Source organism: Paraburkholderia phytofirmans, assembly GCF_046028095.1.
Classification (GTDB): Bacteria; Pseudomonadota; Gammaproteobacteria; order Burkholderiales; family Burkholderiaceae; genus Paraburkholderia; species Paraburkholderia phytofirmans_A.
This window is the reverse complement of record NZ_JAQQDJ010000011.1, coordinates 57,249-170,825: the sequence shown is the minus strand read 5'-3', so window position 1 is coordinate 170,825 and position 113,577 is coordinate 57,249. Positions and strand designations below refer to the sequence as shown.

General features: G+C 63.4%; 106 protein-coding genes (2 of these 106 running past the window's edge). 65 read left to right on the top strand and 41 right to left on the bottom strand.

Annotated elements, in window-relative coordinates; genetic code table 11:
* Window positions 1–108, top strand: the 3' portion of a protein-coding gene (locus PQR54_RS27840; RefSeq protein ID WP_408251334.1) for an OsmC family protein. The gene continues 465 nt to the left of window position 1, outside the view; only the last 108 of its 573 coding nucleotides appear in the window; its start codon lies off the left edge, out of view; its stop codon occupies window positions 106–108.
* Between the two features lie 69 nt (window positions 109–177).
* Here the strand turns inward: PQR54_RS27840 and PQR54_RS27835 are convergent, their stop codons facing one another.
* The 5 genes from PQR54_RS27835 to PQR54_RS27815 all read right to left on the bottom strand — a co-directional run bounded on the left by PQR54_RS27835 (window position 178) and on the right by PQR54_RS27815 (window position 5,672).
* Window positions 178–993, bottom strand: coding sequence for a class II aldolase/adducin family protein (locus PQR54_RS27835; protein ID WP_408251332.1), 816 nt, complete (start codon window positions 991–993; stop codon window positions 178–180).
* 224 nt (window positions 994–1,217) lie between these two features.
* Complete coding sequence (locus PQR54_RS27830; RefSeq protein ID WP_408251330.1) at window positions 1,218–2,372, bottom strand: porin; 1,155 nt, start codon at window positions 2,370–2,372, stop codon at window positions 1,218–1,220.
* Window positions 2,373–2,808: 436 nt separating this feature from the next.
* Entirely contained in the window at window positions 2,809–3,924 is a 1,116-nt protein-coding gene (locus PQR54_RS27825; protein WP_408251328.1) for a succinylglutamate desuccinylase/aspartoacylase family protein, read from the bottom strand.
* Window positions 3,925–4,172: 248 nt separating this feature from the next.
* Window positions 4,173–4,955 carry an ABC transporter substrate-binding protein gene (locus PQR54_RS27820; RefSeq protein WP_168791255.1) on the bottom strand — a complete coding sequence of 261 codons (783 nt, stop codon included), beginning with the start codon at window positions 4,953–4,955 and terminating at the stop codon, window positions 4,173–4,175.
* A 372-nt stretch (window positions 4,956–5,327) separates the two neighbouring features.
* Complete coding sequence (locus PQR54_RS27815; protein WP_408251326.1) at window positions 5,328–5,672, bottom strand: hypothetical protein; 345 nt, start codon at window positions 5,670–5,672, stop codon at window positions 5,328–5,330.
* Between the two features lie 397 nt (window positions 5,673–6,069).
* Between PQR54_RS27815 and PQR54_RS27810 the strand changes: the two genes are divergently transcribed.
* The 5 genes from PQR54_RS27810 to PQR54_RS27790 all read left to right on the top strand — a co-directional run bounded on the left by PQR54_RS27810 (window position 6,070) and on the right by PQR54_RS27790 (window position 10,599).
* Window positions 6,070–7,218 (top strand): extracellular solute-binding protein, encoded by a 1,149-nt coding sequence (locus PQR54_RS27810; protein WP_408251324.1) that lies wholly within the window; start codon window positions 6,070–6,072, stop codon window positions 7,216–7,218.
* The gene (locus PQR54_RS27805) at window positions 7,218–9,032 is read left to right on the top strand and encodes a diguanylate cyclase domain-containing protein (protein WP_408251322.1); all 1,815 of its coding nucleotides are present in this window, start codon (window positions 7,218–7,220) and stop codon (window positions 9,030–9,032) included. The genes PQR54_RS27810 and PQR54_RS27805 overlap by 1 nt, the downstream gene beginning before the upstream one ends.
* 393 nt (window positions 9,033–9,425) lie before the next feature.
* Entirely contained in the window at window positions 9,426–9,734 is a 309-nt protein-coding gene (locus PQR54_RS27800; protein ID WP_206001846.1) for a hypothetical protein, read from the top strand.
* Window positions 9,735–9,745: 11 nt separating this feature from the next.
* A complete protein-coding gene (locus PQR54_RS27795; protein WP_408251320.1) occupies window positions 9,746–10,099 on the top strand; it encodes a hypothetical protein in 354 nt (117 codons plus the stop codon).
* Between the two features lie 53 nt (window positions 10,100–10,152).
* Window positions 10,153–10,599, top strand: a complete 447-nt coding sequence (locus PQR54_RS27790; RefSeq protein WP_408251318.1) for a lytic transglycosylase domain-containing protein — start codon at window positions 10,153–10,155, stop codon at window positions 10,597–10,599.
* Window positions 10,600–10,692: 93 nt separating this feature from the next.
* Here the strand turns inward: PQR54_RS27790 and PQR54_RS27785 are convergent, their stop codons facing one another.
* From PQR54_RS27785 to phnG, 7 genes are all read right to left on the bottom strand, one after another.
* Complete coding sequence (locus PQR54_RS27785; RefSeq protein WP_408251316.1) at window positions 10,693–11,826, bottom strand: alpha-D-ribose 1-methylphosphonate 5-triphosphate diphosphatase; 1,134 nt, start codon at window positions 11,824–11,826, stop codon at window positions 10,693–10,695.
* A gap of 118 nt (window positions 11,827–11,944) precedes the next feature.
* Window positions 11,945–12,709 carry a phosphonate C-P lyase system protein PhnL gene (gene phnL, locus PQR54_RS27780; RefSeq protein ID WP_408251315.1) on the bottom strand — a complete coding sequence of 255 codons (765 nt, stop codon included), beginning with the start codon at window positions 12,707–12,709 and terminating at the stop codon, window positions 11,945–11,947.
* 8 nt (window positions 12,710–12,717) lie between these two features.
* The gene (phnK, locus tag PQR54_RS27775; protein WP_408251313.1) at window positions 12,718–13,488 is read right to left on the bottom strand and encodes a phosphonate C-P lyase system protein PhnK; all 771 of its coding nucleotides are present in this window, start codon (window positions 13,486–13,488) and stop codon (window positions 12,718–12,720) included.
* The gene (locus tag PQR54_RS27770; RefSeq protein WP_408251311.1) at window positions 13,485–14,417 is read right to left on the bottom strand and encodes an alpha-D-ribose 1-methylphosphonate 5-phosphate C-P-lyase PhnJ; all 933 of its coding nucleotides are present in this window, start codon (window positions 14,415–14,417) and stop codon (window positions 13,485–13,487) included. The genes phnK and PQR54_RS27770 overlap by 4 nt, the downstream gene beginning before the upstream one ends.
* Window positions 14,414–15,556: a carbon-phosphorus lyase complex subunit gene (locus tag PQR54_RS27765; protein WP_408251309.1), complete on the bottom strand. Its 1,143-nt coding sequence runs from the start codon at window positions 15,554–15,556 to the stop codon at window positions 14,414–14,416. Before PQR54_RS27765 ends, PQR54_RS27770 begins: the two co-directional genes overlap by 4 nt.
* Window positions 15,556–16,179 (bottom strand): phosphonate C-P lyase system protein PhnH, encoded by a 624-nt coding sequence (gene phnH, locus PQR54_RS27760; RefSeq protein WP_408251307.1) that lies wholly within the window; start codon window positions 16,177–16,179, stop codon window positions 15,556–15,558. The genes PQR54_RS27765 and phnH overlap by 1 nt, the downstream gene beginning before the upstream one ends.
* Window positions 16,179–16,676, bottom strand: a complete 498-nt coding sequence (phnG, locus tag PQR54_RS27755; protein ID WP_408251305.1) for a phosphonate C-P lyase system protein PhnG — start codon at window positions 16,674–16,676, stop codon at window positions 16,179–16,181. The genes phnH and phnG overlap by 1 nt, the downstream gene beginning before the upstream one ends.
* A 181-nt stretch (window positions 16,677–16,857) precedes the next feature.
* Between phnG and phnF the strand changes: the two genes are divergently transcribed.
* From phnF to phnN, 3 genes are read left to right on the top strand one after another with little or no spacing between them, the layout of a single operon-like run.
* Window positions 16,858–17,616 carry a phosphonate metabolism transcriptional regulator PhnF gene (phnF, locus tag PQR54_RS27750; RefSeq protein WP_408251303.1) on the top strand — a complete coding sequence of 253 codons (759 nt, stop codon included), beginning with the start codon at window positions 16,858–16,860 and terminating at the stop codon, window positions 17,614–17,616.
* Window positions 17,613–18,335, top strand: a complete 723-nt coding sequence (locus tag PQR54_RS27745; RefSeq protein WP_408251301.1) for a DUF1045 domain-containing protein — start codon at window positions 17,613–17,615, stop codon at window positions 18,333–18,335. The genes phnF and PQR54_RS27745 overlap by 4 nt, the downstream gene beginning before the upstream one ends.
* A 2-nt stretch (window positions 18,336–18,337) precedes the next feature.
* Entirely contained in the window at window positions 18,338–18,892 is a 555-nt protein-coding gene (gene phnN, locus PQR54_RS27740; protein ID WP_408251299.1) for a phosphonate metabolism protein/1,5-bisphosphokinase (PRPP-forming) PhnN, read from the top strand.
* Window positions 18,893–18,898: 6 nt separating this feature from the next.
* Here phnN and PQR54_RS27735 read toward each other — a convergent pair whose 3' ends face one another.
* Window positions 18,899–19,807, bottom strand: coding sequence for a LysR family transcriptional regulator (locus PQR54_RS27735; protein WP_408251298.1), 909 nt, complete (start codon window positions 19,805–19,807; stop codon window positions 18,899–18,901).
* A 134-nt stretch (window positions 19,808–19,941) separates the two neighbouring features.
* Between PQR54_RS27735 and PQR54_RS27730 the strand changes: the two genes are divergently transcribed.
* Both PQR54_RS27730 and PQR54_RS27725 read left to right on the top strand, forming a co-directional pair.
* Entirely contained in the window at window positions 19,942–21,132 is a 1,191-nt protein-coding gene (locus tag PQR54_RS27730; protein ID WP_408251296.1) for a M20 aminoacylase family protein, read from the top strand.
* Window positions 21,133–21,198: 66 nt separating this feature from the next.
* Window positions 21,199–22,500, top strand: coding sequence for an MFS transporter (locus tag PQR54_RS27725; protein ID WP_408251294.1), 1,302 nt, complete (start codon window positions 21,199–21,201; stop codon window positions 22,498–22,500).
* 50 nt (window positions 22,501–22,550) lie between these two features.
* On the opposite strand, the gene PQR54_RS27720 is transcribed toward PQR54_RS27725, so the two are convergent.
* Entirely contained in the window at window positions 22,551–23,375 is an 825-nt protein-coding gene (locus PQR54_RS27720; protein ID WP_408251292.1) for an IclR family transcriptional regulator, read from the bottom strand.
* A gap of 203 nt (window positions 23,376–23,578) precedes the next feature.
* Between PQR54_RS27720 and PQR54_RS27715 the strand changes: the two genes are divergently transcribed.
* The 8 genes from PQR54_RS27715 (at window position 23,579) to pcaF (ending at window position 32,077) form a co-directional block, all read left to right on the top strand.
* Window positions 23,579–24,283, top strand: a complete 705-nt coding sequence (locus PQR54_RS27715; RefSeq protein ID WP_408251290.1) for a FadR/GntR family transcriptional regulator — start codon at window positions 23,579–23,581, stop codon at window positions 24,281–24,283.
* 67 nt (window positions 24,284–24,350) lie between these two features.
* Window positions 24,351–25,241 (top strand): L-threonate dehydrogenase, encoded by an 891-nt coding sequence (ltnD, locus tag PQR54_RS27710; protein ID WP_408251288.1) that lies wholly within the window; start codon window positions 24,351–24,353, stop codon window positions 25,239–25,241.
* A 13-nt stretch (window positions 25,242–25,254) separates the two neighbouring features.
* Window positions 25,255–26,571 (top strand): 3-oxo-tetronate kinase, encoded by a 1,317-nt coding sequence (gene otnK, locus PQR54_RS27705; protein ID WP_408251286.1) that lies wholly within the window; start codon window positions 25,255–25,257, stop codon window positions 26,569–26,571.
* A complete protein-coding gene (gene otnC / locus PQR54_RS27700) occupies window positions 26,568–27,230 on the top strand; it encodes a 3-oxo-tetronate 4-phosphate decarboxylase (protein WP_408251284.1) in 663 nt (220 codons plus the stop codon). The genes otnK and otnC overlap by 4 nt, the downstream gene beginning before the upstream one ends.
* Window positions 27,231–27,300: 70 nt before the next feature.
* Window positions 27,301–28,638 (top strand): MFS transporter, encoded by a 1,338-nt coding sequence (locus PQR54_RS27695; protein WP_408251282.1) that lies wholly within the window; start codon window positions 27,301–27,303, stop codon window positions 28,636–28,638.
* A gap of 69 nt (window positions 28,639–28,707) precedes the next feature.
* A complete protein-coding gene (gene otnI, locus PQR54_RS27690) occupies window positions 28,708–29,496 on the top strand; it encodes a 2-oxo-tetronate isomerase (protein WP_408251280.1) in 789 nt (262 codons plus the stop codon).
* Window positions 29,497–29,512: 16 nt separating this feature from the next.
* Window positions 29,513–30,493: a D-erythronate dehydrogenase gene (denD, locus tag PQR54_RS27685; protein ID WP_408251278.1), complete on the top strand. Its 981-nt coding sequence runs from the start codon at window positions 29,513–29,515 to the stop codon at window positions 30,491–30,493.
* A 381-nt stretch (window positions 30,494–30,874) separates the two neighbouring features.
* Window positions 30,875–32,077 carry a 3-oxoadipyl-CoA thiolase gene (gene pcaF, locus PQR54_RS27680; RefSeq protein WP_408251276.1) on the top strand — a complete coding sequence of 401 codons (1,203 nt, stop codon included), beginning with the start codon at window positions 30,875–30,877 and terminating at the stop codon, window positions 32,075–32,077.
* A gap of 4 nt (window positions 32,078–32,081) precedes the next feature.
* On the opposite strand, the gene PQR54_RS27675 is transcribed toward pcaF, so the two are convergent.
* Entirely contained in the window at window positions 32,082–32,453 is a 372-nt protein-coding gene (locus PQR54_RS27675) for a hypothetical protein (protein ID WP_408251274.1), read from the bottom strand.
* Between the two features lie 133 nt (window positions 32,454–32,586).
* Between PQR54_RS27675 and PQR54_RS27670 the strand changes: the two genes are divergently transcribed.
* Window positions 32,587–33,159 (top strand): hypothetical protein, encoded by a 573-nt coding sequence (locus PQR54_RS27670; RefSeq protein ID WP_408251273.1) that lies wholly within the window; start codon window positions 32,587–32,589, stop codon window positions 33,157–33,159.
* 135 nt (window positions 33,160–33,294) lie between these two features.
* Here the strand turns inward: PQR54_RS27670 and PQR54_RS27665 are convergent, their stop codons facing one another.
* Complete coding sequence (locus PQR54_RS27665; RefSeq protein WP_408251271.1) at window positions 33,295–33,675, bottom strand: DUF2917 domain-containing protein; 381 nt, start codon at window positions 33,673–33,675, stop codon at window positions 33,295–33,297.
* A gap of 346 nt (window positions 33,676–34,021) precedes the next feature.
* On the bottom strand, window positions 34,022–36,013 hold the full coding sequence (locus tag PQR54_RS27660) for a sigma-54-dependent Fis family transcriptional regulator (protein ID WP_408251269.1): 1,992 nt from the start codon (window positions 36,011–36,013) through the stop codon (window positions 34,022–34,024).
* Window positions 36,014–36,428: 415 nt separating this feature from the next.
* On the opposite strand from PQR54_RS27660, the gene PQR54_RS27655 reads away from it, so the two are divergent.
* The 6 genes from PQR54_RS27655 (at window position 36,429) to PQR54_RS27630 (ending at window position 43,082) form a co-directional block, all read left to right on the top strand.
* A complete protein-coding gene (locus PQR54_RS27655) occupies window positions 36,429–37,451 on the top strand; it encodes an ATP-NAD kinase family protein (RefSeq protein WP_408251267.1) in 1,023 nt (340 codons plus the stop codon).
* Window positions 37,452–37,533: 82 nt separating this feature from the next.
* Window positions 37,534–38,517: a thiamine pyrophosphate-dependent dehydrogenase E1 component subunit alpha gene (locus PQR54_RS27650; protein ID WP_408251266.1), complete on the top strand. Its 984-nt coding sequence runs from the start codon at window positions 37,534–37,536 to the stop codon at window positions 38,515–38,517.
* 39 nt (window positions 38,518–38,556) lie between these two features.
* Complete coding sequence (locus PQR54_RS27645; RefSeq protein ID WP_408251264.1) at window positions 38,557–39,561, top strand: alpha-ketoacid dehydrogenase subunit beta; 1,005 nt, start codon at window positions 38,557–38,559, stop codon at window positions 39,559–39,561.
* A gap of 3 nt (window positions 39,562–39,564) precedes the next feature.
* Window positions 39,565–40,677, top strand: a complete 1,113-nt coding sequence (locus tag PQR54_RS27640; RefSeq protein ID WP_408251262.1) for an acetoin dehydrogenase dihydrolipoyllysine-residue acetyltransferase subunit — start codon at window positions 39,565–39,567, stop codon at window positions 40,675–40,677.
* A 1-nt stretch (window position 40,678) separates the two neighbouring features.
* Window positions 40,679–41,665, top strand: a complete 987-nt coding sequence (gene lipA, locus PQR54_RS27635; protein ID WP_408251260.1) for a lipoyl synthase — start codon at window positions 40,679–40,681, stop codon at window positions 41,663–41,665.
* A gap of 289 nt (window positions 41,666–41,954) precedes the next feature.
* Window positions 41,955–43,082, top strand: a complete 1,128-nt coding sequence (locus tag PQR54_RS27630; RefSeq protein ID WP_408251259.1) for a hypothetical protein — start codon at window positions 41,955–41,957, stop codon at window positions 43,080–43,082.
* A 481-nt stretch (window positions 43,083–43,563) separates the two neighbouring features.
* On the opposite strand, the gene PQR54_RS27625 is transcribed toward PQR54_RS27630, so the two are convergent.
* Window positions 43,564–44,781, bottom strand: a complete 1,218-nt coding sequence (locus tag PQR54_RS27625; RefSeq protein ID WP_408251257.1) for a sensor histidine kinase — start codon at window positions 44,779–44,781, stop codon at window positions 43,564–43,566.
* Window positions 44,782–45,062: 281 nt separating this feature from the next.
* Between PQR54_RS27625 and PQR54_RS27620 the strand changes: the two genes are divergently transcribed.
* Entirely contained in the window at window positions 45,063–45,422 is a 360-nt protein-coding gene (locus tag PQR54_RS27620) for a response regulator (protein WP_408251255.1), read from the top strand.
* A 100-nt stretch (window positions 45,423–45,522) separates the two neighbouring features.
* Here PQR54_RS27620 and PQR54_RS27615 read toward each other — a convergent pair whose 3' ends face one another.
* Window positions 45,523–46,422 (bottom strand): LysR family transcriptional regulator, encoded by a 900-nt coding sequence (locus tag PQR54_RS27615; RefSeq protein WP_408251253.1) that lies wholly within the window; start codon window positions 46,420–46,422, stop codon window positions 45,523–45,525.
* A gap of 104 nt (window positions 46,423–46,526) precedes the next feature.
* Between PQR54_RS27615 and PQR54_RS27610 the strand changes: the two genes are divergently transcribed.
* On the top strand, window positions 46,527–47,408 hold the full coding sequence (locus tag PQR54_RS27610; RefSeq protein ID WP_408251251.1) for an aldo/keto reductase family oxidoreductase: 882 nt from the start codon (window positions 46,527–46,529) through the stop codon (window positions 47,406–47,408).
* Window positions 47,409–47,459: 51 nt separating this feature from the next.
* Here the strand turns inward: PQR54_RS27610 and PQR54_RS27605 are convergent, their stop codons facing one another.
* Entirely contained in the window at window positions 47,460–48,368 is a 909-nt protein-coding gene (locus PQR54_RS27605) for a LysR family transcriptional regulator (RefSeq protein WP_408251249.1), read from the bottom strand.
* Between the two features lie 71 nt (window positions 48,369–48,439).
* Here PQR54_RS27605 and PQR54_RS27600 point away from each other — a divergent pair, with 71 nt between their 5' ends.
* Both PQR54_RS27600 and PQR54_RS27595 read left to right on the top strand, forming a co-directional pair.
* On the top strand, window positions 48,440–49,216 hold the full coding sequence (locus tag PQR54_RS27600; RefSeq protein WP_408251247.1) for an NAD(P)H-dependent oxidoreductase: 777 nt from the start codon (window positions 48,440–48,442) through the stop codon (window positions 49,214–49,216).
* A 193-nt stretch (window positions 49,217–49,409) separates the two neighbouring features.
* Entirely contained in the window at window positions 49,410–50,261 is an 852-nt protein-coding gene (locus PQR54_RS27595; protein WP_408251245.1) for an alpha/beta hydrolase, read from the top strand.
* 51 nt (window positions 50,262–50,312) lie between these two features.
* On the opposite strand, the gene PQR54_RS27590 is transcribed toward PQR54_RS27595, so the two are convergent.
* Window positions 50,313–51,605 (bottom strand): aspartate carbamoyltransferase, encoded by a 1,293-nt coding sequence (locus PQR54_RS27590; RefSeq protein WP_408251243.1) that lies wholly within the window; start codon window positions 51,603–51,605, stop codon window positions 50,313–50,315.
* 386 nt (window positions 51,606–51,991) lie between these two features.
* Here PQR54_RS27590 and dapA point away from each other — a divergent pair, with 386 nt between their 5' ends.
* From dapA to PQR54_RS27570, 4 genes are all read left to right on the top strand, one after another.
* Window positions 51,992–52,915, top strand: a complete 924-nt coding sequence (gene dapA / locus PQR54_RS27585) for a 4-hydroxy-tetrahydrodipicolinate synthase (RefSeq protein ID WP_408251241.1) — start codon at window positions 51,992–51,994, stop codon at window positions 52,913–52,915.
* Between the two features lie 320 nt (window positions 52,916–53,235).
* The gene (locus tag PQR54_RS27580; RefSeq protein ID WP_408251239.1) at window positions 53,236–54,216 is read left to right on the top strand and encodes a M23 family metallopeptidase; all 981 of its coding nucleotides are present in this window, start codon (window positions 53,236–53,238) and stop codon (window positions 54,214–54,216) included.
* Window positions 54,209–54,607, top strand: coding sequence for a hypothetical protein (locus PQR54_RS27575; protein WP_408251237.1), 399 nt, complete (start codon window positions 54,209–54,211; stop codon window positions 54,605–54,607). Before PQR54_RS27580 ends, PQR54_RS27575 begins: the two co-directional genes overlap by 8 nt.
* Before the next feature lie 131 nt (window positions 54,608–54,738).
* The gene (locus PQR54_RS27570) at window positions 54,739–55,173 is read left to right on the top strand and encodes a bactofilin family protein (protein ID WP_106304767.1); all 435 of its coding nucleotides are present in this window, start codon (window positions 54,739–54,741) and stop codon (window positions 55,171–55,173) included.
* A 24-nt stretch (window positions 55,174–55,197) separates the two neighbouring features.
* Here PQR54_RS27570 and PQR54_RS27565 read toward each other — a convergent pair whose 3' ends face one another.
* Window positions 55,198–56,004, bottom strand: a complete 807-nt coding sequence (locus PQR54_RS27565; protein ID WP_408251235.1) for a hypothetical protein — start codon at window positions 56,002–56,004, stop codon at window positions 55,198–55,200.
* A 120-nt stretch (window positions 56,005–56,124) separates the two neighbouring features.
* On the bottom strand, window positions 56,125–58,194 hold the full coding sequence (locus tag PQR54_RS27560; protein WP_408251233.1) for a putative bifunctional diguanylate cyclase/phosphodiesterase: 2,070 nt from the start codon (window positions 58,192–58,194) through the stop codon (window positions 56,125–56,127).
* Window positions 58,195–58,389: 195 nt separating this feature from the next.
* Between PQR54_RS27560 and PQR54_RS27555 the strand changes: the two genes are divergently transcribed.
* From PQR54_RS27555 to PQR54_RS27510, 10 genes are all read left to right on the top strand, one after another.
* Window positions 58,390–59,136: a DUF2278 family protein gene (locus PQR54_RS27555; RefSeq protein WP_408251231.1), complete on the top strand. Its 747-nt coding sequence runs from the start codon at window positions 58,390–58,392 to the stop codon at window positions 59,134–59,136.
* Between the two features lie 152 nt (window positions 59,137–59,288).
* Window positions 59,289–59,729, top strand: a complete 441-nt coding sequence (locus PQR54_RS27550) for a rhodanese-like domain-containing protein (RefSeq protein ID WP_408251229.1) — start codon at window positions 59,289–59,291, stop codon at window positions 59,727–59,729.
* 115 nt (window positions 59,730–59,844) lie between these two features.
* Window positions 59,845–60,810, top strand: coding sequence for a transcriptional regulator FtrA (gene ftrA / locus PQR54_RS27545; RefSeq protein WP_408251227.1), 966 nt, complete (start codon window positions 59,845–59,847; stop codon window positions 60,808–60,810).
* Window positions 60,811–60,973: 163 nt separating this feature from the next.
* A complete protein-coding gene (locus PQR54_RS27540) occupies window positions 60,974–62,188 on the top strand; it encodes a DUF2252 domain-containing protein (RefSeq protein WP_408251225.1) in 1,215 nt (404 codons plus the stop codon).
* Between the two features lie 263 nt (window positions 62,189–62,451).
* Window positions 62,452–63,864 (top strand): GH1 family beta-glucosidase, encoded by a 1,413-nt coding sequence (locus PQR54_RS27535; protein WP_408251223.1) that lies wholly within the window; start codon window positions 62,452–62,454, stop codon window positions 63,862–63,864.
* An 85-nt stretch (window positions 63,865–63,949) separates the two neighbouring features.
* Window positions 63,950–65,188 (top strand): ABC transporter substrate-binding protein, encoded by a 1,239-nt coding sequence (locus PQR54_RS27530; RefSeq protein WP_408251221.1) that lies wholly within the window; start codon window positions 63,950–63,952, stop codon window positions 65,186–65,188.
* A gap of 9 nt (window positions 65,189–65,197) precedes the next feature.
* Window positions 65,198–66,142 (top strand): carbohydrate ABC transporter permease, encoded by a 945-nt coding sequence (locus PQR54_RS27525; protein WP_408251219.1) that lies wholly within the window; start codon window positions 65,198–65,200, stop codon window positions 66,140–66,142.
* Entirely contained in the window at window positions 66,142–67,062 is a 921-nt protein-coding gene (locus tag PQR54_RS27520; protein WP_408251217.1) for a carbohydrate ABC transporter permease, read from the top strand. Before PQR54_RS27525 ends, PQR54_RS27520 begins: the two co-directional genes overlap by 1 nt.
* Before the next feature lie 4 nt (window positions 67,063–67,066).
* Window positions 67,067–68,239, top strand: a complete 1,173-nt coding sequence (locus PQR54_RS27515; protein ID WP_408251216.1) for an ABC transporter ATP-binding protein — start codon at window positions 67,067–67,069, stop codon at window positions 68,237–68,239.
* 50 nt (window positions 68,240–68,289) lie between these two features.
* On the top strand, window positions 68,290–69,333 hold the full coding sequence (locus PQR54_RS27510) for a LacI family DNA-binding transcriptional regulator (RefSeq protein WP_408251214.1): 1,044 nt from the start codon (window positions 68,290–68,292) through the stop codon (window positions 69,331–69,333).
* A 67-nt stretch (window positions 69,334–69,400) separates the two neighbouring features.
* Here the strand turns inward: PQR54_RS27510 and PQR54_RS27505 are convergent, their stop codons facing one another.
* On the bottom strand, window positions 69,401–70,258 hold the full coding sequence (locus tag PQR54_RS27505) for a PA4780 family RIO1-like protein kinase (protein ID WP_116147963.1): 858 nt from the start codon (window positions 70,256–70,258) through the stop codon (window positions 69,401–69,403).
* Window positions 70,259–70,962: 704 nt separating this feature from the next.
* Between PQR54_RS27505 and PQR54_RS27500 the strand changes: the two genes are divergently transcribed.
* Complete coding sequence (locus PQR54_RS27500) at window positions 70,963–72,675, top strand: SulP family inorganic anion transporter (protein WP_408251212.1); 1,713 nt, start codon at window positions 70,963–70,965, stop codon at window positions 72,673–72,675.
* Window positions 72,676–72,724: 49 nt separating this feature from the next.
* On the opposite strand, the gene PQR54_RS27495 is transcribed toward PQR54_RS27500, so the two are convergent.
* The 3 genes from PQR54_RS27495 to PQR54_RS27485 all read right to left on the bottom strand — a co-directional run bounded on the left by PQR54_RS27495 (window position 72,725) and on the right by PQR54_RS27485 (window position 74,831).
* Window positions 72,725–73,072: a hypothetical protein gene (locus PQR54_RS27495; RefSeq protein ID WP_408251210.1), complete on the bottom strand. Its 348-nt coding sequence runs from the start codon at window positions 73,070–73,072 to the stop codon at window positions 72,725–72,727.
* Between the two features lie 69 nt (window positions 73,073–73,141).
* Window positions 73,142–73,780, bottom strand: a complete 639-nt coding sequence (locus PQR54_RS27490) for a LysE family translocator (RefSeq protein ID WP_408251208.1) — start codon at window positions 73,778–73,780, stop codon at window positions 73,142–73,144.
* A 166-nt stretch (window positions 73,781–73,946) separates the two neighbouring features.
* Window positions 73,947–74,831 (bottom strand): LysR family transcriptional regulator, encoded by an 885-nt coding sequence (locus tag PQR54_RS27485; RefSeq protein ID WP_408251206.1) that lies wholly within the window; start codon window positions 74,829–74,831, stop codon window positions 73,947–73,949.
* A 145-nt stretch (window positions 74,832–74,976) separates the two neighbouring features.
* Here PQR54_RS27485 and PQR54_RS27480 point away from each other — a divergent pair, with 145 nt between their 5' ends.
* The 6 genes from PQR54_RS27480 to PQR54_RS27455 all read left to right on the top strand — a co-directional run bounded on the left by PQR54_RS27480 (window position 74,977) and on the right by PQR54_RS27455 (window position 83,967).
* Window positions 74,977–75,411 carry a VOC family protein gene (locus PQR54_RS27480; protein ID WP_012427720.1) on the top strand — a complete coding sequence of 145 codons (435 nt, stop codon included), beginning with the start codon at window positions 74,977–74,979 and terminating at the stop codon, window positions 75,409–75,411.
* A 323-nt stretch (window positions 75,412–75,734) separates the two neighbouring features.
* Window positions 75,735–78,962, top strand: coding sequence for an efflux RND transporter permease subunit (locus tag PQR54_RS27475; protein ID WP_408251205.1), 3,228 nt, complete (start codon window positions 75,735–75,737; stop codon window positions 78,960–78,962).
* A gap of 35 nt (window positions 78,963–78,997) precedes the next feature.
* Window positions 78,998–80,221 carry an efflux RND transporter periplasmic adaptor subunit gene (locus tag PQR54_RS27470; protein WP_408251203.1) on the top strand — a complete coding sequence of 408 codons (1,224 nt, stop codon included), beginning with the start codon at window positions 78,998–79,000 and terminating at the stop codon, window positions 80,219–80,221.
* The gene (locus PQR54_RS27465) at window positions 80,218–81,714 is read left to right on the top strand and encodes an efflux transporter outer membrane subunit (protein WP_408251202.1); all 1,497 of its coding nucleotides are present in this window, start codon (window positions 80,218–80,220) and stop codon (window positions 81,712–81,714) included. The genes PQR54_RS27470 and PQR54_RS27465 overlap by 4 nt, the downstream gene beginning before the upstream one ends.
* A 112-nt stretch (window positions 81,715–81,826) precedes the next feature.
* Window positions 81,827–82,513 (top strand): heavy metal response regulator transcription factor, encoded by a 687-nt coding sequence (locus PQR54_RS27460; protein WP_007176723.1) that lies wholly within the window; start codon window positions 81,827–81,829, stop codon window positions 82,511–82,513.
* Entirely contained in the window at window positions 82,510–83,967 is a 1,458-nt protein-coding gene (locus PQR54_RS27455) for a heavy metal sensor histidine kinase (protein WP_408251200.1), read from the top strand. Before PQR54_RS27460 ends, PQR54_RS27455 begins: the two co-directional genes overlap by 4 nt.
* 79 nt (window positions 83,968–84,046) lie before the next feature.
* On the opposite strand, the gene dinB is transcribed toward PQR54_RS27455, so the two are convergent.
* Window positions 84,047–85,192 carry a DNA polymerase IV gene (dinB, locus tag PQR54_RS27450; protein ID WP_408251643.1) on the bottom strand — a complete coding sequence of 382 codons (1,146 nt, stop codon included), beginning with the start codon at window positions 85,190–85,192 and terminating at the stop codon, window positions 84,047–84,049.
* Between the two features lie 275 nt (window positions 85,193–85,467).
* Here dinB and PQR54_RS27445 point away from each other — a divergent pair, with 275 nt between their 5' ends.
* Window positions 85,468–86,595 carry an aminotransferase class V-fold PLP-dependent enzyme gene (locus PQR54_RS27445; protein ID WP_408251641.1) on the top strand — a complete coding sequence of 376 codons (1,128 nt, stop codon included), beginning with the start codon at window positions 85,468–85,470 and terminating at the stop codon, window positions 86,593–86,595.
* Window positions 86,596–86,609: 14 nt separating this feature from the next.
* On the opposite strand, the gene PQR54_RS27440 is transcribed toward PQR54_RS27445, so the two are convergent.
* From PQR54_RS27440 to PQR54_RS27430, 3 genes are all read right to left on the bottom strand, one after another.
* Window positions 86,610–87,026 (bottom strand): nuclear transport factor 2 family protein, encoded by a 417-nt coding sequence (locus tag PQR54_RS27440; protein ID WP_408251198.1) that lies wholly within the window; start codon window positions 87,024–87,026, stop codon window positions 86,610–86,612.
* A gap of 188 nt (window positions 87,027–87,214) precedes the next feature.
* Window positions 87,215–87,814 (bottom strand): NADPH-dependent F420 reductase, encoded by a 600-nt coding sequence (locus tag PQR54_RS27435; protein WP_408251196.1) that lies wholly within the window; start codon window positions 87,812–87,814, stop codon window positions 87,215–87,217.
* 71 nt (window positions 87,815–87,885) lie between these two features.
* Window positions 87,886–88,620, bottom strand: coding sequence for an SDR family NAD(P)-dependent oxidoreductase (locus PQR54_RS27430; RefSeq protein WP_408251639.1), 735 nt, complete (start codon window positions 88,618–88,620; stop codon window positions 87,886–87,888).
* 106 nt (window positions 88,621–88,726) lie between these two features.
* Here PQR54_RS27430 and PQR54_RS27425 point away from each other — a divergent pair, with 106 nt between their 5' ends.
* The 3 genes from PQR54_RS27425 (at window position 88,727) to PQR54_RS27415 (ending at window position 92,374) form a co-directional block, all read left to right on the top strand.
* Window positions 88,727–89,674: a LysR family transcriptional regulator gene (locus PQR54_RS27425; protein ID WP_408251194.1), complete on the top strand. Its 948-nt coding sequence runs from the start codon at window positions 88,727–88,729 to the stop codon at window positions 89,672–89,674.
* A gap of 397 nt (window positions 89,675–90,071) precedes the next feature.
* Window positions 90,072–91,268 (top strand): MFS transporter, encoded by a 1,197-nt coding sequence (locus tag PQR54_RS27420; protein WP_408251192.1) that lies wholly within the window; start codon window positions 90,072–90,074, stop codon window positions 91,266–91,268.
* An 89-nt stretch (window positions 91,269–91,357) separates the two neighbouring features.
* The gene (locus PQR54_RS27415) at window positions 91,358–92,374 is read left to right on the top strand and encodes an MBL fold metallo-hydrolase (RefSeq protein WP_408251190.1); all 1,017 of its coding nucleotides are present in this window, start codon (window positions 91,358–91,360) and stop codon (window positions 92,372–92,374) included.
* 155 nt (window positions 92,375–92,529) lie between these two features.
* Here the strand turns inward: PQR54_RS27415 and PQR54_RS27410 are convergent, their stop codons facing one another.
* The 3 genes from PQR54_RS27410 to PQR54_RS27400 form a co-directional block, all read right to left on the bottom strand.
* The gene (locus PQR54_RS27410; protein ID WP_408251188.1) at window positions 92,530–93,450 is read right to left on the bottom strand and encodes an AEC family transporter; all 921 of its coding nucleotides are present in this window, start codon (window positions 93,448–93,450) and stop codon (window positions 92,530–92,532) included.
* 143 nt (window positions 93,451–93,593) lie between these two features.
* Window positions 93,594–94,493: a hypothetical protein gene (locus PQR54_RS27405; protein ID WP_408251187.1), complete on the bottom strand. Its 900-nt coding sequence runs from the start codon at window positions 94,491–94,493 to the stop codon at window positions 93,594–93,596.
* Between the two features lie 184 nt (window positions 94,494–94,677).
* Window positions 94,678–95,622 carry a LysR family transcriptional regulator gene (locus PQR54_RS27400; protein ID WP_408251185.1) on the bottom strand — a complete coding sequence of 315 codons (945 nt, stop codon included), beginning with the start codon at window positions 95,620–95,622 and terminating at the stop codon, window positions 94,678–94,680.
* 173 nt (window positions 95,623–95,795) lie between these two features.
* On the opposite strand from PQR54_RS27400, the gene PQR54_RS27395 reads away from it, so the two are divergent.
* Window positions 95,796–97,013, top strand: coding sequence for an FAD-dependent monooxygenase (locus tag PQR54_RS27395; protein ID WP_408251182.1), 1,218 nt, complete (start codon window positions 95,796–95,798; stop codon window positions 97,011–97,013).
* A gap of 119 nt (window positions 97,014–97,132) precedes the next feature.
* Here PQR54_RS27395 and PQR54_RS27390 read toward each other — a convergent pair whose 3' ends face one another.
* Entirely contained in the window at window positions 97,133–97,753 is a 621-nt protein-coding gene (locus PQR54_RS27390; protein ID WP_408251637.1) for a hypothetical protein, read from the bottom strand.
* A 415-nt stretch (window positions 97,754–98,168) separates the two neighbouring features.
* Here PQR54_RS27390 and PQR54_RS27385 point away from each other — a divergent pair, with 415 nt between their 5' ends.
* Window positions 98,169–99,152, top strand: a complete 984-nt coding sequence (locus PQR54_RS27385; protein WP_408251179.1) for a hypothetical protein — start codon at window positions 98,169–98,171, stop codon at window positions 99,150–99,152.
* Between the two features lie 115 nt (window positions 99,153–99,267).
* Here the strand turns inward: PQR54_RS27385 and PQR54_RS27380 are convergent, their stop codons facing one another.
* From PQR54_RS27380 to PQR54_RS27370, 3 genes are all read right to left on the bottom strand, one after another.
* Complete coding sequence (locus tag PQR54_RS27380; RefSeq protein ID WP_408251176.1) at window positions 99,268–99,846, bottom strand: YceI family protein; 579 nt, start codon at window positions 99,844–99,846, stop codon at window positions 99,268–99,270.
* 45 nt (window positions 99,847–99,891) lie between these two features.
* A complete protein-coding gene (locus tag PQR54_RS27375) occupies window positions 99,892–100,467 on the bottom strand; it encodes a YceI family protein (RefSeq protein ID WP_408251173.1) in 576 nt (191 codons plus the stop codon).
* An 88-nt stretch (window positions 100,468–100,555) separates the two neighbouring features.
* A complete protein-coding gene (locus PQR54_RS27370; protein ID WP_408251170.1) occupies window positions 100,556–101,110 on the bottom strand; it encodes a cytochrome b in 555 nt (184 codons plus the stop codon).
* Between the two features lie 216 nt (window positions 101,111–101,326).
* Between PQR54_RS27370 and PQR54_RS27365 the strand changes: the two genes are divergently transcribed.
* Together PQR54_RS27365 and PQR54_RS27360 are read left to right on the top strand one after the other, a co-directional pair.
* On the top strand, window positions 101,327–102,352 hold the full coding sequence (locus tag PQR54_RS27365; RefSeq protein ID WP_408251168.1) for a GGDEF domain-containing protein: 1,026 nt from the start codon (window positions 101,327–101,329) through the stop codon (window positions 102,350–102,352).
* Between the two features lie 134 nt (window positions 102,353–102,486).
* Window positions 102,487–103,737, top strand: a complete 1,251-nt coding sequence (locus PQR54_RS27360; protein ID WP_408251165.1) for an arsenic transporter — start codon at window positions 102,487–102,489, stop codon at window positions 103,735–103,737.
* 47 nt (window positions 103,738–103,784) lie between these two features.
* Here PQR54_RS27360 and PQR54_RS27355 read toward each other — a convergent pair whose 3' ends face one another.
* Complete coding sequence (locus PQR54_RS27355) at window positions 103,785–104,030, bottom strand: hypothetical protein (protein WP_408251162.1); 246 nt, start codon at window positions 104,028–104,030, stop codon at window positions 103,785–103,787.
* Between the two features lie 387 nt (window positions 104,031–104,417).
* On the bottom strand, window positions 104,418–104,753 hold the full coding sequence (locus PQR54_RS27350) for a hypothetical protein (protein WP_408251160.1): 336 nt from the start codon (window positions 104,751–104,753) through the stop codon (window positions 104,418–104,420).
* Window positions 104,754–105,164: 411 nt separating this feature from the next.
* Between PQR54_RS27350 and PQR54_RS27345 the strand changes: the two genes are divergently transcribed.
* The 6 genes from PQR54_RS27345 to PQR54_RS27320 all read left to right on the top strand — a co-directional run bounded on the left by PQR54_RS27345 (window position 105,165) and on the right by PQR54_RS27320 (window position 113,460).
* On the top strand, window positions 105,165–105,455 hold the full coding sequence (locus tag PQR54_RS27345) for an EF-hand domain-containing protein (protein WP_408251157.1): 291 nt from the start codon (window positions 105,165–105,167) through the stop codon (window positions 105,453–105,455).
* Window positions 105,456–105,568: 113 nt separating this feature from the next.
* On the top strand, window positions 105,569–107,143 hold the full coding sequence (locus PQR54_RS27340; RefSeq protein ID WP_408251154.1) for an efflux transporter outer membrane subunit: 1,575 nt from the start codon (window positions 105,569–105,571) through the stop codon (window positions 107,141–107,143).
* 4 nt (window positions 107,144–107,147) lie between these two features.
* Window positions 107,148–108,242, top strand: a complete 1,095-nt coding sequence (locus tag PQR54_RS27335; RefSeq protein ID WP_408251151.1) for an efflux RND transporter periplasmic adaptor subunit — start codon at window positions 107,148–107,150, stop codon at window positions 108,240–108,242.
* Window positions 108,239–111,373, top strand: a complete 3,135-nt coding sequence (locus PQR54_RS27330; RefSeq protein WP_408251148.1) for an efflux RND transporter permease subunit — start codon at window positions 108,239–108,241, stop codon at window positions 111,371–111,373. Before PQR54_RS27335 ends, PQR54_RS27330 begins: the two co-directional genes overlap by 4 nt.
* Before the next feature lie 21 nt (window positions 111,374–111,394).
* Window positions 111,395–112,108, top strand: coding sequence for a response regulator (locus tag PQR54_RS27325; protein ID WP_408251147.1), 714 nt, complete (start codon window positions 111,395–111,397; stop codon window positions 112,106–112,108).
* The gene (locus PQR54_RS27320) at window positions 112,105–113,460 is read left to right on the top strand and encodes an ATP-binding protein (RefSeq protein WP_408251145.1); all 1,356 of its coding nucleotides are present in this window, start codon (window positions 112,105–112,107) and stop codon (window positions 113,458–113,460) included. Before PQR54_RS27325 ends, PQR54_RS27320 begins: the two co-directional genes overlap by 4 nt.
* A gap of 44 nt (window positions 113,461–113,504) precedes the next feature.
* Here the strand turns inward: PQR54_RS27320 and PQR54_RS27315 are convergent, their stop codons facing one another.
* Window positions 113,505–113,577, bottom strand: partial view of a hypothetical protein gene (locus tag PQR54_RS27315; RefSeq protein WP_408251143.1) — the 3' portion only. 194 nt of this gene lie beyond the right edge of the window; 73 of the gene's 267 nt are visible here — the last part of the coding sequence; its start codon lies off the right edge, out of view; its stop codon occupies window positions 113,505–113,507.

The window sequence follows — 113,577 nt, the reverse complement described above, 5'->3', positions numbered from 1 at the left end:
ACCAGGGAACAGTTCGCTGAAATCCACAGCGCTGTGATGGCCACTTCTCCCAACTTCTACAATCTGGCGAATGCCGTTCCTTTGAAATCGACTCTTCTGGTCGGGTGAGATCGGCGATGGAGAGCGGCGCGATTCGAATCGTTTCCGTCGCGCCATTGATCGGCGCGCAGGCCAAAGCTACCCGCGGTAATCGGATTTCGGGTCGTCGATCAAACGGAGCGCGGCTTGCCACGCCAGCTCCGCGATTTCCGCCGAATCCTCGCGATCGAACTGGCTCGCGGTCAATTCGCAGACTTCGCGCGGCGGGATGCGCAAGGCGCTGCCGCCAGCCAGCGCCTGAATCTGCGCCTGGCACGCACGTTCGAGGAAGTAAATCTCATGGAATGCTTCGGCGGCCGTGGCGCCCGCTGCGAGCAAGCCATGATTGCGCAGGATCATCGCCTTGCAGGTGCCGAGATCGCGAACCAGACGTTCGCGCTCGCCGAGTTCCAGCGCGATGCCTTCGTAATCGTGATAGCCGAGCTTGCCGTAGAACTTCAACGCATGCTGACTGATCGGCAGCAGGCCTTGTTCCTGGGCGGATACAGCGGTTCCGGCAGCCGTGTGCGTGTGAATCACGAAATGCAGATCGTCCCGCGCGGCATGAATGGCCGAGTGGATAGTGAATCCCGCGGCGTTCACGCGAAACAATGCGGGCTCGATGTGCGCGCGCTCGTCGACGACCTTGCCCTGATGATCGATCTTCACCAGATCCGAAGCGCGCATCTCGTGGAACAGGACGCCATAGCGATTGATGAGGAACGCGGCCGGCTCATCCGGCACGTTCGGCAGACGCGCGGTGATGTGCGTGTCGATCATGTCCGTCATGCGGAAATGCGCGACGAGCCGGTAAAGCGCGGCCAGTTCTTCGCGCACATGCTGCTCGCTACCGGATCGTGCGCTGCGTGCGGCACGCGCTTCCAGCGCAGAGTCGGATATTTGCGTCGTTTGCATTTGAAAAGGCTCCGAGGTTCGCACGCTGTCGTGTGCGTGGTGTTCGCGGGCGGCGAGGCGGGCAAGCGTCGCCGCGTCGGTAAACAATATCGGAAGTCTGCAACAGCGGGGCGAATGATCCTGAATGTAAAAGCACTCGCCCAAAAAGAAAACGCCCCGCAGGGCGTTTTTCCAGAACCTCGATCCAGCAGGGAACTCGCATTCCCCACTGCGAGAGTCTCGCTTTAGAACTTGTGACGGATACCGACGCGGAATGCCAACTGGTTATCCGAACCCGTGCCCGACGTATTGAAGTAGCTCGTGCTCGAACCGATCTGCGCTTGCACGTCGCCCGTTGCCGCGTTGTGGCCCGAAGCGATCTGGTAGATACCCAGCGCATACACGTCCGTACGCTTGCTCAGCGCGTAGTCGACGCTCAGGTCAGCCTGGTTCCAGTGACCGCGATTCGCGTTGCTCAGGTGCATGTACGTGTAGCCCGCGCCTGCCGTCAGCGCCGGCGTGAACGCGTACTTCGCGCCCGCTTCATAGGCGGCGAACGTCGTCGTGCCGCCCGTGATCGGCTCGAAACGCGTGTTCGTATACAACGCCCACAGCGTGGCTGCCGCGATGGTGTAACGGCCGCCGACACCGAACGTGCGCAGATCGCGTACCGTGCCCGTCGTCACGTTGGCCATCGCCGTCGAGAACGCCGGGGTCGATTGTGCCGGGAAGCGGATGTCCGTGTAAGCCGCGCCGACGCCGAACGGGCCGTTTGCGTAGTTCACGCCGAAGCTATAAGCGCGCGACGAACCCGCGGTCGTGCCGACCGTCGGCGAGCCGGCGAATGCGCCAGCCTGGTTCGAGAAGCCGTACATCGCGCCGAAGGTCAGGCCCGCGAAATTCGCGCTGCTGAACTTGACTGCGTTGTTGATACGGCTCGACGTCAACTGGTCGACGTCGTTGATGTGGTACGCGTAGTTACCCGCGACGGTCTGGCCGCCGGTCGAGTAGTTGCCGCCCAGGTAGTCCGTCGAAAACGAGTACTGGCGACCGAACGTCAGCGAGCCGATGCCGTCCTTCGACAGACCGACATAAGCCTGACGGCCGAACAGCGCGCCGCCCTGGCCGAGCGTGCCGTTGCCGCTGTTAAAGCCGCTTTCCAGCACGAACAGCGCCTTCAGGCCGCCACCCAGATCTTCGGTGCCGCGCAGGCCCCAACGGCTGCCTTGGGCAACGCCGTCGTCGTACTTGAAGAGGTTGTCGTGACCCGTTGCGGTCTTCGAGTTGTTCACATAGCTGATACCCGCATCGATCAAACCATACAGCGTGACGCTGCTTTGCGCGTGGGCGGCGGTGGCGAAGACGGCGAGAGTAGCGGCGGCAAATACTTTCTTGTTCAAGACTTTCTCCGATTAAAAATTAAGCGATCGCACGCCGAACTCTTTGGTAAGGTCGTGCGATGGCCCGCAATTTAAGGGAACGCAGAGTAAGGTATGTGACAGCATCGGTTATTTTTGAAATCTGTCGCGGCTACGCGACACTCACATAGCGCTGCCGGTGCAAATCGCGCAGGGCATGCACGTATAAGCTTTTTCCGTAGCGTGGATATGAGTAAGTGGAAAACGGGTGGTTGTCGGGCGCTGCGGCGGAGCCTGATGCGAATTCCGGTGCGCGCGCAGGGAATCTGCTGTGGGTGAAGAGGCGGGTAGCGACGCATAAAAGCAAATCGCCCGCTGCGATAGCGGGCGATTTGTGTTTCGGTTCAAGCCTTTACGGGCGCACCGCGCGTTCGTGCGGCACCTCCCGCATGAACGCTTTAGTTGGCCTTAGCTGCCTTTAGTTGCTCAACAGCGACCCGCTGCGGAACGCCTTCGCGCCCGCGATGCGCGCGAACTCCAGCCCGGCCGTCGCAAAGCGCGTCAGATGCCGTGCGTACAGCACGCCGGCCACAGTGCTTTTCAGCGTGACGACTTGCTCTGTCAACGGATCGACGATGTCGGCGATCTCATGACCGACGTCGACCCAGGTGCCCACTTCGCAGCGGTACACCAGCACGCCGCTCATCGGCGCGACGATCGGCTCGGCGCCCGCAAGCGGCGTGGCGGCGAATTCGAGCGGCGGCAGCGGAGCGGCCTTGCCGTCGATCACGCCACGCGAGGTCAGATATTCGATGATCGCCTGCGCATCGTGCTCGGCGTACTCGTACGACACTTCGCGCTGGCCGCGCAGTTCGATCGTGACCGAGATCGAGCCGTTCGGAATCGGGAAGCGGTCGCCGTAGCGGCCGCGCAGATCCGACCAGCAGAAGCTGTGGATTTCATCGAACGGGTTGCCCACCGAATTGAGCGCGAGCAGCGACGCCTTGGCGTCCAGATAGCAGGCGAGCGGCTCGACTTCCGGCCACAGATCGGGGTTCGTGTAGAGATGCATCGCGGCTTCCCAGTCGCAGTGCAGGTCGAGCACGACGTCGGCGTCGTACGAGAGCTTTTGCAATGCGAGGCGCTGCGATTCGAGTTCGGTTGCCGGCTTCTGCGCGTCGAGCGCCTCGCGCATGGCGGTGCGGATGGCGGTGCGGTTGGCGTCGAGATCGTCGCTCAGGCGCGACTCGATCACCGGCTGCACCAGCGCCGACAGATCGTGGAAATTGCGGTTGAAGTTCTGCGCGGTATTGGTTTCGAAGCGTCCGGTCAGATGGCCGAGAAAGTGCTGATTCAGGCCGATCGGATTGGCTACCGGCACGATCACGACTTCGCCGCGAATCTTGCCGGCCGCTTCCAGCGCGGCCAGCTTGCGGCGCAGCGCCCACGACACCAGCATGCCGGGCAACTCGTCGGCATGCAGCGACGACTGGATATAGATCTTCTGCCCGCCGCCAGGACCGTAGTGGAAACTCGTGAGGTTGCGGGCGGTGCCGAGCGTCGGGGCAATCAGCGGATGGGTTTGGGTTTGCATGGTTTTCAAATCCGCGGCCGGGTGGGGCGCGCCGCGCTATCTCGTTGATAACAGTGGGGAAACTTGTTCGACGGCCGGTCAATCGTGGGCCGGTGGGCGGCGCCTCGTGGGCGCCTCGATCGCACGATCTTAGCCGATATGACGCAGTGTGTGGTTTTATGCGGCGCTGCAAATGAAACGGGCTCCGCCTGTGGCGGAGCCCGTTTCTGCAAACCGGCAGGGCGCGTCGTCAGACGCGCATGGCCAAATTAGCCGCCGTACACGTCGAAGTCGAAGTACTTCTTCTCGAGCTTCTTGTACGTACCGTCCTTGATGATGTCGGCGATCGCCTTGTCGACCTTCGCCTTCAGATCCGTGTCTTCCTTGCGCATGCCGATGCCTGCGCCGTTGCCGAGGATCTTCGGATCGTCGAGGTTCTTGCCGACGAAGTCGAAGCCGGCGCCGCGCGGCGTCTTCAGGAAGCCGATTTCAGCTTGCACTGCGTCTTGCAGCGCTGCGTCCAGACGACCCGACAGCAAGTCGGCATAGACCTGGTCCTGGTTCTGATACGGCACGACCTTCGTGCCCTTCGCTTCCCAGTAGGTCTTCGCGTAAGTTTCCTGGATCGTGCCTTGTTCCACGCCAACCGTCTTGCCCTTGAGCGAGTCGGCCGTCGGCAGGATGCCCGAACCCTTCTTCGCCACGAGGCGCGTCGGCGTGTTGAACAGCTTGTTCGAGAAGGCGATCTGCTCGGCGCGTTGCGGCGTCATGGACATCGACGACAGCACGCCGTCGAACTTCTTCGCCTTCAGGGCCGGGATCATGCCGTCGAAGTCGTTTTCCACCCACACGCACTTGGCCTTCAGGCGCGCGCAGATTTCATTGCCGAGGTCGATGTCGAAGCCAACGAGCTTGCCGTCCGAGCCCTTCGACTCAAACGGGGGATAGCTGGCGTCAACGCCGAAACGGACGGTCGACCAATCTTTAGCGTGTGCGCCAATCGAGACGGTAGCAAGCAGAGCAACCGTCAAAGCCGCTAGCAGTTTTTTCACTGTTTAACTCCTCGGTGTAGTTCAAATTCGCCCGCATGCGATTGTGCCGCTGCGGGTCACCCGGCGCGACTCACGACCGGGCTTGGGTTGAAGCTGCCAGCCGGGGCGGCCAGCAGCGCGCGCCAAGCTTATCAGTTCAAAAAGATTGGGTAGCTAGTGAAACACCGGATGGCGCGTGAGGATAGCTTCTAATGCTCAAATGTGGTGGGGATTCAAAAGCGTTTGCGGTGCGTATTGCGCGGATTAGCCCTGGTCGCCCCGGATCTGTAATCGCGCAGTAATGAAGTTGGCTAATGCGTCTGCATGGCCGCGCTTGCCCGAATCACGCGCGATTCAAGACGCCCGAGTGCAGGCGGACTAAAACCCGGCCATTTACTCCGTTGACTCTTTGCCCAGCGATTCCGCGCGCCCGCCGCCGACCTCGCCGCACCATAGTTCGCCTTTGTCCATCATCCGCGCGTCTTGCGCGGACATGCCCGCGCAGGTGCCGCGCATGTCGGGTGTCTCGCGCTCGACGCGCGCGAGCGCGGCGCGGTTCATTTCGCTCTGCAGCCAACTGCCGAAGCAGGCAATCGATCCGGCCGCGACGGCCACCCACATCCACTCTGATTTGCTCAAGCGCATTTCTGTTTCTTGTCCGGCTCTTCGTTTGCCCGGAAGACAGGCCGCGCGGCATCCGGCGACGCTGCCCTCGACCGCCGGCGGCGGCTTGGGCAAGAGATCGTTTATCGGCATCGACGCGGGTCTTCTTTAGAGTGGCGCTGCCGGCTTCGAATGACGTTATTCAGGGCGGACTGTCGCGCTGCATTACAGCGCGCGGTTCACGTGTTCGCGCGTTTCAATCGATCAATGGCGAGTTAAAGTTTTCGCATAGCGTGCCGTTAAATGCAGATGAGCGGGTTTGCTGCATCACGTCCGACTGGTAATTTTTTCGACTCTGGCTAAGCCAAAAACCAAAAATGGTTTTCTTAGCGCTATCATCGATGTTCCTCGCGCTCCGCCACATGCAGCATCGAGCGCATCTGTCTGAAGAAAGTCACCGGGCAACCTGTCCGCGGATCGAGTCCGCGTGTTTGCGCTCGTCAGAAAGACCTTCTGCTAAACGGTGTTGGTTATGCACATGATGTTGACGGCAGATGCAAAGCGCTTTTGTAAACGATTCTTCCATGCACGAATCGCTGCCGCCGTAGCGCGCCCACGTTTGTCGTTTTGCGGCGTTTGTCCGGGATTTTTAACATTTCTGATTGGCGCGCTTATCTGCCTGGGCCTTTTCTCGGCGTCGCCGGTTAAAGCCGACGAGAAGATTCTGCGCGTGCTGGCCTGGCCCGGCTACGCAGACGCCGACGTCGTCAAGAATTTCGAGGCGCGCTACAAAGCCAAAGTGGAAGTGACGCTGGTCGATTCCGACGAGGCGCTGTGGGCGCAGATGCACGCCAAAAACACGCCGCCTTTCGACGTGCTCGCCGCCAATACCGCGGAAATCCAGCGCTACACGCAGGCGAATCTGCTGGCGCCGCTCGATCTCGCCAGCGTGCCGAATACCAGACGGCAATTGCCGCGCTTTCAGGCGCTCGCCTCGATCGGCGGCCTCACGTCGGGTGGCAAGGCCTACGCGATCCCGTTTACGTATTCGTCGATGGGCCTGATTTACGACCGCAAGCAGGTCGCCGTGGCGCCGCGCTCCATGCGCGAATTGTGGAATCCGCGCTACCGCGGCAAGGTGCTCGACTTCAACAGCGCGCAGCACAATTTCTCGTTCACGGCGCTGGCGCTCGGCTATGCGCATCCTTTTCAACTCGATGCCGCGCAGATGCGCGCGATTGCTCACAAGCTCGTCGATCTGCGCCGCAATCTGTTGACCTATTACACGTTGCCCGAGGAGGCGACCGCGTTTTTCATCCAGCATAAGGTCGCGCTGATGTTCGGCAACTACGGCACCCAGCAGGTCGAATTGCTGCGCCGCGCAGGCGCCGATGTCGGTTACGTGATTCCCGACGAAGGCGCGCTCGCGTGGCTGGATTGCTGGTCGATGACGCGCGCGGCCGCTGACCAGCCGCTGGCGCTCGCGTGGATCAACTATATGCTCGAACCGGACGTCAGCGCGTTGCTGACGCAGCGCCAGGGACTCGCCAACACGTTGACGGCGCCCGCGGAAAACAGCGATAACGGGCGCATCGTGTGGATCGGCCCGGTGGAAGATATTCAGCGGCGCGAGGACCTGTGGGCCAGAATCGTGTCCGGGGACCGGTCGGAGCGTTTTTGATGATACGGCCAGGGCTGACCTTCAAACTCTCCGTGCTGCTTGCGTGCATCGGCGTGCTTGCGTCCGGCGCGACCGGCTATTACGCGTATCGCGCCAATCGCACGATGCTCGTGAACGAAGCCGAGCGCAGCCTGCTCATGTCGACGGAATTGCTCGGCCAGCGCTTTTCCACCTCGATCGACGACGTCGCCGCCGACGCGCTCGTGCTCGCGAGCATGCCGTCCACGGCGGAGGTCGCGCAGACCGACGACGGTGCCGGCCCGAACGCGTCACGCGAACGGCTGGCGCAGGTGTATTCCAGTTTCATGGTGCATCACCCGGAGTATCTGCAAGTGCGGCTGATTTCGCGTCAGCACTATGGGCTCGAACTGGTTCGCTTCGACCGCGACGCCGACGGCCTCGTGCGCGTCGAAGGGGACAAGCTGCAGGAGAAAGGCCAGTTCGCCTACGTGTTCGACACGCTGACGTTTTCGCCGGGCCGCATCTACACCTCGCCGATCACGGTCAACCATGAATACGGCTCGCATGCCGCGCAGGGCAAGCCGACCTTGCGGCTCGGCACACCGGTGTCGAACGGCAACGGCGCGGTGGTGGGCGTGATCGTGATCGACATCGATCTGGCGGGTTTGTTCAAGCGCGTGCAAAGCGATTTGCCGAGCGACTATCAGGTCTATCTGGCCAACGAGTGGGGCGACTTCCTCGTCAATCCCGATGCCTCGAAAACCTTCGGCTTCGATCGCGGCCGGCGCGTGCTGATGCAGGACAGTTTCTCCGTCACCAAGCCGCTTTTCGAACAGACGCAAAGCGAGGTGCTGGTCAACGGTCTTGCGCGGCCACAGCAGGCCGCCGGCCAGGTGCTCGCTTTCGTGCGCAGGCCGTTCGGCGATCTGGAGGGCAACCGCTTTATCGTGCTCGGTCTCGCCAAACCGCTCGACGACGTCTTGTCCGGCGCGAATCTGCTGGGCAACCGCATCGTGCGCATGGTGCTGATTTTCAGCGTGCTGGCGCTGTTCCTCGCGGTTCTGTTCGCGCGCGCGCTGACCAAGCCGCTGCATATTCTCGCGTATGCGGCGACGCATCTGTTCGCCGAGCACGCCATGGAAACGCTGCCGCTCAAACGCACCGACGAGATCGGCGTGCTGGCGCGCTGCTTCGACCGGCTGCGCCGCGAAATCAAAGCGCAGATGGACGCGCTGCACACCAAGCAGCGCGAGCTCGTGCATCTCGCCACGCACGACGTGCTGACCGGACTGCCGAACCGCGTACTGTTCATGGAGAAGCTCGAAAATTCGATCGACGAAGCAACGCGGCGCGAGGAAGGGCTGGCCGTGCTGTTCGTCGACCTGGATCGCTTCAAGCAGATCAACGATCAGTTCGGCCATGCCGTCGGCGACAAAGTGCTGGTCGCGGTGGCGCGCCGCCTGAAGCAGGTGCTCTGTTCCGCGGACGTGGTGGCGCGTCTGGGCGGCGACGAATTCATTGTGTTGATCGAGGGGCCGCGTTCGGCGGAAGCGGCGCCCGCCATTGCCTCGCGCATCATGGCGGCGTTGAACGAGGAACTCCAGGTGGATGGGCAAGGCATGACGGTGGGCGCGAGCATCGGCATCAGCCAGTTCCCGGACGACAGCGGCACCGCCGAGGAACTGCTGCTCAACGCGGATGCCGCGATGTACGCGGCCAAATCCGGCGGCCGCTGCGCCTATATGCGCTACCACGACGTGCTCGACATGCGCCGCCGCGAACAGTTCGAGCAGGCGCATGCGCAGGCGGGCGTCGGCGCGACGCAAGGGCACGAGGCCGAGCCGACGGCGTGATCTGGCTGGGCACGCGGGCTGCCCGTCTCAATTGGCGGCACTTGTGACGGGCATCGCTGTGGCTGTCTGCATCGCTCGCTGAGGGCAGGGGACTTTGCTCGCGGCTTTCCGTGTTCTTTCTAACTGCTTTCCATCTCCGTCGCACGCTTCTATTTTCCCGCCAGAACCGCGAGGCAAGTTTGCCTCGATCCCCGCTGCGCCGAGCGTCGAAGCAATCGTTTGCGCCGATCTTGAGGCAAGTCTTTTTGATTTTCAGCGAAGCGTTTCCGCCATATCAACTTTGCCGCGAGCCTGCCGAAAACTCCGATATAGCAACGAATTTGACGGGAGACTTCCGTGAAGCGACAGATAGGGTTGTTGGCTGCCGTTTTCGCGTTCGCCGGATGCGCGCAGATGCCTCCGCCGACTGCGGCCCATCCGGACAAGGCGCCGAACGAGGTGATCAGCTTCGACATTCCGCCCGATGCGCTCGGTGCGCGCGATCCGCAACTCGCCGCCGTGCTCGCCAAGGCGGGCGCGCTGGCCGCCGCGCAGCCGCAGTCCACGGTCGTGCTCGTGACCGCGTTGGGGCAGGATTTCGCGTATCTGAATCAGGCGGTGTGGAAGGGCGTGCCCGCACAGCGCACCGCGCGCGTGAACTTCGAGAACCGCACCGCCGGGTTGGGTCAGCCGTATAGCGTGTCCATCCGGACGGTTCAGTGAAGGAGGGCACCGTGACGGTTCGCATCGTTTTTCTGGCGCTGGCCATGCTTGTGAGCGCGCCGGTCTTTGCCGGCCAGCCGGGCGTCGATCTGCAATCCGCCGGCGCAATCCCGGCCGCATTTCCCGCCGCGGCGGACAAGGTTTATCCGCCGTTGCCGTCGCTCGCGATGCTCCCGCCGCAAGGTGCGGGCGACGACGATTTGCCGCTGAAGCCGGTTACGCATCGCAAGAAGCAACATGTGGCGGCGCAGGCGCAGGAGCGCAGAACTCCGCCGGCGCCGGTCGTGCGCATCGTCGTATCCGATGCCTCGCATGCCTATCTCGACTCCGTGCAACGCCAGATCGAACTGGCGTTGGCGAAGTAATCCGGGCGCTGCGGCGCTCGCTTCTTTATCGCTAACAAGCGGAAGGATGCAGCATGTCCTTGAAGATCTTCCTGACCGCGCTCGCCTGCCTGTCGGTGTGCGGCGCCGCGCAAGCGGCCGACGACTGTTTCAACGAGGCCGCGGCATATCAAGGCGTCAACCCGTGGGTGCTGCGAGCGTTGGCGTGGTACGAATCGAAGGGCGACGCGAGCGCGATACGGCAAAACGTCAACGGTTCGATCGACGTGGGCCAGTTGCAGATCAACTCGATTCACTTCGACGATCTCGCGCGCGAAGGCGTGCCGCATCGCGCGCTGATCGATCCATGCGTGAACGTGTACGTGGCGGCCTGGCTGCTGAAGCAGAAGATGGTCAAGCACGGCAATACGTGGCGCGCGATCGGCGCTTACCACTCGGAAACGCCGAAACAGCGCGATGCGTATGCGCGTGGAATTCAGAAGGTGCTGGTGGCGTGGGGGCAATTGCCGTCCACGCCCTGAGGCTGTTCGCGAGGCGTGAGGCACACGCCGGGCACACGTTCCGCGAAAAGCGAAAGACCCTTGAAACAAGGTCTTTTCTGCAGATTTCAAACGTCAAACGATCCGTGCCCCGCCGCGATACGTCGCGCGCGGCACCGGCAACTTGTCGAGCATCGTCACGCGCACGAAGTCCGCGCGCAACCCCGCTTCGATCGCGCCGCGGTCGTGCAAACCGGCGGTGCGCGCCGGTTCGGCGGAGACCGTTCCCATCGCGCGCGGCAAGCTCCAGCCGGCTTTGTCGACCAGTTCGAACACAGCGGTCATCAGGCTCGACGGCACGTAATCCGACGACAGGATATCGAGCAAGCCGGCCTTCGCCAGTTCGAGCGCCGACACGTTGCCCGAATGCGAGCCGCCACGCACGATGTTCGGCGCGCCCATGATGGTCGAAATGCCGTGCTCGCGCGCGGCCTCGGCGGCGATGCGGGTGGTTGGGAATTCGGCGAGCACGATGCCTTCCTGCTTGGCCTGTTCGACGTGCTCGATCAACGTATCGTCGTGGCTCGCCACCGGAATGCCGAGCCGGTTGCAACGCGCGACGATCTCGCGGCGGTGCGCATCGGCGTAACGCGCCTGTTCGACCGACAGTTCGGCCAGCGCGGTCTCGACATGTTCGTCGCTCAGCTTGCCGTTGCGTTCATGGAAACGGCGCCATTGCTCGCGGTCGTGCCACTGACGCTGACCCGGCGTGTGATCCATCACCGAGGCGAGCCGCAGCAACGGATGGTCGCACAATGAATCGAACACTTCCACCACGTCGGCGGTGGCGATTTCGCAGCGCAGATGCAGGAAGTGTTCGGCGCGCAGCAGCTTGCGCTCGGAGAACCGTGTGAGCGATGCGGCGCATTGCGTCTGCAGATCGCGGCCGCGCAATCCCACGTTCGTGCGCGAGCCGATGGCAAGCGCATCGAACACGGTGGTGATGCCGGCCGCGGCCACTTGCGCGTCGTGGATCACGAAGGCGGCATCCGTATTCCATTGCACGCCCGGGCGTGGCGCGAGATGCTTCTCCAGATTGTCCGTGTGCAGTTCGATCAGGCCGGGCAACAGATAGTCGCCGTCCCAATCTTCGGCTTCGCGCGCGCTGGTCGTGCCGCGCTCGACGTCGCGAATCACGCCGTCTTCGACGCGTAGCACGCCGGTGAATACTTCGTCTCGCGTCACGATGCGAGCGTTCCTGATCAACATCGACTTGCTCCGTAGTCAGTCAGACTTGAGTGTGGCTGTGTGAGTGTTTTGCATCGACGCCGTATGCGTCAGTGTAGTGCCGTTTCGCGCGGCGCTCGCGCCGCTTCGTGTGATTCGTTCAGTGACGCAGCGGCGGCTGCAGTTCCAGGCGGCGCGTGGCCACCTTGCTGCGCGTGTCTTCATCATGAAAGATGCCGACGATCGCCGCGCCGCGCTTGCGTGCCTCGACGATCAGATCGGCGACCACGTCGCGGTTTTCCGCATCGAGCGAGGCCGTTGGTTCGTCGAGCAACAGCAGCGGATGCTCCGCGATCAAACCGCGCGCGATATTCACGCGCTGCTGTTCGCCGCCGGAGAACGTGGCGGGCGCGAGCGACCACAGCCGTTCCGACACATTCAATCTGGCCAGCAGCGCAGCCGCGCGCGAGCGCGCTTCGTCTTCCGGCACGCCGCGCGAGAGCAGCGGTTCGGCGACGAGCGTGAGTGTCGGCACGCGGGGAATCACGCGCAAGAACTGGCTCACGTAACCGACCACGCCACGGCGCAGGCGCAACACGTCGTGCGGTTCAGCGCCGGTGATCGACACAGGCTGGCCGTCGTTCGCCGCATCGCGAATCGCAATCGAGCCGCCGCTCGCCAGGTAATTGCCGTACAGGCAGCGCAGCAGCGTGCTCTTGCCCGCGCCCGACGGCCCGACCAGCACCACGCACTCGCCGCGCTCGACTTCGAGCGAGACGCCCGCGAGCGCTTCGATCTGCACGCCGCCCTGGCCATGCAACGTGAACGTCTTGCCGATGCCGACCGCGCGCAGCATCAGCGCGGCGTTGTCGATGAACGCGCGCTCGCCGGCGCGCCCTTCACTGCTTGTTTCAATGGATCGCATTGTGAGCCTCAAACCGGCAGAACCGAGGAAACCAGCGTTTGCGTATACGGATGCTGCGGATCGTCGAGCAACTGATCGGTCAGTCCCGCCTCGACGACTTCGCCGCCCTGCATCACCATCAACCGATGCGCGAGCAAACGCGCGACGCCGATATCGTGCGTGACGATCAGTACCGACAGATGCAGCGTGGACGTCAGCGTGCGCAGCAGATCGAGCAGGCGCGCCTGCACCGACACGTCGAGACCGGCGGTGGGTTCATCCATGAAGACGAGCCGTGGGCTGGTGACGAGATTGCGCGCGATCTGCAAACGCTGCTGCATGCCGCCTGAAAACGCTGCGGGAAATTCGTCGATGCGCGAAGCGTCGAGTTCGACTCGCTCCATCCACTGCGTGGCCGCGTAGCGGATATCGCCATAGTGGCGCGCGCCGACCGCCATCAACGGTTCGCCGATATTCGCGCCGGCCGAGACGCCGCTGCGCAGTCCGTCGCGCGGATTCTGCTGGACGAAGCCCCACTCGGTGCGCATCAGCAAACGGCGGCGTGGTTCGGACAACGCGAGCAGATCGAGCGTGTCGCCATGCGTGGCCGTGTAGTGAAGCGAGCCGCTGTCGGCGGCCGTTTTCAGCGCGAGCGTATTGAGCAGCGTAGTCTTGCCTGAACCGGATTCACCGACGATGCACAGCACTTCACCCGGATACAGATCGAAGCTGACGTTTCTGCAGCCGTTGCGGCCGCCGTATTGTTTGGTGAGCGAGCGGGCGCTCAGAAGCGGCGTCATGCTGGCTCTCCCTTGCGTGCTTCGCGCGATGGCAGATCGAGATCCGCGTCGCCGCGACGTTCGTGGCAGTAGTCGCTATCGGAGCAGACGAACATGCGCTTGCCGGCGTCGTCCACGATCATTTCGTCGAGAAAGCTTTCCGTCGATCCGCACAGCGCGCAGGCGTGCTGCCACTTCTGCACTTCGAACGGATGATCGTCGAAGTCGAGGCTGCGCACCGGCGTGTACGGCGGAATCGCGTGAATGCGCCGTTCGCGGCCGGCGCCGAACAATTGCAGCGCGGGATTCATATGCATCTTCGGATTGTCGAACTTCGGAATCGGCGAGGGCGAAGCGAGGTAGCGATGGTTGACGATCACCGGATAGTCGTACGTGGTCGCGATGCTGCCGTGATGCACGATGTCCTCGTAAAGCTTCACGCTGATCAGGCCGTAATCGGCGAGCGCATGCAGCTTCTTGCATTCGGCGACACGCGGTTCGAGGCGAAAGAGCGGCTCGGGCATCGGCACCTGATAGACCAGAATCTGCTTCTCGGTGAGCGGCGCTTCGGGAATGCGATGACGCGTCTGGATGATCGTCGCGTCGACGGTGCGGCGCGTGGTCGCCACGCCGGTGGTGCGCGCGAAGAAGCGGCGGATGTTGACCGCGTTGGTGGTTTCGTCGGACCCCTGATCGATCACCTTCAGCGTGTCCTGTTTGCCGATGATCGCCGCGGTGACCTGAATGCCGCCGGTGCCCCAGCCGAACGGCAGCGGCATTTCACGCGAGGCGAACGGCACCTGATAACCCGGCACGGCAACAGCCTTGAGTAACGCGCGGCGCAGCATGCGTTTGGTTTGTTCGTCGAGGTACGCGAAGTTGTAGCCGTCGGCGGCGCTGTCGTATGACGCCGTGGACGCGGTAGCGAAAGATGTGTCGGGCGCGTTCATGCTGCCTGCTCCTGCTGACCGCTGGGTTGATCCGTGCCTTCTTCCTGGCTCTGCATGGCGTGCTTCGCGCGCAAACGGCGCACGAGTTCCAGCTCCGATTGAAAGTCGACGTAATGCGGCAGCTTCAGATGCTGCACGAAACCGGACGCCTCCACGTTATCGCTATGCGAGAGCATGAATTCGATATCCTGCGTCGGCGAGGCAAGCGTTTCGCCGAGTTCCTCGGCGCGCAGCGCGCGGTCGACGAGCGCCATCGCCATCGCCTTGCGCTCCGAGTGGCCGAACGCGAGACCGTAGCCTTGTGTGAACGTCGGCGGCACCTCGCCGCTGCCGGCGAACTGGTTGATCATCTGGCATTCGGTAATGTCGATGTCGCCGATTTCGACCGTTTCGCCTAGCTCGTCGAGTTCCATTTCCACGGCGATCGTGCCGAAACGGATCTCGCCCGCGAACGGATGCGAATGCGCATAGCCGCGCTGCGTCGCGTAACCCATCGCAAGCAGAAAGCCTTCGTCGCCGCGTGCGAGATTTTGCAGACGTGTGGCGCGGCTCGCGGGAAAGGCGAGCGGCTCGCGCGACAGGTCGCCGGGTTCCGGCGCGTTCGGCGTAGGACGTTCCTGTTCGATCAACCCTTCCTTGTCGAGCAGGCTGACGACGCGCGGCATCGCCTCTGTTTCCATTGCGGCAGTTTGATTCGAAGGCGACGGCGCTACGCTTGCTACCGCATCACCTTCGGCCAGCAACGCGAAATCCAGCAGACGTTGCGTGTAATCGTAAGTCGCGCCGAGCAGCTGCCCGCCGGGCACATCCTTGAAGGTCGCCGAAATGCGACGCTCTGTTTGCATCGCTTCGGTATCGATCGGCTGCGTGTAGCCGAAGCGCGGCAGCGTGGTGCGATACGCGCGCAGCAGAAAGATCGCTTCAACCAGATCGCCGGCGGCCTGCTTGATGGCGAGCGCGGCGAGTTCTTCGTCGTAGACCGAGCCTTCGGTCATCACGCGCGCCACTGCGAGGCGCAATTGTTCGCGAATCTGCGCGACGCTGAGTTCTGCCAGCCGCGTGTCGCCGCGGCGTGCCTTGTCGAGCAGACGCCACGACGCTTCGATCGCGCGTTCTCCACCCTTGACGGCAACGTACATCAGTTCACCTTCGCTTGAGTTGTGCGCGGCAGGCCGATCAGGCGCGCGCCGCAGACGAGATAACAATCGATACCGCAAGGAAACAGCGGCGCGAGGGCGGCGCGTTCGCGCCAGAAATGTTCGGGCAGGCCGACCGGCGCGATCGTGGCCGTGTGCTGGATGCCGGGGCCGCTCAGCACGATGGGGGCGCCACCCGTCAGCGCTTCGACGCGGATCAGCAGCGTGACCGATTGCTCCGGCGATTCCGCCGCGCCGAGCGCGAAGCTTTCCAGCGGCGGCATCGCGCCTGCGTCGTGGATATAGGCAAACGCGGCTTGTCCCGGTTCGTCGACGAGCGGCGCGCCGGTATGAAAGCGCAGTGCCGAGCCTAAGGCCGTATCGGGTTGCGCGAGCCACACCGGCGTCGCGTAGTCGCACAGTGCGAGCAGCGCGGCGAAGGCTGCGAGTTCTGCGCGCGTGGCCCGCACTTCGGGCAGCACGTTCTCGACCATGCCGACCGTGCCCGGCCGCGACAGCGCATCGAGCAGGGTGCGGAACACCGCTTGGGTGTCATGCACTGGGTCTGCGAAACCCGGCGCTAAGGTGGATAACGCGGTAGACAATGCAATCTGTGAGTTTTCCATCAGTCGCCCCGGACCATCGTGAAGAATTCGACGCGCGTGGCCGCGGCATCCTGTTGCCGGCCGGCGCGCTTCGCGGCCAGTTGCGCGGCAAACGGCTCGATCAGTTGCTTATGCAAGACGGCGTGATGCTCCGGCATTTGCAGGAGCGCGTCTGCTAGCGCGGCCAGTTCGGCGCGGCGGCGGTCGCGGCCGAGATGGCATGCCACGCCGACCGCTGCGGCCGCGTCACCCGACGCGCGCAGACGCAGGGTGGCGCGCGTGACCGTGGCTTCGCCGAGATTGAACGGATCGCCGCTGCCGCCGACGCGCCCGCGCACCATCGCAAGGCCGATCTCGGGCGGGCGCAGCCAGTCATACTTTGGAGTGGGGATGTCCTGCAGCGCGCGTTCGAGCGCGGCTTCGAGATCGGCGCGCGGCGTGCGGGCCAGCACGGCCATCCACGCGCGCCGGACAGCCGATGACGCAGCGGAGGAAGGCGAGGCGGAAGTGGCACTCATCGAATTTCCTGTTGATCCAGCGAGTAGACATTTGACCATCTATTCATCTAAACGTCTAGACGTTTAGGGGTATGCTTGTCGAGCCGTGTAGCGCATGACGGCCGTTTCATATTTCCATCACGGCTTGCGCACTACAATGCACGTCATAGCGAATATTTGAACCCAAGGGAATGACAGCACCATGACATCGAACGACAACGCGACGCCGGGCACGATGCTCGAACGCGGCGCGGGCGTTGCCGTCTGGCGGCAGATCGAGCAGATCCTGGCGGCGGAAATCGCCGCCAGCGGTTTCGGCGAAGAAGGGCGCCTGCCGAGCGAGGGCGAACTGGCCAAACGCTTCGACGTGAACCGGCATACCGTGCGCCGGGCCATGCTGGGTCTCGCGGCGCTGGGCCTCGTCAGCGTCGAGCAGGGGCGCGGCACCTTCGTGCAACCCGGCGCCATCGACTATACGATTGGCCGCCGCACGCGGTTTACGGAAAACTTGCGTCAGCAGCATCACGCGGCGGCGGGCACGATGTTGTCGGCTGCGCGCGTGAAGGCCGAGCCGAGCGTGGCGAAGGCGTTGAGCCTGCGGGCCGGTGCATCGGTGTACCGGATCGAGTCGCTGCATGAGTCCGACGGCGTGCCGCTCACGTTCGCGCGCAACTGGTATCCAGCGGCGCGTTTCGCCGACCTGCCGGAAGTGCTGGAGCGCACCGGCGGCATCACCAAGGCCATGGCGGAATTCGGTGTGAACGACTATCTGCGCAAGTGGAGCCGAATCGGCAGCGTGTTGCCCGAGCCGGAAGTGGCGCGGCGTTTGAATATCAATCGTCAGCAACCAGTGCTGTGGGTCGAAAACGTCGATGTCGATCTGCAAGGCACGCCGGTCAAATACGGCTTCACGCACTTCGCCGCGGACCGCGTGCAGCTGCTGGTGGAGCACGACGTATGAGCGGCCGTGAATGGAACGCCGAGGCTCGTTTTGCCGTGTATTACGCGCCGTCGCGTGAATCGGCGTGGTGGCAGGCCGGGTCGGCGTGGCTCGCGCGCGACGCGGAAAGCGGCGAGCGGTGCGAAGCGCCGCAACCTTCTGCGTTGACGCGCCCACTTTTCGAATTGACCGAAGCGCCGCGCCGCTACGGCTGGCACGGCACACTGGTCGCGCCGTTTCGACTCGCCGATGGCGTGACGCAGGCACACGTATTGCAGGCCACGCGTGAATGGGCGCAAACGCAAAGCGCATTTGCGTTGCCGGTGGAAGCCGCGACGCTCGGCGACTTCGTTGCACTGAGGCCGGCCGATCCAGAGGGCGAAAGCAACATTCGCAATATGGCCACGAGCGCGTTGCAAACACTCGATGTCTTGCGCGCGCGCCAGTCCGCCGCTGAGCTGGCGCGCCGTTTGGCAGCTCCGCTCAGTGAACGGCAGCGCGCGTTGTTGATGGAATGGGATTATCCCTACGTGTTCGACGAATTCCGTTTTCACATGACGCTCTCCAGTTCGCTCGCCGATGCGCGGGAGCGCGCCACGCTGGTCGCATGGTGGCAAGCGCGAACGCCCGCGCTCGGGCCACTGCTTGTCGATCACGCCGCGCTCTTCGTCGAACCGGCGCCCGGCGAGCCGTTCGTGTTGTGGCAACGTGTGCCGTTCCGGACCGACGAGGTGAAATAACAATGACAGGTCGTTTGATTTATGTAATGGGGCCGTCAGGCGCGGGCAAGGATTCGTTGCTGGAGTTCGCGCGCAGGCACTTGATGGGCGAGCCGATCCTGTTCGCGCACCGCTATATCACGCGGCCGAGCGGCAATGGCGAGGCGCATGTGGCATTGAGCGTCGAAGAGTTCGCGGCGCGTTCCGTGCTCGGCCTGTTCGCGCTCGAGTGGTCGAGCCACTCGCTGCGCTATGGCATCGGTATCGAAATCGATGCGTGGCTTGCACGCGGCTGCACGGTGGTGGTCAACGGCTCACGGCAGCATTTGCAGCACGTGCTGGCGCGTTATCCGAACACGGAAGTGGTGCACGTGAACGCCGCGCCGCATATTCTCGAAGCGCGGCTCGGCGCGCGGGCTCGCGAGTCGGCGGAACAGGTGGCGGCGCGGCTCGCGCGCCGCGCGCCGTTCTCGTTGCCGGATGGCGTGCGCTGCACCACGATCGATAATTCCGGCGTGCTCGACGAAGCCGGACATGAGTTGATCGCGTTTTTGAAGGCGGAAGCCGACGTTCAGTAAGCCGTACTATCCGGCCGCCGCCATACTTTCCCGTGTCGCATCCTGCAAGCACGACACGAACTGCAGCACAGCCGGCGTCGGCAGCAGGCCGCGCCGCGAAATGATGCTGAGATCGTAGCTCGGCAGCACCTCTTCGATCTGCGCGACGCGGATGCCGAGCGGCGCGACCATCTGCGCAAGCGGCCGCGTGAAGCAGCCGATCACATCGGTTTGCGACACGAGTCCGAGCGTCACCGCGAACGACGACGGCGCGCTCAGCAGACGCTTCGGCACCGGCAAGCCGTGCGCGGCGAACATCGCCATCATCACGCTGTGCGGGAAGTGATCGGCGCCCACCGTCACGATCCACTCCGCGTCGAGCAGCTCATGCAAGCGCGTCACATTGGCAAGCGGATGCCCGGCGCGCATGGCGACGACGAACTGCGTCGAGTAGAGCGGTGCTTGCACCAGATCGCTGTCGAGCGCCTGCACGTGATGGATCGCCGCGATATCCAGCGCGCCGTTGCGCAATCGCGCGACTGCGTCCGGGATCGTCACTTCTTCCAGATGCAGGTTGACCAGCGGCATCGCGCGGCGAAACTTCGAGACCGCATGCGGCAACGCCGTGAGCGCGATCGACGGCATGGTGCCCACGCTGACCCGGCCGGCCAGTTCTCCCTTCACCTGTTCGACGGCTTCGACCGTGCGCCTCATGTCGCCGAGCAACTGCTCGGCGCGCGGCAGCAGCGCGAGCCCGCATGCCGTCAATTCGATGCCGCGCACGCTGCGCACCATTAGCTCGGCATTCAACGCGCTTTCGAGCTCGCGGATCGTGTGCGTGACGGCCGGTTGCGTCACGCCCAACTCGCGCGCGGCGGCGCGCAGACTGCGGTGATGGGCGGCGGTGACGAACGCTTGCAACTGCTGCGGTTTCATTGGGGTAATCCCGTATATAACGGTTGTTAATCGGGGTGAAAAAAACAGCATCTTATTCGAACAAAACGGCGTGGCTATAGTGCTCGCCTGTTTGCCGCGTTTTGATGCGGCTATCTATTCATGGAGCCCCAGAGATGAGCGAAGCCGCGCGTTTTACCGAAGTGTCCGACCTGGCGCCCGCCGCCGAGAGCCTGCGCGAAATTCGCCATCACATTCACCACCACCCGGAACTGGCCTACGAGGAGCACCAGACGAGCGCGCTGGTCGCCGACAAGCTCGAAGGATGGGGCTGGCAGGTCACGCGCGGCGTCGGCCAGACGGGCGTGGTGGGCACGCTGAAAGTGGGTGACGGCAAGCGCAGTATCGGCATTCGCGCCGACATGGACGCGCTGCCGATCATCGAGCAAACCGGCCTGCCGTATGCGAGCGGCACGCACGGCAAGATGCACGCATGCGGCCACGACGGCCACACGACGATGCTGCTCGGCGCCGCGCAACGTCTCGCGGCCACGCGCAATTTTTCGGGCACGGTGCATCTGTATTTTCAGCCGGCGGAGGAGAGCGGCATCGATAGCGGCGCACTGAAGATGATCAACGACGGCCTGTTCGAGCGCTTTCCGTGCGACGCCGTATTCGGCGTGCACAACCATCCCGGTGAAGAACCGGGCGTGCTGCTGTTCCGCAAAGGGCCGTTCATGTCGGCGGGCGACAAGGCGATCATCACGATCGAAGGCGTCGGCGGCCACGCGGCGCGTCCGCATCTGACGGTCGATCCGGTCGTGGTGGCGGCGAGCATCGTGATGGCGTTGCAGACCATCGTCGCGCGTAATGTCGATCCGTCGCAACCGGCGGTGGTGACGGTCGGCTCGATGCATGCGGGCACCGCGAACAACGTGATTTCGAGCAGCGCGAAACTGGAGTTGAGCGTGCGTTCGTTCAGCCCCGAAGTGCGCGCGCTGCTGAAAAAGCGCATTACCGAACTCGCCGAAAGCCAGGCCGCGAGCTATGGCGGAAAGGCGGTCGTGGAGTACATCGAAGGCTATCCGGTGGTGGTCAATTCGGATGCCGAAACGGATTTTGCGGTGGAGGTGGCGCGCGAACTGGTCGGCGACGACAAGGTGGTCGCGCAGACCGACATCCTGATGGGCAGCGAAGACTTCGCCTTCATGCTGCAAAAGCGGCCGGGCACGTTCCTGCGCATCGGCAACGGCGCGGGCGAGGACGGCTGCATGGTGCACAACCCGCACTACGACTTCAACGACCAAAATCTGCCGGTCGGTGCGGCGTTCTGGACGCGGCTCGTGGAGCGCTATCTGGGGCAGTGATCGGTTCAGCAAGACAAGCCGCAGTCAGCCAGCGCCCACAAGCATAACAACGAGGAAGACCACGCGATGAGTACCACGACCCATCCGAGCCACGCCGTCGACGCGAGCCAGCCTGCCAGCCGCGGCGCGATTGCCGCCGCGGTGATCGGCAACTGGCTCGAGTTCTTCGACTTCACCGTGTACGGCTTTTTTGCCGTGATCATCGGCAAGCTGTATTTCCCGTCGGCGGATCCGACTACCTCGTTGCTGCTGTCGGTGGCGACCTTCGCGGCGGGCTTCATCACGCGGCCGCTCGGCAGCGTGATGCTCGGCGTGTACGCGGACCGCAAGGGCCGCAAAGCCGCGCTCAATCTGACCATCATGCTGATGGCGGTGAGCACCGGCCTGATCGCGATCGCGCCGACCTATGCGCAGATCGGTCTCGCCGCGCCTCTGCTGATTGTGCTCGCGCGTCTCGTGCAAGGCTTCTCGCAAGGCGGCGAGTTCGGCGCGGCGACCTCCACGTTGCTCGAACAGGGCGGCGGCACGCGGCGCGGCTTTCGCGCAAGCTGGCAACTCGCCACGCAAGGCGGCGCGGCGCTGATGGGCTCGGGCATCGCGGCGGCGCTGTCCGGCGCGTTGCCGAAAGACTCGCTGGAAAGCTGGGGCTGGCGCATTCCGTTTTTGCTCGGCGTGCTGATCGCGCCGGTCGGCATGTACCTGCGCCGCCGTCTGGCCGACGACGCGGCCAGCGCGCACAGCCATGCCATCGAACGCGGCGTGCTGCACGAACTCTTCACGCAGCACGTGCGCACGCTCATCCTGATCACGCTGACGGTGATGGGCGGCACGGTCTCGACCTACATCCTGACCTTCTACATGCCGACCTACGCGATCCACACGCTCGGCCTGCCGATGTCGCTGTCGATGCTGGTGGGCGTCGCCTCGGGCTTCGTAATGCTCATCACGTGTCCGCTGTTCGGCATGCTGTCGGATCGCATCGGCAGCCGCAAGCGGCCGATCCTGTTCGGACGCGGCGTGCTGGTGCTGCTGCTGTTTCCGGCCTTCATGCTGATCAACCGCTTTCCGCAGTTGCCCGTCATCATGTCGCTGACCGCGCTGATGCTGCTGTTTTATTCGATGGGTTCGGCGTCGGAATTCGCCTTGATGTGCGAGTCGTTTCCGCGGCGCGTGCGCGCCACCGGCATTTCGATCGCGTATGCGTTGAGCGTGTGCGTGTTCGGCGGGACCGCGCAGCTCGTCGCCACGTGGCTGATCAAGCTGACCGGCAGCAAGCTGGCGCCGGCCGGTTATGTGGCGGCGTGCGTCGTGGTGTCGTTGATCGCGGTCTCGATGCTGAAGGAAACCGCGGACAAGCCGATCGATTGATTGCTCGCTCGAACAGGGGGCCGCCATCGCGCGGAGCCCCGCGTTCGAGATTAGCCGCGCCGCGCCACCATCTCCGAGACGGTTTGCGCGGCTTGCTGCAGCGGCTCCAGAAACGCCTTCACCATCTGCTTGCCCGAATTGCGCTGTGCATTGCCGCTGATATTCATCGCGGCGATCACGCGCCCCTGGCGATTGCGGATCGGCGCGGACAGCGAAATCAAACCGCCCTCCAGTTCCTGATCGACGATCGCCCAGCCCTGGCGGCGCACCTGCGCGATCAGCTTCTTCAACTCTTCCTTGTCGGTGACCGTGCGCGGCGTGTGCGCGTAGAGCGGCGTCGAGCCCAGCGTCGCGTCGAGCGCTTCGTCGTCGAGCGAGGCCAGCAGCACGCGGCCCATCGACGTGCAATAGGCCGGCAGGCGGCTGCCGATCGACAGGTTGATCGTCATGATCTTGTGGGTCGGCACGCGCAGCACATAGACGATCTCGGTGCGATCGAGCACGGCTGCCGAGACGCTCTCGTGAACCTGCGCCGACAGTTGTTCCATCACCGGCTCGGCGAGGTTCCAGAACGGCATGGAGGTCAGATACGCGAAGCCGAGGTCGAGGATCTTCGGCGTGAGGCGGAACAGGCGCCCTTCGGCCTCCACATAGCCGAGCGTTTGCAGGGTCAGCAAAATTCGGCGCGCGCCGGCGCGCGTGAGGCCGGTCGCGGCGGCGACGTCGGTCAGCGTCTGTTCGGGGCGCGTGGCGTCGAACGCACGGATCACCGCGAGGCCGCGCGCGAACGACTGCACGTAGGAGTCGCCCGGTTTGTCCGGGGCCGGTTCGGCGCTGGCGGGAACGGCGGAAGACGGCGGCAGGGCTTTGCTCATGGACCTTGAAGATGCGTTCGAGGAACTGCGGACCCGCGCCGCGCTTGAATCCCCGCGCGACGCGCTAAAGGCGTGACGATAGCTTAAGCCTTCTGATTCGCCAACTTTGCCGCCTGACGGACAAAATTCCCAGGGTTTGCATGGATGCAGTCAGCATCTAAAATTTGTATGATGACCCGATGACATGATCAATCGAGGCATCGATGTTCGACAAGATTCCTGCGCGAGCGCTGAGCGACACGGTCGCGCAGCAACTTCTCAAGCAGATCGACAAAGGCACCTTCGTGCGCGGCGGCAAGCTGCCGACCGAGGCCGTGCTGGCGCAGCAGTTCGGCGTGAGCCGCACGGTGATCCGCGAGGCGATCTCGCGGCTGAAGAACGAAGGCGTGGTCGAGCCGCGTCAGGGCAGCGGTGTGTTCGTCGCCGCGCACGGCACGGTGCGGCCGCTGCGGATCGACTACGCGGAAGCGGTCGAGCCCGGCTCGGTGGTGCAGATTCTCGCGCTGCGGCGAGCCATCGAAGCGGAAGTCGCGTCGGAAGCCGCGATGCGCCGCAGCGACACCGACATGGTGTCGATCGACGCGGCGCTCGCGAAGATCGACGCGGCGGTGGCCGAAGGCGAGGACGGCGTGGCGGAAGACGTCGCGTTCCATCGCGCGATCGCGGCGGCCACCGGCAATCCTTATTTCCTCAAAACGCTCACGTTCCTGAATCAGTACCTCGAAGCCGGCACGGTCGTCACGCGCCGCAACGAAGCGTTGCGCGAGGACTTTTCGCGTCAGGTGCGCGAAGAGCATGCGGCGATCGCCGCCGCGATTCGCGCGGGCGATCCGATGGCCGCGCGCAACGCGGCGCAAACGCATATGTACAACGCGGCACGGCGTCTCGCGGAAGCGGGGATCTGCTGAGCTTCACCGCTGAGCTTGAACGCCCAGTGTTACGCGCGAGCGTCCAACGAATTCATAGAGGTCAAGCATGTCCAGAAATGTCGGTGTCATCGGTCTTGGTGCAATGGGTCTGGGTGTCGCGCGTTCGCTGCTGCGCGCGGGTCTGAGGGTCCATGCGTGCGATCTGCGCAGCGAAGTCCTGAATGCGTTCGTCGCGGAAGGCGGCGTGGGTTGCGCGACGCCCGCCGAACTCGGCGCGCAGTGCGAGGTGGTCGTCACGCTGGTCGTGAATGCCGCGCAAACCGAAGCCGTGCTGTTCGGCGAGCAGGGCGCGGTCGCGGCGATGAAACCGGGCGGCGTGGTGATCGCCAGCGCGACCGTGGCGCCGGACTTCGCCATCGAACTCGGCAGGCGGGTCGAGGCGGCCGGTTTGCAGATGCTCGACGCACCCGTTTCCGGCGGCGCGGCGCGCGCGGCCTCCGGTGAGATGACCATGATGACGTCCGGTCCTGCTGCGGCCTACGCCGCCTGCGAGGACGTGCTGGCCGCGATGGCGGGCAAGGTGTATCGCCTCGGCTCGGAACACGGTGCCGGCTCGAAGGTGAAGATCATCAACCAGTTGCTGGCGGGCGTGCATATCGCCGTGGCCGCGGAAGCCATGGCGCTCGGCTTGCGCGAAGGCGTCGATCCGGATGCGCTGTACGAAGTCATCACGCACAGCGCGGGCAATTCGTGGATGTTCGAGAACCGCGTGCCGCACATTCTGAACGGCGACTACACGCCGCTTTCGGCCGTCGATATTTTCGTCAAGGATCTCGGCCTCGTGCTCGATACCGCGCGTCGCTCGAAATTCCCGCTGCCGTTGTCGGCGGCGGCGCATCAGATGTTCATGATGGCGTCCACGGCCGGTCACGGCGGTGAGGACGATTCCGCGGTGATCAAGATTTTCCCCGGCATCGATGTGCCGGCGGCGAAGTGAGGAGGTCAGCGCCATGACGGCTACAACGAAACGCGCGCTGCTCGGCTGCATCGCCGACGACTTCACCGGCGCCACCGATCTCGCCAACATGCTGGTGCGCGGCGGCATGCGCACGGTGCAGACCATCGGCGTGCCCGCATCGAATGAAACGGTGGAGGCCGACGCGCTGGTGGTCGCGCTGAAATCGCGCACGATTCCCGCCGCCGATGCGGTCGCGCAATCGCTCGCGGCGCTCGACTGGTTGCGCGCACAAGGCTGCCGGCAGTTCTTTTTCAAATACTGCTCGACCTTCGATTCGACCGACGCGGGCAATATCGGCCCGGTCACGGATGCATTGCTCGATGCGTTGTCCGCTGAAGCGGGCGCTGACGCCACTGCGTTCACGATCGCCTGTCCGGCATTTCCCGAGAACGGCCGCACGATTTTTCGCGGCCATCTGTTCGTCGGCGACACGTTGCTCAACGCGTCGGGCATGGAGAACCATCCGCTCACGCCGATGCGCGACGCGAACCTCGTGAGCGTGCTGCAGCGGCAGACCGAATCGAAAGTCGGGCTCGTGCGTTATGACGCCGTGGCGCAAGGCGTGTCAGCTGTGCGCGAGTCGTTCGACACGTTGCGCAACGACGGCGTGCGCATGGCGATCGCCGATGCGGTGTCCGATGCCGACCTCTACATACTCGGCGAAGCGTGCGCCGACCTCACGTTGATCACAGGCGGCTCAGGTATCGCGCTGGGTTTGCCGGCCAACTTCCGCCGCGCGGGTTTGCTGAACGAGCAGGGCGATGCCGCGCAGTTGCCTCAGGTGAACGGATTGTCGGCGGTGCTGGCCGGCAGCGCGTCCAAAGCGACCAACGCCCAGGTCGCGGAGTGGCGCGCCACGCGGCCCGCGTTCCGAGTCGATCCGCTCGCGGCTGCGCGCGGCGAGAACGTCGTCGAGCAGGCGCTGGCTTTCGCCCAGCCGTACCTCGACAAAGCCGAGCCCATGCTGATCTATGCCACCGCCACGCCCGACGAAGTCAAAGCCGTGCAACGCCAGCTCGGCGTGAATGAAGCAGGGCATCTGGTTGAAAACACGTTGGCGTCGATCGCGCGCGGTCTGCATGAACGCGGCGTGCGCAAGTTCGTGGTGGCGGGCGGCGAGACCTCGGGCGCAGTGGTGCAGGCGCTCGACGTGCACACGCTGCGCATCGGCGCGCAGATCGATCCCGGCGTGCCGGCCACCGCCACGACCGGCGCCGAACCGCTCGCGCTCGCACTGAAATCCGGCAACTTCGGCACGACCGACTTCTTCGAAAAAGCGCTGCGGCATCTGAACGGAGCCGCGCAATGACCGGCGCGCCCGCACTCCATACGACGGACGAAGCGCGCGTTCGCGAGGAAATCTGCGTAACCGGCGCGAGTCTCTATGAACGCGGCTACACGGTGGGCACCGCCGGCAACATCAGCGCGCGGCTCGACGACGGCTGGCTGATCACGCCCACCGATGCCTGTCTAGGCCGGCTCGATCCCGCCGCTATCGCCAAGGTCGATCTCGACGGCAACACGGTGTCCGGCGGCCGGCCGTCGAAAACGCTGGCCTTGCATCGCGGCATCTACGCGCGCAACGGCGCGGCGCGCGGCATCGTCCACACGCACTCGACGCATCTGGTCGCGCTGACGCTCGCGGGCGTCTGGCGCGAGACCGACGTGCTGCCGCCGATCACGCCGTACTACGTGATGAAAGTAGGCCACGTCCCCCTGATTCGTTACAGGCGGCCCGGCGATCCGCAAGTCGCCGAACAGATCGCCGCGCTCGCAGATAGCGTTCGCGCGGTGCTGCTCGAACGTCTTGGTCCGGTCGTGTGGGAGCGCTCCGTGGCGCAAGCCGCGTATGCGCTCGAAGAACTCGAAGAGACCGCGCGTTTATGGTTGATGACGAACCCGCGGCCCGCACCGCTCGATGAAGCCGCACTCGAAGAACTGCGCAGCGTATTCGGCGCGCGCTGGTAGGAAACCGACATAACAAAGGCCGGCCGCGCTCGATGCGCCGCGCCGCGCCATCCATTCAAGGAGACAATGCATGAGTTCGTATCAGCCCGCATCCAGCAGCCCAACCGCGGCAGCCGCCCCAGGACAACCCGGCGCAGAGGAAGTCGAGCGCACCTATAAAAAAGTATTCTGGCGCATCGTGCCGTTTCTGATGCTCTGCTATGTGGTCGCCTATCTGGACCGCGTAAATGTCGGCTTTGCCAAACTGCAAATGTCGCAAGACCTGGCATTCAGCGAAACGGTGTTCGGGCTCGGCGCGGGCGTGTTTTTCATCGGCTATTTTTTGTTCGAGCTGCCGAGCAATATTTTGATGCACAAGCTCGGCGCGCGCATCTGGATCGCGCGGATCATGATTACGTGGGGCTTGCTCTCGGCCGTGTTCGTGTTTGTGAAGACGCCGATGCAGTTCTACATCTTGCGCTTTCTTCTCGGCCTCGCCGAAGCCGGTTTCTATCCCGGCGTGATCCTGTACCTGACTTACTGGTTTCCGTCGCATCGGCGCGCGAAGATCATCGCGGTGTTCATGTCGGCGATTCCGGTGTCGGGCATCTTCGGCAATCCGCTGTCCGGCTGGATCATGCAGACGTTCCACAACAGTTCGGGTTTCGCGGGCTGGCAATGGATGTTCCTGATCGAAGCGATCCCCGCCATCGCGATCGGCATCGCCACGATCCTGTATCTCGACAACGGCATTGCCGCCGCGAAGTGGCTGAACGAACGCGAAAAGCGCCTGCTCACCGATGAGATCGCGGCCGCGCAGCCGCAGGAGAAAACCCAGAAGCACTCGCTCGGCGCAGTGTTCCGCGATCCGCGCACGTGGTGGATGTCGCTGATCTATTTCGCGTTCGTCACCGGGCAATACGGCCTGACGTTCTGGATGCCGACGCTCGTCAAATCGACCGGTGTGACCGGCGCATTCAATATCGGGCTGCTCAGCGCGATTCCGTTCCTGTGCGCGATCGTCGTGATGAATCTGATGGGGCACAGTGCCGACAAGCGCCGTGAGCGCCGCTGGCATCTGATCGTGCCGGCGCTGTTCGGCGCGATCGGCTTCACGGTGGCGGCTTCGTTCGCGGACAACACGGTGGTGTCGATCGCGTTTCTTTCGCTCGCCGCCGCCGGCGTGCTGACCTGCGCGCCGCTGTTCTGGTCGCTGCCCACCGCGTTCATGTCGGGCGCGACCGCCGCGGCCGGCATCGCGATCATCAATTCGATCGGCAATCTCGCGGGTTTCGCGAGCCCGTACATGATCGGCTATCTGAAGGATCTCACGCATAGCACGCAAACCGGCATGTATGTGCTGGCCGGCATGCTCGTGATCGGCGCAGTCGCCACGTGGCTCACGCCGGCCAAACTGGTCAATCGATAAATCGACACTCACGCGCGGCATGCATCGCTGCCGCGCGCCGCATCACACCGTTTTCAAGGAGTCGCTGCCATGCCTCGCTTCGCCGCCAATCTCTCGATGATGTACAACGAGCACGCTTTCCTCGACCGTTTCGCCGCCGCGGCGCAAGACGGCTTCGAAGCGGTCGAGTTTCTGTTCCCCTACGATTTCCCCGCCAACGAGATCAAGGCGCGCCTCGACGCGAGCGGTCTGACGCAAGCGCTTTTCAATGCGCCGCCCGGCGACTGGGCCGGCGGTGAACGTGGGATCGCCTCGCTGCCGGGCCGCGAAGACGAATTCCGCCGCGGCGTCGATACCGCGCTCGACTACGCGCGCGTGCTCGGCAATCGCAAGCTGCATGTGATGGCGGGCCTGATCGGCGCGGATCAGCCGCGCGCGAAACATCGCGAGGTGTACCTGAGCAATCTCGCGCATGCCGCCAAGGCCGCGCAGGCCGAGGGCATCACGGTCGTGATCGAGCCGATCAATACGCGCGACATGCCGGGCTTCTTTCTGACCCGTCAGGACGAAGCGCAAGCGATTTGCGCGGAAGTCGGCGCGCCGAACCTGAAGGTGCAGTTCGACTGCTACCACTGCCAGATCGTCGAAGGCGATCTCGCGGTGAAACTCAAACGTGATATGGCCGGCATCGGCCACATTCAGATCGCCGGCGTGCCGGAGCGCCATGAACCCGATACGGGCGAACTGAACTACCCGTATCTGCTCGAATTGATCGACTCGCTCGGCTACGACGGCTATATCGGCTGCGAATACCGGCCGCGCGCGGGCACGTCGGCCGGTCTCGGCTGGCTCAAACCTTATCTGAACGCGACCCGCTAACAAGGACGAACACATCATGAAAGTACTGATTACCGGCGGTGCGGGTTTTCTCGGCCAGCGTCTCGCGCGTGAACTGCTCGCGCGAGGTTCGTTGAAAGACCCGCAAGGCGCACCGCAGCCGATCACCGAACTGGTGCTGCTCGACGTCGTGCAAGCCAACGATTTCGGCGATCGACGCGTGCGCACCGAAGTAGGCGACATCGCCGAGCGCAGCGTGCTCGAGCGCGCGATCGACGACCAGACTTCGGCGATCTTCCATCTGGCCGCGATCGTGAGCGGGCAGGCCGAAGCGGATTTCGATCTCGGCATGCGCATCAATCTGGATGCATCGCGGCTGCTGCTGGAAACTTGCCGGCAGCGTGGGCATCGGCCGCGCGTGCTGTTCACGAGCTCGGTCGCGGTCTATGGCGGTGAGTTGCCCGAGGTCGTGCAGAACGACACCGCGCTGAATCCGCAGTCGTCGTACGGCGCGCAGAAGGCGATCGCGGAGTTGCTGCTCAACGATTACGCGCGGCGCGGTTTCGTCGACGGTCGCGTGCTGCGGCTGCCGACCATCAGCGTGCGGCCGGGCAAGCCGAATGCAGCGGCGTCGTCGTTCGCGAGCGGCATCATCCGCGAACCGTTGAACGGCGAAGCGGCGGTGTGCCCGGTCGCGGGCTCGACGCGCCTGTGGCTGCTGTCGCCGCGCAAGGCGATCGAGAGCCTGGTCGCCGGGCTGGAACTCGATTCCGCCGCGCTCGGTAACCAGCGCGTGCTGAATTTGCCGGGCATTTCGGTGAGCGTCGACGAGATGGTCGCCGCGCTGCGCGAGGTGGCGGGCGACGCGGTCGCCGCGCGGATCGTGTTCGAGCCGGATGCGCGCGTCGAAAAAATCGTGGGCAGCTGGCCGGGGCGCTGGGATACGTCGCGCGCTGAAGCGCTGGGCTTGAGCGGCGAACGCAACTTCGCCGATGTAGTCCGCAGCTATATCGAAGACGAGCATATCCAGCTCCGCTAGAAACACGCTCCACGCAGTCTCCAGCCCCGTGCCGGCGCCATGAAAACTGGGCCGCCGGCACGGGCGCATCATTCGTCTGATCCTTTGCAAAAACGCTCGCGGCCTGCACGTATTCCCTGGTGCGGGCCTGGCCGTGCTTGACATGGTTTCGACCGCGCGCCTATTATCGTGTCTAATTGTTCGATATATGACCGTATGTTCGTATCAAGAACAAATGACGCCATTCTCGAGCCCACCGTTCATCATCCTGCGCTAAGCTGAATTGACGCGGCGGCCGCCCGTTAGCCGCTTTCCGTCGCGCTTGCCGGTGCGTCCGGTTTGCGCCGGGCCGGAGTTCCGGCCGCGGCGCAGCGCACGCAGCACATCAACTGGAGACATCACATGACCGAAGCATTCCTGTGCGACGCGATTCGCACCCCCATCGGCCGCTATGCGGGTTCGCTGTCATCGGTACGCGCCGACGATCTGGGCGCCGTGCCGCTCAAGGCGCTGATGGAGCGCAACAAGGACGTCGACTGGAACGCAATCGACGACGTGATCTACGGCTGTGCGAACCAGGCCGGCGACGACAACCGCAACGTCGCGCGCATGTCGCTGTTGCTGGCGGGCTTGCCGCAGGGCGTGCCGGGCACGACGGTAAACCGCCTGTGCGGTTCGGGCATGGACGCGGTCGGCATCGCGGCGCGCGCAATCAAATCGGGCGAGGCCGCGTTGATGGTGGCCGGCGGCGTGGAAAGCATGAGCCGCGCGCCGTTCGTGATGGGCAAGGCGCCCACCGCGTTCTCGCGTCAAGCCGAAATCTATGACACGACCATCGGCTGGCGTTTCGTCAACCCGCTGATGAAGAAGCTGTACGGCGTCGATTCGATGCCGGAAACGGGCGAGAACGTCGCCACGGATTACAACATCAGCCGCGCCGATCAGGACGCTTTCGCGGTGCGCAGCCAGCAGAAAGCGGCGCGCGCGCAACGCGACGGCACGCTCGCGCAGGAAATCGTCGGCGTGACGATCGCGCAGAAGAAGGGCGATCCGATCACGGTGCTGCAAGACGAGCATCCGCGTGAGACGAGCCTCGAAACGCTCGCCAAGCTCAAGGGCGTGGTGCGTCCGGACGGCACCGTTACGGCAGGCAACGCTTCGGGCGTGAACGACGGCGCGGCGGCCCTGCTGCTCGCGAATGAAGAGACCGCGAAACGCTTCGGCCTGACGCCGCGCGCTCGCGTGCTGGGTATCGCCACGGCCGGCGTCGCGCCGCGCGTGATGGGCATCGGCCCGGCGCCCGCTACGCAAAAACTGTTGGCGCGCCTGAACATGACCATCGATCAATTCGACGTGATCGAACTGAACGAGGCGTTCGCTTCGCAAGGCATCGCGGTGCTGCGCGCACTCGGCGTGGCCGACGACGACGCCCGCGTCAATCCGAACGGCGGCGCGATCGCACTGGGCCATCCGCTCGGCATGAGCGGCGCGCGTCTCGTGACCACCGCGATGTATCAACTGCATCGCACGCAAGGCCGTTTTGCGCTGTGCACGATGTGTATCGGCGTCGGCCAGGGCATTGCGATCGCGATCGAACGGGTGTGATCGGTTAGCGGCCTGGTCCGCGCCACGGTTGAAACTGCTGGATGAAACAGCCTCGTCGCTCACGCGACGAGGCTGTTTCTTTTTGTGCCCAACGCGCATTGAGCGCATATCGAATCTGTATCCGATACGGTATGAAAACGCGTTCCGTTATGGCGGAATACCCAAAGAAATACTGATTGCCGATTCGATCGCCATACAGTATGTGCTTAATGCTGTGTGCATTTAAAACCCGTCGTTCATTATGAATGCCGGTGAAAATGTCACGTCGTGGCCGTGTGTCAGGATGCCGCTGCGACGCCGCGCCGCGGCACATTGCATAGCTGCGCGCATTTATTTGAAAATCGCAATTCATCAATTGCAGGCTGTTGTAAGGCATGTAAAATCATTTGCGCCGTCCCTTTTGAAAACTATCATCCTGAAACACGGGCACTCATAGAGTTATAAATCGGCATCCCACGGTTTTACATCGCCGTCACGCTGGATCAAACAATTTATCAAGGAGCATGCATATGCAGGCAAAGACAATTGCAGCAGCGTTGATGTTCGCGGCGTTTGCCGCAGCGCAGCCGGCCTCGGCGCAAGATGCCATGGCGAGTGCCGCGCAAGGCATCGTCAGCGCGGTGGAGCCGGTGCATGTGAGGGCGCAGATCGTCGGTATCGATCCGGGCACGCGTACGCTTACGCTCAAGGGGTCGGGCGGCAACGTGGTTGTCGTGCTCGTGAGCCAGCAGGTGGAGGGTTTCGACAATCTGAAAGTGGGCGACCAGGTCGACGTGCTCTACAAGAATGCATTGCTCGTGAAGGCCGAGAAGGTCACCGGCAAGGACAAGGGCATTCGCGCGCGTGTCGACACGCAGGTGTATGCCCCGGCCTCGGGTGGATTCGAATCGGCGCGCCAGATCGAAGTGCTCGCCACCGTGCAGAAGATCGATCGCAAGAAGCGGCTGGTCACGCTGCGCGGCGCGTATCAGACGCAAACGCTCCAAGCCGGTCCGGACGTCGATCTGAAGGATGTCAAGGTCGGCGATACGATCCACGCGGTATTCGTTTCGGCGGCGGCGGTGCAGGTGACGCCGAAGTAAGGTCGCAAGCGATCGAGCCGGCTCGCGCGATTGCGTGATTACGCAAGCCGGCATGCGAAGCAAACACCCCTCGTCGAAGGGGTGTTTTTTTCGCCGCATATGATGCCTCGCTGAGCCGCGCCGTTACGCACCCGGCTAACGCGGCGCAGGCGGACCCAAACTCAGCCACGCGAGCCGTCCCAGCCAGCGTCTGAGCAGACCGCCTCGCGCCGTCAGCGTGTAGCTCAACGACACGCGCGCAACGCATTCGCCATCCGTACTGAGCCACACACGTTCGCCGCGTTGCAGCTGGAATGTGTGGCCCGGATCGAGCCAATGATCGTAAGGTGAACTGACGCGTGTGAGCCAGAGGCGCGCGCCCTGCACGGCGAGCGTGCTATCGGCTTCGACGCGCCAGGTCAGTGTGGCGCCTGGCGCCACTGAAAAATGCAGCACCAGCTTTGGCAGACGCTCGTCCTGCCGATACGCCACCAGACTCGAGTCATCATCCGTGCACTGCGGGCTTGCGTGATCCATCTCTTTCTCCGTCATCAAGCCGGCTGACGGAGGCGCCCGCAAAACAAAAGGCCCCTTCCGTTACCGGCGGGGCCTTGGGGATATGTTACGCAGATTCAGACTGCTAACGCGCACGTACTCCCAATGGCCAGCCGATGATGGCTCGCTTCGGGTGTGTAATCGCATTTGCGATGGAGATGTGCGTCAACATGAGATCGAGTGTGCCGTTTCGCGGCAGGGCTTGTCAATCGAAAAGATCGCAATCCATTGGAACGGGTACGCGAAATCGAATACGAAAACGCGTAGTGCTACTGGCGACCGACGCTCCTTTTGCACACGGCGGCGCATCACACTGACAAGCAGCGCTTCACCGTCGATGCGGCGCGACGATGCCCAACGACGCAATACGCCGATACAAAGTGGCGCGCGACATGCCGAGCGCTTGCGCCGCCGCGTTGGGCCGCCATTGATGGCGTGTGAGCGCGTCGATAATGCGTGCACGCTCTTCGCGCGGGTCCTGCCGCGCGTCCCGTTGCCGGCCGTCATGCGGATCGATCCGCAATAACGCTGGTTTGTGCGCGGCCTCGGGCGCGAGCAACGCCGCTATATCCGGCGCAACATGGCGCAATTCCACGCGCGCGCTGTCGCAGATCGCGCACGCGTAGCGCAGCACGTTGCGCAACTGGCGAATGTTGCCCGGCCATGCGAATCCTGCAAGACGTTCGGCGAGTTGCGGGTCCAGCGTGAGCACGTGGCCGGCCATTTGCGCTTCTTCGTCGAAGACCGCTTCGATCACGTCGCGGATATCCGCGCGCTCGCGCAGCGGCGGCATGGGCAAAGACGCACCGCTTAGCCGGTAATAGAGGTCTTCGCGGAACGTGCCGGCCGCGACCATCTGCGTGAGATCGCGGTGCGTGGCGCAAATCACGTCGATATCCACACGCACGGGTGCATCGCCGCCGAGCGGCGTCACTTCGCCTTCGGCCAGCACGCGCAGCAATCGCGTTTGCAGATCGAGCGGCATGTCGCCGATTTCATCGAGAAACAGCGTACCTGTGTGCGCCTGCGCAATCTTGCCGCGCGCGCCGCGGCTGCGTGCGCCGGTAAAGGCGCCGGGCGCGTAGCCGAACAATTCGCTTTCGATCAGCGATTCGGGAATCGCGCCGCAATTCACCGCGATAAACGGTCTCGCGCGCCGCGCGCCCGAATCGTGCACCGCGTGCGCGAACACTTCCTTGCCGACGCCGGTCTCGCCGAGAATCAGAATCGGCAGGCGCTTGCCCATCAATCTCAATGCGACGGCCGCGTTGTGCGCAATCTGCGGCTCCGCGCTGTGCAGAAAACGTCCTGGCGCACCGAGTTGCAGATCGTCTTGCGACGCGCTTTGCGACGATCTCGCGGCACCGTCGCTGCCAGTGGATGACGCCGCGCGCGAGACGCGCCTGAGCGGCGCACGAATCCGCGCATACAGCGTCGTCCCGGTTGCGCGCAGGCGCAGGCCGACAATCGCATCCGTGCGCGCGACGTCGTGCAGATGCGAGCCCGATGTGTCGAATACGTCGTCGATGTGGCGCGGACCGTTCAGCGCCGGAATGCACTCGCGCGCCTTGCGATTGGCGGCGACGAGATTGCCGCATTCGTCGAAGGCGATCAGCACTTCGGGCTGCGCCTCGACAAAGTTGCGGCTCGAATGGCCGAACAGAACCCAGTGCTGGCTAGTTTGGTTGAGGAAGTACCCGTCTTCGATCAGACCGGCGCTTTGCCGCACCAGTTGAAACACGAGCCGCTGACTGTCGCGGTTATCCGGCGACTGCACGGCGGACGCATCGAGCACGCCGATCATCTCTCCCGTCGGCGCGAAAATCGGCGCCGCGCTGCAGGTGAGCGTGGTGAATGCCGCGCGGAAATGATCGGTCTTGTGCACGATGATCGGCGCAAGATCGGTCAGCACATTCGCCACGCCGCACGTGCCTTCCTCGCGCTCGGACCAGCACGAACCGATATACAGGCCCGCATGCTTGAAATCGCTGCGGCGTTCGCGGTCGATGCGGTAGTCGATGGTGACGCCGTGCGCGTCGGTGAGCATCACGCAATAGTCGGCGACGCGAATCATGTCGTGCAGACGTGACAGACATTGGCCGGACGCACGCAGAAAGGTTTCTTCCTTGCCTTGCACTTCGCGCAATTCGGCCGACGTCAGCACGCGCGGTCCGATCACAGCGCCAGGGTCGAGCCGGTACTGTTCGAACGAACGCTGCCACGACGAGACGAGCCGCGGAGAATCGGCGGGCGCGGGCAGGCGTCCTTCAATGGCGCCACGCACACGGTCGATGTGCTGGGTCTGCGAGACGTAAGGCATGGTCGGCTCCAGGCGAGCGACACACAGTGAGATCAGGGCTTCTTGTATCACATCCCGCTTGATGAATCACACTGCAATGCAGCACACGAGACGCGTGAGACGTTTGTCTCAGTCTCAGGTGAGACGGGGGCGCCTTTGCGGTGCGGATCGACGCGCATCAACGGTTTGCGCTGTGTTTTCGACCACGAACATCCGGGCTGCGAATGGCACCCACGCGATATGTGAGACGCCTGAAACGCCGCGTCACGCGGCTGCGGCTCACCGCCTCATCTTTCGTTTCGACGCTTTAAGCCCTTTAAACAAGGCACTTTCGTGCGGCGGCGCGATGTTTCAGCAAATTGGCACACCCTTTGCAGTGTCCTGCGCATGACAAAGCGCTGCCGTTCGACGACGGCGTAGAAAGGAGACAAGCACAGTGCCATCGCCCATCACCGTCGGCGTGATCGCGAACCCGGCGTCGGGTCGCGACATTCGTCGCCTCACGTCCTACGCGTCGGTGTTTCCGACTTCCGAAAAAGCCAACATGGTGGTGCGTCTGCTGGCCGGACTCGGCGTGCTCGGCGTGACCCGCGTGCTGTGTCTGCGCGACCGGACCGGCGTGGCGGCGCTGCTGCTGCGCGCGCTCGACACGCACGACGCCGTCGCCGCGCAACAGCGCTGGCCCGCAGTCGAGTTCATCGAACAGCCGATCACCGACAGTGTCGCCGATACCCACGCCGGGGTCGCCGCGATGCTGAAAGCTGGCGTCGAACTGATCGCCGTACTGGGCGGCGACGGCACGCATCGGGCAGTGGCCGCGCATTGCGCGAGAGTGCCGTTGTTGACTTTGTCCACCGGCACCAACAACGCCTTTCCGGATTTGCGCGAATCCACCGTGGCGGGTCTTGCCGGCGCGCTCGTCGCCTCGGGCGCCGTGCCGCCGGATGTCGCGCTGACGCGCAACAAGCGGCTCGTGGTGCGCTGCACGGCCGGGCCGAATCGCGGCCGCGAGGAGATCGGGCTGGTCGATGTCTGCGTGAGCCGCCAGCGCTTTGTCGGCGCGCGGGCCGTGTCCGATCCGGCCGATATCGAAGAACTCTTTCTCACGTTTGCCGCGCCCGACGGCATCGGCCTGTCGTCGATCGGCGGAGCGTGGGCGCCCGTGGAGCGCACCGCGTCGCACGGTTTGCATCTGCGCTTTGCCGCGCCCGGTGAATCCGGCGTGCCGCTGGTGGCGCCGATTGCGCCGGGCCGCGTCGAGCGCGTGCTGATGCGCACGTGCGAACGCTTCGAAGTCGGCGTGTGGCGTCCGCTGGAAACCGGGCACGGCACGCTCGCTTTCGACGGCGAGCGCGAAATCGAACTGGAGCGCGGCGACCGCTATGAGATCGCGCTGGATTGGGAAGGGCCGTTGACCGTCGACGTCGAACGCACGCTGCGTTTCGCGGCGTCGCGCTAACTGGTGCGGGAAGTGGCGAACGTGGTTGCGCATCGAAAGTAGCTTGTGGGCAGGCAGTGCATTCATTCAAAGGAGACACACCATGTCGGTTTCAGCTGAGTTGAGCAAGGAAGGTCTACTGAAGGCGTATCGCATGATGCGCACGATCCGCGAATTCGAGGAGCGTCTGCACGTGGAATTCGCGACCGGCGAGATTCCCGGCTTCGTGCATCTGTACGCGGGCGAAGAGGCGTCGGCGGTCGGCACGATGCTGCATCTGAACGACGCCGACTATGTGGCGACCACGCACCGCGGTCACGGCCATTGCATTGCGAAAGGCGTGGACGTGCGCGGCATGATGGCCGAGATCTACGGACGCAAGACCGGCGTGTGCCATGGCAAAGGCGGCTCGATGCATATCGCCGACCTGTCGAAAGGCATGTTGGGCGCGAACGGCATCGTCGGCGCGGGCGGGCCGTTGATTTGCGGCGCGGCGCTGGCGGCGAAGTACAAGAAGTCGGGCGGCGTGGGCGTGTGCTTTTTCGGCGATGGCGCGTCGAATCAGGGTGTGATTTTCGAATCGCTGAATCTGGCCTCGGTGTGGCGGCTGCCGGCGATTTTCGTGGCGGAGAACAACGGCTACGCGGAAGCGACGTCGTCGACGTGGTCGGTGGCGACCGACAATATCGCGGATCGCGCGAGCGGCTTCGGCATGCCGGGCGTGATCGTGGACGGCTTCGACTTCTTTGCGGTGCATGAAGCGCTTGGTGAAGCGATCGAACGGGCGCGCCAGGGCGGTGGGCCGACGCTCGTCGAAGTGAAATTCTCGCGCTATTTCGGCCATTTCGAAGGCGACGCGCAAACCTATCGCGCGCCCGGCGAAGTGCAGAAACTGCGCGACGAGAAGGATTGCCTGAAGCGTTTCGAAGAGCGCGTGGTGCGCGCCGAAATGCTGAGCACGGATCAGTTGCGTGGTGTGGATGCCGAGGTCAAGAGTTTGATCGACAGCGCGGTGACGCAAGCCAAGGCGGCGCCGCTGCCGACTGCCGAAGATTTATTGAGCGACGTCTACGTGTCCTATCCGTAACGCACGGCATTGCACATCTAAACGATTCTGGAGACAGACATGGCACGCAAGATCACATTCTCTCAGGCGATCAACGAAGCCCTGAGTCAGGAAATGGCCCGCGATGAAACCGTCATCGTGATGGGCGAAGACAACGCGGGCGGCGCCGGCTCGCCCGGTGAACAGGACGCGTGGGGTGGCGTTCTCGGCGTCACGAAAGGACTGTTTCACAAGTATCCAAGCCGCGTGCTCGACACGCCGCTCTCGGAAGGCGGCTATATCGGTGCGGCAGTTGGTGCGGCGGCCTGCGGCATGCGGCCGGTCGCGGAGTTGATGTTCATCGATTTCATGGGCGTGTGTTTCGACCAGATCTTCAATCAGGCCGCCAAGTTCCGCTACATGTTCGGCGGCAAGGCGGTGACGCCCGTCGTGATCCGCGCGATGCAAGGCGCGGGCTTGCGCGCGGCGGCCCAGCATTCGCAGATGTTGACCTCGTTGTTCACGCACATTCCCGGATTGAAAGTGGTCTGCCCGTCGACGCCGTACGACGCGAAGGGTCTGCTGATCCAGGCGATCCGCGACAACGATCCGGTGATTTTCTGCGAGCACAAGCTGCTATACAGCCGCGAGGGCGACGTGCCCGAAGAGTCGTATGCGATTCCGTTCGGCGAGGCGAACGTGGTGCGCGACGGCGACGACGCCACGATCATCACCTACGGACGCATGGTGCACTACGCCACCGAAGCCGCTGAAAAACTCGCCAGGGACGGCATCCAGGTTGAAGTGATCGACTTGCGGACGACCTCGCCGCTCGACGAAGAAACGATCCTGGAGAGCGCGAACCGCACCGGGCGCGTGGTCGTCGTCGACGAAGCGAATCCGCGCTGCTCGATAGCCACCGACATTTCCGCGCTGATTGCGCAGCGCGCATTCCATTCGCTCAAGGCACCGATCGAAATGGTGACCGCACCGCACACGCCCGCGCCGTTTGCCGGCGTGCTCGAAGACATGTATATCCCGTCGGCGGCGCAGATCGCCGACGCCGTACTGAAAGTGAGGGCTTGAACGATGCCGATCCATATGATCACGATGCCCAAATGGGGCCTGTCGATGGAGCAGGGACAGGTCAACGGGTGGCTCAAGGCCATCGGCGACAAGGTAGTGAAGGGCGACGAGATTCTCGATGTGGAAACGGACAAGATCTCGTCAGGCGTTGAGTGTGCGTTCGAGGGCATTTTGCGCCGGCAGATCGCGCAGGAGGGCGACACGCTGCCGATCGGCGCGTTGCTGGCCGTGGTCGCCGACGCGGAAACGCCGGACGCGCAGATCGACGCCGAGGTCGAAGCGTTTCAGCGCGACTTCGTGCCGGCCACGTCGGCGGCTGGCGACAGTGGGCCGCAACCGGAGAAAGCGCAGATCGGCGGGCGCACGGTGCGCTATCTGAAACTCGGCGAAGGCGGCACGCCCGCGCTGCTGATTCACGGCTTCGGCGGCGATCTGAACAACTGGCTGTTCAATCACGCCGACCTCGCCGCGCATCGGGCCGTGTGGGCGCTGGATCTGCCGGGTCACGGCGAATCAGGCAAGGCGCTCGAAACCGGCAGTGCCGACGAGCTTGCGGACAGCGTGATCGCCTTCATGGACGATCGCGGCATCGACAAGGTGCAGTTGATCGGCCACTCCATGGGCGCGCTGATCGCGATGACCGTTGCCGCGAAAGCGCCGGGGCGCGTGGCGTCGCTCGCATTGATCTCGGCCGCGGGTCTGGGCAAGGAGATCAACGGCGACTACATCCACGGTTTCACTGAAGGCAGTAATCGCAATGCGCTCAAGCCGCAGTTGGCGAAACTCTTCGCCGACCCAGGTCTCGTGACGCGTCAACTGGTGGAGGACATCGTCAAGTACAAGCGGCTCGAAGGCGTGCCCGAGGCGCTGCGCAAGATATCGGCGTCGACGTTCGACGGCAACGCGCAGCGCACGAGCTATCGGGATCGGCTCGCGGAACTCGCGCCGCGCGTTCTGGCGATCTGGGGCGCCGGCGATCAGATCATTCCGGCCGCGCATGCGCAGGGTCTGCCGGGCGACGTCCGCGTTCATGTGCTCGAAGGCAAGGGGCATATGGTGCAGATGGAGGCTGCGTCCGAAGTGAATCGTCTGCTCAACGATTTTCTGGGGCGCTAAAATGGACGCCGCATTGCATGGCGACAGCGTCACCGCGCTCGGTCAGCACGGCAAGCGCAGCGCTGACAAGCTCGCGCGGATTCCGGTGAAGATCGTGCCGGCCACAAACGGCGAGGTCTTGCCGAAGCCGCCGTGGCTGCGCGCGAAGCCGATGATGAGCGAGACGGTCGCCGGCATTGCGGCGATCCTGCGCGAGCACCGTTTGCATTCGGTCTGCGAGGAGGCCATGTGCCCGAACATCGGCGAATGTTTTGCGCGGCGCACCGCAACGTTCATGATCATGGGTGGGATCTGTACGCGGCGCTGCGCGTTCTGCGACGTCGCGCACGGCCGTCCCGCGCCGCTCGACGAAGCGGAGCCCGAGCGGCTAGCCGATGCCGTGGCGGCGCTCGGCCTGCACTATGTCGTGGTGACGTCGGTGGATCGCGATGATCTGCGCGACGGCGGCGCGGCGCATTTTGCGCGCTGCGTCGCGTTGCTGCGCGAGCGCGTGCCGGGCATTCGGGTCGAAGTGCTGACACCGGATTTTCGCGGACGTGTCGAGCGGGCGTTGCAGGCGTTGTCGGACGCGTGGCCGGACGTGTTCAATCACAACCTCGAGACGGTGCCTGCTTTGTATCGTGCCGCGCGCGCGGGCTCGGATTATCAGGGCTCGCTGCAACTGCTCGCGCGTGTCAAGGAAGCGAACGCGACGATGCTGACCAAATCAGGATTGATGGCCGGATTGGGTGAATCCGACGAAGAACTGCTCGACGCGATGCGTGATCTGCGCGCGCATCACGTGGACATCCTGACGATCGGGCAGTATCTCGCGCCGTCGCGTTTTCACATGCCGGTGCGGCGGTATGTGACGCCGCAACAGTTCGACGCCTGGCGCGAGGCGGGATTGGCGATGGGCTTTCGCGAAGTCGTGGCGGGGCCGCTGGTGCGCTCGTCGTATCGGGCGGACGAGATTGCCGATCTTGCCATGGCGCGCGTCGCGCAATGATATGACGAACGGTTGGCGGCCTCGCTTGTCGTTGCAGACGACAGGCGAGGAGCGGTAATGTCGCCGGTTAAAAAGCAGGCGCGGTCGGCGATTTCGCCTGCAACAAGTTATGTCGGAATATGTCACGCAGTCTGAAAAACGCCCGCAAACCCTTGTCGCACGGGCCTTCTTCGTGGTGAAACAGAGTGACATATCTTCCGTGTCGATTATGTCGGCGTGTCCTTCTATAGTCCGTTTCGTCGCCACGCAGCAGTGACAGAAGTGGCCCGAATCCCCAGAAGGACATATCGTGAAAAATCATTCGTTCATCGTCCCGGCCACCGCCGCTGCATCTGTCTCTGCTTCCGCCTTTGCGTCTGTGACTGCCCCTTCACCCGCCCGCGGCGCGCTGCGCAAGCTCGTGCTCTCCGCCACGGTCGCCGTGCTCGCGCTCGGCAGCGCATCCGCATTCGCCTGGTCGCAACACGGCACGGCCTACACGTCGCGCGGCACCTATAACGGCGCGCGTTACGGCTCGTGCGGCGGCAACAGCTGTTCGCATGCGGGCGGTGTCGTCGGCCCATACGGCGGTCTGGCGACCAACACCGGCACCGTGACGCGCAATGCGCCGGGTCAGTTCTCGAATTCGGGCACCGCGACGGGACGCTACGGCAACTCCGTCCAGCATGCAGGCGACACCAGTTGCGCCGGCGGTACGTGCTCGCATACCGGCACGCTCACAGGACCCGACGGCAAGACGGCGACCACTTCGGGCGATGTGACGAAGAACGGCCCGGGCCAGTATTCGTCGTCGGGATCGGTGACGGGCTCGAACGGCAACACCGTCAACCATTCGGCGTCGACGAATTGCGCCGGCTCGACATGCTCGCGTTCGGGCACCGTGACCGGTTCGGATGGCGGTACCGTCAATCACTCCGGTTCGGCCACTCGTGTCGCACCGGGCGTCGTGACGACCTCGACGAGCGTGACGGGCACGCACGGCAACACGGTGACGTCGAGCGGGACGGTGGTGGCGACTACGGGTGTCGTCGCGACGGGTGGCACGACGGTGGTGGTGGCGCCGAAGCCGGTTGTGGTCGCGCCGCCGGTTGTGTATGCGCCGCCGCCTGCGGTCGTGGTGACGCCGGCGCCATTGGTGGTTGCGCCGCCGCCGGTTGTGGTGACGCCTGCACCTGTCGTGGTTGCGCCGAAGCCGGTTGTGGTGACGCCCGCACCGGTGGTGGTCGCGCCGAAACCCGTGGTGGTCACGCCGCCGGTTGCTTATGTGCGGCCGCCGGTCGTCTACGCACCGCCGCCCCCGCCGCACGCCGTGTATGTCGCTCCGCGCGTCGTCTATGTCGCGCCGGCGCCGCGTCCGGTCGTGTGGGTGCCGGGCCACTGGATCGGGCGTGTCTGGGTGCCGGCGCACTGGTCCTGATGGGTGCTGCCATGCGAGTCAAATCCCGGGTGACAGTCGAGGCATGCCGATCGTCGTTCAATGATTCATCGACACGGCGGTTCTATAAAGCTGGCGCGTTGGCAGCGATTGTCGTTGCCGCGGGAGCGGCGATTGCGATGAGCCGCTTCGTCGTGCCGACCGATACACGTGGAGCGGGTGAATCGTCGCAAGAATGCTCCGCTCGCTACGCCGCTTTGCTCGATCTTGCGGAATTGGCGAGACGTGATGGGAAATCATCGGAGGTGGTCGTGCGCGGGCTGAGCGACAGAGGCGGCGCGATGAGCGGATGTTTGTCGACGGGCGGCGCGAGGGCGGAGTAGGGTTGTGATTGCCACTCACGTCACTCACAGCACTCACGCTACCAAAAGTTTGCTAACCGTACTGAATAATCAGTGCGGCATTGGCCGATCAACTCGACTGATTTTCCGGCCGAACCAGATTGCGCTTAGGCCGTGCGGTCCTATTGCGGTTCCGCCAGCACCAACGGGAAGCGTATCTCGAACTTGGTGCCCACACCTTCGCGGGAAACGAAATCGATGTGCCCGTTCAACACGCGGCACAATTCCTTGACGATGGCGAGACCGAGGCCCGTGCCCGGAATATCCTCGCCGGCCGCGCGCTCGAACTCGTCGAACACGCGGTCCGCATCCGATGGCGCTATGCCCACGCCGGTATCCGCGACGCACATCGACCAATGCTCCGCATCGGTCACCGCGAAGTTCAATTCGATTTGCCCGGACTTCGTGTACTTGATCGCGTTGGAGAGCAGATTGACGGCAATCTGTTTGAGCTTGAGGCGATTAGACGTGACGGCGGTCAACGCAGGATCGAACACCGTGCGCAATGTGAGTCCCTTTGCTTCGATCGACGGACGCGACGAGGTGACGAGTTCCTCGTACAACTCGCGCGGGTCAACCTGTTCGAGTGTGAGCGGGGCGCCGTCGCCGAGCACCACGGAATACTCGACCATCTGATCGACGAGCTGCTTCATGTCGGCGGCCTGGCGGTTCGCCAGCGTCAACGCCGTTTCGGCTTTTGCCGGCACGCGCGCGATCAGTTGCAACGCGATGGAAAACGCGTTCAGAAAATTGCGCAAATCGTGGACCACGCTGCGTGTGATCTGCATGCGTGACTCGTACAGGTCGCTCACCAGCCGCTGTTTCAGCACCAGTTCGTGATTGGCGCGCTCGAGCCGGCCGGTGTACTCGTCGATCTTGCGGTCCCGTTCACTCACTACCTCCTTGATCGACGTGAGCGTAACCATGCTGAACGTTTCGGCGATCAGGCGCCGTGCCCGGCTCTCATGGCGGCGTGTGAACGTGCTGTCGAGAGCGGCGAATTCCTCGAGCGCCGCGGCGAGCACCTGATGAAAGAGATCGAGCTCGCGCACGAGCTCCTCGATGCGATAGCCTTGGCGCCAGCGCACCTCGCCATGTTTTCTCGCATTGCGCTCGATGGCTGTCTCGACCCGTTCGAGGTCTTCGACATCGAGCGCCGCGCACAGTCCGTCGAGAATTTCCGGCAAATGATCCGCGAGCTGCTGGTAAGTGAGTTTGTCGGCTTCGACGAGATCGGTGTCGCCGAACACGGCATTCATCCATTGCTCGGTCAGTCGGGTCCGCTCCGCGCGGACGAAGTCGGCAAAGTTGCGCAAGGGGCTAACACGTGTTTCGGTCATGATGGCGCAGTGGGATGAAGTTTCTACAACATTACAAGGGGCTCGCGGCACTCGGGCGCGCCGGGCCGGACGCGCATGGCGATCTGGCAGGCATGTACTCCGGGCTGACCCGACTTTAAGGCCTGTCCGGCAAGCGTTCCGCCTTCACGTGCTCCGGAAGCTTGGGGCGGACGATTATTCGCGATCATTATCGCCGGAACTGCAAAGAGTGGAACATCCCTTGCGTGGCTGACGAAACGTAACAGCAACGTCTACCAGAACGTTCAACCCGGCGGCCCCTGATGCACTCAATCTTGCTAGTGGACGACGAGCCGGAAATCCTCGCGGCGTGGCGCCTGATACTCGAGAGCGAAGGCTACGAAGTTGGTTGCGCGAGCAACGGCGTGGAGGCGGTTGCGCGGGCCGTGGCCCGTGTGCCCACCTTGATCGTCACCGACTGGATGATGCCGCTCATGGACGGCGCCGAATTGTGCCGTCGGCTGAAAGCGATGCCGGCGCTCGCTGACGTGCCGATTCTCCTGCACACCGCTGTTCCGCCAATCGAAGGCGCGGACAAGAATTGGGATGTCTGCCTGAGAAAGCCGGTGGGCGCGAAACTTTTTCTAACGACGGTCGCGCAGTTGTGCAAGCAACGGCATTAGCTACTAACGACTCGCAGTGCAACGGGCAATTTCTTCCGAGCCGCGCGGATTCTTTGTTCAGCGACCGGCAAGATTGCCCTGCGCGTTTCGCGTCGCTGCATCAGTCAGAATTGATCGCCTTCAGAAAATCGACGAACGCGCGCAACGGCGCCGGCAAATGACGACGCCCGGGATAGTAAAGAAACGGGCCTGAAAACCGCTGCCACCACGGCTCCAGAATCGGCTCCAGCGCGCCGCTGTCGAGATGCGGGCGCAGCATGTCTTCGAACAGGTGAATGACACCTACGCCTGCCACGGCCGCGCTGACCGCGAGATCGATCGCCGCGCCCGGCCGCACCAGCAGCGGCCCCGATGGATTCAGCTGCAACACTTCGCCGTCGCGCTCGAAATACCAGATCGGCATGGCGCCGCCGGCGAACTGGCCGCGCAGGCACGCGTGCGAAAGCAACTCGCTGGGATGATCGGGACGTCCGTGCGTGTCGAGATAGTCCGGCGCCGCGGCCGTGGCGAAGCGTTGCACGCGCGGCCCGATCGGAATCGCGATCATGTCCTGCTCGAGCCGCTCGTCATAGCGAATGCCGGCGTCGCAGCCGACCGACAGCACGTCGACGAAACCATCCTCGACCACAACCTCGACGCGGATGTCGGGATATGTCTTCAGGAACGCGGCGACGATGCCCGGCAAGACGATGCGCGCGGCGCTCGACGGCACGTTGAGCTTGAGCGTGCCGGCCGGTTTGTCCCGGAACACGTTCAGCACGTCCAGCGCCGCTTCCATTTCGCTGAAGAGCGGCGTCAGCTTCTCGATAAGCCGCAAGCCGGCCTCGGTCGGCGCCAGGCTGCGCGTGGTGCGGTTCAGCAGGCGCAAGCCGAGCTTTGCCTCGAGGCGGCGCACGGCGATGCTCAAACTCGACGCCGACACGCCGCTGATGCGCGCCGCGTCGCGAAAGCCGCCCGCGCGGGCGACTGAGACGAAGGCAGCCAGATCGTTCAATTCCATGGCGATTGTGCAAAATGTTGAACAACCCGTACACGTTAGACGGCTTTATTCAACAGCGCAACCGCGGTCATACTTGCGTTCAACACCCACCAAGGAGCGCGTCAATGTCGAATCTCAACACCACGGATACCTTTCCGCTCGCCGGCCACCCCGTGCGCCGCATGGGCTACGGCGCCATGCAACTGGCCGGCCCCGGCGTATTCGGCCCGCCGAAAGATCGCGACGCGGCGCTCGCGGTGCTGCGCGAAGCGGTGGCGTCGGGCGTCAATCACATCGATACGAGCGATTTTTACGGGCCGCACATTACCAACCAGTTGATCCGCGAAGCACTGCATCCTTATCCCGGCGACCTCGTGATCGTCACCAAGGTGGGCGCGGTGCGCGGCAGCGACGGCGCGTGGCTGCCGGCGTTCGAACCGGCCGACATCGAGCGCGGCGTGCACGACAACCTGCGCAATCTCGGTCTCGACGCGCTCGAAGTCGTCAACATGCGGGCCATGGGCGACATTCACGCGCCTGCCGAAGGGTCGATCGAAAAGCAGGTCACGGCGCTGGCCGAACTGCAGCAGCGTGGACTCGTGCGCCACATCGGCTTGAGCAACGTGACGGCGACGCAGATCGAGGAGGCGCGGCGCATTGCGGAGATCGTCTGCGTGCAGAACCACTACAACCTGGTTCATCGCGAGGACGACGTATTGATCGATCAACTCGCCGGGAAGGGCATTGCATACGTGCCGTTTTTTCCGCTGGGCGGGTTCACGCCGATTCAGTCGTCGGCGCTGTCGGAGATTGCACAAACACTCGGCGCCACGCCGATGCAAGTGGCGCTCGCCTGGCTGTTGCAGCGGGCACCTAACATTCTGCTGATTCCGGGCACGTCGAGCGTGGGTCATCTGCGTGAAAACCTGCAGGCGTCGCAATTGAAACTGTCCGCCGAGGTGTGCGCGGAACTGGATGCGATTGGCGGTGCCAGCGGAAAAGCGTGATGGTGTGATGCGTGGCTCGGCGACTTGTTCTTCGTGTGAGTCACGCAGACTTCACACCGAATCAGCGATGGTCTCGCGCAGCCATTGATGCGCCGGATCGCGATGCGAGCGCTCGTGCCAGAGCATCGCGATCTCGTAGCCCGGCACATCCAGCGGCGGCTCGACCACGCGCAGCGCACTGTTGTCGCGTACCAGTCGCTCGGGCAGCATGCCGACCAGATCGGTGTTCGCGAGCGCCGACAACATGAACAGAAAGTGCGGCACCGACAGCACGACCCGGCGTGTCAGTCCGGCTTTCGCGAGCACTTCGTCGGTTACGCCGGTAAAACCGCCGCCGTCCGGCGACACGATCACGTGCTCCAGTTTGCAGAACTGCGCGAGCGTCGGCCGGCGCTTCAGGCGCGGATGGCCCGCGCGGCCCACCAGAACATAGCGCTCGGCGAACAGCAGCCGGTGGCGCAAGCCTTCGGGCGCGCCTTCGCTGGTGTGAAATCCCAGATCGATCTCCCCCTGTTCCGCTTGCCGCGCAAGACGCGGCGGAACCAGTTCGACCACCGCGAGGCGCGTGCCCGGCGCCGCCGCGCGCAAGCCGGCCAGCGCGGGCAGGATGATCGTCGATTCGACATAGTCGGTCGCGGCAATGCGCCAGCTTTGCGTTGCCTCGGCGGGATCGAAAGGGCGTGCCGGCGCCACTGCACGTTCGAGTGCCTCGAGCGCTTCGCGCAAGGGTTCGCGCAACGCCTCGGCGCGCGCGGTGGGCCGCATGCCGCGCGGTCCGGGCAGCAACAGCGGGTCGCCGAGGACCTCGCGCAGCTTGGTCAGATGCACGCTGACCGACGGTTGCGAGAAGTTCAGCCGCTCGGCCGCGCGCGTAACGTTGTGCTCCGACAGCAGCACGTCGAGCGTGACGAGCAGGTTGAGGTCGAGCCTCCTGAGATTATTCATGGCTATACCTGACATATTGGCAATTCATTTCCAATATACCGAAGCGAGGTCTATCTTTGGTTTCTTTTAGCCATGAAGGCCTTGTGATGAACGTTCTTCTTGTTTATGCGCACCCGGAACCCCGATCGTTGAATGGGTCGCTCAGGGACTTTGCGATTCGGCGTCTCGAAGATGCCGGACACACCGTTCAGGTATCCGACCTGTACGCAATGAAGTGGAAGGCCTCGCTCGATGCACACGACAGCCTCGCCAAACAACCCGGTGAACGCTTCGACCCCGCGCTCGACTCGAAGCATGCGTTCGAGAACGGGCTGCAGAGCAAGGACATCGAACTCGAACAGGAAAAACTGATGTGGGCGGATGCCGTGATCCTGCAGTTTCCGCTCTGGTGGTTCACCATGCCGGCCATCCTCAAAGGCTGGGTCGAGCGCGTGTATGCGTACGGCTTTGCATACGGCGTCGGCGAGCATTCCGATGTGCGCTGGGGCGAACGTTACGGCGAAGGCAAACTCGCCGGCAAGCGCGCGATGCTGATGGTCACGACGGGCGGCTGGGAATCGCACTACAGTGCGCGCGGCATCAATGGTCCGATAGACGACGTGCTGTTCCCGATTCAGCACGGCATTCTGTATTACCCCGGCTTCGATGTGCTTCCGCCGTTCGTGATCTACCGCACGAGCCGCATCGACGAAACGAACTACCCGGAAGTGCGTGATGCACTCGGGCAACGTCTGGACGATCTCTGGACCACCGAGCCGATTCCGTTCCGGCCTCAGAACAGCGGCGCCTACACGATTCCGGAATTGACCTTGCGGGCCGATATCGAGCCGGAAAAGGTCGGGTTTGCGGCGCACGTCGGATAAGGTCCTGACGGGGCGCGCGTAGTAGGTCCTTCATACAGGAAGGCGCGCCTCTTGCCGCCGCGCCAAGCTGACGAGATCGTATGTTTCGCTGAAATTTGGTTGTAAGTCGCCATTGCTAGAGTCGTCGACAGAATTTTGCCGCTGTATGCCGGACAGTTTCTTCGGACTTCTGGAAAGGGAAGAGCGACAAACCATGAATAAAGCTCGTGCTTTCTGGCTCATTCTGACGCTGCTTTTTACGGCGCCTGCCTGGGCGTTTCAGTCGCGGGTCGTCGCCATTCCGAGCGCGGCCATGCACAAGTCGCTCGAAGCGACCGTCGTGCTGCCCGATCAATATGCGCCCGGCAAGGCGGCCGACCGCTTTCCCGTCGTCTATCTGCTGCACGGTTCGGGCGGCGACTACACCGACTGGACCACGAATTCGCAGATCGGCAAGTTGGCCGACCGTTATCACGTGATCCTCGTGATGCCCGACGGCGGCCACGAAAGCTGGTACATCGACAGTCCGGTCGATCCGCACAGCCGTTACGAAACCTATGTGGGCACGGAGGTGGTGAGTTACGTCGACGCGCATTTCCGCACGATCTCGACACGTCAGGGGCGCGCGATTACCGGCTTGAGCATGGGCGGTTTCGGCGCCTTGCATATCGCGCTCGACCGGCCGGACGAATTCGGCGCCGCGGGCAGCATCAGCGGCGCGGTGGATCCGCGCGGCTGCGAGGATGAGCCCGGCATCGACCAGGTATTCGGCGATCCGATGCGGCATGCCGACTTCTGGAACAACGAGGCGATCGTCGAAAATGCGCGCAGTTTCGGCAATGCGCATATCGCGCTCACAATCGACTGCGGGGTGAACGACTCGCTGGTGCAGTCGAACCGGACGCTGCATGAGCGCCTGGTTGAACTCGGCGTGCCGCACGATTACGCCGAGCGGCCCGGCGGCCACACCTGGAAGTACTGGGCCAACGCGGTGCAGTACCAGGTGCTGTTTTTCGCCGGGGCATTCAAGCGCAACGGCGCCATGGCGGCAAGCGCGGCGGCTTGATGAGGCTGTGCTCTGCGCATTGGGCGGTTTCACGAGCCGCCCAATGATTCATCAATCGATGCCGTGAAACACCGCATCGTCCGGGCCGAGGTAGGCGGGCGGGCGCCATGCCGCATCGCGCATGGAATGCTGGACCAGTTTCTCGACGCCCAGCAGCACCGCGAAAATCGCCATCCGCACCGGAATGCCGTTGTCGGTTTGCCGGAAAATCGCCAGCCGTGAATCGTGATTCAGGTCCACGCTCAGATCGTTCGCGCCGGGCCGGCTGTCGCGCGGCAGCGGGTGCATGATCAGCGTATCGGCGCCGCACACGCTGTCCACCAGCGCCTGATTGATCTGGAAATCCGGCGTGTAGCCTTCGAACGATTCGTCCGTGAAGCGCTCTTTCTGGATGCGCGTGGCGTACACCACGTCGGCGCCGCGAAGTCCGTTAGTCAGATCGGTGGTCTGCTCGATCACGTTATCGTTACGCGAGATCTGCTCGATGATATAGCTCGGCATTTCGAGCATGGGCGGCGAGATCAGCGTGAACTTGATGCCGCGGTGCAGCGCCAGCAGCTTGACCAGCGAGTGCACGGTGCGCCCGTATTTGAGGTCGCCGACCAGCGCGATATGCGCGCCGTCGACGATCTTGCCCAGGCGCGAGAACTCGCGCTGAATCGTGTACAGGTCGAGCAGCGCCTGGCTCGGGTGCTCGCCCGGACCGTCGCCGCCGTTGATCACCGGCACGTTGGTGGCGCGCGCGAATTCGGCCACCGAGCCTTGCTCCGGATGGCGGATCACCAGCGCGTCCACGTAGCCGCTCATCACGCGGCTGGTGTCGTAGATCGACTCGCCCTTGGCCATCGACGAAAACGTGAAGCCGGTGGTATCGCAAACGGAGCCGCCCAGCCGGCAGAACGCCGCGCCGAAGCTCACGCGGGTGCGCGTGCTGGCCTCGAAGAACAGATTGCCGAGCACCGCGCCTTCCAGCACGCGGGAGATTTTGCGGCGCCGGGCGATCGGCTGCATGATGTCGGCCACGCGAAACAGCGCTTCCACCGAGTCGCGCGAGAACTGATCCACCGAGAGCAGCTGCGGCTTGCCCTCGAACAGCATCTGGCTGGCAAGCGACTGCGAGTCTACGCTTTGCGTATATTTTTCCCCGGGCTCGCCGTGCACCACGATTTCCGACACGAAGCGCTCGACGATCTCCGGCATGGCCCGCGATTCCTGCGAGTCGTCCGGCAGGAGCCACGTGTCGAGCGCCCGGCGCGACACGCCGATGCGGCTCGCGAATGTGTCGCGCGTCATGTTCAGGCGACGCATCGCATCGCGTAGGAAGGCTTGTTGCGGGACGCTCATGGGGCACCTGTCGGAAGAGGGAATGGCGGGCTGATGTACGCGGTGCGTATATTAGTTTTCCTGCGGCAGAAGTCAAGCAATTTCGCGATGGACTTTGCCAGGCCGCGCCGGCCGCGGTTACACTGCGTCTCATGCATTCCGGCCCTACGCTCAGACTCCGCCCGTCGACCTCCGCACGTCTCGCTCACGCGAACGGGGTTGCCGCACGCGCGTGGGGTTTGAACGCCGGCGCCAAAGCCAAAAAACAGCCGCTCATCTGACCGGAGCTCGCTGTTCCGTCAGATGTTGCGACGGAACAGCCGGTCAACGCCCGCCTGGGCACTTTCCTGTCTTTCCTCCCTCGCACCGCCTGACGGAATCGATACGGTCGTCGTCGAGGTAAAGACATGTCTATTTTTTCGGGTATCTGGGTTCCGCTCATCACGCCGTTCGCCGACGGCGCCGTCGATCATGCCGCCCTGCGCGCGCTAGTGCGCCGCTATACCGGCGCGGGCATCGCCGGGCTGGTCGCGCTCGGCACGACCGGCGAACCCGCCGCGCTCGACGCCGCCGAACAGGACGCCGTGCTCGCGACGATTCTCGACGAAGCGCACTCCGCCGCCCATCTCGCGCGGGATGGGCGGGCGCTGCCGGTGGTGGCCGGCGTGTCGGGCAATCACACGGCGAGCATGCGCGAGCGCATCGGGCAACTGAATGCGCTGCCGCTTGCCGGCGTGCTGATGGCCGCGCCGTATTACATCCGGCCTTCGCAGGCGGGCATCGTCGCGCACTTCATGGTGCTGGCCGATGCCAGCGAGAAGCCGGTCGTGCTGTACGACATTCCGTATCGAACGGGAGTGCGGCTCGAACTCGACACGCTGCTCAAGCTCGCCGCGCATCCGCGGATTCAGGCGGTGAAGGACTGCGCCGGTTCGCTCGACACCACGCTCGCGCTGATCCGCGACGCTCGCTTGCAGGTGCTTGCCGGCGAGGACATCAATATTTTCAACACCTTGTGCCTGGGCGGCAGCGGGGCGATCGCGGCGTCCGCGCATGTGCGGCCCGAGCGCTTCGTCGAGCTGTATCGCGCGCTTGCGGCGGGGCGGCTCGCCGACGGCCGGCGCATTTTCCACGCGCTCGCGCCGCTGATCCAGGCGCTGTTCGTCGAACCGAATCCTGCCCCGGTCAAGGCGTTGCTGGCCGCGCAAGGCCTGATACGCGACGAACTGCGCATGCCGATGACGCGCGCCAGCGGTGCGCTGATCGAGCGGCTCGAAGCGCTGGCCGAACGGGAACGGAGCGAGTCGCAGGAGACCGAAGTATTGGTCTGAGCGAGGCGCTCATGGCGTAACGGCGGCGTAGGTGCCCGGCATTCGCGCCGCGCGTGACACATCGTCCTATCGTCCCGTATTTGAGATGATGCTTCGTGATGCCAGGTGATAATCGGCGCCCTCTGTCATTAACGCGACCGGCGCGTAGCCGGTCGATGCCGTATGCAGTTAGCCCCGTTCGCTGATTTTCTGTCCTGTTTGCAATCGCCCGGCACGCGTCGCACGGCCGGCGCGCTCAACGCGTCGCCAGTTTCGACCGTGCGTCGTGCCGCAAGCCGCCGGGCGCGCGTCGCGGGCCTGGCACGCGCGAGGAGCCGCTGATGGCTTCCGTGTTTCGCGCCGGCAGTCAGCTTGCCAGCGGCTCGGTCGGCTTCGTCACGCGCCGTACCGCGCTGACGCTCGCGCTGAGCGCGGCCGGCGTCACGGCCGTGCTGGCGCTTGCCGCGGGCGTCGCGATCGGTACGCACTGGTGCGCGCGCCACGGGGCCGGCGATCAGGCGGCGGTCCGCGTCGAGCACGACTATGCAATCGACCAACTCGGCCAGCTGAACGCGTCGGTGGCGCAGATCGAACCGCGCATCGCGCGACTCACGGCGCAGGTCGGCGACTTGCGCGATTTCGAGGCGCGCCTGAACACGCCGCGGCCCGCGCCGCGCGCATCAGCGGCACCCGCCGCACCGGGTGCGGCGTCAGCGGCGTCCGATACCGACACCTCCGCCACCGACGGCGAGGGCGGCCCCGCCTTGCCGCCGCGCCGCTGTAGCGACCTCGCGCCGTCGCTGGGCCGGCATGCCGATGCCGAACGCACCGGCCAGCAACTGGATTGCCTTGCCGCGACCCTCTCGGCGCTCGAACAGCAGACCGCCGATCACGCCGTCGCGTACGCCGCCTTTCCGGGCCGCATGCCCGCCGACGGCGCGCGCTTCGGGTCGCCGTTCGGCAATCGGACCGATCCGTTCACGCATCGGTTGAGCTTCCATCCGGGGCTCGATCTGGTCGCTAAAACCGGCACGCCGATTCTGGCGGCGGCGGGCGGGCGCGTGGTCTTCGCCGGCGAGAAATCGGGCTATGGCAACGCGGTTGAAATCGATCACGGCAACGGGCTCATGACTCGCTACGGCCATGCGTCGCGGATCGTCGTGCATGTCGGCGATCTGGTGCTGCCGCGGCAATACATCGCCGATGTCGGCTCGACTGGCCGTTCCACCGGTCCGCATCTGCATTTCGAAGTCCTCGTCGACGGCGCGCCGGTCAATCCGGTGGCCTACCTCGCGCTCTTTGCGCCGACGACTCATGGTTGAGCGGCGCTTTCCGCGCGACGCGGCCAGTCTGACCCACCGCGCCTACACGCTTCGGCCCGCGCGCTCGCTGATGTTTCGCGTGACGGTGTGGGCCGTGGTGTGCGTCCTGTGCGCCTGCGCGGGCGCGGCGGCGCTCACGGCCTGGCACGCGAGGCACGCCGGCATGCCGGCGGAGCAGTGCAGTCCAGCGCCCGTCGACGAAGCGACGAAGCAGAGCGAGTTGACCCGTACGCGGCTCGCGCTGGCGCAAGAGACGGCGGCGCGCGGCGCGGTGCAGAAAGCGGCGGACAGCGCCGCGGCCGAGGTCGCGCGGCTCAACGCGGAATTGCAGTTTCTGCGTGGCCAGAGCAAGGGCCGGACGTCGGCATCCGCCGAGGCGCCGCGCCGCTAAGCGGGTGAAATAGGCGAACCGCAAGCCGCAAGCCGCAAGCCGCAAAGCAAGCAAAGCAAACCAGCCGCTCCCAGGCTCGTCGCCACGCCCACCATCACCCGACGACCCTTTTCATTTCCAGGAAAACCAGAATGTTCAACAAGAAGAAAACCGCGGGCATCCAGCAGACCAAGCTCGCCACCCTGATCGCGCACGACGTGCGAATCACCGGTGACCTGCAGTTCAGCGACGGCCTGCGCATGGACGGCCACGTGACGGGCAACGTCAGCGGCGAGCCGGGCGGCCAGACGCTGCTGGTCCTGAGCGACCGTGGCTCGATCGAAGGCAACGTGCACGGCTACGACGTCGTGATCAACGGCCGGATCGTCGGCGACGTGATTGCCGATCACTTCGTCGAGTTGCAGAGCAATGCGCATGTGACCGGCAACATCTACTATCAGCAGTTGCGGATGGATTGCGGCGCCTCGGTGGACGGCAAGCTCACCAAGCGCGACGCGGCGCAGGCGGCGACGCCGCATCTGGTGTCGGTGGCCGACAGCGCCTTCGACGAGCGCAAGGCCGGTTAGGTGCCGCCGCGCCCAGCCGGCGAATCAGACCGTTCCCGGCAGCGACTGGCGAGGCGTCGACGTGTCGTGGCCGAGCAGGTCGCCGGGCACGGCACGCCCATTGCCTTGCGCGCGCAATTCCCGGTTCGCGGCGAGACGTTCCAGGGCGCCGCGTTCGAGCGTGGCGAGCATGTCCCGCTCGACGATCTGCAGTTTGAAAGCCAGCACGATCAGGCCGCTCGCCAGCAGCAGGTCGCCCGCGAACACCACGGCGTACAGCGCCGACGTGGTCTGCGGATTGCCGAGCAGCAGCGACAGATTAGTACGGTCGAGCAGCACGAGCACGAGCGGCACGAACGTGTTGAGCGTAACGATCGTGCCGCCGATCATCGCGATCAGGCGGGCGGGCCCGAGGTGCGGACGGCGCCGGCGGCACACTTCATACAGCGTGGCGGCGCGAACCGGCAGAAAAAACAGCGCGAGCAGGATCGCGCGCAACACGGTCGGCACCTTGAAGATCAGCGCGCCGGCATAAAGCGTGCAGAACACGGCGGTAACGGCCAAGCCAGCGCGCCACGGCGCCGTCGCGCCGAACAGCTCGCGTGTCCCGGCCCAGATCAGCGTGCGGCTTTGCAGCGCGAGCGTCGCGGTGGCGATCAGCAGCACGTCGTGACGCCAGGTGAGATGCAGGGTGAAGCAGGCGGAGGACGCGGCCAGCAGATAGAAACCGACCGCCCAGAAGCGGAACGCGCTCACGCGCGTGAACATGCGCGACAGCGCGGTCGTGAGCAAGGCGCAGCACAAAAACGTGACCAACCACAACGAAGTAAACGTCGCTACATCGAATTTCATGAAGTCTCCAACACCTGACTTGCCTGTTATTGTTTGGTCTTAAAACGAGATCCAGCGCCGGCCGTGGCGCGGCCAACCGTATGGCCGTGCCGCGCGGCGCGCTTCAGACTATCGTCAGGTTCACGCGGCCATCATTTTTTCCCGCAGCAGGTTGGCAAAGTCGTCGGCGCTGAGCGGCTTGCCGAGCAGGAAACCCTGCATCTCGTCGCACATCATCGTCCTGAGCATGTCGAGTTGCGATTCGGTTTCGACGCCCTCGGCCACCACATCCATTTCCAGCGAGTGCGCAAGCGCGATGATCGCCGACACGATCGCGCTGCCTTCCGGGCCGTGCGCGTCGAGGCCATTGGTAAAGAAGCGGTCGATCTTCAGTTGCTTGACGCGAAAACGCTGCAGATAGGCGAGGCTCGAATAGCCGGTGCCGAAGTCGTCGATCGCGATCTCGAAGCCGCTCGCCTGGAATTCGCGGATCATTTCGATGGTCTTGGGCGCGTCCTGCATTGCCACGGTTTCGGTGATCTCGAACATGATCTGCTCGCAGGCCACGCCTTCGGCCTCGACGATCTCGAGCATGCTCGCGACGAGGTTCGGCTGCAGCAACTGGCGCGGCGACAGGTTGATTGCCACTTTCATCGACGGCAAGCCCTGCGAGACCCATTGGCGAATCTGCCGGCAGGTCTCGCGCACGACCCAGTAGCCGATCTGCACGATCTGCCCGGAGCGCTCGGCGATCGGAATGAACTCGAGCGGCGTCAGCGCGCCGAGTTGCGGGTGATGCAAACGGATCAGTGCTTCGGCGCCCGCCAGCGAGTTGCCGCTGCCGTGAAACTTGGGCTGGAAGTGCAGCGAGAAATGGCCGGCGGCGAGCGCGTCGTGCAACGCGTTCTGAATCTGCAGCGTGCGCGTGGCGGCCTCGTTCATGCTGCGTTCGAAGAAGCGGTAGGTGCTGCGGCCCGCGCGTTTGGCCTCGTACATGGCCGCGTCGGCGTGCTTCAACAGCGTCTCGACGGTGTCGCCGTCGTGCGGATAGAGGGCGATGCCGATGCTCGGCATGACCTGCAGCGGTTGCGAGTCGGTCCACACGCCGAGGCGCATGCGCTCGAGCACGCCTTCCGCGAGCGCGCTGGCGTCTTCGCGCGAACCGAGGTTTTCGGCCAGCACCACGAATTCGTCGCCGCCCAGCCGCGCGACGGTGTCGGTCTCGCGTACACATTGCAGCAGGCGCTGCGCGAACGCCGTCAGAACCTGATCGCCGATCGAGTGGCCGAGCGAATCGTTGATGGTCTTGAAGCCGTCGAGGTCCATGAAAAGGATCGCGAACAGCGTGCGCTGCCGCCGCGCGCTGAGGATCGCGCGCTCCATGCGGTCGGTCAGCGTGCTGCGGTTCGGCAGTCCGGTCAGGGTGTCGAGCGTGGCGAGCCGCACGATCTGGCCGTTCAGCCTGGACACCGCGCCGATCAGAAAGGCGTTGCGCGCATCGAAACGCGACAGCATCAGCGTGACCGTCAGAACGGCAAAGGTGAGCAGGGTCACGGAGGTCGCGAGCCATGTGGCGTTCACGCCTTTGGCCGCGCCGCAGATGGCGCCCGGCATAAAGTCCGCGGCGGCCATGGCGGTGTAATGCATGCCGCTGATCGCCACGCCCATCACCAGCGCCGCGCCCAGACGCTTGCGCACGACGTGGCGCGCGTCGTCGTTGCTGAGCGCGCGGGCCATCCACAGCGCGGCGGTCGACGCGCCGATCGCGATCGCGAGCGAGGCCGCGAACCACCCCGGCTGGTAGTGGATGCCTGGCGCCATCTGCAAGGCCGCCATGCCGGTGTAGTGCATGCCGGCAATGCCGAAGCCCATCAGCACGCCGCCCGCCAGCAGGCGGCCCGCCGTGAGCCGCTGACGGGTCGTGACGAACAGCGCCAGATAGGAGGCGCCGATCGCGAGTCCGAGCGACGCGGCGGTCGTCGCGAAGTCGTAGCCGAGCGGAATCGGCAGCGAAAAGGCGAGCATCGCGATGAAGTGCATCGACCAGATGCCGACGCCCAGCGCCGCGGCGCCGCCCAGCCGCCAGACGTGCCGCAGCCGCGCCGATGCCAGCAGGAAAATGCGGCCGGTCAAGTCGAGCGCCGTGTACGACGCCAGCGTCGCGACGACGAATGAGATGGTGACCAGCCAAAGGTTGTATGAGCTCTGCATGTTTAGTCCAACCGCAAAAGGGAAGCGGCTGAACTTGTTATCGACCGTTCGGAGTTTTTATTTAATTGATTCTCAATATGGCGCCCATTGGCTTCGGCCGGCTCGCCGGCTCCCCGGCTCCCCGGCGCGCAGAAGGCCGACGCTGTCACATTTCACACCTACAATTTGTTCTGGCCGACTCCAGGAGACGATGTGATGGCGCAAAGCGAATATGTGCTTTTCAAGGGCAGGTTGAAACTCGGCGTCCCGTTCTTCGACGGTTACAAAGGCGATCCGCACTACGTGATCGTCAGCGAGGATTCGAGCGGCAAAGAGTTTCGCATTGTCACGAACGTCAAATCGGACAGCTCCCTGACCGGCGCAGCGGGGTACCTGGTGCTTTACGCATGGAATCAGTATTTCGACCATCCGTTGACCGCTGACCTTCAGAAGTTGTCCGCCGGAGTGAGCACCTCGGGCTTCCCGAAGCTGGATTACGTCCACGACCCGAGGCTCGTCGATCTGAGCACCATGCGTCCAATTCCGCTGGACACGAAGACGGAACACAACGACATCAACGCTCTGCTCAACGAGATGCTCAAGCTGGATATGTCCGCGGCGCCCGTCGAATTCGTCTATCCGACGCCCGGCTATAGCGATAATCGCCGGGGATGGAAGCCGACCACGGACGTGACGATCTATGGATTCGGCTTTCTCTTCGAACCGCAGAAGGACGGTCTGCACGAGACCCACATGAATCAGGGAAATCCGAAACCGCAGCCAGGCAGCAAGATGAAAGACCATTCGTCCGAAAACGGCACGTTTCAGGACGGTGCGGTCATCGTAGAGGTTGACGGCAAATTTCAGGCGCTGTTCGTCGCGTTTCAGACGCAACTCGTCCCGACCGACAACCGTGGCCGCCCTATACCGGGCACTTCGCATCCGATACTTGCAACTGTGTAAGGCCACTGCTGCGCAGGCGCACGCTGTGACGGGTTTTTACGCGGATAGCGCCGTGGCGTGATGTTGCCGGAATATGTCATTTGCGCCACTGGCTGACTGTGCATGAGAACGGGACAATGCGTTGCAATGATCCACGCACAAGGAGCGTATATATGTCCGCTGTCTCATCCGTACCCGCCGCCGATAGCGCCACGGCGCTCGGGCACTTCAGCGCGTCGTTGTCATTCGAAACCGATTGTGCCGACGTGCACGCGGCGCTCGCGACCGACGACCCACGTTCACTCGATTTCATACTGCTCGACGTGCGCAGTCCCGCACATTTCGCGCGCGGCCATGTGCCCGGCGCGGTGAATCTTATGCACGGCAAGATTGTGGCGTCGAAGCTTGCCGCCTATCCACTCGATACGCTCTTCGTCACCTATTGTGCAGGCCCTCATTGCAACGGAGCGACACGCGCCGCAATCAGGCTCGCCCAGCTCGGTCGCCCCGTGAAGATAATGATCGGCGGCATTACGGGTTGGCTCGACGAGGGTTTCCAGCTGGCTATGGCCGAAGAGTCGGTGCCTCGGCGCGATCCGACTGCTTTCGGTTGACTTCTTTTCGTCGTCTATGGATTCGGTCGTGCAAGCACATCAGACGCCTTGATTGTGGCCTTGCATGCCGCGTCGGATGAGTGGCGGGATCATCAATCTCCGGTAACATCACGCCATGCACAATCATCTCGTCGTCGCGCTCGCTTACGACCGGCTCTGCACCTTCGAATTCGGCTGCGTGACTGAACTGTTCGCGCTCGAGCGTCCCGAACTCGGCGTGGACTGGTATCGCTTCGCGGTCTGCGCAAGCGAGCCGGGGCCGATCCGGGCGGCCGGCGGCATCACCCTTGCCGCGCCTTATACGCTCAAGCTGCTCGAGCGCGCCGACACCATCGTCATTCCCGGCTGGCGCGATGCCGACGAAGTGCCGCCCGAACCGCTCCTGAAGAAAATCCGCGCCGCGTACGCGCGCGGCGCGCGCCTCTGTTCGATCTGCTCCGGCGTGTTCGTGCTCGCGGCGGCGGGCGTGCTCGACGGCAAGACCGTGACGACCCACTGGCGGTATGCCGACAAATTGCAGCAGCGCTATCCGCAACTGCGCGTGCAGCCGGACGCGCTGTATGTCGACGAAGGGCAGATCATTACCTCGGCGGGCTCGGCGGCGGGGCTCGACATGCTGCTGCATCTGGTGCGGCGCGATCACGGCAGCGCGGTGGCGAATCGGGTCGCGCAGCGGCTCGTGGTGCCGCCGCATCGCGAGGGCGGCCAGGCGCAGTTCGTGCCGCGTCCCATGCCGCAGGACGACAGCGGCCGTTTGTCCAGACTGATGGACTGGGTGCGCGGTCATCCCGCTTTGCCGCATACGTTGCGCTCGCTCGCCGAGCGGGCGGCGATGAGCCCGCGCACTCTGCAGCGGCAGTTTCACGATGCCACCGGCATGGCGCCATATGAGTGGCTCGTGCGCGAGCGCGTGGCCATTGCGCGCGATCTGCTCGAAGCGCAGGCGCCGCTGCCGATGGCGCGTATCGCGGAACTGGCGGGCTTCGGTTCCGAGGAATCGTTGCGGCGGCACTTCCGGCGCATTGCATTGACGAGTCCGGGTGCGTACCGCAAGAAGTTCGGCGCGCGGGACACGGTTTAGCGTTCAGGCGCGCGCGACGCGCAAGTGCCGACGAGGGTCAATGCCGTGATTGGGCGTTTGGTTGAAGCGATGTGGTCTACTGTAGAACAGTTGGGCACCGCCCCAGACGCTCTGCATCCTGGCTCGCGGCAACTCACATCGTGCTCGCATTCAAAGGAACCTCATGCTCGATATCGTCAGCACGATCGCCAGCTTTAACGCCGGTCGCGATCCCGAACGGCTCGCGATGAAATACAAAGCCATGCGCACGTCACCGTTCGTGTTTTTGCGCGGCACGTGTCACCTTTTTTACGAGCGCCTGCCGCGCGACAAGGTGTTCGACGACGCGCCGCCGGTGTGGATCTGCGGCGACATGCATCTGGAAAATTTCGGCAGCTACAAGGCTGATAACCGGCTGAGCTATTTCGACAACAACGACTTCGACGAAGCCTGCCTCGCGCCGAATCTCTACGAACTGGTGCGTCTGTTGACGAGCGTGCTGGTCGGCGCGAGCGATCTCAAGCTGAGCCGCGCGCAGGCGCTGGCGCTGTGCCAGATCGCGCTGGAAAAGTATGGCGCGGCGCTGGCGAATGGCAAGGCACGCTGGATCGAAGCGGAAACCGCAACGGGCATGGTGCGCGATCTGTTCGTCGCGCTTGCCAGCCGCACGCGGGTGGCGCATCTGGACCGGCGCACGGTGCTCAAAGGCAAGAGCCGCATGCTGAAAGTGGACGGAAAAAAAGCGCTGGCGGTCAGCGACGCGCAGCGCGCCGCCGTCACGCAGTTCATGCAGAAGTTCGCCGCGGGCGAGTCCAATCCTGCCTTCTTCCGCATCCTCGACGTGGCGCGGCGGATTGCCGGCACGGGGAGCCTCGGTGTGGATCGCTACGTGATTCTCGTCGAAGGCAAAGGCTCGCCGGACGGCAACTATCTAATCGATCTGAAAGAGGCGCTGCCTTCTTCCGTGACGCCGCACGTGAGCACGCCGCAGCCGGCGTGGCAGACGCAAGCGCAACGCGTCGTCGAAATTCAGCGGCGCAATCAGGCGGTCTCGCAGGCGTTCCTCCATGCGGTCGAATTCAATCAGCGTTCGTATGTGCTGCGCAGCTTGCAGCCTTCTGAAGATCGCGTTGCCTTGAGCGACTGGAACGGCAAGCTGCCGCGTCTCGAAGAAGTGGTCAGCAGCATGGCCGAGTTGAGTGCGTGGGCGCATCTGCGCAGCGGCGGGCGGCAGAAGTCGTCGATCGCCGACGATCTGATCGCGTTCGGCAATCGCCGCGACTGGCAATTGCCGCTGGTGGGAATCGCGACGCAATGCGAGGCGCAGGTGGCGGCGGACTGGAAAACCTACTGCGAAGCCTATGACAACGGTGCGTTCAACCTGAGCGCGAAGCCGTGAGATCGCATCGCGCTGGCGGCGCGTGAGATTGCGCCCGCCTGGCTTGCAACACCTTCGCACTAGTGCTGACAACCGCTTCGCCAATGCCCGGCGCATCGCCATGCCTGGCGTGCCAGCCATCGCTCCAGACAAACCCTGATTGCTGCGTCGAATCCGCCGCTGCTATCGTTCGCAGGTCCTGTGGAAGCGCTTCCACTCCCGCTCTCAGGCGTGGGCGTTTCGCCTTCCGCCGTAGCCGGTTCAACGACCTCAGCGAGGAATCCGTGGCAAACGACACATCCGCTGTATCCGACGCTCTGTCTCCCCGTTCTCAATCACTCGCCGATCCTTTCACGCCGCCGGCGGACTCGTCGCTATGGAGCAAGAACTTCCTGCTCGGCGCGGCCACCGCTTCGTATCAGATCGAAGGCGCGGTGAATGAAGACGGCCGCCTGCCGTCCATCTGGGACACGTTCTCGGCGAAGCCCGGCAAGGTGCTGGCCGGCGACACCGGCGCGGTGGCGTGCGATCACTATCATCGCTGGGAAGCCGACGTCGATCTGCTGGCCGGCCTCGGCCTCGAAGCCTACCGGCTCTCGATCGCCTGGCCGCGCGTGATGGACGCGGCCGGCGCGCCGAACCGCAAAGGGCTCGATTTCTACAAGCGCCTGCTGGCGCGGCTGAAAGAGAAGGGCATCACGACCTTCGTCACGCTGTATCACTGGGACTTGCCGCAGCATCTTGAAGATCGCGGCGGCTGGCTCAATCGCGATACCGCCTACCGTTTCGCCGATTACGCCGACCTGATGAGCCGCGAACTGGCCGGCGGCGTCGACGCATGGATGACGCTCAACGAGCCGTGGTGCTCGGCCTATCTTGGCTACGGCAACGGCCACCACGCGCCGGGACTCGCCGACGCGCGCTACGCCACGCAGGCCATGCATCATCTGCTGCTGGCGCACGGTCTCGCGGTGCCGGTGTTGCGCGCCAACGATCCGGCGTCGCAAATCGGCATCGTCGCCAATATCGGACGCGGCACGGCCAACAGCGAGAGCGCCGCCGATCAACGAGCGGCGCATCTGTTCGAAGTGCAGCACAACGCGTGGATTCTCGATCCGCTCCTCAAGGGCAGCTACCCGCAGGATCTGTTCGAGTTGTGGCCGGGCACGGAACCGCTGGTGCTCGACGGCGACATGCAAACCATTGCCGCGCCGCTGGACTTCCTCGGCATCAACTATTATTTCCGCACGAATGTCGCGAGCGACGGTGCGCATGGTTTCACGGATGTGCCGCTCGAAAACGTGGAGCGTACGCAGATGGGTTGGGAGGTGTATCCGGACGGCCTGCGCGATCTGCTGACCGGTTTCAAGGCCACGTACGCGAACCTGCCGCCCATCTATATCACTGAAAACGGCATGGCCTCGGACGACAAGGTGATCGACGGCCAGGTGGAGGACAGCCAGCGCATCTCGTTCCTCAAACGCCATCTCGCCGCGGTCGATCAGGCGATCAAGGCCGGCGTGGAGATTCGCGGCTATTTTCTCTGGTCGCTGATGGACAACTTCGAGTGGGCCTTCGGATACGAGCGGCGCTTTGGTATCGTGCATGTCGATTACGCCACCCAGAAACGCACGATCAAACGCAGCGCGAATCTGGTGTCGAAATTCCTGAAGGAGCGCAAGGCACGCAGTGAATAGCAGGTGAAAGCTGGTTTGTATGTCGACTTGAAACACGGGCGCCAAGGCCTGGCGCAAGTTGGTTGCATGATCGAGAGGAGACGGAATGAACAGCAAAAAACTGGTCTTGCGAGGCGTGGTTGCGGCACTGGCGTTGTATGGCGTCGTCGCGCAGGCGGAGCCTTTGAAGGCCAACGTGATTCACTGGTGGACCTCGGGCGGCGAGTCGGCCGCGATTCGCCAGTTTGCCGATGCGTATAACAAGGCCGGCGGGCAGTGGGTCGACAACGCGGTGGCGGGCGCCGATCAGGCGCGCTCCACGGCGATCAACCGGATCGTCGGCGGCGATCCACCCACGGCCGCGCAGTTCAATACATCCAAGCAGTTTCACGACCTGATCGATCAGGGCCTGCTCAACAATGTCGACGACGTCGCCGCGAAAGAGAACTGGAACGGCGTGTTCCCGCAGTCGATTATCGACAGCATCAAGGTGAAAGGGCATTACTACGCCGCGCCCGTCGATATCCACATGCCGGCGTGGTTCTTCTACTCGAAGCCGGTGTTCCAGAAAGCGGGCATCGCCGGCGAGCCGAAAAGCTATGACGAGTTCATCGCCGATCTCGGCAAGCTGAAAACCGCGGGCGTGATTCCGCTCGCGCTCGGCGGCCAGCCGTGGCAGGAGAAGATCACCTTCGACGCGGTGCTGGCGGACGTGGGCGGCGCCGATCTCTACATGAAGGTGTACCGCGATCGCGATATGAACGCCGTGAAGTCGGACGCGTTCAAGAAAGTGCTGGCGTCGTTCAAGCGCCTGCACGATTTCGTCGATCCCGGCTCGCCCGGCCGCAACTGGAACGATGCTACGGCACTCGTGATTTCCGGCAAGGCGGGCGTGCAGATCATGGGCGACTGGGCCAAGGGCGAGTTCTCGGCGGCCAATCAGAGCGCGGGCAAGGACTTCGGCTGCTTCCCGGGTTTCGGTCCGCATTCGCCGTATCTGGTCGCGGGCGACGTGTTCGTGTTCCCGAAAACGGACAATCCCACTACGATCAAGGCGCAGAATCTGCTTGCCACGGTGATGACTTCGCCGGCCGCGCAAGTCGCATTCAGCGCGAAGAAAGGCTCGATTCCGATTCGTCCCGACGTGGACGGCAGCAGTCTCGACATCTGCGCGAAGGAGGGCATTGCGATCATGAAGGACAAGTCGCGTCAGTTGCCGAATCCGGAAATGCTGCTCTCGCCTGACACGCAGGGCGCGTTGATCGACGTCATCACCAACTTCTGGAACAAGAACCAGTCTGTCGACGACGCGCAGAAAGCGTTCGCCAGTGCGTTGAAGAGCTAGGGGCGCGGCATGCACGCGCTCAAGCTGCCGGCCGGCGAATCCTCCAGGGCTCGCCAGGCGCGGCTGAAAAAGCCGCTCAAAAAGCGTTTTCCGTTCGCGGCGTGGGTGGCGCTGCTGCCGATGGTCCTGACCGTCGTGTTCGCCTATCTCGGCACGATGGTCTGGACCGCGCGCGTGTCGCTCAGCAATTCGCGCACGTTTCCTTCCGGCGACTTCGCGGGCTTCACGCAATACGCGCGGCTCTTCAATAACGACCGCTGGCTCCTGTCGCTGCAAAACATCGTGATCTATGGAGCGTGCTTTATCGTGGCGTGCATGGTGATCGGTTTGCTGCTGGCGATTTTCATCGATCAGCGCGTGGTCGCCGAAGGCGCGTTGCGCACGGTGTTTCTCTATCCGTATGCAATGTCGTTCGTGGCGACGGGGCTCGTGTGGCAGTGGATCCTGAACCCCGAACTGGGCGCGCAGGCCGTGCTGCACAAGCTCGGTTTCGCGCACGCGCGCTTCGACTGGATCGTCGATCAGGACTGGGTGATTTACACCATCGTGATCGCCACGGTGTGGCAGGCCTCGGGTCTGGTGATGGCGTTGTTGCTCGCGGGCCTGCGCGGTATCGACGACGAGTTGTGGAAAGCCGCGCGCATCGACGGTATTCCGCGCTGGCGCGTCTACGTCAGTATTGTCGTGCCGATGCTCGGGCCGTCAATCTCTACTGCTTTCGTGCTGCTGTTCGTGATGGTCGTGAAGCTCTACGACGCGGTGGTCGCGATGACGCAAGGCGGCCCCGGCACGGCGAGCGAAGTGCCGGCGAAGTTCATCATGGACTATCTGTTCGGCCGCGCCAATATCGGGCTCGCGTCGGCGGCGTCGATCGTGTTGCTGGCCACCGTGCTGGCGATTCTCGCGCCGTTCTTCTACGCCCGCAGCCGCGCGGCCCTGCGCAAGGAGGTGTGATGAACACGCTCAGTTCGCCGCTCAAAAGCGGCACGCCGCCGGGCCGAGCGCGGCCGCGTCGCCGCCGTACCGCGTTCACTCCGGCGCGCCTCGGCGTCTACGCTTTTTTGCTCACGGCGGCGCTGTTCTTCCTGCTGCCGCTTTACGTGATGCTCGTCACCTCGGTCAAGCCGATGAGCGAGATCCGCCTCGGCAATCTGCTGGCATTTCCCACGCATTTCACGCTCAGCGCGTGGAGCGCCGCGTGGCAGTCCGCCTGCACCGGGCTCGATTGCAACGGCATTCAGGTCGGTTTCTGGAACTCGGTGCGCATTGTCGTGCCGAGCACGATTCTGTCGATTGCGATGGGCGCGGTGAACGGCTATGCGCTGTCGTTCTGGCGGCCACGCGGCGCCGGCCTGTTGTTCGGCGTGCTGCTGATGGGCGCATTCATTCCCGTGCAGGTGATGGTCTATCCGCTCGTGCGCGTGCTGGCGAGCGTGCATCTGTTCAGCTCGCTGCCGGGCATCGTGGTGATTCACACCATCTTCGGCATGCCGGTAATGACGCTGCTGTTCCGCAACTACTATGTGTCGATTCCGCAGGAGCTGTTCAAGGCGGCGCGCATCGACGGCGGCGGCTTCTGGCGCATCTTCGTGCAACTGATGCTGCCCATGTCCACGCCGATCATCGTGGTGGCGGTCATCATGCAGGTCACGGGCATCTGGAACGACTTCATTCTCGGCCTCGTGTTCGCCGGCACCAAAAATCTGCCGATGACGGTGCAACTGAACAACATCATCAATACGACGACCGGCGAGCGCCTCTATAACGTCAATATGGCGGCGACCATTCTGACCTCCATGGTGCCGCTCGCGGTGTACTTCGTTTCGGGCCGCTGGTTCGTGCGCGGCATTGCATCCGGCGCCGTCAAGGGATAGGGCGATGACAAACGTGGCAAATATGGCAAACCCGGCGGCAAACGCACTGGCGGACATGGCGGGCAATCCCGATGCGGTAGCGGATGCCGCGGGCCTTACGACTCCGGCCAACGTTGCCGTGCGCAATCTGACGATTCAACTCGGCGCGAACACGGTGATCGAGAACCTCGATCTCGACGTGCGAGCCGGCGAATTCGTCGTGCTGCTCGGACCATCCGGCTGCGGCAAATCGACCTTGCTGCACAGCATTGCCGGCTTGATCGACGTGACCGACGGCAGCATCGAGATTGCCGGCGAAGACATGACCTGGGCCGACCCGAAAGACCGGCGCATCGCGCTGGTGTTCCAGTCGTATGCGCTGTATCCGACCATGAGCGTGGAGCGCAACCTGTCGTTTGCCTTGCGCATCAACGGCACGCCGAAAGGGGAGATTGCGCGGCGTGTGGCGCGCGCCTCGGAGATGTTGCAACTCGGGCCGCTGCTCAAGCGCAAACCGGCGCAGCTTTCAGGCGGGCAGCGGCAGCGGGTGGCGATCGGCCGGGCGATCGTGCGCGAGGCCGACGTGTTCCTGTTCGACGAACCGCTCTCGAATCTCGACGCCAAATTGCGTACCGAACTGCGTCGTGAACTCAAGCAACTGCACCAGCGCCTGGGCGCGACGATGATCTACGTCACGCACGACCAGGTCGAGGCGATGACGCTTGCCACCCGCATGGCGGTGATGCGCGGCGGCGTGATCCAGCAGTTCGGCACGCCCGCCGAAGTCTACGCGCGCCCCGACAACCTGTTCGTCGCGACGTTTCTGGGCACGCCCGCGATGAACCTGCTCAAGGGCACGCTCGAAACACGCGACGGCGCGCTCCACTTCTGCACGGAGCATTGGCGGCTCGACGTGTCGGCGTACGCGTTCAAGTCCACGCCGGCGAACGCGTTGCCGTGCGTGCTCGGCGTGCGCGCCGAAGACGTGCGCCTCGCCGAAGGAGCGAGCGAACACGCAAAAGTTTCGCTAGTGGAGCCGATGGGCAACCACCGCGTCATCTGGCTCGACTATCATGGAGTGCAGGTCGCATCGATCGACCAGACGAAGACGCCGGTGGCGATAGGGGACACCGCAGCGTTTTCGTTCGACAGTACCCATGTCTCTCTGTTCGACGAAGCGGGCGGTGCGCGTTTATAGCGCCGGCACGCGGCGTCACTGACAATACAACATGCTTGACGGAGATCCGCGTGGCAACACTCAAAGATGTCGCGGCACTGGCCGGCGTGGGCATGTCCACTGCCTCGCGCGCCATTTCGGGTAAAGGACCCATCTCAGCCGATGCCGCCGCCCGCGTGAAGGCGGCCATCGAACAGTTGAACTTTCGTCCGTCCTCCATCGGCCGGGCCATGGCCACGCAGTCGCTCGGCATGGTCGGCATTTTCGTGCCGACGTTCTTCGGCTCCTACTACGGCACGATCCTCAAGCAGACCGACGAAGAACTGCGCGCGGTGCGCCGCCACGTGGTGGTGGCGACCGGTTGCGGAGAAGTGTCGCCGCGCGAGCAGGCGATCGAAGCGGTGCGTTTTCTGATCGGCCGCGATTGCGACGGTGTGGTGGTGATCAGCCACGATCTGCACGACGAAGACCTGATCATGCTGCACAAGATGCACCCGAAAATGGTGTTTCTGAACCGCGCGTTCGATCAGTTGCCGGAGGCGTCGTTTTGCGCCGACCACCACCGTGGTGGCGAACTGGCGGCGCGCACGCTGCTCGACCATGGGCATCGCGAGATCGCGGTGATTTCCGGGCCTTTCACTTCTTCGGACAACCAGATGCGGCTGGAGGGCTTCTTCGACGAGCTGGCGCGCGAGGGCATTGCGCGCGACGACGTCACGCTGATCGAATCGGACTTCTCGCCGGAGGGCGGCTACGCCGCCGCGCAGAAACTGCTTGGCACGACGCGCCGTTTCACCGGCCTGTTCTGCGCGAACGATACGATGGCGGTGAGTGCGCTGGCCTGTTTTCACCAGGCAGGCATCTCCGTGCCCGGCGAAGTCTCGGTGATCGGTTACGACGACGATTATTCAGCCGCGTATGCCGCTCCCGGACTCACGTCGGTGCATATTCCGACTGCGGAACTCACGCAGAACGCCGTGCGCTGGCTGGTCAATCAGTGCTACCGGACCACATGGGAGATTTTCCGCGAGTTTCCGGTGAGCGTGACGATGCGTGAGTCGGTGGGGCCGGCGCCGGGTGCGATAAAGGCAGCGCGGTTGAGCAGCACGTCGTAGCGGCTTTTCGTGAGGCAAAGCGGCGAGGCGCTGGCGCCGGCCGCCCCTGCCGCTCGCGTGCGAAGCTTCAGGTGCCGCTGCGCAGCGACTGCTCGTAGCGCAGGCGCGCTTCTTCGTCGAGCCGCGTATCTTCGAGTTCCTGAAGCACGGCTTCGAGATCGATCGGCGTGGTATCCAAAGCGACGCGACCGGTCAACGCGGCGTCGACATGCAATGCGCCCGCTTCGTAGAGCGACCAGATTTCCTTGCCGTAGCTGGTTTCCAGTAGCGCCGGCGCGAAGCGGCCGAAATACGTGGCGAGGTTGTTGACGTCGCGCTCGAGCATGGCGGGCGCTTCGAGATTGCCGGCGGCATCCACGGCCTGCGGCAGGTCGATGATGACCGGGCCGTCGGCGGCAAGCAGGATGTTGTATTCGGACAGGTCGCCGTGAATCATGCCGGCGCACAGCATGCGCACCACTTCGTTCACCAGCCGCGCATGCAGTTCGAGCGCGCGTTCTTCCGTCATCTCGACGTCGTTCAGACGCGGCGCGACGTTGCCGTCGGCGTCGGTCACCAACTCCATCAGCAATACGCCGTCGGTGCAGATGAAAGGCTGCGGCACGCGCACGCCCGCGTTCGCGAGCTGAAACAGCGCGTCGACTTCGGCGTTCTGCCAGGCCTGTTCCTGCACTTCGCGGCCATAGCGGCTGCCTTTTTCCATCGCGCGCTGCTGGCGGCTGTTCTTGACCTTGCGGCCTTCGCGGTAGGACGCAGCCTGGCGGAAACTGCGCTGCTTGGCGTCCTTGTAGACTTTCGCGCAGCGTGTGGCGTCGCCGCTGCGCACCACGTAGACGGTGGCTTCCTTGCCGCTCATCAGCTGGCTGATGACTTCGTCGATCAGGCCTTCTTCGACCAGCGGGAGCAGACGTTTCGGAGTTTTCATGCGACCGCCGAAGAGCGGAGGGCGGCGCGGCGGGGATAAGCGGCCGGCTGCGAGGGCAGGTGATGCGGGATTCGGGTCATGCGGGATTATACGGGGAGACCGCCTAGAGCATAAAAATCGCCATGATCGGGGTCGTGAACTCGGACGCCGCTCGCCCGATGATTGCAATGCGCTTTCGAATCGCTAGAACCGTCCATCTAATTGCCGGGCGATGAAAAGGCGAGCCGAGGTGCCGCTCGGAGTGCAGGATGAACTCGCAAGCGTTTGCGCAACGCGCCGTCCGTTGAACATACGGCTCTCCAGGAATAATGCCGCATTTTCTGCTTATCTCGACGCAAAGGGTCGCGGACTCACGCGAGATTGTTGTAGCTGCCGACACAGTCATTTGCTGTTTTCCCCCATTCAATTCGCAAGCCGATCGCGTAAACTCGCCGGTAACAAGATGTTACGGGGTGCGAGATGTTGGCCGTGTTCTTCATTGCCTGTCCGATCTGCATCGCCGCGTTGGTTGGTTTCGCGCGGCACGTGGATCCGGTGACGGGACAGTTCAAGCGTTGAGTCAGTCAGCCTGGTGTATTCCGCAGCGCCGATCGAGCGCGTGCTGCGGTGTTCTGTTTTATTGAGCCAATCCCGCTGCAAGTCTTGCCTTTGAGTGCCGAGTCGCGGCACGATGCGCGATAACCTGGATTAGGGCAGCATCGCGTATGCAAGATTTTCTGGCGGCTATCACGGCGCGCGTCAGCGTGCTGAAGGGCGTCCTTCCTCTGAACCGCGCCGCGGCGGCGCGCGATGCGTTGGCCGGTGTGCAGCTTGCGTCGATGGATATTCCGCAAGTGCTCGGCTACGCGCGTATTGCCGGCATGCCGGCTGTGACGGGGCTGTACACGGTCTTTCTGCCGCTGATCGCCTTTGCGTTTTTTGGCGCCTCGCGGCATCTGGTCGTGGCCGCCGACTCCGCGACCGCCACCATTTTCGCAAGCCGGCTTGCCACCATGGCGCCGGCCTCGAGCGCCGAATATGCCGCGCTCGCCGCAATGGTCGCCTTGCTGACCGCTGCGTTGCTGTTCATCGCGCGGATTTTCAAGCTGGGCTTTCTCGCCGATTTTCTGTCGCGCACCGTGCTGGTCGGATTTCTCGCGGGCGTCGGCGTGCAGGTCGGCATCGCAATGCTCGCCGATATGTTCGGCTTGCCCGGACATGCCGCGCGCAGCGTCGATCAGCTCATGCTGGTGGTGCGCGACGCCGCCCAGATCCATCAGCCGACGCTTGCCATTTCGCTGTTGGTGGTCGTCGCCATTCTGACGTGCAAACGCTTTCTGCCACACGTGCCGGTGCCGTTGTTCGCGGTCGTGGCAGGCATCGCGGCGAGCGATCTCTATCAATTTTCGGCCCACGGCATCGCCGTGCTCGGCCCGGTGGCGGGTGGGTTGCCGCCACTGCGCGTGCCGTCGGTGACATGGCAGCAGATGCTCGATCTGCTGCCCGTGGCGGCGTCCTGCTTTGTGATGATCGTCGCGCAGAGCGCTGCCGCGAGCCGCGTGTTCGCCGAGCGTCATCACGAACCCGTCGACACCAACGCCGACCTGCTCGGCATCGCCGCGGCCAACGCGGCGGCGGCGTTCTCAGGCGCCTTCGTGGTGAACGGCAGCCCGACGCAAACCGCCATGGCCGATCTCGCCGGCACGCGCAGCCAGTTCGCGCAACTCGTCTTCGCGGCGGTGGTGGTGGCGGTGCTGCTGTTTTTCAGCCGCTTTTTGCAGTATCTGCCGCACTGCATTCTGGCCAGCATCGTGTTCACGATCGCCATCGGCCTGATCAATCTGAAGACCTTGTTTGCGATTCGCCGGGAGAGTCCGGGCGAATTCGCGCTGGCCGTGTTCACCGCGGCGGCGGTGGTGCTGATCGGCGTCGAGCACGGCATTCTGGTGGCGGTGGCGCTCTCGCTGCTGCGTCACGTGCGCCACAGCTACCGTCCGCACACGATGATTCTCGCCCCCGGCGACGACGGCGTCTGGGTGCCGGTGCCCGCCGTGCCGGGCATCCAGACCGCGCCGGGCCTGATCGTCTACCGCTTCGGCGCTGACCTGTTTTACGCGAACGACCACTTTTTCGTCGACGATACCCGGCGCCTGATCGACCTCGCCCCGAGCAAGGTGCGTTGCTTCGTGATAGACGCAAGCGCGATCACCGACATCGACTATTCGGCCTCACGCTCGATCGGCGAGTTGTGCCAGACGTTGAAAAGCGAAGGCATCGAGGTCTTGTTCGCGCGCGTGAACCGCTATTTGCGTTCGGACATGGACCGGCACGGCATCACGCCGATCGTCGAAGAAGGTTGCATTTTCAACACCTTGCACGAAGCGCTGCGCACGGCCGGTGTGGAGAAGCCCGACCGGCACGTGAAAGAGGCCACGTAAGCGCGGGTTCGCGCACGGGCAATGCGATGCGCAGCTTCTGGCGTGGCGCTTATTCGTCAGCGAAGAAATAGCCGATGAAGAAACACACGCCCGCGATGACGGCGCCCAGCACGGCCACCGTATAAGCGAGCGCCGTGCCGTGCCACAGCCCATCGAACCACTGATGAAGCTGCGCCATCAGCACCGCCGCATTGCCGCCGATACGCTGCAATTCGATCTGATAGCGCGGATCGGCCATGCTGTACATGGAGACGGCGCTGTCCGGCGGCGGCGTGGTCGCATAGATGATCACGGCCAGAATCACACCGGTCACGAACGCCGTGACGCCCGCGAGGTAGAGCCGCTTCTGCCATGGCGAGCGCTGCGCTGCCGGATTCACTTCGTTGCTGCCGCTCATCGTATTCGTCTGTCCGCGTCGATTGTCACGGCGACAGTATCGCAGAGCGGCGGGCGTCTCCCGACGCGCTCAGCTTTTCGAAGTCAGCAGCTTGATGCCGGCAATGCCGAACATGATCGCGAGCGACCCGTCCAGCCAGCGCCGGATCGACGCGTAGATGCGCCGCGCGGAAGCGGTCGAAAACAGCACCGCATAGCTGCTGAACACCGATACGCCGATGCACATGCAGCCGAGCACCACCGGCGTGGTATGCGAGGTGCCGCCGGCCGGCGACATGGCCAGCGAGACGATCGACAGCCACACCAGAATCGCTTTCGGATTGGTGAGATGCAGCAGCAGGCCGCGCAGATAGAGACGCTTGAGCGGCTCTTCGTCGCGCGCCGTGCTTGTGGGCAGCGCCTTGGGACGAAAAGCGGAGCGCGCGGATTTGAAACCGAGCCACAGCAGATACAGGCCGCCGGCAATCTTGATCGCCACCAGACATTCCGAGTAAGTGGCGAGCACCGCCGACAAACCCAGCGACGCCAGCAGCGCCCAGAAGAACGAACCCGACACCACGCCGAGCGCGAAGGTCAACGCGGAACGCCGGCCCGCGCTCATCGCCAGTGACATGATCGCGAGATTGCTCGGCCCGGGGCTCGCCGTACCGACGAAGTAGGCGCTGTAGGCGATCAGGACATCGGCGGTCAGGAAGGTGCTGGCGATCATGGACTGGACCTCGGCGGCGGGCAGGGCGTGCGGCTCGGAGCGCACACGGGTAAGGGGCGCGAGACGTCGCGCGAACGCAGATTTTGCGCGTGGGCGGAAGAATCCCACAGATACAGTTCGTTGCTCCGGCAACAGCACAATCGCGCAGACGCAGCGGCCGTATGGCTCACGCGCCCGCTGCCATGCCGATGCAATCCGCAAGCGCGCCCGCCACCGCTTGCCGGCTGTGCCGCGGACGCTGCACGAGGCCGATCTCGCGCTGAAACGTCGCTTCGCCGAGTTCGAGTGCGACGACGCCGGCCGGCCATTTGCCGAGCCCCGCGCTATTCGGAAGCAGCGCCACGCCGATACCGCGCGCGACCAGTTGCACGATGCCTTGCAACTCGTCCAACTCGATCACGTCGCGCACATTGATCCGCGAGCGCCGCAGAAACCGGTCGACCAGCCGGCCGCCGAACGAGGTGCGGTCGTAGCGGATAAACGGCTCGCTGCGCAGCAGTTCGCGCCAGGACCGCGCGGCGCCCTTGCCGCGCACGAGCGCCTTGGGCGCGAGCAGCACGAACGGCTCGGTGACGAGCGTGCGCCATTCGAGTTCGGACGGCAGCGCGAACGGCGGCTTGATGATGACGGCCAGATCCAGTTCGCCGGAATCCACTTGCCCGAGCAAGCCCAGCGACACGCCGGGCACGACCCGAATGCGCCAGCCGGGACGGTCGTCGCGAAAGCGTGCGAGTGCGTCGGCGAGAAACGACACTTGCGCCGACGCAATGGCGCCCACCCGCAGCATGCCGCTTTCCGCCGCGACCGCGCCACGTTCGGAGAGCCGTGCGTAGAGCGTCATCATTTCCTCGGCGAGCGCGAGCGTTTCGCGGCCGGCGTCGTTGAGCGTGGCGGAACGGCCGGTGCGGTCGAATAGCGCGAAACCCAGTTCTTCTTCGAGCCGTTGCATCTGCGCGCTCACGGCGGATTGCGTCAGGCCGATGCGCGCGCCGGCGCCCGAAAACGTGCCGTACTGGCTCACGGCGATAAAAGTCTTGAGTTCGCTCAGCATGTTCGATTGATCGAATTTGGTGATAGTCAGGTCAAATATATATCGTTTTTCACCATTTTTAGTCATGGTTAAACTTTGCTTCACGCGTGCGGCCTTCGAGGCGCCCGCACGTTCAACCCCATTCCAATCAGCGAGTTTCCCCATCATGAGCGTTGCCGATACCGTCTTGCCGCCGTTCCATCTGGCGTTCCCTGTTCATAGCCTTGCCGCCGCGCGGGAGTTTTACGGCGAACTGCTGGGCTGTCCAGAAGGGCGCAGCTCGGACGCGTGGGTCGATTTCAATTTCTACGGCCACCAGATCGTCGCGCACCTCGCGCCGGAGGAAATCGGCCATCGCCACACCAGCAAGGTCGACGGTGACGCCGTGCCGGTCCGCCACTTCGGCGCGGTGCTTTCGATGGCGCAATGGCAGGCCGCAGCGGACAAGCTGCAGGCGGCCGGCATCGACTTCATCATCGAGCCGCATGTGCGTTTCAAAGGCGAAGTGGGCGAACAGGCGACCATGTTCTTCCTGGATCCGTCGGGCAACGCGCTGGAATTCAAGGCGTTTGCGGATATGTCGGCGTTGTTTGCGAAGTAACGCCGTTATCGATCTGGCAGGTCGACGACGATCGACTAAGCTTTGAATGCGCGTGAAGTATTTGCTTCGCGCAAAACAATCTATGCGATGTTTCGCGACGCGCTCGCGTGACATCGCGTTGAAGCGGCACCTCAATGTCGGCTATCTTCTCTCATCAAACGTTTGCTTCCCGGCAAACTCCCGCGCAGTTCAAGCATCGTTCTTCCTTACATTAGCCTTCCTGACAATTCCGCCATTTTGGCGCCATGCAGGTGTTGGTGCTACCGATCTAGCATAAGCGCTGATTCACCCATCCCTTACCTGCATTCATTCGGGCGCGTTTCATGTGGATCGTCAACGTTGCGCTTAAACGGCCATACACGTTCATCGTGATGGCCATTCTGATTTTGCTGGCGACGCCATTCGTGCTGTTCACCACGCCGGTCGACGTACTGCCGGAAATCAATATTCCGGTGGTCAGCATCATCTGGACCTACACGGGCCTGTCGGCCGAAGACATGGCCAACCGAATCGCGTCGGGGAACGAGCGCGGTTTGACCACCACGGTCAACGACATCGAGCACATCGAATCGCAATCGCTAGCGGGCATCGCGATCCTGAAGGTGTTCCTGCAGCCGAATGCGAATATCCAGACCGCGATCGCGCAGATCGTGGCCGTCGAACAGGCGCAGGTCAAACAGATGCCGCCGGGCGCCACGCCGCCGCTGGTGATCAGCTATTCCGCTTCCAGTATTCCGGTGATCCAGCTCGGCCTGTCGAGCCCGAAGCTCTCCGAGCAGGCGCTCAACGATACCGCGCTGAACTTCCTGCGCCCGCAACTGGTGACGATTCCCGGCGCGGCCGTGCCGTATCCGTACGGCGGCAAGTCGCGGCTGATTTCGGTCGACCTGAACACACGCGCGTTGCTCGCCAAAGGCCTGACGCCTTCCGATGTGGTCAGCGCGTTCAACGCGCAAAACCTGATCTTGCCGACCGGCACGGCGAAGATCGGGCCGAAGGAATACACGATCAACATGAACGGCTCGCCCGCCACGGTGGAAGGGCTCAACGATATTCCGGTGCGCACGCTCAACGGCGCGACCACGTATCTGCGTGAAGTCGCGCACGTGCGCGACGGTTACTCGCCTCAGACCAACGTCGTGCGGCAGGACGGGCATCGCGGCGTGCTGATGTCGGTGCTCAAGAACGGCAGTGCGTCGACGCTCTCCATCGTCGATACGCTGAAGGGGCTGCTGCCGAACGCACAAGCCGCGTTGCCGCCCGATCTGAAAATCACTGCATTGTTCGATCAGTCGGTGTTCGTGAAAGCGGCAGTGCAGGGCGTGGTGCGCGAGGCGCTGGTTGCCGCCGCGCTGACCGCCGCGATGATCCTGCTGTTCCTCGGCAACTGGCGCAGCACCTGCATCATCGCGATCTCGATTCCGCTGTCGATCCTGTCCTCGCTGATCGCGTTGCACGCGCTCGGGCAGACCATCAACATCATGACGCTCGGCGGTCTCGCGCTGGCGGTCGGGATTCTGGTGGACGATGCGACGGTGACGATCGAGAACATCGAACGGCATCTGCATATGGGCACGAATCTGCACGATGCGATTCTCGACGGCGCGGGTGAAATCGCAATCCCGGCGCTGGTGTCGACCCTCTGTATCTGTATCGTGTTCGTGCCGATGTTCTTCCTGACCGGCGTCGCGCGTTATCTGTTCGTGCCGCTCGCCGAAGCCGTGGTGTTCGCGATGCTGGCTTCGTACGTTCTCTCGCGTACGCTGGTGCCGACCCTCGCCATGCTGCTGATGGGTCACGCGCACAAGCCGAAGCCGGGCGCGAAGCCAAATGTGTTCATGCGTCTCTATCACCGCTTCGATCGCGGTTTCGAGCGCATGCGTGCCGGCTACATTATGATTCTGAGCAGCTTGCTGGTGCGTCGCGGCATGTTCGGCAGCGTGTTCCTCGGCTTTTGCGTCGTTTCGATGGGCCTGATTTTCGTGCTCGGCGAAGACTTCTTCCCGAGCGTGGACGCTGGCGACATTCGCCTGCATATGCGTGCGCCGACCGGCACCCGCATCGAGGAAACCGCGCGTCTCGCCGATCAGGTCGAACAGGTGATTCGCGAGGTCGTGCCGCAGAAGGAGCTCGGCACGATTCTCGACAACCTCGGTTTGCCCTATAGCGGCATCAACCTTTCGTACAGCAACGCGGGCACGATCGGCACGCTCGACGGCGAGATCCAGGTGGCGCTCAATGAAGACCACAAGCCGACGCAAATCTACATGGACAAACTGCGCGCGCTCCTGCCGCAGCGCTTTCCGGGCGTCGAGTTTTTCTTTCAGCCCGCCGACATCGTCACGCAGATTCTCAACTTCGGCCTGCCTGCCGCCGTGGACGTGCAGATTTCCGGCGCGAATCAGGAAGGCAACTTCGACGTTGCACGCAAGCTGCTGAAACAGGTGCGCTTGATTCCCGGCACGGTGGACACGCACATCCAGCAGAAACTGGATGAACCGGCGATCAATCTTCAGATGGACCGCACGCGGCTTCAGCAACTCAATCTGAGCGCGAACAATGTCGCGCAAAACGTGCTCATTTCATTGTCGGGCAGTTCGCAAACGTCGCCGGGTTTCTGGTTCAACAACCGCAACGGCGTGGAATACAGCGTGGCGGTGCAAACGCCGCAGTATCAGGTGTCGTCGATCGATGAACTGTTGCGCACGCCGGTCTCCGGTGCGGCCAACGGGCCGACGCAGTTGCTCGGCAACCTGGTACGGGTCTCGCCGCAGACGCAGTTCGCTGAAGTCAATCACTACAACATCAGGCCGGTGATCGATCTGTATGTGAGCGTCGAGAAGCGGGATCTGGGCAGCGTGGCGAACGAGGTCGACAAGCTTGTGAACAACGTGCGTGCGTCGCTGCCGCGCGGCAGTCAGATTACCGTGCGCGGCCAGGTGCAGACCATGCGCAGTTCGTTCTTCGGTCTGGGGCTCGGTGTGGCGATGGCGATCGTGCTGGTGTATCTGCTGATCGTGGTGAATTTCCAGTCGTGGGTCGATCCGCTGATCATCGTCAGCGCGTTGCCCGCGGCGCTGGCGGGGATTGTGTGGATGCTGTTCCTGACCGGCACGCACCTGAGCGTGCCCGCGTTGACTGGCGCGATCATGACCATGGGCGTGGCCACCGCCAACAGTATTCTGATGGTGTCGTTCGCGCGTCAGCGTCTGTCCGCCGGAGCACCGCCGCTGACCGCCGCGCTCGAAGCCGGTGCGAGCCGGATCAGACCGGTGCTGATGACAGCCTTCGCGATGATCATCGGCATGATTCCGATGGCGCTCGGTCTCGGCGAGGGCGCCGAGCAGAATGCGCCGCTCGGCCGCGCGGTGATCGGCGGCCTGCTGTTCGCCACCGTGTCCACACTGTTTTTCGTGCCGCTTGTGTTCGCGGCGATTCACTCCCGCCTCGCGCGGCGCCACCGCGGCGATGACGATGGTGACGCGAATCACACGGGTTCCCACGGCGACGGCCCCGCGCCCGACCACGGCGGCGCTGGCAAGCCCGCGTAAAGTTAAATGACGGCTGACTGAGATGGCTGACTGAGATGACCGAAAAAACTCATGCATCGCTAGCGATTCCCGCGCGAGAGACGGAAGGCGGCCACGCCTTGCCGCCGCGCCATCAAGAATGGAAACGCGCCAAAATCGCCATGTGGATCGTGCTGGCGCTGTTAGCTGTCGGGGCCTTGCGCACCGTGATCGCCAACATCATGCAGAACCATTCGGTGGCGGAGACCACCAAGCAGAACGCCACGCAGTATGTGAACGTGGTGAGTCCGACCCAGGCCGAAGGCAGCGGCAATACCTTGCTGCCGGGTACGCTGCGCGGCTTCGTCGAGTCGCCGATCTACGCGCGCTCCACCGGTTATCTGCTGCACTGGTACGCCGATATCGGCACGCGGGTAAAGCAAGGTCAACTGCTTGCCGATCTCGATACGCCGGAGATCGACCAGGAGCTCGCGCAGGCTTTGGCGCAGCGTCAGCAAACCAGTTCGAGCCTCGGCCTCGCGAAGAGCTCGCTGGACCGTTGGCAGCAACTGCGTCAACGCGATGCGGTCTCGCAGCAGGAACTCGACGAACGGCAAAGCACCTACGCGCAGGACGTGGCCAATCTCGCCGCCGCCGACGCCAACGTCAAGCGCCTGCAGCAGCTCGAATCGTTCAAGCGCATCGTCGCGCCGTTCGCGGGCGTGGTCACGCAACGCAACGTCGATGTCGGCGACCTGATCGATGCGGGCAGCGGCACGAGCCGCGCGCTCTTCGCGCTCGCGCAATCGGACCCGCTGCGCGTCTATGTGCAATTGCCGCAGGCGTACGCGCAAAACGTATCGGTGGGACAGAAGGTGGTGGTGACGCAGGCCGAACTGCCGGGCCAGCAATTCCACGGCACGATCACGCACATTTCCGGCGCGATCGACGTGCCCACCCGTTCGCTGCAGGTCGAAGTGACACTGCCGAATCCGGACGACAAACTGCGACCGGGCGCGTATGTCCAGGTCGCGGTGCCGGCCGTGGCGCACGCGCAATTGATGGTGCCGGGCAACGCGCTGCTGTTTCGCGCCGAAGGCCCGCGCGTCGCGGTGGTCGATGCGAAGGGCAACGTGCAGTTGCACAAGATCGTGATCGCGCAGGACCTCGGACAGTCGCTCGAAATCGAAAGCGGGATCGAGGCGAACGACAAGATCATCATCAACCCGAGCGATTCGATCGCGGACGGCGATCACGTGCAGATTCAGCAGCCGCAAACTAACGGTAAGGGGGCGTCGTGAAGCACGTGGCCACATGCCGTGCGCTGACGACGCTGGCAGGAGCGGCGCTACTGGCCGCGTGCACGGTCGGGCCGAATTACGAAAGGCCGCAGGCAGAAGTACCGCCCACCTGGCAAACCGATTCGTACTGGCGCGTGGCCGTGCCGTCGCATGCGCCGATTTCGCCGGACTGGTGGAACGCGTTCAGCGATCCGACGCTCGCCACGCTGGAAACGCAGGCGCTCGCGCAGAATCAGACGCTGGTAGCCGCCAGCGCGCATTATGAGCAGGCGCGGGCGACGCTCGCGAACGACCGCGCGCAGCAGATTCCCGAAGTCGATCTCGCGGCGCAGGGATCGCGCTTCCGGATTTCGCAGAACCGTCCGCGGACGAATTACGGCACGGCTACGACGTCGACGGTGCAGAACAATGTGCAACTCGGCCCCACGATCAGCTACGACACCGATCTATTCGGCAGGATACGTCGCGAGGTGGAAGGCGCGGCGGCTTCCGCGCAGCAATCGGCGGATGATCTGGCCAACGCGCGGCTCGTGCTCACCACCGACCTCGCCAGCGACTATTTCTCGCTGCGTGAACTCGACGCCGAGATCGACGTGCTGAATCAGTCGGTGAAACTGCAGCAGAAGGCGCTCGACTACGTCACCACGGAACACGATCTCGGTTCGGTGTCCGGGCTCGACGTGCTGCAGCAGAAGTCGCTGCTCGATTCGACGCGCGTGCAGGCGCAATTGCTGCTGAATCAGCGCGCGCAGTTCGAACATGCGATCGCCGCTTTGGTCGGCGTGCCCGCGCCGCAGTTTTCGATCGAGCCCAAGGTGCTCGCGGTGCAGGTTCCGTCGATTCCGCTCGGCGTGCCCAGCGACGTGTTGCAACGGCGGCCGGATGTCGCCTCCGCGGAGCGCGCGATGGCCGCGGCGAATGCGCAGATCGGCGTCGCCAAGGCGGCGTTTTTCCCGAGTCTCACGCTGGCGCCGAGCATCGGCTGGGAAAGCACGCAGTTCGCCAGTCTGCTGAGCGCGCCGACGCTGATGTGGACGCTCGGCGCGGCCGTCGGCCAGGTGTTGTTCGACGGCGGCCGCCGCGCGGCCAACGTGAAGTTCGCGAGCGAAGGCTACAAGGCCACCGAGGCGAACTACCGCCAGACCGTGCTCACCGCGTTCCAGCAGGTGCAGGACGGCATCACCGGACTGTCCGTGCTGGATGGCGCGGCGAAGCAGTCGAGCGAGGCCGTCACCGACGCGCAGCATCTGCTCGCGCTCGCCAACGACCGCTATTCGGGCGGCCTCGTGGCTTACCTCGACGTGATCACCGCGCAGCAGTCGCTGCTCACCAGCGAGCGCCAGGACGTGCAGATTCACGGCCAGCAGATGACGCTGTCGGTTTCGCTCGTGAAGGCGCTGGGCGGCGGCTGGGCGGTCGGCACGGACATGTCGAATACGCCCTCGGGCGCGCAGCCTGACGACACGAAGGAGGCGATGGCTCCCGCGCGGTGAGCTACCGGATCATGAAGCAACAGGGGCGGCAGCAGGGGCACGCGAGGGCACGCAAGCGGTGCGCAAGACGATTGCAAGGCGTTTCGTATAATGCACATACAAGGGGACGCGCATGAAATTGCTGATTGTTGAAGACGAGCACAAGGTGGTGGACTACCTGCGTTCCGGTTTGACAGAGCAGGGCTGGGTCGTCGACGTCGCGCTCGACGGCGAGGAGGGCATGCATCTGGCCACCGAATTCGATTACGACGTGATCGTGCTCGACGTGATGCTGCCCAAACGCGACGGCTTCAGCGTGCTGAAAGCGCTGCGTATGCGCAAGTCCACACCGGTCATCATGCTCACCGCGCGCGATCATGTGAACGACCGCGTGCGCGGTCTGCGCGAAGGCGCGGACGACTACCTCACCAAACCTTTTTCGTTCCTCGAACTGGTCGAACGCTTGCATGCTCTCGCGCGGCGCACGCGCTCGCAGGAGTCGACGCTGATTTCCGTCGGCGATCTGTTCGTCGATCTGATCGGCCGGCGCGCGACCCGCGACGGCGTGCGCCTCGATCTCACCGCCAAGGAGTTTCAACTGCTTAGCGTGCTGGCGCGCCGGCAAGGCGACATTCTGTCGAAGACGGCGATTACCGAACTCGTCTGGGACGTCAACTTCGACAGTCATACCAACGTGGTCGAGACCGCGATCAAACGATTGCGCGCCAAGCTCGACGGCCCGTTCCCCTCCAAACTGCTGCATACCGTGCGCGGCATGGGGTATGTGCTCGAAGTGCGCGAAGAGGCGGAGCAGTCATGAACCGCTCGATCGCCCGGCGCCTCGCGTTAATGTTCGCGTTCGTCGCGCTGTTCGTGTTCACGCTGGTCGGCACGGGGCTCTTTCTGGTGCTGCGCACGCAACTCGAACACCATCTGCGCGAGTCGCTCGACGACCGCACGCAGATCGCGCGCATCATCGTGTATCACGCCGTGACGCCGGAAAAGTGGCGCATGGCGCGTGAAAAGCTCACCGACATGACACCGCACGACGGCAGCACGGTGTACGCGGTGTCGAGCACCGATCCGTATTTCCATTACGGCACGCCTGTCGACGGCTCGGTGGTCACGCGCTGGGCCGGCGGCTATGCGCGCGTGACGCCGGCCGGCGGCGGCCAGGACATGCTGACCTCCACGGCGACGATCCCGGCTTATGGCGCGCGTCCGGCGGTGCAATTGCAGGTGGCTGCGAGCTATTCGCCCAATGTGCGCACCATGCGCGTGTTCGGCTTTGCGCTTGCGGCGTTGTCCGCGCTCGGCAGTCTCGCCGTGCTGTTGCTCAGCTATTCGGTCACGCGGCTCGGCCTCGCGCCGCTGACGCGCCTCACGCGCGACGCTTCCGCCGTGAGTCCAAATAACCGCTCGCAGCGTCTGAATACGGCCTCGCTACCGCTCGAACTGAACGATCTGGCCAACTCCTTCAATGGTGCATTGGAGCGCCTCGACGGCGCGTATGGCCGCCTCGAATCGTTCAACGCGGACGTGGCTCACGAACTGCGCACGCCGGTGACGATTCTGATCGGCCAGACGGAAGTCGCGTTGACCCGCAACCGCTCGGTCGACGATCTGCGTCACACGTTGCAATCGAATCTCGAAGAATACGAGCGCATGCGGGCGATCATCAACGACATGCTGTTCCTCGCACGCGCCGATCAAGGCGAGCGTGCGACGGGCCTCGTCGACGTGTCGCTAGCCGCGGAAGTCGCGCATACGCTGGAGTTTCTGGAGATACCGCTCGAAGAAGCGCGGGTGCGTGCGCAATTGCGCGGCGACGCCATGGCGCGCGTGAATCGTTCGCTGTTCGGCCGCGCCTGCACGAATCTGTTGATGAACGCTATCCAGCATTGCGAGCCGGACGCTGAGATCAGCGTGACGATCGTGAGCGACGAGGACCAGGTGCGCGTCGCGGTGGCCAATCCCGGTGAGCCTATCTCGCCGGATGTGCTCGAACATCTGTTCGACCGGTTCTATCGCGCGGAGGTCTCGCGCACGAATAGCCGCGAAAACCACGGCCTGGGTCTCGCGATCGTGAAGGCGATCGCGGAGATGCATCGCGGCAGCGTGTCGGCGCAAAGCGCGCACGGCATTAACACTTTTGTGTTTTCGGTCGCGGCGGTTTCGCCGATGGAAGCCGGCATGCCGGCGGCGCGCTCGAATCCGAGTGCGGTTGTTGATGGAAGCGGTTATTCGTCGCTGGTGAAGAGCAAGTCGGCCTGAATTGGTAAGCACCGCAGGAGCGCTCGAAGGTCCTCTCGCGGCTCATTGAGACACCTTTGTCCGGCAGCCGGCACATGCACTAAAAATCCAGCGTGAACTGAGCCGGCGCGTCGCTCTCCGTCGCGCCCGGACGTTGGAGGCCGCCCGCCTTGACGCCCAGCAGCCTGATGGATTTGACAAGGTCGACCCGTTTCAGACACTGGGTGGCCGCGTGACGCAGCGCCTTGGCGTCCGCAACGGGTTCTGGGAGCGTGACGTCACGCGTTACTGTCTGAAAGTCGTTGAAGCGAAGCTTGATCCCGATCCTGCGCGCGAGATAGCCTTTACGCTGCAAATCCAGCGCTACCTGTTCGCATAAACGGGTAAACGCGGTACCGAGTTCCTGCCTGTGCCGTACGGCGTGCAGGTCTTGCTCGAAGGTGGTCTCCCGGCTCATCGAGACAGGCTCGCTATGAGTCACCACCGGCCTGTCATCGAGCCCGTGGGAAACTCTGCGAAGCCATGCCCCATAGCTCCGTCCGAACTGTTCGATCAGCCATTGCTCGCTGCATGCGGCAATTTCACCGATGGTCGTTATCCCGAGAGACGTCAGCTTGGCATTGGCCTTCGGCCCAATACCGTTGATTTTTCTGGCAGCCATTGGCCAGATCCTGGCTTGCAGATCTTCAAGCCGCAAAATCGTGATGCCGTCCGGCTTTTGTATGTCCGAACACAGTTTGGCCAGCAGCTTATTGGGCGCGATTCCAACCGAACAGGTGAGATTGGTCGCCTCGAAGACGGCGGATTTCAGCTTCCGTGCAATTTGCTCCGAGTCGTCGTTCAGGAGCGATAGATCCGCGTAAACCTCGTCGATTCCCACGTCCTCGATTGTCGGACTTACGGACCGAATGGCGTCCTTGAACAGGCGTGAGTACGTTCGATAGAGATCAAAGTTCACCGGCAGGAGAATGGCATCCGGAGCCAGGCGGGCCGCCTGCATCGTGGGCATGCCGGAATGAACGCCGAGCGCCCGTGCTTCGTAGGTTGCGGTCGTCAGGACGCCTCTGCCCGCATAGTCGCGTAACCGTGCGAATTCACGCGTGCCATCCGCGTTCGTTCGGGGCGCATCCGAACGACGGCCGGCCACCACCATGGCCTGGCCTCGCAGTTCCGGATACTGTGAAAGTTCACAGGACGCAAAGAATGCGTCCATGTCGATGTGGGCTATGCGCCTATCATCTGGCATGCCTTGATACTCAAAAATAGCGTTCACTGTCTAGTCTTGGCCACGCGGCGCTTATCAGAGCCCCCCAAGTGACGAACGTCGATACAGCAAGAAGTCGCGTTCCGTGGCGCAAATACCTAGACTGTACATTCATACAGTGTTTTTGTCAGGTCATGGACCGTCGGGAACTGTTTTCCGGTTCGATCCGAATGCAAAATGCTTTTTACCTCGGCCACAGGTCGCTTTCGTTAGAATCTGTTTTCGATCCTTATATTCGTCTAAAACCGGAGACAAACGTGCCAGGCTTACTTCCCGATGTCGACCGCGAGGGGCTCCTCGAATATTCAGTCGTTTACACCGACCGATCAATCAATCACATGTCGCAACTCTTCCAGGGAGTCATGCGCGATATTTCCGCTTCTCTGAAGAAGGTCTACAACGCGAAGTCGGCCGTGGTCGTCCCGGGCAGCGGGACTTTCGGCATGGAAGCCGTGGCCCGGCAGTTCGCGACGAACCGGAAGTGTCTGGTCATCCGCAATGGCTGGTTTAGTTATCGCTGGTCGCAGATTTTCGACATGGGCGGCATTCCGTCTGAATCGATCGTGCTGAAGGCGCGCCCGGTCGAACAGGGGAGACAGGCTGCGTACGCGCCGCCGCCGATTGAAGACGTGGTCGCTGCGATCAGGGAAAACAAGCCGGATCTGGTGTTTGCGCCGCATGTCGAAACCGCATCGGGGATCATGCTGCCGGACGCTTATATACGCACGGTGGCCGACGCTGTGCATGCCGTCGGCGGCATGTTCGTACTGGATTGCATTGCCTCCGGCACGGTCTGGGTCGACATGCAGGCGAGTGGCGTCGATGTCCTGATCAGTGCGCCGCAAAAGGGATGGAGCGCGTCACCGTGCTGCGGGCTGGTCATGCTTAGCCCGCTTGCCCGCGAACGAATCGATGCAACGACTAGCACCAGCTTCGCTTGCGATCTTCGCAAATGGCTGCAGATCATGGAAGCGTACGAGAACGGTGGGTTCGCGTACCACGCAACGATGCCCACGGACGGTCTCGCGACATTGCGTGACGTCATGAAAGAGACCGAGGCATATGGCTTCGATAAAGTGAGAGCGGAGCAGCTTGAACTCGGCAAGCGCGTTCGCTCACTCCTTGCGGACAAGGGTTTCAGAAGCGTGGCGGCTGAAGGGTTCGAGGCTCCGGGCGTTGTCGTCAGTTACACGGACGATGACGGAATTCGATCCGGCAAGAAGTTCGCTGATGCAGGGTTGCAGGTGGCGGCTGGCGTTCCCCTTCAATGCGATGAGCCTGAGGATTTTAAGACCTTCCGGATTGGGTTGTTTGGCCTGGACAAACTGCATGACGTTGAGGGCGCGGTGGAGAGGCTCGCGAAGGCGGTGGGCAGTATTGTCTAGTCCATCTCAATGGTTCAGGGATTGGGGCTCGCGTCCCTCCCTGAGGCTCGCGCCAGTGCTTGCGTGTCGATATATTCCCGGATATTCGTCAGTTTGCCGTTTCGAACGGTAATGGCGAATACCCAGTCGTCCCTGAACGTCCTGTTCGTCGCTTTGATTTTCCCGGTGGCGACGCCTACCACCATAACCCGCTCTCCCTGCGCCACGAATTCGGGAGGCTCTGGGTATGTCATTTCCACCTCGTCGGAAGCCTTCTGAAGCACTCTCGCCAATCCCGCGTGCCCGCGGTGCGTGCCGGCCAGCGGCCAGTCTTCGCCCGGAATGATCCACTCGATATCTTCGGCAACCAACGCCAGCAGACCTTGCTTATCGCCGCTGCCTATCGCTGCAAAGAAATCCTTCACAATCTGAATATTCTCTTCGATGCTCATCGAATCTCTCCATTTTGCTTTTATCGGATCGTCTCCGACCTAATCGGCCACCTTGTAGATTTGCCGGCGAGGACGTGGCGCCAGATGAGCGGAGCGCGGCTTAACGCCAGCGTCGCGCTCGCTTCAATCAAACTGTGGTTGGCCCTTTGTCCGAGCAGGATCGCATCGAAACTTGCGACCACGACTCATCAGTCGAACTTGACCAGGTCCTTAAAGATCAGTTGTCCCCAGCTATTTCCCCGCCCCTGCACAAGCAGTCCACCTTCCGAAAGGCCGCCAAGTTTGATCGGCGCGAAACCGAGATTTTCCGCAAGCGCACCAATCTCCGTTGCGGCGCCGTCATCGTCACTCGCCAGGAACACGACTCTCCTGCCACCATGTACGGCCGGATCCTGTTCAAGCACGGCAGCGCCCAAATGATTGAAGCCCTTGACCAGCCTGCCACCAGTGAACGCCTGCGCGACGACTCTGGAAGAGGGTTGTCCACCCAGTTCCTCAGGGGGCACGCCGTATGCATTGGTCACATCGACGATAGTCTTCCCCTGCCAGGTGGGCAGCGTTTTAGCGACATCCTGGTGTGACTTATAGCCAACAGCCAGAAAGACGATGTCAGCCTTGACCGCTTCCGCCAGTTTTTTGGGAATGATCTTGGGTCCGATCGCGGCCGCAGCGGATGCAAAGCTTTCCGGGTCGCGAGTGGTTGCAACGGATACTTCGATGCCTTTTCGGGCAAACGCCTTGGCAAGCGCCCGGCCGATCTTGCCGAAGCCAATAATTGCGTAGCTCATATATTTTCCTTTGGTGTGCGACGCCCTACGGACTCCGAATATCGAATGGAGTGACCGGCGGGCGTAGCGTGTCAGAGTTGCGCAAGGCCGCCGTCAACGGCAACCTCGCTGGCGGTCATGAAGCTGCTGTCCGGCGACGCGAGAAAGGCGGCCACCGCTGCGATCTCAGCCGGATCGGCCATGCGCTGAAGCGGAGTCATCGCGGCGTAGACCTTCTGGCCTTCCTCGCCGAGCGCTTCCTTCGCGAGGTCGGTCGCCGTCGCCCCGGGCGACAGCACGTTGACCCGGATGCCGGTGCCCTTCAGGTCCTCCGCCCAGGTCCGTGCGAGGTTGCGCACTGCCGCCTTGCTCGCGCTGTAGGCGCTCATTCCCGGGGCGCCCGTGGTGCCGGCGCTCGATCCGGTCAGGATTATCGAACCACCTTTGCCCATCAGCGGCAGCGCCTTTTGTACCGTGAAGATCGTACCTTTCACGTTGGTGTCGAAAGTTTCGTCGATGTGCTCGGCGGTGATCTTGCCTAGCGCAAGCGGACTTCCCGCCCCGGCATTGGCGAAAACGATATCGAGGGTTCCGCGTTCGGCCTTCACCGCCGCGTACAGGCGGTCGAGGTCGGCCAGATCGGAGACCGAGCCCTTCACCGCGCGGGCATTGGGCCCGAGGTCGGCAACAGCGGCGTCGAGTGCGTCCTGCCGCCGGCCGAAGATGAAGACGAAGGCGCCTTCCTCGATGAAACGCTTTGCAGCGGCCCGGCCGATGCCGGTAGCGCCACCGGTGATCACGGCGGTCTTGCCATTCAGTCTGTTCATGTCATGCATCCTTCGAAACAAAAGCGAGAAATACAATTCTGGACCTCTTGATCCATGAAGCCAATTGACTGAATATCTATGGATGCCATCTACTTTTTAGATACGTATGCTCGATAACGTCACCATCAATCAGCTTCGGGCCTTCGTTGCCGTGTGTGACCACGGAAGCTTTTCCGCGGCTGCGCGGGAGCTAAGGCGTGCACAGTCGGCGATCAGTCACGCGATCAACGCGCTCGAGAGTGCCTTCGATGTGTTGCTGTTCGAACGCAACGCCCGCAAAGCCACGCTTACGCCAGCGGGCCGCAGCCTCCTGCCTGATGCTCGTGCGGTGATCTCACGCACCGAAGAAATGAAAATGCGTGCGGTTGCGATCGCTGAAGCCGGTGTGCCACAGGTCTCGATCGCCGTGGATACTTATTTTCCGCGCGCGCACCTGATTGAATGCCTGCGCAAGCTGCAGTCGGACTTTCCGACCATCGCAATCGATCTGCGCATGACGACCATGCAGGGGGGCGAGCGCCTGGTTCTCGAAGGAGCGTGCGCATTGGCGGTGACGATCACCGACGTGCCGCAACTGAGCCTGGATACCATAGAAAGGCAGCTTTTATGTGAAGCGCAAATGGTGACCGTCTGTGCGCCATCGCATCCGCTGGCCGCAATCGCGGGGCCGATTCCGCGGGAGGAATTTGGCCGGCACATCCAGCTCGTCGTAACCGACAATCAGCCTGATGCGGAAAAGACCCAACAGGGGGTCGCCGGTGAACGCCAGTGGCTGGTGAATGACCTCGGCGCGAAGCACGACTTGCTCAGGGGCAGCTTATGCTGGGGGCACATGCCGCATCATATGGTTGCAGAAGACATCGCGAACGGAACACTTGTCGAACTCCAACGACGCGCATGGCACATGCGCGCCCTCACGTTCATGATCTCGCAGCGGCGCGGGTACTCGTTGTCCGAATGCGAGGCGCGGCTGGTTGCGCTCCTTGGCAATCGTCAACGCTTTTCAAAGGGTGCCGGCAAGCGCTCCGTCTCACGCACAGGCAAAAAAGCGTGAAGGGCGGCTACGCGTGCGTTTTGACCGCTGCCGTCGACGCGTGCAACTGCAGCAGCGTTTATCGTCCAATGCAAGCCGCCTGCCAACCGAAATCTTCAGTATGGCTGACGGTATCGTAGCTACATAGCTGAGCGCAAGCACCGTCCGGGCCGCAGTAGCATGACGCCTCAACTATAGGCGATGCTTATCATCCGAATAGTAAACCGGTCTTGGACGTTATATCCAAATCACACCATGATCTCCTCAGCCCCCGGCTTGAGGAGATGACGATGCAAGAGCGAAACGACGGTTTTCCTGAATACCAAAAGGATGGCTTCCCGAAGCACATCCAGGCCGTTCCAAAGCGTAACAATCGTCGCCACGCCTGACGCGGGCCTCACCCGTGACAAGGACATTCATGTCTGCCCGAACTCCTAACCTGACGAGACCGCTGACGTTACTGTTTGCGCTCGCCTCAGGCGTCATTATCGCGAACATCTATTATTCACAGCCGCTCCTGGCAGCTATTGCGGGTACCTTCGGCTATAGTCCGGCCCGGCTTGGCTTCCTGGTGACGCTCACCCAGCTCGGCTACGCATGCGGTTTGCTATTGATCGTGCCACTCGGTGACGTGTTGAACCGGCGCACACTCATCGTATCCTTGCTTCTGCTGACGGTGGTCGCGTTACTCGCGGTAGCCGTGAGCCCAGACTTCAAGCTGTTCGCTGCGGCAAGCATGCTACTCGGTATAACCTCGTGCGCCGCACAACTGCAAGTCCCGTTCGCCGCTTCGCTCGCCTCCGACCACGAGCGTGGGCGCGTAGTCGGCACCGTGATGAGCGGATTGCTTCTCGGCATTCTGCTGGCGCGGACAGTCTCCGGAACCATCGCGCAATTGGCGGGCTGGCGCATCGTGTATGGAGTCGCTGCGTTTTTGATCCTGCTTCTGACCTTGTGCCTCGTTCGAGCGTTGCCGCAAGACCGAAGAAGTGATCGACCCTGGCGCTATCGTCAACTGTTGCGGTCTCTGCTGACACTGCTGGACCAACACCCAGCGATCGGCCTGCGCTCGCTCTACGGCGCTCTGGGTTATGCCTGCTTCAGCGTCTTCTGGACCGCGCTGACGTTCCTTCTCAATGCCGCTCCCTACCACTACTCCGAGGCCAGGATCGGCGCCTTTGGCCTGGCCGGCGCCGCCGGTGCGCTTGCGGCCGGCTCGGCGGGGCGTTTGGCAGATCGCGGGCATGGGCATCGAGCGACAGGACTTTTTAGCAGCGCGATTCTGGCGTCGTTCGTGTTCATCTATCTTGGCGCGCACTCGCTGACGTTATTGATAGTCGGCGTTGTGCTTCTGGACGTGGGCGTCCAGGGCTTACACATCTCCAACCAGGGCGTGATCTATGCACTCGCACCAGACGCGCGGAGCCGCATCACGACGATTTATCTGACCTGCTATTTCATTGGCGGTGCAATCGGTTCAAGCACGGCTAGCGTGGCCTATTACAAGGCGGGCTGGGCGGGAGTTTGCGTTGCCGGCGCCTTATTTTCGACGCTGTTGATCTTCAGCTGGCTGGCAGCGCATCGGCAGCAACGCCGCAGGCTCTGCCTTCAATGAGCTTGGGCCGATATCGAAGCGCATCGTCTATTCCCATACTCGACACACACATGCAGACGATCCGGTCTGCTCGACAGAGGTAAAGAACCATGAATGCATTTGTCAAACTAGCGAAAAGGTCTGGCGTACTCTCCAGAGTGTTATCTGTATCGATTGTCATTGCTGCCGGCACACCGCTGGCCGCTACGTCAACCTTCGCCGAAACCGGTAGTCAGTCTTCGCCCAGTAAGGACGCCACGCCGGACGACTATTTTCATACTGGCGCGGGTGCCCGATATCTACGCCGTGCCGATCGGGAAATCGTCGTGCAACCCCTGCGCGGAAATATCACCGTGCTAATGGGTTCCGGCGGCAACATTACCGTCCTGTCGGGCAAGGAAGGCAAGTTTCTGGTTGATGCTGGCATCAGCAAATCGCAGAAAAAGCTGCAAGCCGCGCTCGACGAGATCAGCCCCGCGCCGCTGAAATACGTAGTGAACACGCATTGGCATTGGGATCATACGGATGGCAATGCATGGATGCATGCAGCTGGCGCCACCATCGTCGCACACGGGAACACCTTGAAGCATCTGACCGAGACTACGCATGTCAATGCGTGGAATTGGACCTTCGATCCGGTGCCGGCAGGCGCGCGCCCGACCTTGATTGTGAATGACGAAAAGACCTTCACTTTCGCAGGAACGAAAATCGAAGTGGAGAACTTCGGTCATGGCCACACCGACGGTGACTTATGGGTCTTCTTCAAAAAAGCAGATGTGCTAGCGCTGGGAGACACCTTCTGGAACGGGAATTATCCGTATATCGACAATGAAGATGGCGGCAACATCGACGGCGCGATCCAGTGGGCCGACAAGGCTGTGGCATTCACGACAGACCACACCATTGTCATTCCCGGCCACGGCGCAGTGGGCACGCGCGCCCAACTGATCGAATTCCGCGACATGCTGGTCACCGTGCGCAACAACGTCGCAAGCTTGAAATCGCAAGGCAAGTCACTGGACGAAATCATCGCGGCCAAGCCGACGGCGGCCTTCGACGCCAAATGGGGAAAGTTTGTTTTCAACGGCAGTCAGTTTACGAAGATGGTTTACGACGGCCTGCAATAAAAACTTCGGGGATGGCAGTCGCGCTTTCTGCCGAAAAACGTTGACGCAGATTCTTCTCGATCGATTTGGCCGGATCGGGACTAAGGCCAGGCTGCGAAGTGGGGTAGTGGTTATCACGCTCCAAAAAATGTTCCGGCGAAGTTAGCGAGTCCCCGCTACAAAACGTAAAGCCAGGCGAGCAATGTGAAGACTGAAAAGAGCGTCGTCATCGAAATCACTGCACCGACTACGTTCTTTTCGACGTCGTATTCGACCGCCAGCACATAAGCACTCTTGGCCGTGGGCACGGCGGCACACACGACGGCGGCAACGGTCGCAGTCCGGTCGAGGCCTACCGCAAGGCAAAGCCCATAGACCACGAGCGGCATGATGGCCAGCTTGAGTGCCGTGAGCAACGCATAGAGACTGAGCCGCTCGCGCAGTTCGGCGATTGTCAGATCGAGTCCAATCGCAAATAGCGCGCATGGCGTCAACGCTTCGCCGAGAATGGTGAGAAACGACACGACCGGTCCGTACAGCTTCAAACCGAGGATCGACCAAAGCAGTCCGAAAATCGTCGCAAGGATGACGGGGTTGGTGGCGATCTGCCGCAACAGCGCAGCCGTCCGTATGTTGCGCGATGTATCGTATCGCCCGATCTCGAGCAGCAGAACCAGTATCGGAAACATGACGGCGCCGACGAATACGGTTGCAATCGCCGCCGCGAGCACGCCCGGTTGGCCAAAAAGCGTCTTTAATATAGGGAGCGCGACGAATCCGGTGTTCGTCATCGACACGGCGGCAGCCAGTATTCCGCTCTTCGCGACACCTGCACCCCACGCCATTCGCGCGAACATCATGACCGCCACGAAGCAGATCATGGAGCCGCCGCCGAACGCGGCAAGAAAGCGCCAGTCAAGGAGCGAGTGAAGCGACTCATCGGCGATCGTCAGGAAGACCAGGGAAGGCATCGCCACGTAGTAGGCAAAGCGCATCAGCGGTGCGGCCAGCGCGCGCGGCATGTAGCCGGAGGCGCCGGCAACCCACCCCGTCAGAATGATGGCGAAAATTGGAAGTATGGTGCCGGCGAGATGCATCGTGACCTCCCGTAGCGATGGGACCTGGGCGCATCGACGCTTATCCCTGACTGGACGTCATTATCGGAGAAAACGTGGCGCAACGCGCGCATCGATCGACAGATTTCAGCGAGGCACAGGCGCGGTCCCCGTCCGCGGTTCTTCTATTGCGCCGTTTGCTGGCGCTGGTATTCGTTCTTTTTCATCTGCAGATACTCTTGCCGGCTCACCTCATGCAATTGGCGCGGGTACTGCTCTGTCGCATCGAACCATGTCGCAAAGCGTTGATCGACGCGTTTGTCGGCAGGTAGGGAAAGCGAACCCAGGTACGCGTCGATGGCGAGGTAATAACGCATCGTATTGCGCTCGACGAGGCCGCGCACACCGCCCACGTAATCGCCGTTCGACGCCTGTGTAAAGCCCACTTTTGCGCTGCCGATGGTCGCGAGATAGGTCTTCATTGCGATGCGTCCCGCCATGCCGAATCCGTACGAGTACGTGAGATGCAGGAACGTGCGCCCTTTGCCGATATCGACGGCTTCCAGCACGATGCGGTAGTCCTTCGTGCTGAGCGGTCCTTCCGCAGCGCTTAGATCGACCTGGAAATAGTCGGGGCTCGTCGCAACTGAGCGGTAGTTGAGCTGCACCCGCGACGTGTCACTGAGTTCCTGTTCCGTCTTCTTGCCGACGTTCATGCTGATGGTCGCGCCATTGCTGCCTGAAGCGGCATGACAGTACTTCGTGTTCAGATGCAGGATCAGCACGTCGCACCAGGTCGCGGGGCCTCGCTGCGGGTCGTTGAATGCGCTGTTGACGGTCGCGAACGGATAATCGACAACGGCGTAGATATCGCCCTTCAACGCGTTCTGTGTTTCCTGCGAGTCAAGATGGATCGGGCGATGAAACACATTCGACTTCAGTTGCGGCGCGAGCGTGTCGTACTCGCCTTTGAGCGCGGTGGCATTGTCGTCGGCCCATGTGAGCCCGCCGGGCCAGAGACCCGACAGCGTGAGCGCAACGAGTGCGAGCCGTTTGATGATTCGCATGATCCGTTGGGTGTTCATAAAAACACGCTCCTGCTGGTTGGATAAAATTCGCGCTCTGTGCAGCGCAGCCGCTCGTTGCCGCCATGCGACCCGCCGTATGAATGTTACAGCCGAAGCGGAATCAACAGTCGCTCCGGCCCATGATCTGCGGCTGAGCAGAAGCGATGGGTTGCACTGCATGCCTGAGAGCAGTCGGCAAGTCTCATTTCTTTCTCGCTGATCTTGTTTTGCGCACGTGCGTTGTCGTATCCGCGAACAGATCGATCACCACCCCGCGCAGCCAGCGATTCCCTTCGTCCTGCTGGACCCGTGCGTGCCAAAGCAGATGAATCGGTGCGGTGGGCAGCGCCACGGGCAACGGTCGCAGGCTAAGCGAAAACGGCTCGGCCAGTTGCAGCGCGAGTCGCTCCGGCACCGTGGCGATCAGATCCGTGCGTTGCAGGATATAGCCCACGCTCATGAAATGCGGCACCGTCAGTCGAACCTGGCGCCGCACACCGCGCCGTTTCAGCCAATCGTCTACCTGCCCATGCCCCGTGCCTGCTGACACGACGACGAGATGTTCAGCCTCGCGCCAGGTAGTGAGTGTCAGCGGCGCGTCCTCAAGCGGGTGGCCTCGCCGGAATACGCAAACATAGGGTTGATCGAACAGGCGGCGCTGATAAAAACCGCCCTGGAGTTGCGGCAGCAAGCCTATCGCGAGATCGACCCGGCCGTCCGCCATCTCGTCGCGCAGATTGACGCTCGCGTTGCGGACCGTGTTAAGCGCGATGCCCGGTGCCGCGTGCGAAAGGCGTTCGACCAGCGCGGGCAGGAATACGACCTCGCCGATATCTGTCATTCCGATCGTCATGGTGCGCGTGGCAACTAGCGGATCGAAACCACTTTCCGGGTTGAGCGCAGCGTGAAGCGTCGCGAGTGCCTGCGAAACGGGTTCAGCCAGACGCAGCGCGAACGGCGTAGGTATGACACCGCCTGGCCCGCGCACGAACAACGGATCGCCAAGCCGGCGCCGCAGCTTCGCGAGTGCATTGCTGACGCCGGGCTGGCTCATGTTCATCTGCTCGGCGACGCTCGACACGCGCCGCTCCTGCATCAGCCGCTGAAAAAGCAGCAGCAGGTTGAGGTCGACATCGCTCAGTTCCATAGCTTTGACATGACAGACTCTCATTCCGTTGAGTGATGAAGCAGATTCCGGCCATTTTATTGCAGGATGAACGCCCTGTACTGAGAATACCTACACGGCGCACACATTTGATGCGACCTCGGCGCGCACCACGCCACCTCAGAGCGGTTGATCGGGATATGGGAGACACTTTCATGAAACAGATGGATCTGAAGATTGCCATCGTCGGCGCGGGCATCGGCGGCCTCACGCTTGCGCTCGCGCTGCGCGAACATGGAATCGATGTGCAGCTTTACGAGCAGACCGACGAACTGCGCGAGGTAGGAGCGGCCGTCGCACTATCGGCCAACGCCACGCGCTTCTACGAACGCATGGGCCTGCGCACGGCCTTCGACGCCGTATGCGCCGAGATACCGGGCCTGATCTATCGCGATGGACGCAGTGGGGACGTCATCGGGCATCACCGCGGCGCACCCAGCTATCGTGAGCAATTCGGCGGCTCGTACTGGGGTGTTCATCGTGCGGATCTTCAGGCCGTGCTGTCGAAAGCGGTCGGCCGCGAGCGCATCAACTTGAGCCATCGGCTCGTCGATCTTGCCCAGCAGCCGGATCGCGTCAGCCTCACGTTCGACAACGGTCGGCGCATCGAAGCGGATCTGGTGATCGGCGCCGACGGAGCGCGCTCGATCACGCGGCGCTGGATGCTCGGCTACGACGACGTTTTGTATTCGGGCTGCTCAGGCTTTCGCGGCGTGGTGCCGGCCGGGCGCATGGATCTGCTGCCGGATCCCGAGACCATCCAGTTCTGGATCGGACCACAGGGCCATCTTCTGCATTATCCGATCGGCGACCAGGGCGATCAGAACTTCCTGCTGGTCGAGCGTCATCCGTCGCCGTGGCCGTCGCGTGACTGGGTCATGTCAGCTAGCGAAGGCGAGCAACTGCGCCTGTTCAGGGACTGGCATCCGGCGGTGACGCAGATGATCACCGCGGTGCCGATCAGCCAGCGCTGGGGGCTTTTCCATCGTCCCCCGCTCGGCCGATGGAGCAAGGGCCGCGTGACCCTGATCGGCGACGCCGCGCATGCGCTCGTGCCACACCACGGTCAAGGCGCCAACCAGTCGATCGAGGACGCCGTCGTGCTGGCCGAACAACTCGCCAAGGCCGGCCCAGGCAATTGGCGGGAGGCGCAGGAAGCCTACGAGCGTTTGCGCCGGGGCCGCACGCGCAAGGTGCAGTACGCGTCGATTTCCACTGCGGACGTGCTGCATCTGCCCGACGGGCCGGCCGCGCAGGCGCGCAACGCGCGCCTTGGCGCACGCGAGAGCGTGCTAAATCATCTGGACTGGATTCACGGGTTCGACGCCCTCACGGAAGAGCCGAACGAACGTCAGGGTGGTACCTGGCTTTAAAGCCAAAGCGCTTGCCGGCGGCGGCACGGAAACTTTCTGCGCAGCGCAAAAATGTGAACGCAGAAAAGCCCGCAACCGTGAGGGTTGCGGGCTAACTAATTGCAATTTCCAAAAGCTCCTCAGAACCGGTAACTCACCCCGATCTGCAGCACCGGATAGAGCTTGTAGCGCTCCACATCGTTGGTGATCTTGCGCTCCTGTTCGTCGATGTTCGACTGTGGCGTAAACATCGAATAGATCGCCGGTACGTTGTAGGAAACGCGCGGCCGGCCGTACGCCACGCCGAGATCGAACGTCATGCCAAACCCCTTCGAAACCGGCTTATGCCCGTAACCGATGCCGAGGTAAGGCATCACGCGCGGCAACGTGACCGTCGCCGAGGGCGCGGCACCCACGGCGGGCACGAAGTCGTCGCCGATCTTATAGTTGCCTTGCGCGTTCGGCACGGCATGCGCGCTCAGTTCGTCGTCGTTGATGAGCGCGCCGGCCGTCACGCGAAAGCCGCTGGAGCTGAACGGGAACAGATCGAGATACAGGCCGCCTTGCAGGAGTTTCAGATGGCCGTCGTACTCGTTGTCGTTGGCGTGGACCGAACGCGACAGGCCGAAACCCTCGATTTCCGCATGCACGCCCGCCCATGAATTGAGCGGCAGCGCCGCGCCGACACCGGCGCCGAGCGTACCGCCATGCACATACACCTCCTGCGCCTGTGCTGCTCCCATCATCATCGTCGCTGCCATCGCGACCACAGCCGCATTTTTTACCCGTTTCACCGCACCGTCTCCCGACAAGGATTATTTCCGTGCGGCGACTGTACGGTTTAACCATGCGGTTCAAATGAACGAATAGTGGGCAGTTATGGCGGTTCCTCGCGCTCAAGTTTTATGGTTCACAGAAAACGGAATTTATGACCTGTAAATCCTGCCGAACGGGCGATTTAATCTAAAGTGATGCGCAGAATAGCCGTTTTTTAAAGGGCTATTCGGTGAATCGAACAGAATGCCGCGCTTCGATAATGACTCTCGCAGAAGACCCGTTTGCCACGCACACGGCACTCGAGAAATGGGTCATTCATCTGATAAAAGGAGCGCGCTGCGCTTCATATTGCGTGTGTCGTGATGTGTGCGCGACCGGCTTTCTGGATCTGGAGCAGTTATGGTTTTGTCTCAAGCGTCGCGATCGTTCGGCATCGCGGTCGTTGCAGCTGCAACGGTTTTGTTGAGCGCGTGCGGTGGTTCGGGCGGCGGTAGCGCCAGCACCGGCAGCAACGTGCTGAAGTTGTCGTCGGCGGTGCAAAGCGAGCACGTCGCGCGCTATGCCGGTGCGTTCGGCATGTTGTCGGGGCCGGGCGTCGCGGTGATCTATACCTCGGTGGTGCAGTCTCTGGTGACGGGTGTCACGGCCGGTACGCCCAATAGCACGACCGCTTGCCCGATTGGCGGATCGATTAGCGTGGCGACACAGAGTGCGGGCGCGAGCGGCCTGCAAAGCGGCGAAACCGCGGCCGTCAGCTTCAATCAGTGCGTCGGACAGGTGAAGGCGCCCGGCGTATCTGACAGCGCCTCGATCACCGGCACGGTGAGCGTGCAGATTCAGAACTCGCAGGGCGTGGTCGGCAAGGCGTCGAACGATTGGTCGTACACGGCCGTTGAAACGGCCAACGCGTTGACGCTGGTTTCCGCAAACAGCACGACCGTGGTGAACGGCACGGTCAGCTTCACCATGAGCTACGACGCGAAGACGGGCGTCACCACCACCACCGCGAGCGCGCCGACGGTGACGCTCAGCCGTTCGCAGCCGGCGGGTTCGGGCAACATCAGCGGCGCCATCACGATTACGTCGCTGAATTACTCGCGCGTGCACGGCACGGATCCGGTCACGGACACGCTCACCACCAGCGGCAGCATCAGCGTGAACGTGGCCGACGCGGTGATCGCTTTCAACGTCGCGACGCCGGCACCGGTCACGATCAGCGGCGGCAACGTGCAAGCCGGCGTGATCCAGCTGTCGACGAGCGATACCGTCGAGACCGTCACGCCGAAAGACGCGTCGACGGTCGGCATCACGGTGACATCGAATGGGCAGACGGGGACTTACACGGAGAGCGTGGACATGTTCCGCTCGCTGGTGAGCGGCTGAGCGAAGAAGCGGACTGACGTGGAGAGCAGGGGCGGGTTGCGGCAACGTGACGATCGAAGGGACCGGTTGCCGCAACCGCGAGACGCATGCGCGAAAGGCATGCGCGAAAAGGCGCTTACTGCTTGATGCCTTCGGCCTGAATGTGCAGCGTGGTCTGCATCTTGAAGCCGTACGTCTTGCCGAAGTCGACGCCGAAGTCGTCGCGATTGAACGTCGCGGTCGATTCCGTGCCGCACACTTCACGCTTGAGCATCGGGTTCACGAAGCACTTGAACGATTCGATCTTCAGATTGACCGGCTTGGTGATGCCGTGCATGGTCAGCGTGCCGATCACTTCCACCGGCTTGTCGCCGTCGAAGCGGATCTGCGTGCCCTTGTAAGTTGCGGTCGGGTACTTCGCGGCATCGAAGAACTTGTCCGTGACCAGTTCCGCGTCGAGTTTGTCGTTGCCGATATCCACCGAGCTCATGTCGATCGTCACGTCGACCGTGCCGGTCTTCGCCGCGCGATCCAGCACCACGGTGCCGCTGCTCTTCTTGAACTTGCCGCGCCAGATCGACAGGCCGCCGAAGTGGTCGGTTTCAAAGCTCGGATAGGTGTGCGTCGGGTCGAGCTGATAGGTATCGGCTGCCATGGCGTTGAACGACAATGCGGCGGCCAGCGCGCCTGCGGCGAGCAAAAGGTGTTTCTTCAAGGTGTTCTCCAGGTTTCAGATAGTGCTGCGACGCTTCGTGTCGAGTTATTTCTTCGAAGCGACGATGTGAAATTTGATGACGACTTCGTCGGCGACCACCGACGTGTCTTTCCATTCGCCGGTGCCGACGTCGAATTGCGAGCGCTTGATCGGCAACGCGCCGTCGAAGGTCTGCGTGGCGCCCTGGCTCGCAATGGTGACGGGCACCACGACGGTTTGCGACTTGCCCTTGATGGTGAGCTTGCCGGTGATCTTGTACTGGTTGCCGCCCGCCGGCGCGATCGCGCTGGAGACGAAGGTCGCGGCGGGGAAGGAGGCGCTGTCGAACCACTCCTTGCCTTGAGCCTGCTTGTTGTAGTCGTCGGCGCCGAGGTCGTAGCTGCCGGTGTCGATCGACACATTGGCGCTGCCAGCGGTCGGCTTGGCCGGATCGAAATTCAGTTGCGCCGAGAACTTCCTGAACTTGCCGTCGACGGGCACGTTCATCTGTTTCGTGGTGGCGATCACGCTGCTCTTGCTCGTGTCGACATCGGCATGCGCGAGGCTTGCGCCGAACAGCGAGAAGGCCGCGATGCCGGCGAGCGTCACGCGTTGAATGGAGTGGTAAAGGTTTGTTTTCATGGTGGTACGCATCCTATCGAACCCGCGTGCGTTGATTGCACACCGCTGGGAATTAGATTGCCAACAAGCCGTAGCCAATCGCCGGCTGTCACTTGAGGAATGGAATCATCCGGGTCAGCAATCCGTCGCGGTCGACGAATTGATGCTTGAGCGCCGCCGCCACATGCATTGCCACCAGCGCAAGCAACGTGTAATTGAGCAGGATGTGGACGGTGCGCAGGCTCGCCTTGAGCGCCTGATCCGGGCCGATGATGGTCGGCAGCGGCACGACGCCGAGATACACGACCTGAATGCCGGCGGCGGAACTATAGAAGTAGCCGGACAGCGGAATCGCCAGCATCAGCACGTACAACACGCCGTGCACAAGATGGGCGGCGGCCTTCTGCCATGCGGGTGTGGTGCCGTCGAGCGCCGGCGCGCGGTGAGTGGCGCGCCACAGCACGCGGGCCACGGCGAGCACGAACACGGTCACGCCGATCCACTTGTGCCAGGAGAAATACTTCAGCTTGGTGGGCGTGAAGCCGGGAATATCGGTCATGATCCAGCCGATATAAAAGCCGCAGATGATCAACGCCGCGATCAGCCAATGCAACGCAATGGCGGCGCCGTGGTAGCGATCTGAACGGACAGGGCTGGAGTTCATACTTTGACGTTCCAGGGTTGACGGGTATCGGGGTATTGCAGGTGAGTGCGAATGGTAGGGATGCCAATGAAAACTGAATAGCCGGGGAGAAGGGAACAGATTGTTGTAGCCGTGACGCTAATGTCGCTGGAATAAAACGGTGCGGCGGCTGTAATGGGCCGGCAGGTCGTCCGCTGTGTTAATTTGCCGGCTGAACCGCGAGGAGAGTTGAGACCGATGAACAGGCTTGAGAACAACAACATCGCGCTGGGCGCGGATTTTCTGCGGCACGAGATTACACCCGCGGCACCTGCCGCGGCCGGGGTGGAAGGTTACATGGAGCACGACGCGGCTGTCTATCGCACGTTGCTCGAATCGACCAAAGCGATTCCGTGGAAGATCGATTGGGCGACCATGGAGTTCGCCTATATCGGCCCGCAGATCGAAGCCCTGCTGGGCTGGGCGCCGTCGAGCTGGAAAACCGTGCAGGACTGGGCCGCGCGCATGCATCCCGAGGACCGCGAGAAGGTGGTCGAATTCTGTGTCGCGCAATCGCAGGCGGGCACCGATCACGAAGCGGACTACCGCGCGTTGACGAGCCGGGGCGAATACGTGTGGCTGCGCGACGTGGTGCATGTGGTGCGCGACGCGCGCGGCAACGTGGAGTCGCTGGTCGGTTTCATGTTCGATATCAGCGAGCGCAAGAAGACCGAGGAGAAACTGGCCGCGTTGCAACGGGAACTCGAGGCGCTGTCGTTCAAGGACAGCCTGACGGGCGTCGGCAATCGCCGCGCGTTCGACGCCAGCCTGGAGTGCGAATGGAGCGCGGCTTTGCGTCATGCGGCGCCGCTCTCGCTGGTCATGGTGGATATCGACTTCTTCAAGTCGTACAACGACTACTACGGCCACGTGCAGGGCGACGAATGCCTGAGGCGGGTGGCGTGCGTGCTGAGCAGTGCGGTGCGGCCGGGCGACTTTGTCGGCCGCTTCGGTGGGGAAGAGTTCGTGCTGATCCTGCCGAATACCGGCGCCGACGCCGCTCGCCAGGTGGCCGAGCGTTGCCGCGAGCGCATTGCGACCGAGGAGATCGCGCATGAGCGCTCGCCGTTCCGGCAGACGGTGACCGCCAGCTTCGGCGTCGGCACCACGATTCCGGCCGCGGCGGCCGATCCGGTGGCCTTCGTCAATCTGGTGGATACGCAGCTGTACCACGCGAAGGACAACGGCCGCGATTGCATTGCGGCGGTGAACCGCGTGGGATAAAGCGCGCGTAACGGCACGGCCATGGGCGCGCAACTTGCTATATCAGCGCCTGCGTCCGCACCATCATCGGGGGCGCCCGTCCGGTCCCGCTGGACATCGCGCTCGCGCGTCATCAACCATTCAGAGCTCGCCAAGTGAATTCCGTTTTCCTCTCCTGGGGTATCGCCGCCGCCGCCACGGCCGGCGTCATCACCCGGCCGTTCAAATGGCCCGAAGCCGTGTGGGCCGTGGCCGGCGCGCTGCTGCTGGTCTCGCTCGGACTATTGCCGGTCCATCTGGCGCTCGAGGCGATCGGCAAGGGCACCGACGTCTATCTGTTCCTCTTCGGCATGATGCTGCTGTCGGAAGTGGGGCGCCGTGAAGGTCTGTTCGACTGGGTTGCCGTGCTCGCGGTCAACCATGCGCAGGGTTCGCCGCGCAAACTTTTCCTGCTGGTCTACCTGGTCGGCGTGGTGATCACCGCGTTTCTTTCTAACGACGCCACCGCCGTCGTCCTCACGCCGGCCGTGTTCGCCGCCGCCAGGAAGGCGAAGACGCATCCGCTGCCCTTGCTGTTCGTCTGCGCGTTCATCGCCAATGCGGCGAGCTTCGTGCTGCCGATCTCGAATCCGGCAAACATCGTGCTGTACGGCAATCACACGCCCGCGCTCGGCGCCTGGCTGATGCGCTTCACGCTGCCCTCGCTGCTGTCGATCGTCGCGACCTACGTGATGCTGCGCTGGACCCAGCGCGACGCGCTCGCCGGCACGTGCGAGGCGAATCTCGAGCCGGTCGAACTGTCGGCGAGCGGCCGCGTGGCGCTCGCGGGCATCGCGGTGACGGCCGCCGTGCTGCTGACGGTCTCCGCGTTCGATGTTCCGCTCGGCATGCCGACCGCGATACTCGGCGCGCTGACGGCACTGATCGTGCTGATTCTGGAGCGCAAATCGCCGCTGCCGATGATCCGCGAAATTTCGTGGAGCGTGCTGCCGCTGGTCGCCGCGCTGTTCGTGCTCGTCGAAATGCTCGATCACACCGGTGTGATCACGGCGGCGGCGCAACTCACGCAGCGCGCCGCGCAGCAGCACGAACTGGCCACGGCGGGTTGGGCGGGCGCTGTCATCGCGATCGGCAGCAACCTGATGAACAACTTGCCGGCGGGTCTGATCGCCAGTTCGACCGTGATGCAGGCGCACAGTCCGGAGCGTGTGATCGACGCGCTGCTGATCGGCGTCGACCTCGGGCCGAACCTGTCCATCACCGGTTCGCTGGCGACAATCCTCTGGCTCAACGCGATTCGCCGCGAAGGCGAAGACGTGAGTTTCATGAAGTTTCTGAAGGTGGGCGCGCTGGTGATGCTGCCGGCGCTCGTGCTGGCGCTCGGCGCGCGGATTCTGACGGGTTGAGGAAGCGAATCCCGCTGCGAGGGCGGCGGCGGGTCCGGGCCGCCGCGTTACCACCGCGTGCCGGTGGGACGCAACGGCGGCTCGGCTAACGACGCTTCGCCCGCTTCTGTCAGCGAGCGCAGCGTCGCCTCCAGCCGCGCGATGCGCGCGCGCTGTATCGGCATCAATGTCGGTCTGGGCAAATTTCGCAGACGACTGTGCCAGTAGGACAGCGGAATGCGATCGTTGGTGGAGATCATCCCGAACACACGTTCGAGGTGAGCGATCTCCTTGTCGAGTTCCTGGTAGTTCATCTGATGTTTCCACAAAGGGTGGTGGCCTGCCCGAAATCCGCGCGGCAGGCCGCTCGCGAGTCCTACGGTTGGACGAACATGTCCAACGAACGGACATGCGCCGAGTCATCAACAGCATTCAGCATGCGATGTTCCACATTCGCTGGAACGGAATCGCGCTGGGTTTGGCCTCTGCGTTCGGCCTTCCTCTATAACCGCTATATCCACCGCTTTATTCCAGGGGCGCAACCAGAGTTTTACGGCATGGATTCGCGCCCCACATCGCGCCGCCGGATCGTGCCCAGGACAACGGGAATCCACCAGGCATTGCCGGCGGCCGCATGTCCTATGCTGATTCCACAGCCTGAGCCGTAACCGGCACGTTCGCTGGCGAAACGCCGGGCGCGCCTAACGCGGCATCATCATGACGGGCTGCGCGTAGGTCACCGCGGGGGCGGGTACGACCGCGTAGTTGGTCGGCGCGGGGACGACGACGGTGGTGTACAGGGGAGCTGGCTTCGGCGCCGTCACGGTGGCCGCGACCGGCACCGCCACGGGCAGCGGCACTGGCGGGGGCGCCACCACGTACACGGGATTGACCGGCACGGAGTAGTAGACCGGGCGCGGCGGCGGGGCGTAGACCACGGCGGCGGGCAGATAGACGACCACGCGGGCGGACGCCGTCGACGAACAGGCGAGGCCGATGGCGGTGACAGTTGAGGCGCAGACGAGACGGATGGTCAATTGGTACTCCTGATGCGTTGAGCAGTGCGAGGCGTCTTCAGGTGAAGAAGCGGGTCGGCTGATCCGGGTGACGTGAGAACTCAGCCGTTGCGGCGAGGCGCTGATGGCGCCGGCAGACGAAAGATACGCAAAGCGCCGCCAAAACGGCATCGCAAACTCATTTCATTCCATGTCACGCGGCGGCGGGGCTTTGGCGTGACTGCGGGGGTAGGGAGTGCATGCTGCATTGCGGCGTGGCGCTCGTGGCGGCGCTCGTGGTGGCTCACGGCGACGCCTTACAAGCCATGACATAAATCGACATGATTCTGAAGTTGCCTTGCGACGGCGCTTCCCCAAGAATTCGGCCTGTCATCGAAACGGATCGCGGCAAACAGCAGGCGACGCTCGGTGGCTCAATCGAAGGAGTCAGTCATGAAGAAGTTGATCGCTATCGTGTTGCTGTGCTGCGCATCCACCGTCACGTTTGCGCAGGCCGCGCCGCAAGGCGGCAACCCGCAGCGCATGGAGCGCATGGTGCAGCAACTGCAATCGCGCTTTGCGAATGCCAATACCACGCACGACGGCAAGCTCACCAAAGACCAGGCCGCCGCCGGCATGCCGATGGTCGCCAAGCATTTCGACGAGATCGATACGCAGAAGGCGGGCTATATCACCTTGGCGCAGATCGAGGCATTCATGCAGGAACGCGGGGCAGCGCACTGAGCCGCGCGGGCATCGGCGGGACCATGGGGCCGTGGCGCGGCGCGGTGTGCCGCCTGCGCGCGAGCCGTCCTGCCGAACCGTCAGCCGTCCTCCGAAACCAATAAAAACGCGCGATGAAACCTGCCACGTCCCGCCATCTGCGTATCGCCGGCGCGTCGATCGTCGTATCGATCAGCGCGGCGCTCAGCGGTTGCGCGAGCGTCGGCCCGGATTTCAAACAGCCCGAAGCGACGCTGGAAAACCAGTGGCTCGAAAGTCTGCCCGGCGCGGCGCAGGCGACGCCTGCCGCGCAAGCCGCCTGGTGGACCGCGTTCAACGATCCCGTGCTCACCGCGCTGGAGCAGCGCGCGTATGAGCGCAACCTGTCGCTGCAAGTGGCCGGCCTGCATATCTTCAAGGCGCGCGCGCAACTCGCGACCAGTGCGGAGAATCTGCTGCCGCAGTCGGGCAGCGTGTCGGTGGGCGCCGACCATATCAACACGAGCGGCGTCGGCCCGATTCCGCCGGCCCATCTGTGGGCCGAGCATTTGCGCGTGAATGTGGGCTGGGAGATCGACTTCTGGGGCAAATACCGCCGGCAGATCGAATCGGACCGCGCGCAATTGCGCGTGTCGGAAGCCGCGTATGACAACGCACTGGTGTCGCTGTTCGGCGACGTCGCCAATGCCTACATCGATCTGCGTGCGCTCGAACAACGCATCGTCGTCGCGCAGCAGAATCTGAAGTCGGTCCAGCAGAGCCTCACGCTGACTCAGTCGCGCTACAAACACGGTGCGTCGAGCCAGCTCGATGTCGAACAGGCCGCCACGCTGGTGGCGGAAACCGAGGCGCAGATTCCGCCGCTCATCAAGGCGCGCGCGCAGGATCGCGACACGCTCGCCGTGCTGCTCGCCGATCCGCCCGACGCCGTCGACGCGCAACTCAAAGGCAGCGGCGCGATCCCCGTGCCGCCCACGCAGATCGATGTCGGCATTCCCGCCGATCTGCTGCGGCGCCGGCCCGACGTGCGGCAGGCCGCGCTCAACGCGGCGGCGCAATCGGCGCTGGTCGGCGCGGCCAAGGCGAAGCTGTATCCGTCCTTGTCGTTGACGGGCCTCTTCGGGCTGTCGTCGGGCGAACAGCACGGCATTGGCTTGACGCAATGGGGCAGCAAGACCATCGGCCTGTTTTCCGCGGGCATTACTTTGCCGATCCTCGATCGCGGTCAATTGAAAAACGCCGTGCGGATTCAGGACGCGACCTTTCAGGAGGCCGTGCTCGACTATCAGAACACGGTGCTGCAAGCGCAGAAAGAAGTGGAAGACGCGATTGCCGGGTTGCGCACCTCGCTCGACGCGCTGGCCGCGTCGGCGCGCGCGTCGGATGCGTCGCAGCGCGCGCTGCGGCTCGCCAATGCGCAGTATCGCTCGGGCTCGGTCACTTACGACACCGTGCTCGACGCCTCGCGATCCGTGTTGCGCGACGGCGATTCGCTCGCGCAGAACCAGGGGCTTGCGGCGCTCGCCGCGGTGGCTTTGTATCGCGCGCTCGGCGGAGGCTGGGAAGTGGCGCAAGGTCAGCAGGTCGTGAGCGAACAGATTGCCGAACAGATGGCGCGGCGCACGGATTGGGGACGCTTGTTGAACCCGCCCGCGAATTCCGCGTTGGCGCGCGCGAGCGGAGGAAGCGAGCCGGAGAATGGGAAATAAGAACATGGCAGAAAAGAGTCTGATAACCAGACGTGTCGCGGCGGGGATGTGCATCGTGCTCGGCATGGCGCTGGCCGCTTGCCACGACGGCAACGCGCCTGCCGCCCAGAATGCGCCCTTGCCGCAAGTGAGCGTGACGCGCCCGCAGCCGCGCGAGGTGCGCGAGCAGCTCGACCTGAGCGGCACGGTCGCGCCTTCGGCCACCGTCACGCTGGTGGCGCGCGTGCAGGGCGTGCTGAAGGAAATCGGTTTCAGCGACGGCGCCAACGTTAAGCAAGGCCAGTTGCTGTTCCGTATCGAGCCGGACACGTACCGCGCGCAGCTCACCTACGACCAGGCCGAGCTCGTCAACGCCGAACAGGAATTGACACGCCAGAAGCAGCTCACGGCCGATAACGCGACCTCGGAATCGTCGTTGCAGAAAGCGCAGACCACGCGCGATCAGGCGCTCGCCAAGCGCGACATGTCGCGCATCAATCTGGCCTATACGGAGATACGCGCGCCGTTCGCCGGACGCATCGGCGCGCGTTCGTTCGACGTCGGCAATCTGGTGGGCGCGTCCGATTCCACCAAGCTCGCCACGCTGGATCGTATCCAGCCGGTGTACGTGAATTTCACGCTGAACGAACGCGACGCGAACCGTATCGGTCTGTTCACGAAACCGCCGCGTACGGTGCGCGTAAATGTGCTCGGCGCGCCGGCTGGCCAGGGCGAGGACGCCGCGCTGGAATTCGTCGATACGCGGGTCGACTCCAATAGTGGCGCGCTCAGACTGCGCGCCGACATCGCCAACAAGGACGCGCATCTGATTCCGGGTATGTCGGTCGAGGTGCATATTCCCGCCGGCGCGCCGCAAAACGTCTTGCTGGTGCCCGACACCGCATTGCTGCGCGAGCAGGCCGGCGCTTTCGTGCTGGTCGTGAATAGCGCGAGTGTGATCGAGAAACGCGCGGTGGTGACAGGCGGACTGTTCGGCTCGCTGCGCGCGATCACGTCAGGCCTGAACGCCGACGATCAGGTCGTGACGGGCGGCGCGCTGGCGGTGGCGCCGGGCACCAAGGTGCAAGTGGCGGCCGCCGAAACGCAGGGCCAGTCATGATCCGCTTCTTCGTCGAGCGGCCGGTCCTCGCCAATGTGATCGCGCTGATCGTAATGCTGCTCGGCGCCGTCGCGCTAATCAATCTGCCGATCGCGCAATATCCGCCCATTACGCCGCCCACCGTGCAAGTGGTGGCGCGCTTTCCCGGCGCCAGCGCCGCGACGCTGATCAACCGCGTGGCGCTGCCGATCGAAACCCAGGTCAACGGCGTGGAGAACGCGCTGTACATGCAGTCGACCAGCACCAACGACGGCTCCTATACGCTCACGATTACGTTCGCCGTCGGCACGGATGTCGACAAAGCCCAGGTGCTGGTGCAGAACCGCGTCTCGGCGGCGACCGCGCAATTGCCGCAGGCGGTGCAGCAGCAGGGCGTGACCGTGCGCAAGCGTTCGACCGCGATTCTGCAGCTCTACACGCTGCAATCGCCGGATCCGAAATACGATTCGCTGTTTCTGAGCAACTACGCGGTGATCTATCTGCGCGATACGCTCGCGCGTTTACCGGGCGTGGGCGACGTGACCGTGTTCGGCACCGGGCAATACAGCATGCGCGTATGGCTCGATCCGCAGAAGCTGAGCGAGCGCAATCTGACCGCTGCCGACGTGATGAACGCGATCCAGAGCCAGAGCAAGGACGTAAGTGCGGGCCAGCTCGGTTCCGAGCCGAACTCGGGCGGCCAGGCTTTTCAGCTCACGGTGACGATGCGTGGCGCGCTTTCCGACCCGCACGAATTCGACGACATCATCGTGAAGGCGGATCCGGACAACGGCGGCCAGTTCGTGCGGATTCGCGATGTGGGGCGTACCGAACTCGGCTCGTCGAGTTACGGGCAGTTCTTCAATCTCGACGGCAAGCCGGCGGCGGGCATCGCCATTTATCAGTTACCCGAAGCGAATGCGCTGGAAGTCGGCAATGCGGTGAAGGCGACCATGGCGCGTCTTGCGAAAGACATGCCGAAGGGCGTCAGCTACCAGTTGCCGTTCGACACGACCACCTTCGTGCGGCAATCGGTGATCGACGTGTACAAGACGCTGTTCGAAGCGGCCTTGCTCGTGCTCGCGGTGATCCTGCTGTTTTTGCAGAACTGGCGCGCGATGCTGGTGCCGGCCACGACGATTCCGGTGACCATCATCGGCACGTTCGGCGCGATCTACATGCTCGGCTTCTCGATCAACCTGCTGACCTTGTTCGCGATCGTGCTGGCTATCGGCATCGTGGTGGACGACGCGATCGTGGTGGTCGAAGGCATCACCCAGCATATCGAGCAGGGCAAGACGCCGAAGCAGGCCGCCATCGACGCGATGCATGAACTGCTCGGGCCGATCATCGGTATTACGCTGGTGCTGATCTCGGTGTTTTTGCCGTCGGCGTTTCTCGGCGGCGTGACCGGGCAGATGTACCGTCAATTCGCGCTGGTGGTCGTGGCCACCACGGTGATCAGCGCGATCAACGCGGTCACGCTCAAGCCGGTGCAAAGCGTGCGCTGGCTGCGGCATGCGCGGCCCGGCAAGCCGAATATCGTGTATCGCGTGTTCGACAAGGGTTACGCCCGCGTCGAAAAGGGCTACGTGCGAGTGGTGTCGTGGTTCGTCGCGCGCTGCGGGCTTGCGCTGGTAATCGCGCTGGTGCTCGGCGCGGGTTCCGCTTTTCTGTTGACACGCATTCCCACCAGTTTCATTCCGCTCGAAGATCAGGGCTACGTGCTGATCGCCGCGCAACTCGCCGACGCCGCTTCGCTCGGACGCACGCGTGAGGCGAGCACGCAGATCGAGAAACGGATCGGCGCGATTCCGGGTGTGAGCCATGTGGTGTCGATCGGCGGCATCTCGCCTTTGGACAACAACGCGTCGCTGCCGAATTCCGCGCTGATCTACGTCACGCTCGACGACTGGAGCAAGCGCGGCAAAGGCGAAGACCTGCGCTCGCTATATTCGCGCATGAACAGCGAACTGGCGAAGCTGCCCGACATCCGCTCCGTGGTGATCGTGCCGCCGCCGATCCAGGGTCTCGGCAACAGCGGCGGCGTGCAGATGCAGGTCATGCTGACCGACGGCTCGCAAAACTATCAGCGCCTGCAAGACGCCACTGATGCTTTGATCGCCGGCGTATCGAAACGGCCCGAATTGCAGCGCGTGTTCAGCCCGTTCCGCGCGTCCGTGCCGACCGTTGAACTCACGCTCGATCGCGCCAAGGCGGAGTCGCTGCAAGTGCCCGTCGGCAATGTGTTCGATCTGCTGCAGGACTATGTCGGATCAAGCTACGTGAATCAGTTCACGACCTTCAACCATACGTTCCCGGTGTTCGTGCAGGCCGACGGCGCATTCCGCCGCGAAACGGACGACATTCGCCGCTTGCAGATCCGCAGCAATAGCGGCCACATGGTCGAGCTGGGCACCTTCATCGACGCGCATACGAGCGTCGGCCCGGCCGTGGCGACGCTGTACAACCTCGCGCCGGCCGCGGCCATCAACGGCAATCCGGCAGCGGGCTACAGCACGGGCGACGCGATCAAGGCGTTCGAGCAGGAAGCCGCGCACATTCTGCCGGCGGGCATCGGCTATGAATGGACCGCGATGTCGTATCAGGAGAAACTGGTCGGCAATTCGGCGTACTGGGTGTTCGCCGTGGGCGTATTGCTGGTGTTCTGCGTGCTGGCCGCGCAATACGAAAGCTGGCTGCTGCCGGTCGCCGTGGTACTGGCGGTGCCGCTCGCCTTGCTCGGCACGGCGGGCACGCTTGCCGCGCTCGGCGCCGCCAACAATCTGTACACGCAGATCGGTCTCGTGCTGCTGATCGCGCTGTCGGCGAAGAACGCGATTCTGATCGTCGAATTCGCGCGGCATCTGCGCGCGCAGGGCGTCGGCATAACCGAGGCGGCGATCGAAGCCGCGCGCCTGCGGTTCCGGCCGATCATGATGACCTCGTTCGCGTTTATTCTCGGCGTGGTGCCGCTCGTGATCGCCACCGGCGCGAGCGCCAGCGCGCGACGCTCGCTCGGGATTGCGGTATTTTCGGGGATGCTCGCTTCCACCTGCATTGCCGTCCTGTTCATTCCGTCGTTTTATGTGCTGTTGCAGCGCCTGGGCGAACGGCATGCGGCACGCAAAGATACGCCGCCCGACGCCTAGCCTGAATCGAGGAGCCTTCGCATGGATCGCCCCGCCAAAATCATCGTGCTCGACGACGAAGTCGAATTGCGCAACATGCTCCAGCGCTTTCTGCGCGGCCACGGCTTCGACGTGCGCGTCGCCGAGGACGGCAAGCGCCTCGGCCGCTATCTGGAGCGCGAGCCCTTCGATCTGCTGGTGCTCGATCTGATGATCGGCGAAGAGGACGGTCTCGCGATTTGCGCCCGCTTGCGCGAGCAGGGCCAGACCTTGCCGATCCTGATGCTGACCGCGAAGGGCGACCCGCTCGACAGAGTGGTCGGCCTCGAAACCGGCGCCGACGACTACCTCGCCAAACCGTTTCTGCCGCGTGAACTGGTGGCGCGCATCAACGCGCTGCTGCGGCGCCAGAAGATCGCCTCGGGCGAAGTCACCGTGACGTCGCAAAGCGTGAGCTTCGGCGATTTCTCGCTCGATATCGTCAAGCAGCAGCTATCGCGCGCGGGCGAGTTGCTGGAGATTCACTCCGCGCAGATGCTGCTGCTCGTCGCGCTGGCGTCGTCGCCGAACCGGCCGGTGAGCCGCGACAATCTGCTGGCGCGCGCGCGGGGCCGCGACCACGATGCGCTCGATCGCAGCATCGACGTGCAGGTGCTGCGGTTGCGGCAGATCGTCGAGGACGATCCGTCCAAGCCGCGCTTCATCAAGACCGTGTGGGGTGTCGGCTACATGCTGGTCGCGGACGTGGACTCATGAGACGCTCGCTGCTGCAAAGCTTGCTGCCGAGAACGCTGCTGGCGCGCAATATCGCGCTGCTGATCGCGCTCGTGATGTTGAGCCAGGTGTGCGCACTCGGCGTGTTGCTGCATTATGTGCAGCGGCCTCGGGTCGAACGCGCGGCCGCGGTGTTCGCCACCTATGTGACCACGCTCGACAATCTGCTCGCCGCCACACCGCCCAACGCGCGTCGGGAATTGACCGCGCGCCTCGACGCCCGCGCCCAGGCGCCGGACGAAGCCGCCGCCGAGCCGCCGCCGAATCTCATGCGCGCGTATCGCACCTATCAGCGCAACGTGTTCCTCGAGAGCTTGCGCGCGCATTTGCCCGCCGACATGCCGGCGCGCTGGCAAACGCTGGGCGGCCAACGCCTGTGGATCCGCATGCACGCGCCGGCCGACGCGCCGCAAACGCCGTACTGGATCGCGCTGCCGATTCCCGAAGACGCGCAGGGCAACGGACTCGACGCCGCCATCTTGCTGTCGCTCGGACTGGGCGCGCTGGCGGCGCTGACCGGCTACCTGATTCAGCGCCACCTCAACCGGCCGCTTCAGGAGTTGACGCGCGCGGCGCGCCGCGTGAGCGCCGGCGAAACGCCCGCGCCATTGCCGACCGACGGCCCCACGGAAATCGCCGCGGTGAGCGGCGCCTTCAATCAGATGACGCAGGCGTTGCAGCAAGCCGAGGCGACGCGCGCGCTGATGCTCGCGGGCATTTCGCACGACATCCGCACGCCGTTGACCAAGCTGCGTCTTTCGATGGCCATGGCGATGCCCAACGGCAGCGACAGCAGCTTCGTGGTCGCCGCCGAATCGTATCTGGACCAGATCGAAACGATCTTGCAGCAGTTCATGGATTACGCGGGCAGCGGTGAGCGCGAGCAGCCGGAGCCCGGCGATCTGAATGCATTGATCGAACGGCTGGCGGGGGATTTCGCGGGGCTGGGGCACGAGTTCGAGCTGTCGCTCGCGACGTTGCCCGCTGTGCCGTACCGGCCGATCAGCATGATGCGGCTGCTGATGAACCTGATGCAGAACGCGATTGTCTACGGCGGAAGCGGACTGGCAGTGCGAAGCTGGGCCACGCGCGAGACGGTGTACGTTGCAGTCGGCGATCGCGGCAAAGGTCTTTCAGCTCAGGAGTTGGAGCAACTGAAGGCGCCGTTCCAGCGCGGCCGCAATGCGCGTACGCACAGCGGCGGCACCGGGTTGGGACTGGCGATCGTCGAGCGGATCGCGCGTCTGCATGGCGGCAGTCTGGAGTTTCATGCGCGCGAAGGTGGCGGACTCGAGGTGTGGGTGGTGCTGCCGCCTGGCGCCTCGACACGCTAGACGTGGCAGCTTTTCAAGCGGCGTGCTGTCGAAGCGGCCGTCGTTCACTTCCGCTCGAACCACGCATCCAGCCCGACCCGGAACGCCACGCCCGCGATCACCGGCACGGTCAGCATG

Coding starts and splice junctions, on each gene's coding strand:
- PQR54_RS27835 (WP_408251332.1), bottom strand. CDS start 993: ATGCAAACGACGCAAATATCCGACTCTGCGCTGGAAGCGCGTGCCGCA.
- PQR54_RS27825 (WP_408251328.1), bottom strand. CDS start 3,924: ATGCAAACCCAAACCCATCCGCTGATTGCCCCGACGCTCGGCACCGCC.
- PQR54_RS27810 (WP_408251324.1), top strand. CDS start 6,070: ATGCACATGATGTTGACGGCAGATGCAAAGCGCTTTTGTAAACGATTC.
- PQR54_RS27805 (WP_408251322.1), top strand. CDS start 7,218: ATGATACGGCCAGGGCTGACCTTCAAACTCTCCGTGCTGCTTGCGTGC.
- PQR54_RS27800 (WP_206001846.1), top strand. CDS start 9,426: ATGCCTCCGCCGACTGCGGCCCATCCGGACAAGGCGCCGAACGAGGTG.
- PQR54_RS27790 (WP_408251318.1), top strand. CDS start 10,153: ATGTCCTTGAAGATCTTCCTGACCGCGCTCGCCTGCCTGTCGGTGTGC.
- PQR54_RS27785 (WP_408251316.1), bottom strand. CDS start 11,826: ATGTTGATCAGGAACGCTCGCATCGTGACGCGAGACGAAGTATTCACC.
- phnL (WP_408251315.1), bottom strand. CDS start 12,709: ATGCGATCCATTGAAACAAGCAGTGAAGGGCGCGCCGGCGAGCGCGCG.
- phnK (WP_408251313.1), bottom strand. CDS start 13,488: ATGACGCCGCTTCTGAGCGCCCGCTCGCTCACCAAACAATACGGCGGC.
- PQR54_RS27770 (WP_408251311.1), bottom strand. CDS start 14,417: ATGAACGCGCCCGACACATCTTTCGCTACCGCGTCCACGGCGTCATAC.
- PQR54_RS27765 (WP_408251309.1), bottom strand. CDS start 15,556: ATGTACGTTGCCGTCAAGGGTGGAGAACGCGCGATCGAAGCGTCGTGG.
- phnH (WP_408251307.1), bottom strand. CDS start 16,179: ATGGAAAACTCACAGATTGCATTGTCTACCGCGTTATCCACCTTAGCG.
- phnG (WP_408251305.1), bottom strand. CDS start 16,676: ATGAGTGCCACTTCCGCCTCGCCTTCCTCCGCTGCGTCATCGGCTGTC.
- phnF (WP_408251303.1), top strand. CDS start 16,858: ATGACATCGAACGACAACGCGACGCCGGGCACGATGCTCGAACGCGGC.
- PQR54_RS27745 (WP_408251301.1), top strand. CDS start 17,613: ATGAGCGGCCGTGAATGGAACGCCGAGGCTCGTTTTGCCGTGTATTAC.
- phnN (WP_408251299.1), top strand. CDS start 18,338: ATGACAGGTCGTTTGATTTATGTAATGGGGCCGTCAGGCGCGGGCAAG.
- PQR54_RS27735 (WP_408251298.1), bottom strand. CDS start 19,807: ATGAAACCGCAGCAGTTGCAAGCGTTCGTCACCGCCGCCCATCACCGC.
- PQR54_RS27730 (WP_408251296.1), top strand. CDS start 19,942: ATGAGCGAAGCCGCGCGTTTTACCGAAGTGTCCGACCTGGCGCCCGCC.
- PQR54_RS27725 (WP_408251294.1), top strand. CDS start 21,199: ATGAGTACCACGACCCATCCGAGCCACGCCGTCGACGCGAGCCAGCCT.
- PQR54_RS27720 (WP_408251292.1), bottom strand. CDS start 23,375: ATGAGCAAAGCCCTGCCGCCGTCTTCCGCCGTTCCCGCCAGCGCCGAA.
- PQR54_RS27715 (WP_408251290.1), top strand. CDS start 23,579: ATGTTCGACAAGATTCCTGCGCGAGCGCTGAGCGACACGGTCGCGCAG.
- ltnD (WP_408251288.1), top strand. CDS start 24,351: ATGTCCAGAAATGTCGGTGTCATCGGTCTTGGTGCAATGGGTCTGGGT.
- otnK (WP_408251286.1), top strand. CDS start 25,255: ATGACGGCTACAACGAAACGCGCGCTGCTCGGCTGCATCGCCGACGAC.
- otnC (WP_408251284.1), top strand. CDS start 26,568: ATGACCGGCGCGCCCGCACTCCATACGACGGACGAAGCGCGCGTTCGC.
- PQR54_RS27695 (WP_408251282.1), top strand. CDS start 27,301: ATGAGTTCGTATCAGCCCGCATCCAGCAGCCCAACCGCGGCAGCCGCC.
- otnI (WP_408251280.1), top strand. CDS start 28,708: ATGCCTCGCTTCGCCGCCAATCTCTCGATGATGTACAACGAGCACGCT.
- denD (WP_408251278.1), top strand. CDS start 29,513: ATGAAAGTACTGATTACCGGCGGTGCGGGTTTTCTCGGCCAGCGTCTC.
- pcaF (WP_408251276.1), top strand. CDS start 30,875: ATGACCGAAGCATTCCTGTGCGACGCGATTCGCACCCCCATCGGCCGC.
- PQR54_RS27675 (WP_408251274.1), bottom strand. CDS start 32,453: ATGCCTTACAACAGCCTGCAATTGATGAATTGCGATTTTCAAATAAAT.
- PQR54_RS27670 (WP_408251273.1), top strand. CDS start 32,587: ATGCAGGCAAAGACAATTGCAGCAGCGTTGATGTTCGCGGCGTTTGCC.
- PQR54_RS27665 (WP_408251271.1), bottom strand. CDS start 33,675: ATGGATCACGCAAGCCCGCAGTGCACGGATGATGACTCGAGTCTGGTG.
- PQR54_RS27660 (WP_408251269.1), bottom strand. CDS start 36,013: ATGCCTTACGTCTCGCAGACCCAGCACATCGACCGTGTGCGTGGCGCC.
- PQR54_RS27650 (WP_408251266.1), top strand. CDS start 37,534: ATGTCGGTTTCAGCTGAGTTGAGCAAGGAAGGTCTACTGAAGGCGTAT.
- PQR54_RS27645 (WP_408251264.1), top strand. CDS start 38,557: ATGGCACGCAAGATCACATTCTCTCAGGCGATCAACGAAGCCCTGAGT.
- PQR54_RS27640 (WP_408251262.1), top strand. CDS start 39,565: ATGCCGATCCATATGATCACGATGCCCAAATGGGGCCTGTCGATGGAG.
- lipA (WP_408251260.1), top strand. CDS start 40,679: ATGGACGCCGCATTGCATGGCGACAGCGTCACCGCGCTCGGTCAGCAC.
- PQR54_RS27625 (WP_408251257.1), bottom strand. CDS start 44,781: ATGACCGAAACACGTGTTAGCCCCTTGCGCAACTTTGCCGACTTCGTC.
- PQR54_RS27620 (WP_408251255.1), top strand. CDS start 45,063: ATGCACTCAATCTTGCTAGTGGACGACGAGCCGGAAATCCTCGCGGCG.
- PQR54_RS27615 (WP_408251253.1), bottom strand. CDS start 46,422: ATGGAATTGAACGATCTGGCTGCCTTCGTCTCAGTCGCCCGCGCGGGC.
- PQR54_RS27610 (WP_408251251.1), top strand. CDS start 46,527: ATGTCGAATCTCAACACCACGGATACCTTTCCGCTCGCCGGCCACCCC.
- PQR54_RS27605 (WP_408251249.1), bottom strand. CDS start 48,368: ATGTCAGGTATAGCCATGAATAATCTCAGGAGGCTCGACCTCAACCTG.
- PQR54_RS27600 (WP_408251247.1), top strand. CDS start 48,440: ATGAACGTTCTTCTTGTTTATGCGCACCCGGAACCCCGATCGTTGAAT.
- PQR54_RS27595 (WP_408251245.1), top strand. CDS start 49,410: ATGAATAAAGCTCGTGCTTTCTGGCTCATTCTGACGCTGCTTTTTACG.
- PQR54_RS27590 (WP_408251243.1), bottom strand. CDS start 51,605: ATGAGCGTCCCGCAACAAGCCTTCCTACGCGATGCGATGCGTCGCCTG.
- dapA (WP_408251241.1), top strand. CDS start 51,992: ATGTCTATTTTTTCGGGTATCTGGGTTCCGCTCATCACGCCGTTCGCC.
- PQR54_RS27580 (WP_408251239.1), top strand. CDS start 53,236: ATGGCTTCCGTGTTTCGCGCCGGCAGTCAGCTTGCCAGCGGCTCGGTC.
- PQR54_RS27575 (WP_408251237.1), top strand. CDS start 54,209: ATGGTTGAGCGGCGCTTTCCGCGCGACGCGGCCAGTCTGACCCACCGC.
- PQR54_RS27570 (WP_106304767.1), top strand. CDS start 54,739: ATGTTCAACAAGAAGAAAACCGCGGGCATCCAGCAGACCAAGCTCGCC.
- PQR54_RS27565 (WP_408251235.1), bottom strand. CDS start 56,004: ATGAAATTCGATGTAGCGACGTTTACTTCGTTGTGGTTGGTCACGTTT.
- PQR54_RS27560 (WP_408251233.1), bottom strand. CDS start 58,194: ATGCAGAGCTCATACAACCTTTGGCTGGTCACCATCTCATTCGTCGTC.
- PQR54_RS27555 (WP_408251231.1), top strand. CDS start 58,390: ATGGCGCAAAGCGAATATGTGCTTTTCAAGGGCAGGTTGAAACTCGGC.
- PQR54_RS27550 (WP_408251229.1), top strand. CDS start 59,289: ATGTCCGCTGTCTCATCCGTACCCGCCGCCGATAGCGCCACGGCGCTC.
- ftrA (WP_408251227.1), top strand. CDS start 59,845: ATGCACAATCATCTCGTCGTCGCGCTCGCTTACGACCGGCTCTGCACC.
- PQR54_RS27540 (WP_408251225.1), top strand. CDS start 60,974: ATGCTCGATATCGTCAGCACGATCGCCAGCTTTAACGCCGGTCGCGAT.
- PQR54_RS27530 (WP_408251221.1), top strand. CDS start 63,950: ATGAACAGCAAAAAACTGGTCTTGCGAGGCGTGGTTGCGGCACTGGCG.
- PQR54_RS27525 (WP_408251219.1), top strand. CDS start 65,198: ATGCACGCGCTCAAGCTGCCGGCCGGCGAATCCTCCAGGGCTCGCCAG.
- PQR54_RS27520 (WP_408251217.1), top strand. CDS start 66,142: ATGAACACGCTCAGTTCGCCGCTCAAAAGCGGCACGCCGCCGGGCCGA.
- PQR54_RS27515 (WP_408251216.1), top strand. CDS start 67,067: ATGACAAACGTGGCAAATATGGCAAACCCGGCGGCAAACGCACTGGCG.
- PQR54_RS27505 (WP_116147963.1), bottom strand. CDS start 70,258: ATGAAAACTCCGAAACGTCTGCTCCCGCTGGTCGAAGAAGGCCTGATC.
- PQR54_RS27500 (WP_408251212.1), top strand. CDS start 70,963: ATGCAAGATTTTCTGGCGGCTATCACGGCGCGCGTCAGCGTGCTGAAG.
- PQR54_RS27495 (WP_408251210.1), bottom strand. CDS start 73,072: ATGAGCGGCAGCAACGAAGTGAATCCGGCAGCGCAGCGCTCGCCATGG.
- PQR54_RS27490 (WP_408251208.1), bottom strand. CDS start 73,780: ATGATCGCCAGCACCTTCCTGACCGCCGATGTCCTGATCGCCTACAGC.
- PQR54_RS27485 (WP_408251206.1), bottom strand. CDS start 74,831: ATGCTGAGCGAACTCAAGACTTTTATCGCCGTGAGCCAGTACGGCACG.
- PQR54_RS27480 (WP_012427720.1), top strand. CDS start 74,977: ATGAGCGTTGCCGATACCGTCTTGCCGCCGTTCCATCTGGCGTTCCCT.
- PQR54_RS27475 (WP_408251205.1), top strand. CDS start 75,735: ATGTGGATCGTCAACGTTGCGCTTAAACGGCCATACACGTTCATCGTG.
- PQR54_RS27470 (WP_408251203.1), top strand. CDS start 78,998: ATGACCGAAAAAACTCATGCATCGCTAGCGATTCCCGCGCGAGAGACG.
- PQR54_RS27460 (WP_007176723.1), top strand. CDS start 81,827: ATGAAATTGCTGATTGTTGAAGACGAGCACAAGGTGGTGGACTACCTG.
- PQR54_RS27455 (WP_408251200.1), top strand. CDS start 82,510: ATGAACCGCTCGATCGCCCGGCGCCTCGCGTTAATGTTCGCGTTCGTC.
- dinB (WP_408251643.1), bottom strand. CDS start 85,192: ATGCCAGATGATAGGCGCATAGCCCACATCGACATGGACGCATTCTTT.
- PQR54_RS27440 (WP_408251198.1), bottom strand. CDS start 87,026: ATGAGCATCGAAGAGAATATTCAGATTGTGAAGGATTTCTTTGCAGCG.
- PQR54_RS27435 (WP_408251196.1), bottom strand. CDS start 87,814: ATGAGCTACGCAATTATTGGCTTCGGCAAGATCGGCCGGGCGCTTGCC.
- PQR54_RS27430 (WP_408251639.1), bottom strand. CDS start 88,620: ATGAACAGACTGAATGGCAAGACCGCCGTGATCACCGGTGGCGCTACC.
- PQR54_RS27425 (WP_408251194.1), top strand. CDS start 88,727: ATGCTCGATAACGTCACCATCAATCAGCTTCGGGCCTTCGTTGCCGTG.
- PQR54_RS27420 (WP_408251192.1), top strand. CDS start 90,072: ATGTCTGCCCGAACTCCTAACCTGACGAGACCGCTGACGTTACTGTTT.
- PQR54_RS27415 (WP_408251190.1), top strand. CDS start 91,358: ATGAATGCATTTGTCAAACTAGCGAAAAGGTCTGGCGTACTCTCCAGA.
- PQR54_RS27410 (WP_408251188.1), bottom strand. CDS start 93,450: ATGCATCTCGCCGGCACCATACTTCCAATTTTCGCCATCATTCTGACG.
- PQR54_RS27405 (WP_408251187.1), bottom strand. CDS start 94,493: ATGAACACCCAACGGATCATGCGAATCATCAAACGGCTCGCACTCGTT.
- PQR54_RS27400 (WP_408251185.1), bottom strand. CDS start 95,622: ATGGAACTGAGCGATGTCGACCTCAACCTGCTGCTGCTTTTTCAGCGG.
- PQR54_RS27395 (WP_408251182.1), top strand. CDS start 95,796: ATGAAACAGATGGATCTGAAGATTGCCATCGTCGGCGCGGGCATCGGC.
- PQR54_RS27390 (WP_408251637.1), bottom strand. CDS start 97,753: ATGGCAGCGACGATGATGATGGGAGCAGCACAGGCGCAGGAGGTGTAT.
- PQR54_RS27385 (WP_408251179.1), top strand. CDS start 98,169: ATGGTTTTGTCTCAAGCGTCGCGATCGTTCGGCATCGCGGTCGTTGCA.
- PQR54_RS27375 (WP_408251173.1), bottom strand. CDS start 100,467: ATGAAAACAAACCTTTACCACTCCATTCAACGCGTGACGCTCGCCGGC.
- PQR54_RS27370 (WP_408251170.1), bottom strand. CDS start 101,110: ATGAACTCCAGCCCTGTCCGTTCAGATCGCTACCACGGCGCCGCCATT.
- PQR54_RS27365 (WP_408251168.1), top strand. CDS start 101,327: ATGAACAGGCTTGAGAACAACAACATCGCGCTGGGCGCGGATTTTCTG.
- PQR54_RS27355 (WP_408251162.1), bottom strand. CDS start 104,030: ATGAACTACCAGGAACTCGACAAGGAGATCGCTCACCTCGAACGTGTG.
- PQR54_RS27345 (WP_408251157.1), top strand. CDS start 105,165: ATGAAGAAGTTGATCGCTATCGTGTTGCTGTGCTGCGCATCCACCGTC.
- PQR54_RS27340 (WP_408251154.1), top strand. CDS start 105,569: ATGAAACCTGCCACGTCCCGCCATCTGCGTATCGCCGGCGCGTCGATC.
- PQR54_RS27335 (WP_408251151.1), top strand. CDS start 107,148: ATGGCAGAAAAGAGTCTGATAACCAGACGTGTCGCGGCGGGGATGTGC.
- PQR54_RS27330 (WP_408251148.1), top strand. CDS start 108,239: ATGATCCGCTTCTTCGTCGAGCGGCCGGTCCTCGCCAATGTGATCGCG.
- PQR54_RS27325 (WP_408251147.1), top strand. CDS start 111,395: ATGGATCGCCCCGCCAAAATCATCGTGCTCGACGACGAAGTCGAATTG.
- PQR54_RS27320 (WP_408251145.1), top strand. CDS start 112,105: ATGAGACGCTCGCTGCTGCAAAGCTTGCTGCCGAGAACGCTGCTGGCG.